The 96,279-nt window shown below is 72.5% G+C and carries 81 protein-coding genes and 1 pseudogene (1 of these 82 only partly in view); 46 read left to right on the top strand and 36 right to left on the bottom strand.

The window, feature by feature from the left end; translation table 11 throughout:
* Positions 1-54: 54 nt before the first annotated feature.
* Positions 55-870, bottom strand: coding sequence for a polysaccharide deacetylase family protein (locus AAW13_RS01170; RefSeq protein WP_046726783.1), 816 nt, complete (start codon positions 868-870; stop codon positions 55-57).
* 135 nt (positions 871-1,005) lie between these two features.
* On the opposite strand from AAW13_RS01170, the gene AAW13_RS01165 reads away from it, so the two are divergent.
* Both AAW13_RS01165 and AAW13_RS01160 read left to right on the top strand, forming a co-directional pair.
* A complete protein-coding gene (locus AAW13_RS01165) occupies positions 1,006-1,647 on the top strand; it encodes a phosphoribosyltransferase (protein ID WP_046726784.1) in 642 nt (213 codons plus the stop codon).
* Between the two features lie 204 nt (positions 1,648-1,851).
* On the top strand, positions 1,852-2,832 hold the full coding sequence (locus AAW13_RS01160) for a serine/threonine-protein kinase (RefSeq protein ID WP_046726785.1): 981 nt from the start codon (positions 1,852-1,854) through the stop codon (positions 2,830-2,832).
* Between the two features lie 32 nt (positions 2,833-2,864).
* On the opposite strand, the gene AAW13_RS01155 is transcribed toward AAW13_RS01160, so the two are convergent.
* Complete coding sequence (locus tag AAW13_RS01155; RefSeq protein WP_079178664.1) at positions 2,865-5,306, bottom strand: SpoIIE family protein phosphatase; 2,442 nt, start codon at positions 5,304-5,306, stop codon at positions 2,865-2,867.
* A 317-nt stretch (positions 5,307-5,623) separates the two neighbouring features.
* Between AAW13_RS01155 and AAW13_RS01150 the strand changes: the two genes are divergently transcribed.
* Positions 5,624-6,781, top strand: a complete 1,158-nt coding sequence (locus AAW13_RS01150; RefSeq protein WP_079178663.1) for an NAD(+)/NADH kinase — start codon at positions 5,624-5,626, stop codon at positions 6,779-6,781.
* Positions 6,782-6,832: 51 nt separating this feature from the next.
* On the opposite strand, the pseudogene AAW13_RS01145 reads toward AAW13_RS01150, so the two are convergent.
* Positions 6,833-8,533, bottom strand: a pseudogene (locus AAW13_RS01145) (purine-cytosine permease family protein).
* A 135-nt stretch (positions 8,534-8,668) separates the two neighbouring features.
* A complete protein-coding gene (locus tag AAW13_RS01140; protein WP_046726786.1) occupies positions 8,669-8,851 on the bottom strand; it encodes a hypothetical protein in 183 nt (60 codons plus the stop codon).
* A gap of 112 nt (positions 8,852-8,963) precedes the next feature.
* Here AAW13_RS01140 and AAW13_RS01135 point away from each other — a divergent pair, with 112 nt between their 5' ends.
* Positions 8,964-9,479, top strand: a complete 516-nt coding sequence (locus AAW13_RS01135; protein WP_107483210.1) for a MarR family winged helix-turn-helix transcriptional regulator — start codon at positions 8,964-8,966, stop codon at positions 9,477-9,479.
* On the opposite strand, the gene AAW13_RS01130 is transcribed toward AAW13_RS01135, so the two are convergent.
* A complete protein-coding gene (locus tag AAW13_RS01130) occupies positions 9,466-10,809 on the bottom strand; it encodes a hypothetical protein (RefSeq protein ID WP_046726787.1) in 1,344 nt (447 codons plus the stop codon). The genes AAW13_RS01135 and AAW13_RS01130 overlap by 14 nt on opposite strands.
* Before the next feature lie 113 nt (positions 10,810-10,922).
* Between AAW13_RS01130 and AAW13_RS01125 the strand changes: the two genes are divergently transcribed.
* Positions 10,923-12,191 (top strand): molybdopterin-dependent oxidoreductase, encoded by a 1,269-nt coding sequence (locus tag AAW13_RS01125; protein WP_046726788.1) that lies wholly within the window; start codon positions 10,923-10,925, stop codon positions 12,189-12,191.
* A gap of 313 nt (positions 12,192-12,504) precedes the next feature.
* On the opposite strand, the gene AAW13_RS01115 is transcribed toward AAW13_RS01125, so the two are convergent.
* From AAW13_RS01115 to AAW13_RS01105, 3 genes are all read right to left on the bottom strand, one after another.
* Entirely contained in the window at positions 12,505-13,248 is a 744-nt protein-coding gene (locus AAW13_RS01115) for a class I SAM-dependent methyltransferase (RefSeq protein WP_046726789.1), read from the bottom strand.
* Positions 13,245-13,871, bottom strand: a complete 627-nt coding sequence (locus AAW13_RS01110; RefSeq protein ID WP_046726790.1) for a TIGR04282 family arsenosugar biosynthesis glycosyltransferase — start codon at positions 13,869-13,871, stop codon at positions 13,245-13,247. The genes AAW13_RS01115 and AAW13_RS01110 overlap by 4 nt, the downstream gene beginning before the upstream one ends.
* A gap of 119 nt (positions 13,872-13,990) precedes the next feature.
* Positions 13,991-14,695, bottom strand: coding sequence for a glycosyltransferase family 2 protein (locus tag AAW13_RS01105; RefSeq protein ID WP_046726791.1), 705 nt, complete (start codon positions 14,693-14,695; stop codon positions 13,991-13,993).
* Between the two features lie 168 nt (positions 14,696-14,863).
* Here AAW13_RS01105 and AAW13_RS01100 point away from each other — a divergent pair, with 168 nt between their 5' ends.
* Both AAW13_RS01100 and AAW13_RS01095 read left to right on the top strand, forming a co-directional pair.
* Positions 14,864-15,592 (top strand): response regulator transcription factor, encoded by a 729-nt coding sequence (locus AAW13_RS01100; protein WP_046726792.1) that lies wholly within the window; start codon positions 14,864-14,866, stop codon positions 15,590-15,592.
* A 1-nt stretch (position 15,593) separates the two neighbouring features.
* Positions 15,594-16,706 carry a sensor histidine kinase gene (locus AAW13_RS01095; RefSeq protein WP_046726793.1) on the top strand — a complete coding sequence of 371 codons (1,113 nt, stop codon included), beginning with the start codon at positions 15,594-15,596 and terminating at the stop codon, positions 16,704-16,706.
* Positions 16,707-16,737: 31 nt separating this feature from the next.
* On the opposite strand, the gene AAW13_RS01090 is transcribed toward AAW13_RS01095, so the two are convergent.
* Entirely contained in the window at positions 16,738-17,739 is a 1,002-nt protein-coding gene (locus AAW13_RS01090) for an NAD-dependent epimerase/dehydratase family protein (RefSeq protein ID WP_046726794.1), read from the bottom strand.
* Between the two features lie 332 nt (positions 17,740-18,071).
* On the opposite strand from AAW13_RS01090, the gene AAW13_RS01085 reads away from it, so the two are divergent.
* Positions 18,072-18,767 (top strand): type 1 glutamine amidotransferase domain-containing protein, encoded by a 696-nt coding sequence (locus tag AAW13_RS01085; RefSeq protein ID WP_046726795.1) that lies wholly within the window; start codon positions 18,072-18,074, stop codon positions 18,765-18,767.
* Between the two features lie 103 nt (positions 18,768-18,870).
* On the opposite strand, the gene AAW13_RS01080 is transcribed toward AAW13_RS01085, so the two are convergent.
* Entirely contained in the window at positions 18,871-19,845 is a 975-nt protein-coding gene (locus AAW13_RS01080) for an aldo/keto reductase (RefSeq protein WP_046726796.1), read from the bottom strand.
* Between the two features lie 318 nt (positions 19,846-20,163).
* Here AAW13_RS01080 and AAW13_RS47580 point away from each other — a divergent pair, with 318 nt between their 5' ends.
* Positions 20,164-20,763: a muconolactone Delta-isomerase family protein gene (locus tag AAW13_RS47580; RefSeq protein WP_046726878.1), complete on the top strand. Its 600-nt coding sequence runs from the start codon at positions 20,164-20,166 to the stop codon at positions 20,761-20,763.
* Positions 20,764-21,084: 321 nt separating this feature from the next.
* On the opposite strand, the gene AAW13_RS01070 is transcribed toward AAW13_RS47580, so the two are convergent.
* Positions 21,085-21,519: a MarR family winged helix-turn-helix transcriptional regulator gene (locus tag AAW13_RS01070; protein ID WP_046726879.1), complete on the bottom strand. Its 435-nt coding sequence runs from the start codon at positions 21,517-21,519 to the stop codon at positions 21,085-21,087.
* 200 nt (positions 21,520-21,719) lie between these two features.
* On the opposite strand from AAW13_RS01070, the gene AAW13_RS01065 reads away from it, so the two are divergent.
* The 6 genes from AAW13_RS01065 to AAW13_RS01040 all read left to right on the top strand — a co-directional run bounded on the left by AAW13_RS01065 (position 21,720) and on the right by AAW13_RS01040 (position 27,593).
* Positions 21,720-22,880, top strand: a complete 1,161-nt coding sequence (locus tag AAW13_RS01065; RefSeq protein ID WP_046726880.1) for a PP2C family protein-serine/threonine phosphatase — start codon at positions 21,720-21,722, stop codon at positions 22,878-22,880.
* Positions 22,881-23,016: 136 nt separating this feature from the next.
* Entirely contained in the window at positions 23,017-23,910 is an 894-nt protein-coding gene (locus tag AAW13_RS01060) for an STAS domain-containing protein (protein ID WP_046726797.1), read from the top strand.
* On the top strand, positions 23,907-24,323 hold the full coding sequence (locus tag AAW13_RS01055; RefSeq protein WP_046726798.1) for an STAS domain-containing protein: 417 nt from the start codon (positions 23,907-23,909) through the stop codon (positions 24,321-24,323). The genes AAW13_RS01060 and AAW13_RS01055 overlap by 4 nt, the downstream gene beginning before the upstream one ends.
* Positions 24,320-24,769 (top strand): ATP-binding protein, encoded by a 450-nt coding sequence (locus AAW13_RS01050; RefSeq protein ID WP_046726799.1) that lies wholly within the window; start codon positions 24,320-24,322, stop codon positions 24,767-24,769. Before AAW13_RS01055 ends, AAW13_RS01050 begins: the two co-directional genes overlap by 4 nt.
* A complete protein-coding gene (locus tag AAW13_RS01045; RefSeq protein ID WP_046726881.1) occupies positions 24,766-25,812 on the top strand; it encodes a SpoIIE family protein phosphatase in 1,047 nt (348 codons plus the stop codon). Before AAW13_RS01050 ends, AAW13_RS01045 begins: the two co-directional genes overlap by 4 nt.
* Positions 25,809-27,593: a PP2C family protein-serine/threonine phosphatase gene (locus AAW13_RS01040; RefSeq protein WP_046726800.1), complete on the top strand. Its 1,785-nt coding sequence runs from the start codon at positions 25,809-25,811 to the stop codon at positions 27,591-27,593. The genes AAW13_RS01045 and AAW13_RS01040 overlap by 4 nt, the downstream gene beginning before the upstream one ends.
* Here the strand turns inward: AAW13_RS01040 and AAW13_RS01035 are convergent.
* The 4 genes from AAW13_RS01035 to AAW13_RS01020 all read right to left on the bottom strand — a co-directional run bounded on the left by AAW13_RS01035 (position 27,544) and on the right by AAW13_RS01020 (position 32,070).
* Positions 27,544-28,089, bottom strand: a complete 546-nt coding sequence (locus AAW13_RS01035; RefSeq protein ID WP_052768420.1) for a MarR family winged helix-turn-helix transcriptional regulator — start codon at positions 28,087-28,089, stop codon at positions 27,544-27,546. The genes AAW13_RS01040 and AAW13_RS01035 overlap by 50 nt on opposite strands.
* 69 nt (positions 28,090-28,158) lie before the next feature.
* Positions 28,159-29,046, bottom strand: coding sequence for a YihY/virulence factor BrkB family protein (locus AAW13_RS01030; RefSeq protein ID WP_046726802.1), 888 nt, complete (start codon positions 29,044-29,046; stop codon positions 28,159-28,161).
* 58 nt (positions 29,047-29,104) lie between these two features.
* On the bottom strand, positions 29,105-30,313 hold the full coding sequence (locus AAW13_RS01025) for a phospholipase D-like domain-containing protein (RefSeq protein WP_079178662.1): 1,209 nt from the start codon (positions 30,311-30,313) through the stop codon (positions 29,105-29,107).
* A gap of 197 nt (positions 30,314-30,510) precedes the next feature.
* Complete coding sequence (locus AAW13_RS01020; RefSeq protein ID WP_046726803.1) at positions 30,511-32,070, bottom strand: SDR family oxidoreductase; 1,560 nt, start codon at positions 32,068-32,070, stop codon at positions 30,511-30,513.
* 90 nt (positions 32,071-32,160) lie between these two features.
* On the opposite strand from AAW13_RS01020, the gene AAW13_RS01015 reads away from it, so the two are divergent.
* From AAW13_RS01015 to AAW13_RS01000, 4 genes are all read left to right on the top strand, one after another.
* Positions 32,161-32,790: a MarR family winged helix-turn-helix transcriptional regulator gene (locus AAW13_RS01015; RefSeq protein WP_420855419.1), complete on the top strand. Its 630-nt coding sequence runs from the start codon at positions 32,161-32,163 to the stop codon at positions 32,788-32,790.
* Between the two features lie 150 nt (positions 32,791-32,940).
* Positions 32,941-35,061 carry an MMPL family transporter gene (locus AAW13_RS01010; protein ID WP_046726804.1) on the top strand — a complete coding sequence of 707 codons (2,121 nt, stop codon included), beginning with the start codon at positions 32,941-32,943 and terminating at the stop codon, positions 35,059-35,061.
* A 74-nt stretch (positions 35,062-35,135) separates the two neighbouring features.
* The gene (locus AAW13_RS01005; RefSeq protein WP_046726805.1) at positions 35,136-35,723 is read left to right on the top strand and encodes an RNA polymerase sigma factor; all 588 of its coding nucleotides are present in this window, start codon (positions 35,136-35,138) and stop codon (positions 35,721-35,723) included.
* 46 nt (positions 35,724-35,769) lie between these two features.
* Positions 35,770-36,783 carry a MerR family transcriptional regulator gene (locus tag AAW13_RS01000; protein WP_046726806.1) on the top strand — a complete coding sequence of 338 codons (1,014 nt, stop codon included), beginning with the start codon at positions 35,770-35,772 and terminating at the stop codon, positions 36,781-36,783.
* A gap of 57 nt (positions 36,784-36,840) precedes the next feature.
* Here AAW13_RS01000 and AAW13_RS00995 read toward each other — a convergent pair whose 3' ends face one another.
* Positions 36,841-38,214: a cryptochrome/photolyase family protein gene (locus AAW13_RS00995; RefSeq protein ID WP_046726807.1), complete on the bottom strand. Its 1,374-nt coding sequence runs from the start codon at positions 38,212-38,214 to the stop codon at positions 36,841-36,843.
* 112 nt (positions 38,215-38,326) lie between these two features.
* The gene (locus tag AAW13_RS00990; protein ID WP_052768424.1) at positions 38,327-38,797 is read right to left on the bottom strand and encodes a low affinity iron permease family protein; all 471 of its coding nucleotides are present in this window, start codon (positions 38,795-38,797) and stop codon (positions 38,327-38,329) included.
* Positions 38,798-38,988: 191 nt separating this feature from the next.
* Here AAW13_RS00990 and AAW13_RS00985 point away from each other — a divergent pair, with 191 nt between their 5' ends.
* Positions 38,989-40,179 (top strand): zinc-dependent alcohol dehydrogenase, encoded by a 1,191-nt coding sequence (locus AAW13_RS00985; protein WP_046726808.1) that lies wholly within the window; start codon positions 38,989-38,991, stop codon positions 40,177-40,179.
* Between the two features lie 54 nt (positions 40,180-40,233).
* On the top strand, positions 40,234-41,262 hold the full coding sequence (locus AAW13_RS00980; protein WP_046726809.1) for an SDR family NAD(P)-dependent oxidoreductase: 1,029 nt from the start codon (positions 40,234-40,236) through the stop codon (positions 41,260-41,262).
* 40 nt (positions 41,263-41,302) lie between these two features.
* Here AAW13_RS00980 and AAW13_RS00975 read toward each other — a convergent pair whose 3' ends face one another.
* Positions 41,303-42,142, bottom strand: a complete 840-nt coding sequence (locus AAW13_RS00975; RefSeq protein WP_071659377.1) for a DUF1206 domain-containing protein — start codon at positions 42,140-42,142, stop codon at positions 41,303-41,305.
* Between the two features lie 271 nt (positions 42,143-42,413).
* Here AAW13_RS00975 and AAW13_RS00970 point away from each other — a divergent pair, with 271 nt between their 5' ends.
* From AAW13_RS00970 to AAW13_RS00960, 3 genes are read left to right on the top strand one after another with little or no spacing between them, the layout of a single operon-like run.
* Entirely contained in the window at positions 42,414-43,217 is an 804-nt protein-coding gene (locus AAW13_RS00970) for an alpha/beta fold hydrolase (RefSeq protein ID WP_046726811.1), read from the top strand.
* Positions 43,217-44,500: a PP2C family protein-serine/threonine phosphatase gene (locus tag AAW13_RS00965; RefSeq protein WP_046726812.1), complete on the top strand. Its 1,284-nt coding sequence runs from the start codon at positions 43,217-43,219 to the stop codon at positions 44,498-44,500. Before AAW13_RS00970 ends, AAW13_RS00965 begins: the two co-directional genes overlap by 1 nt.
* Complete coding sequence (locus AAW13_RS00960; RefSeq protein WP_046726813.1) at positions 44,497-44,907, top strand: STAS domain-containing protein; 411 nt, start codon at positions 44,497-44,499, stop codon at positions 44,905-44,907. The genes AAW13_RS00965 and AAW13_RS00960 overlap by 4 nt, the downstream gene beginning before the upstream one ends.
* A gap of 30 nt (positions 44,908-44,937) precedes the next feature.
* Here the strand turns inward: AAW13_RS00960 and AAW13_RS00955 are convergent, their stop codons facing one another.
* Positions 44,938-46,470, bottom strand: coding sequence for an FAD-dependent oxidoreductase (locus AAW13_RS00955; RefSeq protein ID WP_046726814.1), 1,533 nt, complete (start codon positions 46,468-46,470; stop codon positions 44,938-44,940).
* A gap of 344 nt (positions 46,471-46,814) precedes the next feature.
* Between AAW13_RS00955 and fdh the strand changes: the two genes are divergently transcribed.
* From fdh to AAW13_RS00925, 6 genes are all read left to right on the top strand, one after another.
* Positions 46,815-50,060: a formate dehydrogenase gene (gene fdh / locus AAW13_RS00950; RefSeq protein ID WP_046726815.1), complete on the top strand. Its 3,246-nt coding sequence runs from the start codon at positions 46,815-46,817 to the stop codon at positions 50,058-50,060.
* A complete protein-coding gene (locus tag AAW13_RS00945; protein WP_046726816.1) occupies positions 50,057-50,977 on the top strand; it encodes a 4Fe-4S dicluster domain-containing protein in 921 nt (306 codons plus the stop codon). The genes fdh and AAW13_RS00945 overlap by 4 nt, the downstream gene beginning before the upstream one ends.
* 68 nt (positions 50,978-51,045) lie before the next feature.
* Positions 51,046-51,954 (top strand): NrfD/PsrC family molybdoenzyme membrane anchor subunit, encoded by a 909-nt coding sequence (gene nrfD / locus AAW13_RS00940; RefSeq protein WP_046726817.1) that lies wholly within the window; start codon positions 51,046-51,048, stop codon positions 51,952-51,954.
* Between the two features lie 168 nt (positions 51,955-52,122).
* A complete protein-coding gene (locus AAW13_RS00935; RefSeq protein ID WP_046726818.1) occupies positions 52,123-52,467 on the top strand; it encodes a hypothetical protein in 345 nt (114 codons plus the stop codon).
* Between the two features lie 62 nt (positions 52,468-52,529).
* A complete protein-coding gene (locus tag AAW13_RS00930; protein WP_046726885.1) occupies positions 52,530-53,495 on the top strand; it encodes an LLM class F420-dependent oxidoreductase in 966 nt (321 codons plus the stop codon).
* A 19-nt stretch (positions 53,496-53,514) separates the two neighbouring features.
* The gene (locus AAW13_RS00925) at positions 53,515-54,186 is read left to right on the top strand and encodes an HAD family hydrolase (RefSeq protein WP_046726819.1); all 672 of its coding nucleotides are present in this window, start codon (positions 53,515-53,517) and stop codon (positions 54,184-54,186) included.
* Between the two features lie 60 nt (positions 54,187-54,246).
* Here AAW13_RS00925 and AAW13_RS00920 read toward each other — a convergent pair whose 3' ends face one another.
* The 4 genes from AAW13_RS00920 to AAW13_RS00905 all read right to left on the bottom strand — a co-directional run bounded on the left by AAW13_RS00920 (position 54,247) and on the right by AAW13_RS00905 (position 57,793).
* Positions 54,247-55,515 (bottom strand): MFS transporter, encoded by a 1,269-nt coding sequence (locus AAW13_RS00920; RefSeq protein ID WP_046726820.1) that lies wholly within the window; start codon positions 55,513-55,515, stop codon positions 54,247-54,249.
* Between the two features lie 273 nt (positions 55,516-55,788).
* Positions 55,789-56,706, bottom strand: a complete 918-nt coding sequence (locus AAW13_RS00915; protein WP_046726821.1) for an aminoglycoside phosphotransferase family protein — start codon at positions 56,704-56,706, stop codon at positions 55,789-55,791.
* Between the two features lie 150 nt (positions 56,707-56,856).
* The gene (locus AAW13_RS00910) at positions 56,857-57,339 is read right to left on the bottom strand and encodes a GNAT family N-acetyltransferase (protein WP_046726822.1); all 483 of its coding nucleotides are present in this window, start codon (positions 57,337-57,339) and stop codon (positions 56,857-56,859) included.
* A 49-nt stretch (positions 57,340-57,388) separates the two neighbouring features.
* Complete coding sequence (locus tag AAW13_RS00905; protein WP_046726823.1) at positions 57,389-57,793, bottom strand: FKBP-type peptidyl-prolyl cis-trans isomerase; 405 nt, start codon at positions 57,791-57,793, stop codon at positions 57,389-57,391.
* A gap of 248 nt (positions 57,794-58,041) precedes the next feature.
* Here AAW13_RS00905 and AAW13_RS00900 point away from each other — a divergent pair, with 248 nt between their 5' ends.
* Entirely contained in the window at positions 58,042-58,455 is a 414-nt protein-coding gene (locus AAW13_RS00900) for a peptidase inhibitor family I36 protein (RefSeq protein WP_046726824.1), read from the top strand.
* A 175-nt stretch (positions 58,456-58,630) separates the two neighbouring features.
* Complete coding sequence (locus AAW13_RS00895) at positions 58,631-59,356, top strand: dienelactone hydrolase family protein (protein ID WP_046726825.1); 726 nt, start codon at positions 58,631-58,633, stop codon at positions 59,354-59,356.
* 154 nt (positions 59,357-59,510) lie between these two features.
* Here the strand turns inward: AAW13_RS00895 and AAW13_RS00890 are convergent, their stop codons facing one another.
* Positions 59,511-60,215 (bottom strand): hypothetical protein, encoded by a 705-nt coding sequence (locus tag AAW13_RS00890; protein ID WP_240528488.1) that lies wholly within the window; start codon positions 60,213-60,215, stop codon positions 59,511-59,513.
* Between AAW13_RS00890 and AAW13_RS00885 the strand changes: the two genes are divergently transcribed.
* Positions 60,202-60,675 carry a GNAT family N-acetyltransferase gene (locus AAW13_RS00885; RefSeq protein WP_046726827.1) on the top strand — a complete coding sequence of 158 codons (474 nt, stop codon included), beginning with the start codon at positions 60,202-60,204 and terminating at the stop codon, positions 60,673-60,675. The genes AAW13_RS00890 and AAW13_RS00885 overlap by 14 nt on opposite strands.
* Positions 60,676-60,930: 255 nt before the next feature.
* Here the strand turns inward: AAW13_RS00885 and AAW13_RS00880 are convergent, their stop codons facing one another.
* The 4 genes from AAW13_RS00880 to AAW13_RS00865 all read right to left on the bottom strand — a co-directional run bounded on the left by AAW13_RS00880 (position 60,931) and on the right by AAW13_RS00865 (position 69,225).
* Entirely contained in the window at positions 60,931-61,602 is a 672-nt protein-coding gene (locus AAW13_RS00880; RefSeq protein ID WP_046726828.1) for a response regulator, read from the bottom strand.
* The gene (locus tag AAW13_RS00875; protein ID WP_046726829.1) at positions 61,599-62,984 is read right to left on the bottom strand and encodes a sensor histidine kinase; all 1,386 of its coding nucleotides are present in this window, start codon (positions 62,982-62,984) and stop codon (positions 61,599-61,601) included. Before AAW13_RS00875 ends, AAW13_RS00880 begins: the two co-directional genes overlap by 4 nt.
* Before the next feature lie 110 nt (positions 62,985-63,094).
* On the bottom strand, positions 63,095-65,206 hold the full coding sequence (locus tag AAW13_RS00870; RefSeq protein ID WP_046726830.1) for an MMPL family transporter: 2,112 nt from the start codon (positions 65,204-65,206) through the stop codon (positions 63,095-63,097).
* A gap of 359 nt (positions 65,207-65,565) precedes the next feature.
* Complete coding sequence (locus AAW13_RS00865) at positions 65,566-69,225, bottom strand: LamG-like jellyroll fold domain-containing protein (RefSeq protein ID WP_046726831.1); 3,660 nt, start codon at positions 69,223-69,225, stop codon at positions 65,566-65,568.
* A gap of 355 nt (positions 69,226-69,580) precedes the next feature.
* Here AAW13_RS00865 and AAW13_RS00860 point away from each other — a divergent pair, with 355 nt between their 5' ends.
* The 6 genes from AAW13_RS00860 to AAW13_RS00835 all read left to right on the top strand — a co-directional run bounded on the left by AAW13_RS00860 (position 69,581) and on the right by AAW13_RS00835 (position 77,568).
* Positions 69,581-70,603 carry a LacI family DNA-binding transcriptional regulator gene (locus AAW13_RS00860; RefSeq protein ID WP_046726832.1) on the top strand — a complete coding sequence of 341 codons (1,023 nt, stop codon included), beginning with the start codon at positions 69,581-69,583 and terminating at the stop codon, positions 70,601-70,603.
* 149 nt (positions 70,604-70,752) lie between these two features.
* Positions 70,753-72,000 (top strand): sugar ABC transporter substrate-binding protein, encoded by a 1,248-nt coding sequence (locus tag AAW13_RS00855; RefSeq protein ID WP_046726833.1) that lies wholly within the window; start codon positions 70,753-70,755, stop codon positions 71,998-72,000.
* A gap of 20 nt (positions 72,001-72,020) precedes the next feature.
* Positions 72,021-73,001, top strand: coding sequence for a carbohydrate ABC transporter permease (locus tag AAW13_RS00850; RefSeq protein WP_046726834.1), 981 nt, complete (start codon positions 72,021-72,023; stop codon positions 72,999-73,001).
* On the top strand, positions 72,998-73,822 hold the full coding sequence (locus tag AAW13_RS00845) for a carbohydrate ABC transporter permease (protein ID WP_046726835.1): 825 nt from the start codon (positions 72,998-73,000) through the stop codon (positions 73,820-73,822). Before AAW13_RS00850 ends, AAW13_RS00845 begins: the two co-directional genes overlap by 4 nt.
* An 82-nt stretch (positions 73,823-73,904) precedes the next feature.
* Positions 73,905-75,641: an amylo-alpha-1,6-glucosidase gene (locus tag AAW13_RS00840; protein WP_046726836.1), complete on the top strand. Its 1,737-nt coding sequence runs from the start codon at positions 73,905-73,907 to the stop codon at positions 75,639-75,641.
* 73 nt (positions 75,642-75,714) lie between these two features.
* A complete protein-coding gene (locus tag AAW13_RS00835) occupies positions 75,715-77,568 on the top strand; it encodes an RICIN domain-containing protein (protein ID WP_240528487.1) in 1,854 nt (617 codons plus the stop codon).
* Between the two features lie 237 nt (positions 77,569-77,805).
* On the opposite strand, the gene AAW13_RS00830 is transcribed toward AAW13_RS00835, so the two are convergent.
* A complete protein-coding gene (locus tag AAW13_RS00830; protein WP_206306119.1) occupies positions 77,806-78,987 on the bottom strand; it encodes a magnesium and cobalt transport protein CorA in 1,182 nt (393 codons plus the stop codon).
* A 230-nt stretch (positions 78,988-79,217) separates the two neighbouring features.
* Between AAW13_RS00830 and AAW13_RS00825 the strand changes: the two genes are divergently transcribed.
* Genes AAW13_RS00825 through dmpI form a run of 3 tightly spaced genes read left to right on the top strand, consistent with a single transcriptional unit; the run spans position 79,218 to position 81,542 of the window.
* Positions 79,218-80,330 carry a winged helix DNA-binding domain-containing protein gene (locus AAW13_RS00825; protein ID WP_046726837.1) on the top strand — a complete coding sequence of 371 codons (1,113 nt, stop codon included), beginning with the start codon at positions 79,218-79,220 and terminating at the stop codon, positions 80,328-80,330.
* Positions 80,331-80,340: 10 nt separating this feature from the next.
* Positions 80,341-81,210 carry a LysR family transcriptional regulator gene (locus tag AAW13_RS00820; RefSeq protein WP_046726838.1) on the top strand — a complete coding sequence of 290 codons (870 nt, stop codon included), beginning with the start codon at positions 80,341-80,343 and terminating at the stop codon, positions 81,208-81,210.
* Positions 81,211-81,260: 50 nt separating this feature from the next.
* A complete protein-coding gene (gene dmpI / locus AAW13_RS00815) occupies positions 81,261-81,542 on the top strand; it encodes a 4-oxalocrotonate tautomerase DmpI (RefSeq protein WP_338059029.1) in 282 nt (93 codons plus the stop codon).
* A 101-nt stretch (positions 81,543-81,643) separates the two neighbouring features.
* On the opposite strand, the gene AAW13_RS00810 is transcribed toward dmpI, so the two are convergent.
* The 3 genes from AAW13_RS00810 to AAW13_RS00795 all read right to left on the bottom strand — a co-directional run bounded on the left by AAW13_RS00810 (position 81,644) and on the right by AAW13_RS00795 (position 86,447).
* Positions 81,644-82,435, bottom strand: coding sequence for a S1 family peptidase (locus AAW13_RS00810; protein ID WP_046726840.1), 792 nt, complete (start codon positions 82,433-82,435; stop codon positions 81,644-81,646).
* Positions 82,436-82,639: 204 nt separating this feature from the next.
* Entirely contained in the window at positions 82,640-85,447 is a 2,808-nt protein-coding gene (locus AAW13_RS00800) for a helix-turn-helix transcriptional regulator (RefSeq protein ID WP_046726841.1), read from the bottom strand.
* 166 nt (positions 85,448-85,613) lie between these two features.
* Positions 85,614-86,447, bottom strand: a complete 834-nt coding sequence (locus AAW13_RS00795) for a helix-turn-helix transcriptional regulator (protein ID WP_046726842.1) — start codon at positions 86,445-86,447, stop codon at positions 85,614-85,616.
* Between the two features lie 128 nt (positions 86,448-86,575).
* Here AAW13_RS00795 and AAW13_RS00790 point away from each other — a divergent pair, with 128 nt between their 5' ends.
* Positions 86,576-88,249 (top strand): AMP-binding protein, encoded by a 1,674-nt coding sequence (locus AAW13_RS00790; RefSeq protein WP_046726843.1) that lies wholly within the window; start codon positions 86,576-86,578, stop codon positions 88,247-88,249.
* Positions 88,246-89,862, top strand: a complete 1,617-nt coding sequence (locus AAW13_RS00785) for an AMP-binding protein (protein ID WP_046726844.1) — start codon at positions 88,246-88,248, stop codon at positions 89,860-89,862. Before AAW13_RS00790 ends, AAW13_RS00785 begins: the two co-directional genes overlap by 4 nt.
* A gap of 86 nt (positions 89,863-89,948) precedes the next feature.
* Here AAW13_RS00785 and AAW13_RS46310 read toward each other — a convergent pair whose 3' ends face one another.
* Positions 89,949-90,680 (bottom strand): hypothetical protein, encoded by a 732-nt coding sequence (locus AAW13_RS46310; protein WP_206306118.1) that lies wholly within the window; start codon positions 90,678-90,680, stop codon positions 89,949-89,951.
* Between the two features lie 200 nt (positions 90,681-90,880).
* Between AAW13_RS46310 and gcl the strand changes: the two genes are divergently transcribed.
* On the top strand, positions 90,881-92,665 hold the full coding sequence (gene gcl, locus AAW13_RS00775) for a glyoxylate carboligase (protein ID WP_046726846.1): 1,785 nt from the start codon (positions 90,881-90,883) through the stop codon (positions 92,663-92,665).
* A gap of 207 nt (positions 92,666-92,872) precedes the next feature.
* Here the strand turns inward: gcl and AAW13_RS00770 are convergent, their stop codons facing one another.
* The 3 genes from AAW13_RS00770 to AAW13_RS00760 all read right to left on the bottom strand — a co-directional run bounded on the left by AAW13_RS00770 (position 92,873) and on the right by AAW13_RS00760 (position 95,285).
* Entirely contained in the window at positions 92,873-93,118 is a 246-nt protein-coding gene (locus AAW13_RS00770) for a hypothetical protein (protein WP_046726847.1), read from the bottom strand.
* Positions 93,119-93,504: 386 nt separating this feature from the next.
* Positions 93,505-94,395 carry a 2-hydroxy-3-oxopropionate reductase gene (locus AAW13_RS00765; RefSeq protein ID WP_046726848.1) on the bottom strand — a complete coding sequence of 297 codons (891 nt, stop codon included), beginning with the start codon at positions 94,393-94,395 and terminating at the stop codon, positions 93,505-93,507.
* Positions 94,396-94,436: 41 nt separating this feature from the next.
* Positions 94,437-95,285: a TIM barrel protein gene (locus AAW13_RS00760; RefSeq protein ID WP_046726849.1), complete on the bottom strand. Its 849-nt coding sequence runs from the start codon at positions 95,283-95,285 to the stop codon at positions 94,437-94,439.
* A 134-nt stretch (positions 95,286-95,419) separates the two neighbouring features.
* Between AAW13_RS00760 and polX the strand changes: the two genes are divergently transcribed.
* Positions 95,420-96,279, top strand: partial view of a DNA polymerase/3'-5' exonuclease PolX gene (gene polX, locus AAW13_RS00755; RefSeq protein ID WP_046726850.1) — the start only. The gene runs 880 nt beyond the window's last position; the window shows 860 of its 1,740 coding nt (coding positions 1-860); the start codon lies at positions 95,420-95,422; the stop codon falls past the right edge of the window.

Here is a 96,279-nt window from a genome sequence, read left to right as displayed (position 1 = left end):
GCTGGGAAGCGGGCGGGGCCGGGGGGTGGGCTGGGAAGCGGGCGGGGCCGGGGCCTAGGGCCGGTACACCTTGCCGGGTTCCGGCTTTCCGGGGGCCAGGAGTTGCGGGACCGTCACGAAGACGTAGCCGCGCTCCTTGAGGGCGTCGATGATCCCCGGCACGGCCGGCACGGTGCCCTGGTAGATGTCGTGCAGCAGGATGATCCCGTCCCGGGACGCCTGGTCGAGGACCCGCTTCTCGATCAGCGCCGAGTCGGTGGTCTGGTAGTCCTTCGCGGTCACGCTCCACAGCACCTCGGACAGGCCCAGCTCGCGGCAGATCCGGTGCACGTTCGCGTCGGTACGGCCCTGGGGCGGGCGCATCAGCGTCGGCTTGCGGCCGGTCAGGCGCTCGATCGCGTCGTCGGTGCGCTCCAGTTCGCCGCGTATCTGCGTGTCCGAGATCTGCGTGAGGATCTTGTGGTCCCAGGTGTGGCTGGCGACCTCGTGCCCCTCCGCCGCCATCCGCTTCACCAGCTGCGGGTACTTCTCTATGTGCCGCTTGCCCAGCAGGAAGAAGGTCGCCGGGACGTGCTTCTCCTTGAGGATGTCGAGCAGCCGGGCCGAGTTCTCGCTGGGCCCCGCGTCGAAGGTGAGCGCGATGCACTTGGCCTCACGGCAGTCGACGGTCCCGAACCGGGTCCCGTTCGCCGGCACGGGACGGGCGCGCTGGGCGGCCGGGGACGTCGTGTCGACCTGCGCGCAGCCGGACAGGGCCAGGGCGAGGGAGACGGTGGCGGCGGTGGCGGCGGGGACACGAAGTCGGGCGGACCGGAACCCGCCGGGCTGTCTTTCCCTCTTCCTGATCGGATGCTTGCTCCAAAGTGGCATGCGGGGACTATACACACAGTTTATAGAATGCGTGTGCGATTTATCCCGGGAGGGCTCGGCCGTCGGCGGCTTCGGGTGTGACCATGGACGAAGGGGGCCCGAAAGGGGATCGACCCCACCCGGAGAGGACACACCGTGCGCTACCGGGACCGCGCCCAGGCCGGCCGTGAACTCGCCGCCTTGCTGGGGAAGTTGCGGGACGAGGGCGCCTTGCCGGAGCCGATCGTGCTGGCCCTGCCCCGCGGCGGTGCCGCCGTGGCCGCGGAGGTGGCGCGGGAGCTGCCGGCACCGCTGGACGTGCTCGTCGTACGCAAGATCGGCGCCCCGCACCACGAGGAGTTCGGGGTCGGTGCGATCACCGGGGACGAACCGCCGCTCCTCGACACGGGGGCCCTGGCCCACCTGGGCCTGAGCGGGGAGGCACTGGCCCCCGTCGTGGAGCGGGAGCGGCGGGAGCTGCGCCGCCGCGAACGCCGCTACCGGGAGGGCCGCCCGCCGCCGGTGCTGCGCGGCCGTACCGTGATCGTCGTGGACGACGGCCTGGCCACCGGCTCCACCGCCCGCGCCGCCCTCCGCCACGTACGGGGCCGCGGCCCCGCCCGGACCGTGCTGGCCGTCCCGGTGGGCGCGCCCGACTCCCTCGACGCGCTCGCCGCCGAGGCCGACCTCGTCGTCTGCCCGTTCCGGCCGGCCGTGTTCAGCTCGGTCGGCCAGTGGTACGACGACTTCGGGCAACTGACGGACGACGACGTGCTGGACGCCCTGCGCGGGGCCTGATGCCGGACGCCTGGCGCGGGGCCTGATGCCGGACACCTCGCGCGAGGCCTGGTGCCGGGCCTTGCGCGGGGCCTGACAGGAAACGCCGGACTTCCCGCGGGCCCTCCGGAAGCGCGAGCCGTCGGGTGCGCGCCAGCGCGGGCGCGCCACCGCGCCGCTGGATACCATTTGGGCAGGTTCCGGACGTCACGGGATGGACGTGTGATGGGGACGCGCATCGCGGGCTACGAGGTCCAGGGCGAGATCGGCCGCGGCGGCATGGCCGTCGTCTACCGCGCCAGGGACCTGCGCCTGGACCGGACCGTCGCCCTGAAACTGCTCGCCCCGGAGCTGGCCCGCAACGACACCTTCCGCCGCCGTTTCAGCCACGAGTCCCGGGTGGCGGCCGCTCTCGACCACCCGCACATCGTGCCGATCTTCGAGGCCGGCGAGACGGACGGCGTGCTGTACATCGCGATGCGCTACGTGTCCGGCCCGGATCTGCGCGCACTGCTGGACAGGGAGGGCGTGCTGCCGGTGGCCACGGCCCTGCGCATCGCCGCCCAGGTGGCCTCCGCGCTGGACGCGGCCCACCAGCACGATCTGGTCCACCGGGACGTGAAGCCCGGTAACGTCCTGGTGGCGCAGGGCACCGACAGCGACCATCCCGAGCACGTGTACCTCACGGACTTCGGGCTGACCAAGAAGTCGCTGTCGCTGACGGGGTTCACGACGGCCGGCCAGTTCGTCGGCACGCTGGACTACGTGGCGCCGGAACAGATCTCGGGCCGCGCGGTGGACGGGCGGTGCGACCTCTACAGCCTGGCCTGTGTGGTCTTCGAGATGCTGACCGGCGCTCCGCCGTTCGTACGGGACGAGGACATCGCGCTGCTGTGGGCGCACCAGCACGACCGCCCGCCCGCGTTGAGCGAGGTGCGGTCGGGGCTGCCGGCGGGGTTCGACGACGTGTTCGCCAAGGCGCTGGCCAAGACCGCCGCGGACCGTTACGGCACCTGTCTGGAGTTCATGGGCGCGCTGCGGCTCGCTGCGTACGGCGCCGGTCCGGGCGGTCCGGGCCGGCCCGCCGACAGGACCCCCACGGTCGGCCGGCACACCGTCCGTACGCCAGCGCCAGCGCCACCGCCACCGCCACCGCCACCGGGCTGGGCCCGCCCCGTGTTCGGCGGCGAGCGCGCCGGTCCCTAGGGCCTCGGTCCCTCCTGTGGCGCTCCCGGCGCTCAGTCAGCGGTGAGGAACTGCTCGGCCCACACCGTCTTGCCGGTGCTGGCGTGCCGGGTGCCCCAGCGCTGGCTCAGCTGGCCGACGAGGAGCAGCCCGCGCCCGCCCTCGTCGTAGGTGTGGGCCCGGCGCATGTGCGGTGCCGTACTGCTGGAGTCGAAGACCTCGCAGGTGAGAGCGTGGGTGTCGTGGATGAGCCGGAGCCGGACGGGTGGCCGGCCGTACCGGAACGCGTTGGTCACGAGTTCGCTGACGATGAGTTCGGTGATGAACGCGGCGTTCTCCAGCCGCCACGCGATCAGCTGGTCGGTGGCCTGTTTGCGGGCCTCGGCGACAGCGGCGAGGTCGAAGGGCAGCTCCCAGGTGGCGACCCGGTCCGCGTGCAGGGCGCGGGTGCGGGCCACGAGCAGGGCGATGTCGTCGTCGGGGCGGTGGGTGAGCATGGACGTCAGTACCCGGTCGCAGACGGTGTCCAGGCCCTTCGCGGGGCGGGCGAGCGCGTCGAACATCTTGCCCAGGGCGTCGTCGATGTCGTGGTCGCGGGGTTCGAGCAGGCCGTTGGTGTAGAGGGCGATGAGACTGCCCTCGGGGAGTTCCGTCTCCAAGGACTCGAAGGGCAGCCCGCCGAGGCCCAGCGGGGGACCGGCGGGCACGTCGAGGAAGTGGACGCTGCCCCCGGTGACCACGGCGGGCGGCGGATGGCCGGCCCGGGCGACGTCGAACCGCCGGGTCACGGGGTCGTACACGCCGTACAGGCAGGTCGTGCCGACACCGCCGGCGGTCTCCTCGGCGTCGTCGGCGCCCGCCTCCTCCGCGGACAGGTGGACGACCAGATCGTCGAGGTGGCTGAGGAGTTCGTCGGGTGGCAGGTCGACGTCGGCCAGGGTGCGGACCGCCGTGCGCACCCGGCCCATGGTGGCGGCGGCCCGGATGCCGTGGCCGACGACGTCGCCGACGACGAGCGCGACCCGGGTGCCGGACAGCGGGATGACGTCGAACCAGTCGCCGCCCACCCCGGCCTGGCCGACGGAGGGCAGGTAGCGGGTGGCGATGTCCAGGGCCGACTGCTCGGGCAGTGTGTGGGGGAGCAGGCTGCGCTGCAACGTCATCGTGGTGGTGTGCTGGCGCTCGATGCGCGCGGTGCCGTGGATGCTGGTGGCCGCGCGGGCCGCCAGCTGCTCGGCCACCCACAGGTCGTCCTCGTCGAACGGCTCGGGCCGCCTGGTCCGCCCGAAGAGGGCCACCCCGAAGGTGACGCCGGCCGCGGTGAGCGGCACCACCATCAGCGAGTGCGCTCCGCTCGCCCGGATCCAGTCGGCGGCCGGCGGGTCCTCCCGCGCCCAGCGGACCACGCTCTCGTCGTCCCCCGTGTACACCGCGCCCCGCCCGTCGGTCAGGCAGCGGCCCGACGGCGACCAGGGCGGGCAGCGCAGCACGTCGCCCGAGGGGTGCGGCGGTGGCGGAGCGTCGGGCACGGACCGTACGGCCGCCCGGCGCAGCGTCAGGTCGCCGGGCGCGGGCGTGCCGTCCCGGCCGGCGCGCCGGGTCACGAGCTCGGCCGAGCGCGGGGGAGTGTCCAGCAGGTCGACGGCGCACACGTCGGCGAAGCCGGACACCGCGACCTCGGCCAGTTCCCGTGCGGTGCGCTGCACGTCGGAGGTGGTGCCGATGCGCGTCCCCGCGTCGCTCAGCAGCAGCATCCGCTGCCGTACCAGCTGTTCGGACGGGTCGGCGTGGGCGGTCACGGTGACCGCCCGCACCCGGCCGCCCGGGTCCGTCAGCGGGACGATCCGGGCGTGCCAGTCACGCGCCGGGTCGGCCGGGTCCAGATGCAGGTGGACGTCCTGCGGGGCACCGCCGTCGAGGATCCGCCGCATGCCGGCCTCGGCCTCGGCGCTGCCCTCGTACGGGGCGATGTCCGTGAGCCGCAGCCCGCGCATGGTCCCCTCGGCGAGGGAGAGCGCGCGCTGCATCCCCGCGCTGGCCCGGACCAGCCGCAACCCCTCGTCGAAGACGGCGGCGACGCAGGGGGATTCGTGGAAGGCCCATTCGCCCAGTTCGTGGCCGATGCCCGGGAGCAGCCCCGTGACGGCCGAGACGACCACCCACTCGGTGCCGCCCGGCCGCTCGGGCGCGGGTCTGCGGTGGACCAGCACGTCGTGGTCCAGCCGGTGTCCGTCGCGGTGGCGCAGGGCCGCGGTGCCGCTCCAGCGGGGTCCGGCGGCCGCCTCCCGCCAGCTGTCCCCGTCCGGTTCGGCGAGCAGCTCGACAGCCCTGCGCCCCAGGATCTCGGCGGGCGGGTAGCCCAGCGTCAGCCCGGCCCCGTCGCTCCAGCCGGTGACCACCCCCCGCTCGTCGACCGTGACCACCGCGGTGCGGGCGCCCTGGGGCACGGCGGGGGTGTGCGCCGGGTTGCTGGCAGGGGTGGGACGTCGTTCCATCGCCGCTCATCCTTCGCGGAACCTGCACGGCCGGTCTCCTCCTCAGGATCATCCCGGCCGCCACGGAGCACCAATCCGCTGTGGCACCGGTCCCGGGCCCACGCGCACCGGAGGTTCCCGTGACCCGGGGCCGTCCTTCCCGGCCGGCCGTCTTTCTTCCCGGTCGGCCGTCTTTCCCGGCCGGCCGTCTTTCTTCCCGGTCGGCCGTCTTTCCCGGCCGGCCGTCTTTTCCGGCTGTGATCGCGCTCCGGCCGACAGATCCGCCCGCGTCGTGACAGCGTGGGAGCAGTGGCGGCCATGGTGTCCTGGAGGCGGAGATGACGGTGAACGGGATCGGACTGGTGGTGCACGGAGGGCGTACGGAGGCGGTGGACGCGGCCGGTGCCGTACGGGTCTGGGCGGCCGCGCACGACGTGCGCTGTACCGACATCGACGTGTGGCACGACGGCGGCCGGCACAGCTCCGGTGAGGAGGTCGCGGCCGCCGGTGACCCCGATCTGATCGTCACCCTCGGCGGCGACGGCACCTTCCTGCGCGGCGCCCGGCTCGCCGCCCACAACGACGCGCTGGTCCTCGGCGTCGACCTGGGCCGGGTCGGCTTCCTGACCGACGTGCCGGTCTGCTCGGTCACGGACGCGCTGGACGCGGTGTACGAGGACCGGTTCAGCGTCGACCGCCGGCTGCTGCTCACCATGCGCTCCTCCCGCCGTCTCGAGGTGCCCGCCGACATGGAGGACCTGATGCAGTACGGCCGCGGGCCGCTGCTGCCCCCGCCCCAGGTGCGCACCGACTGCGAACAGGACGCCGAGTGGGGTGTCCCGCTGCACATCACCGCCGTCAACGACGTCGTCCTGGAGAAGCTGTCCCGGGACCGCCAGGTGTCGGTGGGCGTGTACATCTCCGGACGGCTGCTCGCCTCCTACTCCGCCGACGCGCTGCTGGTGGCGACCCCCACCGGCTCCACCGCGTACAGCTTCGCCGCCGGCGGACCGGTCGTGTCGCCCTGCGCGGAGGCGCTGGTCTTCACCCCGGTCGCCCCGCACATGGCGTTCGACCGCTCGGTCGTCACCGCCCCGGACGAGGCCGTCGGCCTGCGCGTCCTGGAACGCTCGGGGCCAGCCGCGGTCAGCGTCGACGGCCAGGTGCGGGGTGTCGTGCAGCCGGGCGACTGGATCGGGGTGTACGCCGCCCCCAGCCGGCTGCGGGTGGTCCGGCTGGCGCCGATGGACTTCTACGGCCGGCTGCGCGAACGCATGAACCTCACCGACGCCCCGGCCGCCGTCGCCGACGGCACCCCCGCCCCCCTCTGGTCGCTGACCGCGCCCCCGCCGGGCGACCTCGACCACATCTCCTTCCCGCTGCTGGCCGCCCAGCGCGCCCAGGCGGAGGCGTGCGCGGACGGGGAGGACGGTGCCGGGCCCGCGCCGGACGAGCCGGCCGTCCCGAGCCACGCGCGGGACGGGAGCCGTCCCTGACCCGGTCCGCGCCGGCCACGCGGCGCCGGGCCCGGCGCGGAGGGGGGCGGGTCAGTCCGTGGACCGCACCGCGGGAATGCCGAGCGCGACCGGCCCGCTCTTGCAGGAGTCGTGGCAGTCCTTCTCCAGGCTGCAACACAGCGAGCAGATCGCGCCCGAGTGGAACGGGCAGCCCGCCACGTCCGGCCGCTCGAACTCGGTCGCGCACACCGTGCAGGTCAGCACGGCCGCCGACGGCAGCCCGTCCGCGCCCAGCAGCGGCTCCGTCAGGTCGTCGACGCGGGCGATGTAGTACTTCCCCTTGGTCAGCACCGCGAACAACGGCGAGAGCACCATCGCCAGGAACAGCGCGACGAAGGGCGAGTACGCCTTGCCGTACTCCCCGAACGCGTCGAAGTACGCGGCGATCGAGACCGCCGACGCGATCAGCATCGAGCCGAACCCGACCGGGTTGAAGTTGTGCAGATGGGCGCGCTTGAACTCGATGTACGAAGGGCTCAGCTTCAGCGGCTTGTTGATGACCAGGTCGGCGACGACCGCGCCGATCCAGGCGATCGCCACGTTGGAGTAGAAGCCCAGCACGGTGTTCAGGAAACCGAAGACACCGCCCTCCATCAGGGCCAGCGCGATGCCGACGTTGAGGAAGATGTAGACGACCCGGCCGGGGTGACGGTGCGTCAGCCGGGAGAAGAAGTTCGACCAGGACAGCGAACCGGAGTAGGCGTTCGTCGAGTTGATCTTTATCTGGGAGAGGATCACGAAGAACGTGGCCAGACCGAGCGCGACGGGTGCAGCGAAGGTCCTGAACCCGGACACGTACTGCTGGATCGGCTCGTTGGCCTTGGCCAGGCCCACGCTGCCCGCGATGTAGAAGGCGAGGAAGGCCCCGCCGATCTACTTGGCCGCGCCCAGCACCACCCAGCCCGGGCCGGCGGAGAGCACCGCGCCCCACCACTTCCCGCCGTTCTCCGGTGTCTTGTCCGGCATGAACCGCAGGTAGTCGACCTGCTCGCCGATCTGCGCGATCAGTGACAGCGCGACGCCCGCACCCGCGCCCACCCCGAGCACGCTGATGCCCGACCCGGTCGGCGAGTTGCCCGCGAAGTGCGTGAACTCCGAGAACTTCGCCGGCTCCTGGACCGCGATGGACACGAACGGCGCCACCATCAGCACCAGCCAGACCGGCTGCGTCCACACCTGCATCTTCGACAGCGCGGTCATGCCGTAGACGACCAGCGGCAGGATGACGAGGGAGCAGATCAGGTACCCGACGGCCAGCGGGATGTGCAGGCCCAGCTCCAGGGCCTGCGCCATGATCGAGCCTTCGAGCGCGAAGAAGATGAAGGTGAAGCTGGCGTAGATGACCGAGGTGAGCGTCGAGCCCAGGTAGCCGAAGCCGGCCCCCCGGGTCAACAGGTCCATGTCGATGGAGTACTTGGCCGAGTAGTACGAGATCGGGATCCCGGTCAGGAAGATGACCACCGCGGCCGTGAGGATCGCCACCATGGCGCTGGAGAAGCCGTTGGAGACGGCGATCGAACCGCCGATCGCGAAGTCCGCGAGGTAGGCGATGCCGCCGAGCGCGGTGGTGGCCACGACGTAGGGGGTCCAGCGGCGGAAGGACTTCGGCGCGTAGCGCAGCGAGTAGTCCTCCAGGGTGTCGTTCTTCGCCCAGTCGTTGTAGGTCCGTTTGCCGTCCGTCCGGCCCTCCGCCACGGCGGGCGGCGCCTCCTTGCCGACGATCTCCGTCACGACTCTGCCCTCTCTCGTCCCCGGTCGTTGCACGGAAGGGTCGCGGCGCGCCGTTTCCCGGACGTTTCACCTGCTTTAAAAGACAAGGCTTGATACTTTCCGTGGGAAGTACCGTGCCCGAGACGGCACTTGGGCTCAGAGCCGGGCGACGACGCGGAAGCCGAGGACGTCGGCCCGTGCCAGGTACAGCCGTTGCCCGAGATGGTTGCCGCGCAGCCGTACGACACCGCGCGGGCCCTCGTACGACACCGCGTCCCCGACCGCGCACACCGTCCGCACGCCCAGTGTCGTGCGCGTCCCGCGCGGCGGCGGACGCATCGGGCCACCTCCGTGCGGGCGAGGGGAGCGCGGACCACGGTCCCGGGCTCCGGCGCCCTCGTCCGGGCTCGTATCCTGCGCGCACAGCAGACCTGACGGAAGGACACCGGCGATGCCGTCCGTACCCTCCTCACCGGACCTCGCGCACCTCCTCAGCCACGCCGAACGCGGGGTCGTCCGAAGGCTGGCGGCGGTGCCGGCCGAGGAGGGCTGCACCGTCGAGGAGTGGCGCGTGCTGTCGCCGGCCGGCGACGGCGCGGGGCATCCGATGTCGGAGATCGCCGGCCACGCGCTGATGCCGGCGCCCAGCCTGACCAAGCTGGTGGACCGCATGGTCGCCGGCGACCTCGTCCACCGGCGCCCCGATCCGCACGACCGGCGCCGCGTCCTGCTCCACCTCACCGCGCGCGGCGCCGACCTGCACCGGCGCACCGCCCTGCGGGTCCACGCGGACCAGGCCCGCCCTGCTCGCCGGGATCGCCGACGGGGGAGCACTGGCCCTGCTGCTCCCCGAACTGACCAGGGCCGCCGCCCCGGACCCCGCCGCCACCGCCGCCCCGGGGCACCCGGCCATCCGGAGCGCGCCCACCGGCTGAGCCGGTGGGCGCGCCGGCTCACCAACCGGTGAAGAGCAGATGGTTCAGCAGTAGTGCGAGCACCGCCTGTGCCACGAGCCAGATCCGCCGCCGGGGCAGGAACGCACCGGCGGCCGGCAGCCACACCGCGAACGGCAGCCAGATCCGCTCCGTCTCCGCCTTGCTCATGCCGGACAGATCGGCGATCAGCAGCGCGAGCAGGGTGACGCACACCAGGAAGGCCAGCCGGAGTTCCGGCCCGGGCGCGGTACGGCGGTGGACCAGGACGGCGCCGGCCCGGCGCAGCCCCGCCACCGTCGCCGGGCCGGTGATGATCACCGTGCAGGCCAGGTTGGCCCACACCCAGTAGCCGTACGGCCGGGTCCCGCCGACGCCCTGGTAGTAGCGGGTGACCAGCAGCCGGTACCCCTGCCACCAGTCGAACCCGGCGAACGTGAAGACGAGCGGCACGACCGCCGCCCCCGCCACCAGCAGAACCAGGACGAGCGGCCGCGCCCGGACCCGGCGCCGGCCGATCACCAGCACCGCCGCCCCGATCAGCGCGAAGAGCGTGAGGCCGTACGACAGATAGCAGGTCAGCCCGTACAGCAGGCCCGCGGCGGCGGCCCAGGCCACGGAGCGTCCCGTCACCGCCAGGGCCAGCAGCGCCACCGTCCAGGCGGCGACCGCCGCGAAGTACCCGTCGGCCGAGGCGCCCACCCACACGGCGGCCGGGACCAGTACGAGGAAGGGCGCCGCCCGCCGGGCGAGCCGCTCCGCCGCGAGCGCCCGCACCGCGACCAGTACGGCGGCACCGGCCGTGGACCCGACGGTGACGCACCAGGCCCCGGCCCAGCCGCCGCCGTGCAGCCCGGCCCGGTCCAGCAGGACGAAGGTGAGGGTGGCCGCCGGGGGATGCCCGGCGATGTGCGCGGGCCAGGGCGCGGGCGTGCCGCTGACGATGTGGTGGGTGAAGTCCCGCAGGGTCGCCGGGATGTCGTGGAAGCGCCCGATGACCGTCAGGTACTCGTTGGGGCTGGTGAGCCGGCCCGCCACACCCCGCTGCCAGCCGTCGACCAGCGCCAGCGACCAGGTCCAGGCCAGCGAGCCCCCCCAGGCCGCGGCGAGCAGTCCGCGCCACGGCAGCCGTACGGCGAGGTTCGGCCCGTACGCCACCACCGCGGCCCCGACGAGCACGGCGGCCGGTGTCCCCGGGCCCACGTGCGGGTCCCAGTCGGCGAACAACGGCGGCCAGTGCACGAACAGCGTGCGGTAGGTGTCCTGGATGTGCCGGCCGACCAGGACGGCGGCGAGTACGAGCAGGGCGGCGGCGAGCACGGCGGCCAGATCGGCGTACCGGCCGCGGAGGGAAGCGCGGGTCACACCGGAACGCTAGGCCCGCGACCGGGGGACGCCGTGGATCAGTGGGCCGACGTCAGACTTTCGTCATGGGCCGGGTACGGGATCCAGGGGCTTCCCCGGCCTACGGTCGGAGCATGCGAGACGACGGTCCACGGCTTCCCACCTCACCCGGATTCTGGCGCAGTCCGCTGCGCGGCACCTGGTTCACCTCGGTGCTCGGCCTCGTGCTGCTCGTCGGCGTCACGGTGCTCTTCGTGACCGGACTGGTCTCGTACGCCGCGTACAACCCGGACCTGGCACCGGTGAACGACCAGACACCGGACAAGGGCCTCCTCGGCTTCTACCTCTTCTCCTGGCCGACGAATCCGCCCTGGCTCTACCGGCTCACCCAGGGCCTGCACGTCACCCTGGGGATCACCCTGATCCCGGTGCTGCTCGCCAAGCTGTGGTCCGTGGTGCCCAAGCTGTTCGCGCTGCCCCCGGCCCGCTCGCTCGCCCACGCCCTGGAGCGGATCTCGCTGCTGCTGCTGGTCGGCGGCGGCCTGTTCGAGTTCACCACCGGAGTCCTCAACATCCAGCTGGACTACGTCTTCCCCGGCTCCTTCTACCCCCTCCACTTCTACGGCGCCTGGGTGTTCTTCGCCGCCTTCCTGGCCCACGCCGCCCTGAAGACGCCCAAGGCGCTGCGGGCGGTCCGCGAGCGGCGCCGGGGCGAGGACGGGCAGGCGTCACCCGGACCCGACGAGGGCGGACCGGCATCACCGCGGCCGGACGCGCCGACGGTGGACCGGCGGGGTGCGCTGTGGTTCGTCGGGGGTGCCTCCCTGCTGCTGTTCCTCACGACGGCCGGGCAGAGCATCGGGGGCGCGCTGCGCCGCACCGCGCTGCTCGCCCCGCACGGCTGGGCCGACCCGGGCGGCGGCCCGAACGGCTTCCAGATCAACAAGACGGCCGCGTACGCCGGCGTCGGCACGAAGCAGACCGCGGCGGAGACCTGGCGGCTCGTCGTCACGGCGCCGGGCGGCCGGACGGTCCGGCTCACCCGCGCCGAGCTCCTCCGGCTCCCGCAGCACAGCGCCGCCCTGCCCATCGCCTGCGTGGAGGGCTGGTCGACCGCCGACCAGTGGTGGCGCGGGGTACGGCTCCGTGACCTCGCCGCCCTCGTCGGGTACGACGGCGATCCGCCGGACGTCCTCGTCGAGTCCCTGCAACTGCACGGAGCCTTCCGCCGCGCCGCGCTGCGCGCCGACCAGGTCGCCGACCCGCGCTCCCTGCTCGCCCTGCGGGTCAACGGTGAGGACCTGTCCCCCGACCACGGCTACCCCGCCCGCGTGATCGTGCCCGCCGCCCCCGGTGTCCTCAACACCAAGTGGGTGGCCCGGATGACCTTCGGAGAACTGTGACGCGCCCCCGCCTCGTCGTCGGCAGCCCCTTCCAGATCCTGCTGCTGGCCTGCTCGTTCGCGCTCGCCGCCTACGCCGGCGTACGGCTGCTGGCCGGCGACTGGTTCGGTGTGGCGCTGTGGATCGTGGGGGCGGCCCTGCTGCACGACCTGGTGCTGCTACCGCTGTACGCGCTGGCCGACCGGGCGGTGACCCGGGGTCTGGGCGCCGCGGGGCACCGGGACCGGACGATGTACGTCCGCGTCCCCGCCGCGCTCTCCGGGCTGCTCCTGCTGGTGTGGTTCCCGCTGATCAGCGGGACGGTCGCCGGGCACTACCGGTCGGCAACCGGCCAGTCCCCGGACGGCTTCGCGGCCCGCTGGCTGCTGATCACCGCCGTGCTCTTCGGCGGCTCCGCGCTGCTGCTGGCACTGCGGGTGCGCAGGGCCACGAAGCGGCGGCCGCCGGCCGTCCACTGACCGGCCGGCGTCCAGCCGCGCGCGTACCGCAGCAGGGCCGGGGTGCCGAGCCGCGCCCACGGGAACGGCTCCCCGACGGCCTCACGAGTGTCGGTGAGGTGGACGTGAACCCGCTCGTCGAGGTCCACCGGGGCGGTCTCGGCGATCAACAGGCCCTCGGGTGCGAGGAGTCGGCCGACGCGGTCCAGGAGCAGTCCGGGGTCGCCACCGATGCCGACGTTGCCGTCCATGAGCAGCACGGTGCCCCAGCGGCCCTCACCGGGCAACGGCTCGAAGACCGAGCGGCGCAGGGCCTGCCCGCCGAGGCGCACGGTGTGGTCGACGGCGGCCGTGCTGACGTCGATGCCGAGGACGGTACGGCCCCGGGCGGCGAGTTCGGCGACCAGCCGGCCGGGGCCGCAGCCGACGTCCAGGACGGCGCCCTCACAACGGTCCAGGACCGCCCGGTCGACCGGGTCGGCCCGCGCGCACCAGCGCTCGACCTCCAGGGGCAGCAGCCAGCCGTCGGCGCGGCGCAGGAACAGCGGGCCGTGCCCGGCGCGCAGCGCCGCCGCGTAGGGGTCGGCGCCGGTCCGGGCGAGGGGCGCCCAGGTGGTCACCGGCGGTCCGTGCCGCTCTGCGCCGAGCACCGGGCCAACCGGGCGGCGAAACGGCCGTGCGGGACGAGCGCGGCGACGGCGGCCGCGTCCGCCGCGGTGTCCACGTCCCGCAACCGTGGCAGGTCCCGCACCCGCAGTCCCGCGGCGACGAGCCGCCGCCGCTGGACGGCACCTGTCCGCGGGTCGGACATCGGCACACCGCGCAGCAGCCCGGGATCCGGATCGGCCAGCCCCAGAGCCCAGAACCCGCCGTCCTCGGCGGGACCGAAGTACGCGTCGCAGTCCTCGAAGCCCACGGTGAGCAGGGCCGGGGTTACCTGGGGGGTGTCCATGCCGATGAGCAGGGCGGGTCCGGCGCAGCCGGCGAAGGCGTCGGCGAGACGCGCGTCGAGGCCGCCACCGCACTGCGGCACGACGTCGAAGCCGGGCGGCAGCCAGGGGCCGGGGCTGCCGTCGAGGACGAGGACACGGCGGGCGGCGGAGGCCGCGGCCACGGCGTCCAGGGTGTCGGCGAGCGAGGCCTCGGCCAGAGCGGCGGCCTGATCCGGGGAGAAGGGCGGTGTGAGCCGCGTCTTGACCCTGCCGGGCCGCGGCTCCTTGGCGATGACGAGAAGGGTGGTCATGTGAAGTTCCTTGACGGGTGCGTGCGGGTGATGGTGCTGGTGGTGGCGGGGCGCCTGCCCGCGGCCGTGCGGCTGACGCCGACCGCGGCGCCCCCTGAGGGGCGCGGGGAACCGCGTGCTCAGCCCCCACCCACCCGCACCCGAGGCGGCTCCTTCAGCACGCGGCTCATGTCCCGCACCGCCTGCCACGTGCCACGCCAGGTCCCGGTCACCTTCGACGCGCCGGTACGCGGCAGGTACGGCACATCGTGCTCGGCGATCCGCCACCCCGCGTCGGCCGCCCGCACCACCATCTGCAACGGGTAGCCGCTGCGCCGGTCGTCGAGGTCCAGCGAGAGCAACCGCTCGCGCCGCGCCGCCCGCAGCGGCCCCAGGTCGTGCAGCCGCAGCCCGGTCCGGCGCCGGAGCATCCGCGCCAGCGCGAGATTCCCGGCGCGGGCATGCGCGGGCCAGGCACCACGCCCCTGCGGCCGCCGCCGGCCCAGCACCAAGTCCGCCTCCCCGTCGGCGACTTCCCGCACGAACGGCAGGAGGAGCCCGGGATCCAGGGACGCGTCGCAGTCGCAGAAGCACACGATGTCGGCGGCCGCCGCGATCAGCCCCGCATGGCATGCCGCGCCGAAGCCGCGCCGCGCCTCCCGGACGACGGTCGCGCCGAACGCCCGGGCGACGTCCGCCGAGCCGTCGGTGGACCCGTTGTCCACCACGAGGGCCCGCCAGCCCGCCGGGATCCGGCCGAGCACCCAGGGCAGCGCCCCGGCCTCGTCCAGACAGGGGAGTACGACGTCCACGGCCGTCGTCGATGAGTTCGGTGAGGTGGTCACGGTGTCACCCTACGAACGCGAACCGGACATACCGGGCCCGTCCTCCTTACGAAACGCGGACGCCGCGACGAGCGCCCCGCCGCCCGGATTCCTTACGAATCGGGGACGTCGTGCCCGCCGCCGCCCTCGCGCACGACACCGGCGCCGGGCCGGTGCGAGGGTGGAGGCATGCAGCAGCCGTACGAGCTCACCGAGGACCGGGCCACCGCCGGTGCCGCCCGGATCCTGGTCGTGGACGACGATCCCACCGTCGCCGAGGTGGTGGCCGGGTATCTCGACCGTGCCGGCCACCTCGTCGACCGGGCCGACGACGGCCCCACCGCCCTGACCCGGGCCGACGCCCACTGGCCCGACCTCGTGGTGCTCGACCTGATGCTGCCCGGCATGGACGGCCTGGAGGTCTGCCGACGGCTGCGCGACCGGGCCCCCGTCCCCGTCATCATGCTGACCGCGCGCGGCGACGAGGACGACCGCGTCATGGGCCTGGAGGTCGGCGCCGACGACTACGTCACCAAGCCCTTCAGCCCCCGTGAACTGGTGCTGCGGGTGGAGTCGGTGCTGCGCCGCAGCCGCCCGGCGCCCGTCGCGGCCGCCCTGTCCACCGCCGGGCTCACTCTCGACACCGGCGCCCGCCGAGCCACCAAGAAGGGCGTCGAACTCGCCCTCACCTTGCGCGAGTTCGACCTTCTCGCGTTCTTTCTGCGGCACCCGGGGCGGGCGTACAGCCGGGAGGACCTGATGCAGGCCGTGTGGGGCTGGGACTTCGGTGACCTGTCCACCGTCACGGTCCATGTCCGCCGGCTGCGTGCCAAGGTGGAGGACGACCCGGCCCGGCCGCGCCTGATCCAGACGGTGTGGGGCGTCGGCTACCGGTTCGAACCGAGCGGAGCGGCCTGAGATGCGCGACACCCTCCTGATCGCCCTGTACGCCTTCGCCGGCGCCGCCGTCACCGGGCTGCTCGGCGCGGCAGCCCTGCGCCTGCTGCGCCGCCGCTCGCTCACCGCGTCCCTCACGGTGGTCGCGGCCGTCGGAGTGGTCGCGATGCTCGCCGGCACCCTGGCCGTCGCCTGGGCGATGTTCCTCTCCTCGCACGACCTGTCCGTGGTGACCACCGTCGTCGCCATGGCGGCCGCGGTGTCGCTCGCGACCGCGCTGGTACTGGGCCGCTGGGTCGTCGCCCGCAGCCGTGAACTCGCCCTCGCGGCCCGATCGTTCGGCGAGCGGGGCGACTTCGCCGCACCCGCGGTCCCGGCCACCGCCGAACTGGCCGAGGTGAGCCGTGAACTGGCGGCCACCAGCGCGAGACTCGCCGAGTCCCGGGAGCGGGAACGTGCGCTGGAGACCTCGCGCCGGGAACTGGTGGCCTGGATCTCGCACGACCTGCGTACCCCGCTGGCCGGTCTGCGCGCCATGTCGGAGGCGCTGGAGGACGGCGTGGCCGCCGATCCCGGCCGCTATCTCAAGCAGATCCGCGCCGAGGTCGAACGCCTCAACGACATGGTCGGCGACCTCTTCGAACTCTCCCGCATCCACGCCGGGACACTCGCGCTGAGCCCGAGCCGGATGTCGCTGTTCGACCTCGTCGGCGACGCCCTCGCGGGCGCCGACCCGCTCGCGCGCGAGCACGGCGTACGGCTGGTCGGTGACCGGGTGGAGCCGGTGCCGGTCGAGGTGGACGGCAAGGAGATGAGCCGCGTGCTGGGCAACCTGCTGGTGAACGCGATCCGCCGGACGCCCCCGGACGGCACGGTCGCGGTCGCCGCCGAACGCGGCCCCGACGGCGTCGTCCTGTCCGTCTCCGACGGCTGCGGCGGCATCCCCGCGGAGGACCTGCCCCGGGTCTTCGACACCGGCTGGCGCGGCACACACGCCCGGACACCCCCGGCGGGCGCGGGCCTCGGCCTCGCCATCGTCCGGGGGATCGTGGAAGCCCACCAGGGCCGGGCCACCGTGCGCAACATTCCCGGTGGCTGCCGTTTCGAGGTGGTGCTGCCCACCGCCGCTTCCTGATCGCGGGCAGCACCACCGGTCCGTCCGGGGCCTACGCGCCCCGCATGCCGGCCCGCGCGAACTCCGCCATGCCGTCCGCGAACCCGACCTCCGGCTTCCAGCCGAACTCGGCCCGCAGCCGCGCGGAGTCGGCCGTGATGTGCCGTACGTCGCCGAGCCGGTACTCCCCGGTGACCACCGGCGTCGGCCCGCCGTGGGCGTCGGCCAGTGCGCGGGCCATCTCCCCGACGGTGTGCGGCTCGCCGCTGCCCGTGTTGTACGCGGTCAGCGCGCCCGGTGCCGACCGCGCCTCCAGCGCCGTCGCGTTGGCGGCGGCCACGTCCCGTACGTGCACGAAGTCCCTGCGCTGCCGGCCGTCCTCGAAGACCCGGGGCGCCTCGCCCCGGGCCAGCGCCGACCGGAAGAAGGAGGCCACGCCCGCGTAGGGGGTGTCACGGGGCATCCGGGGGCCGTACACGTTGTGGTAGCGCAACGACACCGCCGAGCCGCCGGTCGACCGGGCCCAGGCGGCGGCCAGGTGTTCCTGGGCCAGCTTGGTCGTGGCGTACACGTTGCGCGGATCGACCGGGGCGTCCTCATCCACCAGTCCGGGGGCCAGCGCAACGCCGCAGACGGGGCAGCCGGGCTCGAACCGGCCGGCGTCCAGGTCGGCGGCGGCACGGGGGCCGGGCCGTACGACGCCGTGCCGCGGACACTCGTACCGGCCCTCCCCGTACACGACCATCGACCCGGCAAGCACCAGATGCCGTACCCCCGCCTCGGCCATCGCGGCGAGCAGCACCGCCGTACCGAGGTCGTTGCGGGAGACGTACTCCGCCGCGTCCGAGAAGCCGGCCCCGAGTCCGACCATCGCGGCCTGGTGGCAGACGGCGTCCACGCCGGCCAGGGCCCGCCCGACCGCCGCGGGACTGCGTACGTCCGCGCCGGGGTCGTCCCGCACGTCGAACACGACCGCCTCGTGCCCGCGCGCCGTCAGCGCCTCGACCACATGGGACCCGATGAACCCGGCACCGCCGGTGAGCAGTACACGCATGAGGCCACGCTAGGCGCGCACCGCCCCGGCACCACGCGCCCACACCCGCACGTCACGACTCCGTAAGACACACCGGGAGCCGCCCTCCGCCCGCTCGCTGGTGCCGCCCGGTTTTCGGCGCGCCTCCCGAACGCCGTCCGAGGTGCGTCGAGTTGCCGGTACCGGGAATTCCCGCGCCCCGCATTTCCCGCAAATTCCTTTTCGGTGAGGGCCGTTGGAATGGAGCGCGGACGCGGTCCCACTTCCGTATGCGTCCTTTCGGGTGTGTGCCTAGGCTGGGAAAGCAATTGAATTCCTCCATGAGCCGGGCGTGCGTGAGGAGGCGGAGGGCGATGGCGAAAGTGCTCTTCATAGTGAGCGGGGCGACGTATTGGGTCCTGAAGGACGGCACCAGATATGCCACCGGATACTGGGCCGAGGAGTTCGCCATGCCGTACAAGGCGATCACGGAAGCAGGCCACGAGGTCGTGGTGGCGACACCAGGGGGCGTGACACCGAACGTCGACATGATGAGCCTGCGCCCGTCGATGGCGGGCGGTGAGGAGGGGGCCCTCGAACTGGAGGCCATCATCCGGTCCGCCGAGGTGATGCGCCGGCCCCTCCAGCTGTCGGACGTCCGGCTGGAGGACTACGACGCGGTCTACCTGCCGGGCGGCCACGGCCCGATGGCGGACCTGGCGTTCGACGCCGACGCCGGCCGGCTGCTCACGGCACAGCTCGCGTCCGGCAGGCCGCTGGTGATCGTCTGCCACGCGCCCGCCTCGATCCTGGCCACCCGGATCCACGGCGAGTCGCCCTTCAAGGGGTACCGGATCACGTGTTTCACCGACGAGGAGGAGGAAGCGGTCGGGCTCGCGCCGAGGGCGCCCTGGCTGCTGGAGACGGAGCTGAAGGAGAAGGTCGGGATCGACTTCAGCCGCGGCCCGATATGGGAGCCGTACATGGTGGAGGACCGCAACCTCGTCACCGGCCAGAACCCGCATTCGGCCGCGATCCTGGGGGACCGGGTCCTCGAGATCCTCAAGTGAGCGCCGATCCCTGAAGGAACAGGCCGGGCGAGCGGGGACAGGGACGGCAGGAGTCGGGGGCCGCCGCCCGCCGCCGCGCCCTGCGGGTCCCGGTCGGCCGGGGTCAGTAGCGGGCGCCCGCCGGGGCCGGGAGGGCGTCCAGTTCGGCGAGGTCGGCCGGGGACAGCCGGAGGTCCGCGCCGCCCGCGTTGTCCGCGAGGTACTTCGGGGTCTTGGTTCCGGGGATCGGGACGACGTGCGGCCCCTGGGCGACCAGCCAGGCCAGGGCGACCTGCGCGGGAGTGGCACCGATCCGGTCGGCGACCGCGCGGACCTTCGTCGCGAGGGAGAGGTTGGCCCGCAGGTTCGCCTGCTGGAAGCGGGGCAGCCGGCGCCGCTGGTCGTTCAGCGGCAGCTCGTCGAAGGAGCTGAAGCGGCCGAGGAGGAAACCGCGGCCCAGGGGCGAGAACGGCAGCACCCCGATGCCGTGCCGTTCGGCGTAGGGCAGGACCTCGGCCTGCACGTCACGGGTCCACAGGGAGAACTCGGACTGGACGGTGGTGACGGGATGCACGGTCCCGGCGCGCCGGATCTGCTCCACGCCCACCTCGGACAGGCCCAGGTGGCGGACCTTGCCCGCGGTGACCGCCTCGGCCATCGCGCCCCAGGTCTCCTCCAGCGGGACGTCGGGGTCGACGCGGTGCAGTTGGTACAGGTCGATGTGGTCGGTGCCCAGCCGGCGCAGGCTCGCGTCGACGGAGGCCCGCACGTGCTCGGGTCGGCCGTTGGGCCTGACCAGCGGGGAACCACCGGGGCCGCCGGTCGGGTCGACGGCCTCAAGGCCGACCTTGGTGGCGATCACGGCGCGCTCACGCCGGCCGGCCAGGGCCCGGCCGAGCAGTTCCTCGTTGGTGAAGGGGCCGTAGACGTCTGCGGTGTCGATCAACGTCATGCCCAGGTCGAGAGCCTGGTGGACGACGGACACGGAGGTGGCTTCGTCGCGAGGGGTGGCCATGTCGTAGGCGAAGCTCATCCCCATGGCGCCCAGGCCGATGACGCCGACTTCCGGTCCGTGGGTGCCCAGGGTGGTGGTGCGCATGCTGTGTTCTGCCTTCGTCTCGGCGTGTCGGATGGGTGGAGCAAGCCGCCGGACGTGCTGTAGCCGACCGGTCGACTAAAGCGAAACTAGGCCGCGTGGCCGGTGGCGTCAAAGGTTCGCGGGGCTCCGGCCGGGACCGGTTCGCTCGCAGGTGGGAGCCCTGGACTCGCAGCGCCGGTCGGGGCGCCGAGCCGACGGCGTCAGGGCCGCGTCCGGGCCGGAGCCGCCGACGGGATGCGCTCGGCTCCGGCCTGCGAGACGGTGGATCCCGGGCAATGAGCCGGTACCGCCATGATCTGCGGCAAGGGATGGTCCGCCATGGAATACCTCGTCACCATGACCACGCACGTCCCGGAGGGAACCGCCCCGGAGACGGTCGACGACGTCCGCGCCCGTGAGGCCGCCAACTCCCGCGGGCTCGCCGAGACGGGCCGGCTGCTGAGGCTGTGGCGGCCGCCGCTGCGGCCCGGCGAGTGGCGCACCCTAGGCCTGTTCGCCGCGCCGGACGAGGTCCGTCTGGAGGAGGTCCTCTCCGCGATGCCGCTGCGCGTCTGGCGCAGTGACGAGGTCACGCCCCTCACCCCGCACCCGAACGACCCCGGCCCGGCCCCCGCGGCGGCACCGGTCGGCGCCCAGGAGTTCCTCGTCACCTTCGCCCCCGCGGGCGCCGTCGCCCAGCGCCTGGCGGAGACGGCCGCGGCGGAGGCGGCGCGCGCCAAGGAACTGGCCGCCGCGGGACACCTGGTGCGGCTGTGGCGCACCTCCGCCGACCGGGCACTCGGCCTGTGGCGGGCCCGGGACGCCACCGAACTGCGGACCGCCCTGGACTCGCTGCCCCAGGCTCCCTGGCTCACCACCACGACGACCCCCCTGACCGAGCACCCGAACGACCCCGGCTCCGGAACGCCCCAGGCCTGAGCGGTCCCCCGGCGCCCGCACGGCCTGCCGGTCCGGCCTCGTCGCCCCGCCCTGACCCCGCGCTGTCCGCCGGGGTCCCGTCGGGTCCGTGGCCGGCTGAGGCGTAGCCCACAGGCAAGTCCGGCGGCACCGGGGGTACTCGGAACACCGGAAGGGCCGAGCGAACAGTTGCCATTTGACAACAATGGTCAGAAGGCAACAAAGTAGCGGAGTCGTACTGCGCGGGGAAGGATCTGCAATGTTCCGGTGGGCGGAGACCGCTCCGTGCGCCGGCCGTCCGAGCCCTGGAGTGACGGGGTGAGCGATGGCACGGCACTGTCCTCAGGCCGTCTGCTCCCCGGCGTGCGACGCGTTGTCGAGTATCTGCAACGCCGCCGTCTCGCAGAACGCCTCCAGCCCTTCGAGCAGCGCGGTCCGCTTGGCCGCGGGCATCAGCTCGAGCACCGCCTTCAGCTCCTGCTCCCGGCGTGCCCGCAGGTCTTCGAGGAAGGCGCGGCCGCGGCTGCTCAGATGCAGCCGTACCTCGCGCCGGTCGGTGGGGCTGACCACCCGCTCGACGAAGCCGGCGGCCCCCAGCCGGTCGCAGAGCCTGCTGGTGGACGGCGGCGTGGAGGCGAGGGAGTCGGCGAGCGTGCGCAGGTTGATGCCGTCCTGGTGTTCGAGCATCAGCAGGACGCGCAGCTGGGACGGCGAGGCCGGCGCGGTCGACGCCCGGCCCCACAGGACTTCCAGCAACTCCATGGCGGTCAAGGTCACACGTGCGACCTCGACGGGCTCGGGGCGGGGGCGGAAGTCGGTCACCGTCACACTCTCGCAGGCACCTGGGACGCCTGTCAGCGTACAAGGTGCCGTCGGTGACAAGAGCTGGTTCGCGGCCCGGCGCGACTCGCCCGGGACGGTCCCGCCGTCCGGCGGGGCCCGTGTGTGTCGGTTGAGGGATGGGTGTACTTACGATCGTGAACAGATTTGTGACTGCTGAGCGCGCCCTGCGCACAGCGGCCCCGCACGAGTTGCTCGACGCCGTGCGTCGCGTGCTCACAGAGGAGTACGCGGCACAGTCCGTCGACTTGTTCATGGCCGACTACGGCCTCACCGTCCTGCAACCGGTGTCGGTGCTGCCGCACACCGCGGACCCGGTGTCGGTGCACAACAGCCCCGCCGGCCGTGCCTTCGGCGCCCAGGAACCGTTCGTGGAGGACGTCCGGGGAGGGGCCGTGCGCGTGCATCTGCCGGTCACGGTGCGCGGAGACCGGCTGGGCGTGCTCTCGGTCACCCTGGCCGGCGAGGAAGGTGTGCCCGGCTGCCTGGACGAGCTCGCGGACATCGCCGAGGTGCTCGGTCACGAGGTGGTCGTGGCCGAGCGGGACACGGACGTGTACCTGCGGGCCCGGCGCAAGGACCGGCTGACGCTGGCCGCCGAGATGCAGTGGCAGCTCCTCCCGGGCCGCTCCTGCGCCCGGCCCGAGTACGAACTCGGCGCGCAGCTGGAACCGGCGTACGCGATCTACGGTGACAACTTCGACTGGTCCGCCGGCGCGGACCACCTCATGCTCTACGTCACCAACGGCATGGGGGAGGGCATAGAGGCCTCCCTGCTGACGAACCTGGCCATCAACGCGCTGCGGAACGCCCGGCGGGCCGGGATCGCCATCGCCGACCAGGCCGCCCTGGCCGACCAGGCGGTGTACGCCCACTACCAGGGGCGCTGCTACCTCTCGGTGCTCATGTTCGACTTCGACCTCGTCACCGGCCGGGTGAAGGTGGTGGACGCCGGCTCCCCGCAGATGCTGCGGCTGCGTGACGGCGTGGTCGAGCGCGTCACCTTCGAGGCGCAGCTCCCGCTGGGCATGTTCGAGGAGACCGACTACGTGGCCCAGGACTTCTCCGTCGAGCCCGGCGACCGGCTCGTCTTCGTCAGCGACGGCGTGTACGCGGTCGCCTCGCCCCGGGGAGAGGCGTACGGGGACGCCGCCCTGGCCCGGGCCATCCTGTCCACGCGTCTGCTGCCCGCCGCCGAGGTGCCGCGGGCCGTCCTGCGGGAACTGACCGGTCATCGCGGCCAGTCGGCCCCGAAGGACGACGCCCTGGTGGTCTGCCTGGACTGGCACGGCCGCTGAGCCACTGCCGACGGGCCGGGAATGTGGTGATGCTGTGTCGTTTCCACGGCCCGTCCGGGCAGATGCTTGTCATGTGACAATAATTGGCGGGGTTGCGTCGGTCGTGGCGCAGCAGCCCGTTCTCGAGAGGAAGACGATGCAGGTGCCGGAGCAGGCAGGGGCCGATTCGGCGGCGCACGGGCTGGCGGACTTCCTGGAGCGCCGTCGCGAACAGCTCGCCCAGCGGTGGGCCGACGGGCCGCTTTTCCGAACCGTCTTCACGGTCTCCAGGGACGAGGCCGTGGAGGCCTGCAAGGCCGTCGTGGACGCCCTGTCCGAGGTGGCGTCGACCGGCCGGCTGGAGAGCGTCGGAGCCCCGGGCTTCGGCGAGGTCCGTGAGCAGCTGGGGCGGATGGCCGCCTCCCGCGCGGGCCGGGGGTTCACCCCCGCCCAGATCGCGGACGAGGCCGCCGGCCTGCGGACGGCGGCCGTCGAGCTGCTGCGCGACGAGACGGAGGACCGGCCCGACGACGAGGCCCGGGACGTCCTGCTGGCACTGACCGTCCTGATGGGAACGCTGCGTCTGGTGATCATGGAGACGACGGTCAGCGCCGGCGAGGAACTGATCGCGCGTCAGCAGCTCCAGCTGCTCGAAGTGGCCACTCCCGTGATCAGCCTGTGGGAGGGCGTCATCGCGGTGCCCCTGATCGGCACCCTGGACAGCGCCCGCAGCCAGGTGGTCATGGAGTCGCTGCTCCAGGCCATCGTGGAGCAGCGGGCCCGTTACGCGATCCTCGACATCACGGGCGTCCCCACCGTCGACTCGCTGGTCGCCCAGCACCTGATGAAGACGGTCGCCGCGGCCCGGCTGATGGGAGCCGAGTGCGTCGTCTCCGGCATCCGCCCGGCGATCGCGCAGACCATCGTGCACCTCGGCATCGACCTGAGCTCCGTACTCACCCGCAGCTCGCTGGCCGACGCACTGGCCTACGCGCTGAGCCGGCAGGGCATCGAGGTCTCGCAGCGTGCGGCAGGTGCGAACCCGCGATGACCGCGCCCCTTCCCGTTCCCGGCACCCCGGCGGTGCCGGTCCTGGCGCTGGGGAACATACTGCTGGTCACCCTCCAGGGGGACCTGCACGACGGCATGGCCGAGCAGCTTCAGCAGGACATCACCGAGCGGATCGCGCACAGCGCGGCCGACGGACTGGTCATCGACGTCTCCGGCGTCGACATCGTCGACTCGTTCCTCGGCCGGGTCATCGCCGAGATCGCCGCCAGCGCCCGCCTGATGGCCGCGCGTACCGTCCTGTGCGGGATGCGGCCCGCCGTGGCGATCACCCTGGTCGAGCTGGGCCTCACGCTGCCCGGCCTGGAGACCGTGCTCGACGCCGCACGCGCGCTCGAACTCTTCGCGCAGGCGCCCTCCGGCGCCGGCCCGGACAGATCAGAGGGGGGCACATGACTCCTGCCTCCGACCCCGCCACCGCGACGAGCCTGCCGATCGGCTCGGACGCGGACCTCGCGTGGGTCCGACACCAGGTACGGCAGTTCGCCGCCGAACTCGGGTTCGGGCTGGTGCAGCAGACGAAGATCGTCACCGCGGCCAGCGAGCTGGCCCGGAACACCCTCGTCCACGGCGGTGGCGGGCAGGCGCGGATCACCCCCCTGCGCAACGGCCCGGCGAGCGGACTCCAGCTGGTCTTCATCGACACCGGACCCGGTATCCGCGACGTCGAACTGGCCATGACCGACGGCTACACCACCGGGGGCGGTCTCGGGCTCGGCCTCAGCGGGGCCAGGCGGCTGGTGGACGAACTCGCCATCGAGACCGAACCCGGTCAGGGCACGGTCGTCACCCTCGTCGCGTGGGTCAGCCGCGCGTCCGCCGTCCGTCCGGGGTCCGGATGACGCGCGTCTGGGAGATCCCGGTGCACGACTCCACCCGGGTACGGGACGCCCGGGTGGCGGCCGAGGCGGCCTGTGCCCACGCCCGCCTCGACGAACACCGCACGGCGGTCGCCGCCCTGGTCGCCACCGAGCTGGCGACCAACCTGCTCAAGCACGCCGGTGGCGGCCGGCTGGTGGTGCACCTCGTCGAGTGCCCGGGACCGGCCGGCCGCGGTCCGGCGGTGCAGATCACCGCCCTCGACCACGGCCCCGGCATCCCCGACGTCACCGCCGCGCTGCGGGACGGCTACACCACCAGCGACGCGTCGCTCGGCGCCGGACTGGGCACCTGCCAGCGCATATCCAGCGCCTTCGACCTGTACAGCAGCGGCCGCGGCACCGTCTCGGTGGCCCGCGTCGACCAGAGCACCGGCCGGCGGCAGACCGCGCCCGCCTGCCGCGTCGGAGGGATCAACATCCCGCTCGGCCGGGCCGAACACTCCGGGGACGCCTACAGCTGCGTCCGCTCGGACTCCCGGCTGACCCTGCTGCTCGCCGACGGCCTCGGCCACGGACCCAAGGCCGCCCAGGCGTCCGGCGCCGCGGTCGACGAACTGCACCGCGTCGGGCACCTGACATCCGCGGAGATCCTGCGGCACCTGCACCAGGCCCTGCGGCCCACCCGCGGGGCGGCGGTCGCGGTGGCCCAACTGGACACGGACACCGGCGAACTCGCCTTCGCCGGTGTCGGCAACATCGGCGCCCGCCTGCACGCCGCCGGCTCCTGGGAGCACCTGATCTCGCACCCCGGCATAGTCGGCGCCCAGTTCCCGGCGAACGTGCCCGTCTGCCGCCGGCCCTGCGCGCCCGGCAGCCTGCTCGTCCTGCACAGCGACGGACTGCCCAGCCGCTGGGTGCCGCCCGCCGACCCCGGCCTCCTCACGCACGACCCGGCGGTGATCGCGGCGACCGTCCTCCGGGACGCCAGCAGTGCCGCGAGCCCCGTACGCGACGACACCTGTGTGGCCGTCCTGGCCCTCGACCACCCGGGCGGTGGACCGTGATCCCACCGGAGGTACGGAAGATCACCTCAGCCGCCGAGGCCGTGCGCGCCCGGACCTTCGCCGCGCGCGTCACGGCCGAACTGGGCGCGCCCGAGGTCGAACGGGCCAGGTTCCTCACCGCGCTCACCGCGCGCCTGTGCGAGGGCCTCGGCCGGTGCGGTACGGAGCTCACCCTCACCGTACGGCCGTCCGCGTCCGACGGAACCGTGCTCGTCCGGGCCGTCGGAGAGCCCATGCCGTCCGAGCCCGACCGGACGCCGCCGTGGCGGCTGACCCTGACCTGTCCGGGCCGCCCGGCGCCCGCCACGGCGCGGCGCGGACCGCACCGGCGGCCGGCGGACCTGGAGGACACCCCCGCGGAAGCGGTCCTGGCGGCGGACGAGGAGACGGCCGCGATACTGCGCCGGCTGGACGAGACCGAACGGCAACTGCGGCTGCACCGCGAGGAACTGCACCAGACCAACCAGGGTGTGATGGCCCTGCACGCCGAACTCCACGCCGCCGCGCAGACCCAGCGCGAACTGCTCGACGCCGAACGGGCCGCCCGGGGCGAGGCGGAGAAGGCGCGGCGCCTGCTGACCTTCCTCGCCGACGCCAGCGCCGCCGTCACCGCCTCGCTCGACCAGGAGGACATCCTGCGGTGCCTGCCCGGCCTGCTCGTCCCCGGGTACGCGAGCGACGTCGAGGTCTGGCTCTTCGACGAACCGGCGGAGCCGAACAGCGCGCACTCCGCCGCCGCGGTCACGGCTGCCCGGCTCGGCCGGCCACAGCACGCCGGACCGCACCCCGGCGACCTCCCGGGCGTCGACGACCTGCCGCCGTCCGCGCTCTCCCCGGACCGGCCGCTGCTGTGCATCCCCCTCACCGTGCGCCACACCCTGGGCGTGCTGACCCTGACCGCGCCGGGCGACCGCTTCGACGAGGACACCAGCGTGATGCTGGTCGAACTGACCCGCCGCATCGCCATCGCCCTGGACAACGCCCGCCGCTACGAACAGCACCGGGACACCGCCGAAGCCCTCCAGCGCGCCCAGCTCACCGCCCTGCCCCCCGTGGAGGGCCTGCGACTGGCGGCCCGCTACCTGCCCGCCACCCGGGGCCTCAACATCGGCGGCGACTGGTACGACGCCTTCCCGCAGCCCGACGGCAGCCTGCTGACCGTCGTGGGAGACGTCACCGGACACGGGCTGCGCGCCGCCGTCATCATGGGTCAGCTGCGCACCGCCCTGCGTGCCTACGCCGTCGAGGACGACAGTCCCGCCCGGATCCTCACCCGCCTGCACCGCATGCTCCGCCACCAGCAGCCGAACCTGTACGCGACCGCGGTGATCGCCCGCTTCCGGCCCGGCGACCCGCACGTCGTATGGGCCGCCGCCGGTCATCCGCCGGCCCTGACCCGCACCCCCGACGGCACCGTGCGCGTCCTGGACGCCAGGCCCGGCGTCATGCTGGGCGTGCCCCTTCCCTTCGAGTACGAGGACCACACGGCCGACCTGCCACCCGGTTCCACCCTCGTCCTGTACACCGACGGTCTGGTGGAGCGGCGGGCGCACGGCATCGACCCGGGCATCGAGACCCTCGCCGACACCCTGGCGGCTCTCGGCGAAGCCGAGCTGGCGGACCTCGACGGATGCGCCGAGTCACTGCTGAAGCCCCTGCTGCCCGACTCCGAACGCGACGACGACGTCTGCCTCCTGCTGTGCCGCGTCCCGCCGTCCGGAGACGCCGGCCCTAGGGCGCGCGCCGCCGACCCGGGGGCACGTCGGCCGCCGCGCTGGTGAAGGCCCGCATACCGCGGACGAGCGCCGACCGTTCCGCGGGCGCCATGGCCGCCAGCACCTCGGTCAGGGCCCGGGTCCGACGCCGGGCCACGTCGTCCAGGACACGGCGCCCGTGCGGCGTGAGTTTCAACTGGAGTTCCCGACGGTTGCGCGGGTGCGGGGTCCGCTCCAGCATCCCCGCGGCCTCCAGCCGGTCACAGAGACGGCTGGCGGTGGGCAGCCCTATGTCCAGCCGGTCCGCGAGCCCGGTGAGGTTGGTCTCCGGCGCCGTCTCCAGGGCCCAGAGCGCCCGCAGCTGGTGCAGCGACAACCGTACGGGTGCCTCCTGAGCGGCCACGGACCACAGGCTCACGAGATGCTCCACGGCACCGGCGATCTCGTGCGCACCCACACTCGGATCGTCTCCCGAGTCCTCGGCGCGGCCATCGGGGCCGCCGGGAAGAGTCACGAACGCATCACTTTCGGCAAGGTCGGCTGCTGCGGGGACAACCCGCATTCAACCGCTGTACCCGAGGAGCCGGAGCACAAGCGGCACGCATGCCGTCCTGCACGAAATCACCGCAGGCTACGGACCGTCCGGCGGGGGCGCCGGTGAGCCGGCCGCTGTCCCCCGGGCGCATTTCGCCAGCTCCGCGTTGAACTGGGCGCCGATCAGCAGGGCCAGGTTGGACAGCCACAGCCAGATCAGGAAGACGACGACGCCCGCCAGCGAGCCGTACAGGCGGTGATAGGTGCCGACGTGCGCGGTGTACAGGGTGAAGCCGAGCGAGACGACCAGCACCAGTGCCACCGCCAGCGTGCCGCCCGGCGCCATCTTCCGGACCGGACGGGTGGACGCGGGACCGGAGCGGAACAGGACGAGCACCAGGACGATCGCGACCGCGGCGACCACCGGCCACCGCAGCGTGTCCCAGGCCGCCTGCGGTCCGGTGCCCAGATCCAGTACCCGGCCCAGACGCCGGGCCAGGCTGCCGGTGAGGGCCAGCGCGATGGTGGACGTGAGCAGCAGGGTGACCAGGACGAGGGCCGTCGCGATGATGCGCGGGGCGGTGCGCCAGACCGGCCGGTGCGAACTGATCCGGTGCATGGCGTGCAACGCCCGGCGGAAGACGCTCAGATAGCTCGAACCCGACCACAGGGCGCCCGCCCCGCCGAGGAAGATCATGGTCCAGGCGGCCGACGACTGCCCGGCCATCTGCCGCAGGGTGCTGCGCAGCAGGGCGCGCGAGGCGAGCGGAGCGGCCTGCACCATGCGGTCGATGACCTGCGGCTTGGCTGTCGGCATGGTCAGGCCGAGGATCGAGAGGACGACCAGCAGGACCGGGAACAGAGCCAGGACCGCGTAGTACGTCAGGGCCGCGGCCCAGTCCGTGATGTCGTCGTTCCAGACGGACGCCGGCGTCCGGCGCAGCGCCGCCCACCACCGAGCCGTCCGACCTGCTGCTCTGTCCATGAGGCGGATGCTCTCACTTCCGGTGCTCGGGCCGGCCGCCCGGCTCGGCTCGACCGGCTCACAGGAAGCGCCGGATCGGTACGACCGCGGCTTCCTTGGCGCGCTGAAGTACGGCCCGCCGTCTCCATCGGGTGAGGTCGATGTCCACGCTGTGTCTCAGGTCCGCCTCGTAGTCGCGGTCGAGCGACGCGGTGAACTCCTCGTCCAGCACGGTGAGCATGACCTCTTCGTCGTGGTCCATGGACCGGCGGTTGAAGTTGGTGGAACCGATGAGGGCGGCCACCGAGTCCACGGTGATGATCTTGGCGTGCATCATGGTCGGCTGGTACTGGCGGATGTGCACACCGGCCCGCAGCAGCCGCGCGTAGTGGTGTTGACCGGCGAGCTGGCAGGCGCGCTGGTCGGTGTGGGGGCCGGGCAGCAGGATCTCGACCCGCACACCGCGGCGCGCGGTCTCGCACAGCAGGTCGATGAAGTAGGTGTCGGGCGCGAAGTAGGCGGTGGCCAGCCGGAAACGCTCTTCGGCGGAGGTGAGCATGACCCGGATGAGGGTCTGCATGTCCTGCCAGCCGATGCTCGCCGAGCCACGGACGACCTGCACCACCGCCGAGCCGGCCTGCGGGTGCTCCGTGAACCGGTCGCGGTCGTCGAAGAGCTCGTCGTGGCACTCCGCCCAGTTCTGCGCGAACGCCGCCGCGATGCCGTCCACGGCCGGACCGCGCACCTGGACGTGGGTGTCCCGCCACTCCCCGGCGTGGCGGGCGTCGCCGCACCACTCCTCCGCGATGCCGACGCCGCCGGTGAAGGCCGTCCGCTCGTCCACCACGAGGGCCTTGCGGTGGCAGCGGTGGTTCTGCTTGAACGGCGACAGCAGCACGGGCTTGCGGAACCAGGCCACCTGCACGCCCGCGGCGCTCATGAGGTCCAGCAGCCGCCGCTCGATCTTCTTGGCGCCGAAGCCGTCGAGCAGCAGGCGCACCCGCACTCCGGCGCGGGCACGGTCGGCCAGCGCGGCGGCGAAGTCATGGGCGATCTGACCGCGCCAGTACACGAACGTCATCATGTCGACGGTGTGCCGGGCGGAACGGATCGCCCCGAGCATCGCGGGAAAGATCTCGTCCCCGTTGCGCAGGGGCACCAGCTGGTTGCCCTCGGTGGCGGCCACGCCGATCAGCCGTTCCAGCCGGCGGCGCAGGCGCTGCTTGCGTGCCGCCGTGTCAGGCGTGACGCCGGGAACGGGAGCTGCCGGTACGTCGTCGAGTATCACGCCGAATCCCCCCACTGGGCCATGAAGACAGAACATCCCGGGCCGCCGGAGCGACCCGGATAGGCGAATGCCCGGCCGGCACCGCCTTACTCCGGAGCCGGAGGGCGAAGCCCGGGACCGCCGGGGCGCGCGGCCGGGACCTCGCGGCTGCGCGGCCGGGTGCGACGGGCGCGGGACGGCACGGCGGGGACCGCACCTCAGCGGGTCGGCCGGAGTGCGGGCGGCGCGGTGCGGTCCGTGGCGGGCGTGCCGTCGCCCGGGGCGTCGCCGGCCGTCCGCTCGGCGGTGCGGGCGATGTTGCGCGCCATGCCGCCGAAGACGACGGCGTGGAAGGGGGAGATGCTCCACCAGTAGGCGTGGCCGAGCAGCCCGTGCGGGTGGAACAGGGCGCGCTGGCGGTAGTGGGTGCGGCCGCTGCCGTCGGTGCCGGCGCACATCTCCAGCCAGGCCGGTCCGGGCAGCCGCATCTCCGCACGCAGCCGCAGCAGCCGGCCCGGCTCGATCTCCTCCACCCGCCAGAAGTCCACCGAGTCGCCCACCCGCAGCCGGTGCGCGTCCCGGCGTCCGCGGCGCAGCCCCACCCCGCCCACGAGCCGGTCGGCGATGCCCCGCACCGACCAGGCCAGCGGGAAGGAGTACCAGCCGTTCTCCCCGCCGACGCCCTCGATGACCCGCCACAGGGCCTCGGGCGGGGCGTCCACCGGCCGTTCCCGCAGGTCGGTGTAGAGGCTTCCGCCCGCCCAGGCGGGGTCGGTGGGCAGCGGGTCACTGGGGGCGCCCGGAACGGAGGCGGAGGACCAGCGGGTGGCGACCTCGGCGTCCTGCACCCGCTTGAGCGCCAGCCGTACCGCGTCGTCGAAACCGATGGGGTGGCCGGGCGGATCGGGGACGTAGCGGGTGATGTCGGTTTCCCGGCACACCACCTCGTGCCGCAGCGACTCCGCCAGCGGCCGGGCGATGCCCGCGGGGACCGGGGTGACCAGGCCGACCCAGAGGCCGGACAGGCGGGGGGTGAGCACCGGCACCGGCAGGATCACGCGCCGGGGGAGTCCGGCTACCGCCGCGTAACGCAGCATCATGTCCCGGTAGGTCAGCACGTCGGGGCCGCCGATGTCGAAGGCCCGGTTCACGTCCGCGGGCATCCGGGCGCTGCCCACCAGCAGACGCAGCACGTCCCGGACCGCTATCGGCTGGATACGGGTGCGTACCCAGCTCGGTGTGATCATCACCGGCAGCCGTTCGGTCAGGTAGCGCAGCATCTCGAAGGAGGCCGAGCCGGACCCGATGATCACGGCGGCCCGCAGCACCGTCGTGGGCACCCCGCTCGCCAGCAGGACGCGCCCGACCTCGGCCCGGGAGCGCAGATGGGGCGACAGCTCCCGCTCGGGCACCCCGGCCGGGGTCAGCCCGCCGAGGTAGACGATGCGGCGCACCCCGGCGCGGGCGGCCCGGGTACCGAAGACCTGGGCGCCCTGGCGGTCGGTGTCCTCGAAGCCGCGGCCGGTGCCGAGCGCGTGCACCAGGTAGTAGGCCACGGCGACGCCGCGCATGGCCGGGCCGACCGAGGCGGGGTCCGTGACATCGCCCTGGACCACCTCCACGTCCCCGGCCCAGGGATGGTCGCGCAGTTTCCCCGGGGAGCGGGCCAGGCAGCGGACCCGGTAGCCCGCGGCCAGCAGTTCGGGCACGAGCCGTCCGCCGATGTAGCCGCTCGCCCCCGTCACCAGGCACAGGGGGCGGTCCGTCGTCGTCTCCATGGGTCCTCCTCGTACCAGGGTCTTCGCCCGCCGCACCACCCGCGGATGCAGCCGGCACGTGATCGGCGAGTACCCCGGTACGATGCGCCGGTGAGCACGGAGACGAGCGGGGGGCGTCCGGCGCGGCGGCGCGCGGGGGCCGCCGCGGGTGCGGCCCCGGCGGGCGAGGCCCCGCACCCGGCGGCCGCCGGCCCCGACAGCGCCTCCGGTGCCCCGCACGCCGGAGCGGCCGGTCCGCCCGGCGTCTCCACCGGTGACCTCCCCGCCTTCCCGGGTGACCTGTCGGCCTTCGCGGTGCAGTTGCGCCGCATGCACGGCGAGGTCGGCCGGGTCATCCAGCAGTACGCGGCCCGGCAGAACCTGCACGCCACCGACGTACAGGCGCTGGCCGCCATCCTCGACGCCCGCGAGCCCATGACGCCCACCCGGCTGCGCACGCTGCTCGGCCTCACCTCGGGCGCGGTGACCGCCTGTGTCGACCGGCTGGAGCGCGCCGGGCACGTCCGCCGGGTGCGTGAGGACACCGACCGCAGGGTGGTGCACCTCCAGTACGTGGCCGACGCCCGCGCCGCCGCCCGGACCCACTTCCGGCCGCTCGCCGACGCCGTCCGCCGGGCCGGCGCGGACTTCGACGAACGCGAACTGGCCGTGGCCCTGCGGTTCCTGACGGAGCTGAACGACGTCCTCGCCGAGGTGCCCGGGGAATCCGCCGGCCACTGAGCTCGTCGGACCCACTGCATCCGATCCCCCGGCGCGGGGGGAAGCAGCGATGAGACAGTTCGCCGATTGACATTACTCAATCATTGAGATTGTTTACCGTCGAGCTTTCTCTTCGAGTGTTCCCCTTCTCGCGCGCCCCTAGGAGTCACATTGACGCCGCCGCACCCCCGGACCCGCCGGCTCGTCCCGTTCGCCCTGGTCGCCGTCTGGCTGGTGCTCGGGGCCCTGCTGGGTCCCTTCGCCGGACGGCTGGGCGAGGTCGCCACCAACGACCAGGCCGCCTTCCTGCCCCGGAGCGCCGAGTCCACGAGGGTCCTGCGCGAGCAGGCCGCCTTCCGGCAGCGCGAGACCCTGCCGGTCATCGTGGTGTGGACCGCCGACGGCGGAGCGGCCGTCAGCGGGAAGCAGCGGGCGGCCACCGCGGCGGTGGCCGCGCTCGCCGGCACCACCGGCACGGCCGGCACCCCCTCGCCCGCTCTCCTCTCGCAGGACCGCGCCGCCCTCCAGGCCGTCGTACCGCTGCGCCCGGACCTGGGCGACCGGCTCGCCCCCACGCTGGAACGGGTACGGGCGGCGGCCGGGATCCCCGGCACCCGGGTGCGGCTCGCCGGTCCCGCCGCCACCCAGGCCGACCTCGCGGACGCCTTCTCGGGCATCGACGGGGTGCTGCTCGCGGTCGCCCTGGCCGTCGTGCTCGTCATCCTGCTGCTCGTCTACCGCTCCCTGCTGCTGCCGCTCGTCGTGATCCTCGGCGCGGTGTTCTCCCTGGGGGTGGCGTGTGCCGTCGTCTACGCCCTGGCCGAGCACGGCCTGGTGCGCGTCGACGGACAGGTGCAGGGCATCCTGTCGATCCTCGTCATCGGCGCCGCGACGGACTACGCGCTGCTGGTCGCCGCCCGCTGCCGGGAGGAACTGGCCGCGGGCCGCGACCGACGCGACGCCGCCCTGGCCGCCCTGCGCCGCTCCGCCCCGGCCGTCCTGGCCAGCGCCGGCACCGTCGCCCTCGGTCTGATCGCCCTGCTGCTGAGCGACCTCACCAACAACCGCGCGCTCGGGCCGGTCGGCGCCGTCGGGATCGCCTGCGCCGCCCTGAGCGCGCTCACCTTCCTGCCGGCCGCCCTGGCCCTCCTCGGCCGCCGCGCGTACTGGCCGGCCAGGCCCGGAAGCGGGTCCGGCGCGAGCGGCCTGTGGCAGCGTGTCGCCCACCTGGTCGACCGGGCGCCGCGCCGGGTGTGGGCGCTCGCCCTGACCGGTCTGCTCGTCTGCTCGGCGGGCGCCCTCACCCTGGACTCGCGCGGCGTGCCGCTCGACGAGACCTTCGTACGGCACGTGCCGTCCGTCGCCGCCCAGCAGACCCTGGCCCGGCACTTCCCGGCCGGCGCGGGCACCCCCGTGGTGGTCGTGGCCGACGCGTCCGCCGCCGACCGGGTGGCGCGCACCGTGCGCGCCACCCCGGGCGTCGCCGCGGTGACCGCGACCGGGGCCCAGGGCCGCCCGGCGGCCGAACCGCTGGTGGCGGGCGGCCGGGTCAGGTTCGAGGCGACCGCGAAGGCGGCGCCCGACACGCAGGCCGCCCGCGACACCGTGGCCCGGCTGCGCACCGCCCTGCACGCGCTGCCCGGCGCGGACGCCCTCGTGGGCGGCTACACCGCGCAGCAGTACGACACCCTGCGCGCCGCCGAACGCGACCGCACGGTCATCGTCCCGGTGGTGCTCGCCGTCATCCTGACCATCCTCGTGCTGCTGCTGCGCTCCTTCGCCGTACCCGTCCTGCTGGTGCTGACCGTCGGCCTCAACTTCACCGCGACCCTCGGCGTGGCCGCGCTGGTCTTCCGCGACCTGTTCGGTTTCAGCGGCACCGATCCGTCCGTACCGCTGTACGGATTCGTATTCCTGGTGGCACTCGGCGTCGACTACAACATCTTCCTGATGTCCCGGGTCCGGGAGGAGACCCTGCGGCACGGCACCCGCGAGGGGGTCCGGCGCGGGCTCGTCACCACCGGCGGGGTCATCACCTCCGCCGGGGTGGTGCTGGCCGCCACCTTCGCCGCGCTCGGCGTGATCCCGCTGGCCTTCCTGGTGCAGATCGCCTTCATCGTCGCGTTCGGCGTGCTGCTCGACACCCTGGTGGTGCGCTCCCTGCTGGTGCCGGCGCTCGTACGGGACGCCGGGGACCGCGTGTGGTGGCCCACCCGGCCCGGAGCCGACGACTCGATGCCGACCGACTCGATGCGGACTGACTCGATGCAGACTCGATGCGAGTTGCCGTAGCCGCGGCGCGGGACGGACGGTGGTGGTGAGGCGGGGAGCAATCCCGCACGAGGAGCAATCCGGGGAGCAGCCGCATGACCGCACTCGCCACGACCGAGACCCCGACCGCGCCCATGACGGCTCCGGAGGCCGATCTGGCCCTGCGTTTCGTGGCCGGGGACGAGGGCGGCCTGGAGGCGGTCTACCGCCGCTGGGCTCCCCTCGTCCTGTCCCTGGCGCGGCAGTCGCTGGGCGACGGCGCGGAGGCCGAGGACGTCACCCAGACGGTGTTCCTCGCGGCCTGGCACGGCCGCCACGGCTACCGTCCGGGCCGTGGCCCGCTGCCCGCCTGGCTGGTGGGCATCGCCCGGCGCAAGATCGCCGACGCGCTGTCCGCCCGCACCCGGCGCACCGACGTCGCCGCGGCGGCCGCGCGCGAGTCGGTCCGTTCGCCGGACCCGTCGACCGCGCACGACGCGGTCCTGAACCGGGTGGACGTCACCCGGGAACTGCGCCGTCTTCCCGAGGCCCAGCGGCGGGTGCTGTGCCTGACGTTCTACGGTGACCTGACGCAGACGCAGATCGCCCACGTCACCGGCTGGCCCCTGGGTACGGTCAAGAGTCACGCCCGGCGCGGCCTGCTGCGCCTGGGCCGGAGCCTGGACACCGAGGCCACGGGGTGAGCCGCCCGACGGACGGCTCGGGCGCCGCCCGCGGGAAGAGGAACAGATGACCGCCGTGAACTCCGCCGGGCAGCCCCCGCCCGGATCCGCCGTACCGGACGGCACCGGTCTGGCCACCGGTGTGCTGGCCCGCCGCCTCGGCGTGTCGCCCATGACCCTGCGGTCCTGGGACCGCCGCTACGGCATCGGCCCGACCGCCCGGACCGCGGGCGGCCACCGCCGCTGGACGGCGGCCGACGTGGCGATGGTCGAGGAGATGTGCAGGCTGACGGCGACCGGCATCCCGCCGGCCGACGCCGCCCGCGCCGCCCGTACGGCCGCCGCGGGCCCACCGCCCGCCGCGGAGGCCGACCGCACCTCACCGCCCCCGGCGGCCACGGGCCGGTCGCGGGCCGCGGGCGCCCTGCCCCTGGGCGACGTCCGTCTGGAGTGCCGCGGGCTGGCCCGCGCCGCCGTACGGCTGGACGCCCCGGCCCTCGACGAACAGCTCACCGCGGTCGTCGAGCGCTACGGCGTGGTGGTCGCCTGGCAGGAGGTGATGATGCCGACCCTGCACGCCGTGGGACGCCGCTGGATGTCGTCCGAGGACCAGTACGTGGAGGTGGAGCACCTGCTCGCCTGGCACGTCTCCACCGTGCTGCGGCGCAGCGCCCGGCCCGCCGTCCCGGTGGCGTCCGCGGCGGCCGGCTGTGTCCTGCTGGCCTGCGCGCCCGGCGAACAGCACACGCTGCCCATGGAGGCGCTGCACGCGGCGCTCGGCCGGGAAGGGGTGCCGGTGCGCATGCTGGGAGCGGCGGTGCCCGTCGAGGCGCTGGACGCGGCGGTACGCAGGCTCGGCCCCGCCGCGGTCGTGCTCTGGGCCCAGATGAGCAGCCGGGCGGCCCCGGACCTGGCCCGGCACGTGGCGGCGCAGCGCTGGGGGATGAAGGGGGCGCGGCGCGGTCCGGCGGTGCTGCTGGGCGGCCCCGGCTGGAGCCGGTCCCAGCCCGCCGGCGTGCTCAGGCCCGCCGGCCTGTCCCAGGCGGTGGAGACACTGCGCACGCTGTGCGGCGAACGATGACCCGAGGGGCCCGTCCCGGTCGGCAGACCGTGGGTGACCCTCCACGCCCGCGCGGGGTCATGAGCGCTCCCGGGCCCGCCTGAAGCGCTCCAGGCCTTCCGCCAGCGACACCACCGGCTCCGGATAGCCGGTGCCCGCGCGCTCCTCCTCCGGGAGCTTCCACGGCTCGTGCACGTCGGGCGCCTTCACGTCCGCCAGCTCCGGAACCCAGCGCCGCACGTACGCACCGTCCGGGTCGTACCGCTTGCCCTGGAGGACGGGGTTGAGCACCCGGTTGGGACGGGTGTCGGTGCCCGTGCCCGCCATCCACTGCCAGTTGAGCTGGTTGTTCGCCATGTCGCCGTCGACCAGCAGGTCCAGGAAGTGCCGGGCGCCCACCCGCCAGTCGACGTACAGCGTCTTGGTGAGGAAGCTCGCGGCCAGCAGCCGGCCCCGGTTGTGCATCCACCCCTCGTGGCGCAGCTGCCGCATCGCCGCGTCGACCACCGGGTAGCCGGTCCGGCCCTCCCGCCAGGCCTCGGCGTCCGCCCGCGCGCCCTTGGCGCCGCGCCACCGGTCGCGCCGGGTGCGGTAGTCGCGGACGGCGGCGTCGGGGCGCGCGGCCAGCACCTGGCGGTGGAAGTCCCGCCAGGCGATCTGCCGTACGAACGCCTCCGCGCCGGCGCCGCCCGCCTTGCGCGTGCGTCGCACCACCTCGACCGGCGACAGCGTGCCGAAGTGCAGATGGGGGGAGAGCCGGGAGGTGGCGTCGCCCGCCAGGTCGTCGTGGCCCTCCTCGTAGACGTCCACGCCGGAGCGCAGCCACGCGCTGAGTCTGCGCCGTCCCTCCGTCTCGCCGCCCGCGCACAGCCCCGGGGACACCCCGCTCACGTCGGCGCGCCTGGGCAGCGCGGCCGAGCCGATCTCCTCCGGCACGGTGATCGAGCGCGGTGCGCCCAGCGCGTCCCGCAGCGTCTCGGCGGACCAGCGCCGGTAGTACGGCGTGAACACCGCGAAGTGGTCGGAGGAGGCCGGCGTGACCGCGCCCGGCGCGACGGCGGTGCTCACCGTGTCGTGCACGTACAGGCGCCGTCCGTCGGCCTCCAGCGCCCGGCGCAGCCGCTGTTCGCGGCCCTGCGCGAAGGCGCTCACGTCACCGGCCATGTGCACCTCGTCGGCGTCCGCCTCGGCGGCGACCCGGCACACCTCCGTGACCGTCTCGCCCTCGCGCAGCACCAGCCGGCCGCCCCGCTCCCGCAGCCGCGCGTCCAGGTCGACCAGGCAGTCGGCGAGGAAGGCGAGCCGGTTCGGCGCGGCGAAACCCGCCCCGTCCACGGACCGGTCGCGCACGAACAGCGGTACCACCCGCCCCCCGCCGTGGAGCGCCGCGCGCAGCGGCGGATGGTCCGACAGGCGCAGATCGCAGGTGAACAGGACGACCGAGGTCTGCATGGGGCTCACTTCCGCTTCCGGTGGGGTACTCGGATGCTTTTCACCCCGTCGGCCGGTACCGGATGCGGCGGACGCCGGTTTCCCCCGTTCGGGTGGCGGTGCGCCGGACGCGTCAGAGCTCCTCCTCCATCCGGATCGCGTCCCGCAGGTCGTCCCCGATCCCCTCCGCACCGGCTCCTCTCCGCCGGCCCTCGCGCACCGGTCCCTCCTGCTCCCGGCCCTCCTGCTCCCGGGCCTCCTGCTCCCGGGCCTCCTGCTGGTCGAGCAGGGCCGCCGCGATGCTGTCGAGCTTGCGCTGGATCGCGTGCTCGGCCCGGCGCTCGGAGTTCTTCAGCAGGGCCAGCAGCAGCAGGTTGACCGAGGTCATGACGTCACCGACGAAGAGCTGCCAGTTCAGTGGCAGCCCCATGATGTGGGCGACGGCGAAGAGCGCCACCAGCAGCAGGCAGAACCCGTAGAAAGGCGCGGAACTCGTGAAGTTGGACGCCGCTTCCGCCAGGTTCTCGAACCATCCCCGGCCGTCGCTGGAGCGTTCCGCCGGATGCGGCACACTCACGGCTCTGCCGGGTGCCGTCCGTCCCATGCCCATCACCGTCCGTGTGGATAGCGCGCACGGAGAAAAACGACAGTGGCCGGAGGCGAATTTCTCCGCCTCGCCCTTTTCGGTTCTCCCCGGGGTGAATTGAACCGTGACTTCCCGGGGTACCCGGCGTGCGCCCGTCCACGCGTCCGGTGACGTGACCGGCGCGCAGCCTAGATGAGGGAGCGCGAGTCATGAAAGCAGTGACCTGGCAGGGCCGACGGCATGTCCGGGTGGAGGACGTACCCGATCCGCGGATCGAGGAGCCCACGGACGCCGTCATCCGCATCACGTCGACCGGACTCTGCGGCTCGGACCTCCATCTGTACGAGGTGCTCACGCCCTTCATGACCCCGGGGGACATCCTCGGTCACGAACCGATGGGCGTGGTCGAGGAAGTCGGCTCCGAGGTGACGAACCTGCGCCCCGGGGACCGCGTCGTGGTGCCCTTCCAGATCTCCTGCGGGCACTGCTTCATGTGCTCGGCGGGCCTGAACACCCAGTGCGAGACCACGCAGGTGACCGGCGAGGGGATGGGCGCGGCCCTGTTCGGGTACACCCGCCTCTACGGTGCGGTGCCCGGCGCCCAGGCCGAGTACCTGCGCGTACCACAGGCGCAGTTCGGGCCGATGAAGGTGCCCGACGGCCCCGCCGACGACCGTTTCGTCTACCTCTCCGACGTGCTTCCCACCGCCTGGCAGGCCGTGGCGTACGCCGCGGTGCCGCCCGGCGGCACGCTCGCCGTGCTCGGGCTCGGCCCCATCGGCGACATGAGCTGCCGTATCGCCCGGGCCCAGGGCGTGGAGCGGGTGTTCGGCGTCGACCTCGTGCCGGAACGCCTCGCGCGTGCCGCCCAGCGCGGTACGGAGGTGTACGACCTGCGGGTCTACGACGACGAGAAGGAACTGGTCCAGGCGATCAGGGACGAGACCGGCGGCCGGGGTCCGGACGCCGTGATCGACGCCGTCGGCACCGAGGCCCACGGCGGCGCGGCGGCCAAGCTCGCCCAGACCGTCACCGGGCTGCTCCCGCGCAAGATCAGCGCACCGCTCGCCGAACGCTTCGCCGTCGACCGGCTGGCCGCCCTCTACATGGCCATCGACCTGGTACGCCGGGGCGGCACGATCTCGCTGAGCGGCGTGTACGGGGGGATGGCCGACCCGATGCCGCTGCTCACCCTGTTCGACAAGCAGATCCAGCTGCGGATGGGGCAGGCCAACGTCCGGCGCTGGACCGACGCGATCATGCCGCTCCTCACCGACGGGGACCCGCTCGGCGTCGACGACTTCGCCACCCACCGGCTGCCCCTGACGGAGGCCGAGCGGGCCTACTCCATGTTCCAGCAGAAGCAGGACGGCTCGGTGAAGATCCTCATGCAGCCCTGAGCCCCGCGCTCCACCCCGGCTCACGAACGACCCGACGACCAGTGAGGTGACGACATGGCGGCGACGGACCGATCCCGGGCCGGCGGGCTCTCGGCGCTGGTGACCGGCGGCTCCCGGGGGCTGGGACTGCTGATGGCGGCCCGGCTCGTCCGGCGCGGTCACCGGGTGACCGTGCTGGCGCGGGACGCCGGTGAACTCGACCGGGCCGTGGCCTGGATGCTCGACCGCACGGGCCGCTCCGTGCGACCGGTGGTGTGCGACGTACGGGACGAGACGGCGGTGACGGCCGCGGTCCGGCGGACGGCGGAGCAGGCGGGCGGGCTGGACCTGGTGATCGCCAACGCCGGAGTGATCCAGGTGGCGCCCGCCGAGACGGCGGGGACGGAGGCGTTCAGGGACGCCATGGAGACCATCTTCGACGGCACCCTCCACACCGCGCTCGCGGCCCTGCCGTACCTGCGGCGCAGCCCGGCGGGCGGCCGTCTGGGCCTGGTGGGCTCGGTCGGCGGACTGCTCGCGGTGCCGCATCTGGTGCCGTACTCCTGCGCCAAGGCCGCGGTACGGGCGCTCGGCGAGGGCCTCCAGGAGGAGACGGCCGGGAGCGCGGTGAGCGTGACCACGGTCCACCCCGGGCTGATGCGGACCGGCTCGCACCTCCAGGCGGAGTTCGGGGGCCGGCCGGAGGCCGAGTTCGCCTGGTTCTCCGCGCTGGCGGGGATGCCGCTGCTGTCGATGGACGCGGAGCGGGCGGCGGAGAAGGTCGTACGGGCGGTGGAACGCAGGCGTACCCGGCTGGTGCTCACTCCGGCCGCCCGGACCGCCTCCCTCGCGCACGCGGTCGTGCCCCGCCTGGTGACGCGGGTGAACGGGCTGGTCGCCCGCGCGCTGCCCACGCCGCTCGACGACGGGGCCGAGCAGAGCTCGCGGCGGGCGCCGCTGCGCCAGGGCCACGATCTGGAGGCCCCCGCCGCCCCCGCCTGGGCGCGGGCCCTGCGCCGGGCGGGCAGCGCCCTCAACGACCGGGCGGCCCAGCGCTACAACCAGAGCTGGGCGGGCCCGCCCACCAGCGCCCGGCCGCGCTGACCGCCGACGGGCGGGGCACGCCGAACGCCGGCGGCGCGGGTCAGACCTTGCGCCAGCGCGCGTTGGCCCAGGAGAAGACGCCGAAGGCCACCAGCCCGACCGCGATCAGCACGAGCAGCCAGGGGCCCGCCGGAGTGCCGGCGAACGCGCGCAGGGTGTCGTCCATGCCCTTGGCCTTGCCGGGCTCGTGCCGCACGGCCGCCGCGATGGCGAAGCCGCCCGCGGTGGCGAAGACGATGCCTCGTGCCGTACCGCCGAACATGCCGAAGAAGGCCACGAACCGACGTGCCTTCCGTGACATCTCGTACATCCTGAGATGCTTCTCGAACTTGCGCAGGACGGCCCGTACGGCGATCCAGAGGCCGGCGGCGGTCACCGCGGCCCCCGCGACGCCGACGATCCACTGCCCGCCGGGCCAGTCCAGCGCCTTCGCCGTGACGTCCTGGGAGTTCTTGTCGGAACTGCCGCTGCCGCTGCCCTTGTCACCGGCCGCGTAGGAGAGCACGGAGTACGAGACGAACGTGTAGAAGAGAAAGCGGCCCGCGGCCATCACCCTCTTGCCGGGCTTCCCGCCGTCGGGACCGGCCTGCCCGAAGGCGGCCTCGGACAGCCGCCACAGGGCCATCCCGGCCAGGGCGACGCCGAGCAGCCACAGCAGCGCCGTACCGAAGGGCTTCTGGGCGATCTCGGCGACCGCGCCGCCCCGGTCGGCCTGCGTGCCTCCGCCGGAGAAGGCGATCCGCAGGGAGAGAGCGCCGATCAGCGCGTAGATGACCCCGCGGGCGACGAAGCCCGCCCGTGCCGCCACCGCGAGCGCCCTGCTGTTCGCCGCGCGCCGGGCCTGTCCGTGTCCGCGTACCGATACCGATCCAGTGACCATGCCCTACCGGATGCCCCTGCGAACGAACGGCATACGCGCCACACAGAGGTCGGATGCACCGTTGCCGGTCATGGCAGGAAAGCGGGGCGCTCGGGTGTGAATGGTGGGGCCGGAGTGGGGCACCCGGAGGGGCGGGGAGGTCGATGATCATGGTTTTCCGGCGCCGATGGTGAGCTGAATCCGTGTGTGGGCCCCTCCGCGGGACCGGCCGCCGTGACGGCCGGTCCCGCGGGCGTGCGGGAGTGGTGGTGGTGTCTGAGAGGCTGAGGGTATGGATGTCGATCGCAGGAACAACATCACCGTCGTCGGTGACCCGCAGGGGCGGCCGGTGGTGCTGGCGCACGGATTCGGCTGCGATCAGAACATGTGGCGGCTGACGGTGCCGGCCCTGGCCGGGAACCACCGGGTGGTGCTGTTCGACTACGTGGGGTCGGGCCGCTCGGACCTGTCCGCGTTCTCGGAGGACCGGTACGGCTCCCTGGACGGCTACGCCCAGGACGTGGTCGAGGTCTGTGCGGCGCTCGACCTGCGCGACGCCGTGTTCGTGGGGCACTCGGTCAGCGCGATGATCGGGGTGCTGGCCGCGGGCCTGGCCCCGGACCGCATCGGCGCCCTGGTGATGGTCGCCCCGTCTCCGCGGTACATCGACGACGACGGCTACCGGGGCGGGTTCAGCGCCGAGGACATCGAGGAACTGCTGGCCTCGCTGGAGTCGAACTACCTGGGCTGGTCGGCCGCGATGGCACCGGTGATCATGGGCAACGCCGAGCGGCCCGAACTGGGGGAGGAGCTGACCGACAGCTTCTGCGCCACCCACCCGGACATGGCGCGGGTCTTCGCCCGCACCACGTTCCTGTCGGACTCCAGGGACGACCTCAAGACGGTGAACGTGCCGACGCTGGTCCTGGAGTGCACCGAGGACGCCATCGCCCCCCGCGAGGTCGGCGCCTTCGTCCACCGGGCCGTCCCGGGATCGACGCTGGTCACCCTCGACGCGACCGGACACTGCCCGCACCTGTCCGCACCCGAGGCCACCAACCAGGCGATCACCGCCTTCCTGGCGGGCCTGCGATGATGTGCCGGACGGGACAGCAGCCCGAGCCGCAGGACGCGGGCAAGGACGCGGCGAACGCGGCGTTCGCCGCCCTGCTGGAGGACAGCGCCGAGGAGCTCTACGAGAACGCGCCGTGCGGTTACCTGTCCACGCTCATGGACGGCACCATCGCCAAGATCAACTCCACGCTGCTGGGCTGGCTCGGCCTGGAGCAGGAGGCGGTCGTGGGCCGGATGCGGTTCACCGACCTGCTGACCGTGGGCGGCAGGCTGTACCACGAGACGCACTTCGCGCCGCTGCTGCGGATGCGGGGCGAGATAGGCGGCATCGCCCTGGAGATGCGGCAGCCCGGCGGCGCGCGGATGCCGGTGCTGGTCTCCTCCGCGGTCAAGCACGGCAGGGGCGGCGAGCCGCTGCTGATCCGCACCACCGTCTTCGACGCCCGGGACCGCCGCGCCTACGAGGAGGAACTGCTGCGCGCCCGGCGGGCCGCCGAGGAGGCGCGGCAACAGGCCGAGGCCGACCGGGCCCGGTTGCAGGACGCGCTCGCCGTCCTCCAGCGGTCACTGCTGCCCGACTCGCTGCCCCAGGTGCCCGGCCTGGAGGCGGCCGCCCACTACCGCACCGCCTCCCCGGACCGGCTCGGCGGCGACTTCTACGACCTCTTCCCCGTCGACGGCAAGCGCTTCGCGTTCTTCCTCGGCGACGTGTGCGGCAAGGGACCGGAGGCCGCCGCCGTCACCTCGCTGACCCGCTACACCCTGCGCGCCGCGGCCGTGCACGACTCCGACCCCGTCTCCGCCCTGGCCACCCTCAACAAGGTGCTCCACGACCGTTACGCCGGCGGCGATCCGCGCTACTGCACCACCGTGTTCGGCGTCGCCGAGCCCGATCCCACGACCGGACACGCCACCGTCACCCTCGCCTCCGGCGGCCACCCCCCGGCCCTGGTCCTGCGGGCGGACGGCACCGCCGAGTTCCTGCCCACCCCCGGCGGCCTCCTCGTCGGCATCCTGCCCGCCGCCCACTTCGCCACGGCCACCACCACCCTGCGGCCCGGCGACACCCTCCTGCTGTACAGCGACGGTGTGACCGAGGCCCGGACCGGTGAGGACCGCACCACCCTGTACGGCGACGAGGAGCTGCGCGCCTTCGTCGCCGATCACGCCGGCCGGCCCGCGCACGCCGTCATCCAGGCCCTGACCGGCCTGCTGGACGACTTCGGCGACGGACTCGACGACGACACCGCCCTGCTCGCCCTAGGCGTCCCCGCCGCCGCGTCCACACCGAAGAACACGGAATGAGCCCACTGAACATCACCGTCACCTCCGCCACGGCCGGGCCCGTCGTGGCGGTCGGCGGCGAACTCGACCACGTCACCGCCGCCCGGCTGCGCGACCTGGTCGCCGAACTCACCCTGCGGCCCGGCCAGCGGCTCGTTCTGGACCTGGCCGGGATGGAGTTCTGCGACTCCAGCGGCATCACCGCCCTGATCGCGGCGCGCAACCACGCCCAAGCCGCCCGGGCCGACATCGCACTGGCCGCCGTCCCCGCCCGCACGCTCCGCGTGCTGAAAATCGTCGGCCTCGACCAGATCTTCGCCATCCTCCCCGACAGCCAGTCCGCTCCAGGCAGCCGCTCTGGTCCCGACAGCCACTCCGCTCCAGGCAGCCAGTCCGCTCCAGGCAGCCCTCCCGCCACGCGGACCTGAGGGCGGTCGGCGCGCGGGAACACGGGCGTCTCACAGGTCACGCTGCTCCAGCGGCCGGACGGCGGGGCCCTGGAGGATCCGGCCGTCCGGGGCGAAACGGGAACCGTGGCACGGGCACTCCCAGGCCTGTTCGGCCCGGTTGAACGCGACGAGACAGCCCAGGTGGGTGCAGGTGGCGGAGACGGCGTGCAGCTGCCCGCCCTCGTCGCGGTGCACGGCGCACCGGTGCCCGCCGACCCGTACCACCGCGCCGTCGCCGGGTGCGATGTCCTCCGGCCGCGGCCCGGTCACGGCCGGCAGCCGGTCGCCGACGAAGTGCCGGGCGACCTGGGCCTGGTGCTTCAGGAACGACACCCCCTCACGGGCCACGGGACCCAGCCGCCGCGGGTCGTACAGACCGGCCCACTCGACCTCGCGTCCGTCGACGAGGTCGCTGATCAGGCGGCCCGCCATGATGCCGCCGCTCAGACCCCAGCCGCCGAAACCGGTGGCCACGTGGACGTGGTGGCTGCCCGGGTGCAGCGGGCCGACCAGCGGCACCGAGTCGGTGGAGTCGTTGTCCTGGGTGGCCCAGCGGTGGGTGGGCGTCAGCCCGGGGAAGTGCTCGTCGGCCCACTCGGAGAGCCGGGCGAAACGCTTCTCGACGTCGGCGGTGCCGGGCGTGAAGTGCTCACCGGTGACGATCAGCAGGCGTCGGCCCTCCCCGTGGGGTGCGCTGCGGACGGACCGGGTGCCCTGCTCCGGCGTGATGTACATGTCGCGCGGGGCGCGGTCGTCCTCGACGGTCCCGGCCACGACCAGCTCGCGCCGGGGGGAGAGCCGGGTGAACAGCAGGGCCCGGTCGAAGACGGGATAGTGGGTGGCGACCACGACCTTCCCGGCCCGCACGGACACCCCGGCGTCCGTCTCCAGCACACAGGGCTCGCCCTCGGTGAGACCCACGACCCGGGTCCCCTCGTACACCGCGCCACCGCGCCGGCGCAGGTCGTCCGCCAGCGCCAGCAGGTACTTGCGCGGATGGAACTGGGCCTGTCCGCTCACCCGGACCGCCCCGGCCACCTCGAAGGGCAGCTCGGTGGCGGTCACGAACTCGGCGGGCAGCCCGGCCTCCCGTGCCGCCCACGCCTCCGCGCGCAGCTCGGCCACCCGCCCGGGGTCCCGCGCGAACGTGCAGGCCGCCGCCTCCTCCCAGTCGCAGTCGATGCCCAGCTCCGCCACGATCCCGGCGGCATGCCGGATCGCCTCGCTCTGCGACAACGCGTACAGCCGCGCGCCCTCGGGGCCGCGGGTCCTGCGCAGATGGTCGTAGACCAGGGTGTGCAGAGCGGTCAGCTTGGCCGTGGTGTGCCCGGTCACCCCGGCGGCCAGCCGGTCCGCCTCCAGCACCGCCACCTCATGTCCTTGCCGTACCAGCTCCCAGGCGGCGCTGAGCCCGGCGATGCCGCCCCCGACCACGGCGACCTCGACGGAGAGGTCACCGGACGGCGGCGGGGCGGGCTCGCCGGGCGGGGGCGCCGTCTCCAGCCAGTACGACCTGCGGAGTCCACGCTCGGCGTCTGTCATGGCCGTACCCCTGTCTCAGCGTTCATGCCAGCCGGGTTCCCGCCACGGTGACGTGACACCTCTCCGGCGGGACGACTCCGGAGCCCGTCGGCAGGGGCGGTGCCGGCACCGGGTCCCACGGCCGTGACGGCCCTGCGTAGGGGCGGTGCCGGTGGGTACTCGAGGCCGCGCACCGCCCTGCCGCGAGAGGGAGAGCACGTGAGCGACCACTGTCCGGGAGTTCCCGCGGACGAGGAGCCGCCGCCCGGCCGGCGCCCCGCGCGCCGTACCCGCCCCGGTGGGTCAGGCTGGAAGTGACGCCCATAGACGCCGCCGGGCGATTCCGGCCGCCGAAAGGACACACCATGGGTGTGCGTACGTGGATCAGCGACTGGCCCGCCTTCCGCCAGCTCACCGCATCGGACCCGCTCGGCCGCGGCCGGGCCGCCATGTCGGCGCGCACCGAACGGCTGCGGCCGCGTACGGAGACCGCCGACCGCGTGGTGCGGTCCGTGTGCCCGTACTGCGCGGTGGGCTGCGGACAGCAGGTCTACGTCAAGGACGACGAGGTCGTCCAGATCGAGGGCGATCCCGACTCGCCCGTCAGCCGGGGGCGCCTGTGCCCCAAAGGTTCGGCCACCCTCCAGCTCACCACCGGGTCGGCCCGCCGCCACGAGGTGCTGTACCGGCGGCCGTACGCCACCGACTGGGAACCCCTGGACCTGGAGACCGCCATGGACATGGTGGCCGACCGGGTGATCGAGACCCGGCGCAGGACCTGGGAGTGGGAGTCCGAGGGACTGCGCACCGCGCGCACCCTGGGCATCGCCAGCCTCGGCGGCGCGACCCTCGACAACGAGGAGAACTACCTGATCAAGAAGCTGCTGACCGGCCTCGGCGTCATCCAGGTGGAGAACCAGGCGCGGGTCTGCCACAGCTCCACGGTCGCCGGGCTCGGCACCTCCTTCGGGCGGGGCGGTGCCACCACCTTCATGCAGGACCTCCAGCACGCCGACTGCATCGTCATCCAGGGCTCCAACTTCGCCGAGGCCCACCCCGTCGGCTTCCAGTGGGTGATGGAGGCGAAGGCCCGCGGCGCCCGGATCATCCACGTCGACCCGCGGTTCACCCGCACCAGCGCCCTCGCCGACCTGCACGTACCGATCCGGGCCGGCAGTGACATCGCGTTCCTCGGCGCGATCATCAACCACGTCCTGACCGAGGAGAAGGACTTCCGTGAGTACGTCCTCGCCTACACCAACGCCGCCACGCTGGTCAGCGAGGACTTCCGCGACACCGAGGACCTCGACGGCGTCTTCTCCGGACTGAACCAGGAGCAGCACCACTACGACCCGTCGAGCTGGCAGTACGAGGGCTTCGAAGTCCAGCAGCCCACCGGTGAGGTCGACGAGCAGTACGAGGAACGCGTGCGGGGCTCCGGCGGCTCCGAGGCACACGGCTCGGGCGGCGCGCAGACCGCGAGCCAGGCACCCCGCGACGAGACGCTGCGGCACCCGCGCTGCGTCTACCAGATCCTCAGGCGCCACTACGCCCGCTACACACCGGAGCTGGTCGAGGAGGTCTGCGGAGTGCCCCGCGCGACGTTCCGCGAGGTGTGCGACGCCCTGACCGCCAACTCGGGCCGCGAGCGGACGAGCGCGTTCGTGTACGCGGTCGGCTGGACCCAGCACTCGGTCGGCGCCCAGTACATCCGCGCCGCGAGCGTGCTCCAGCTGCTGCTCGGCAACATCGGCCGGCCCGGCGGCGGCATCCAGGCGCTGCGCGGCCACGCCTCCATCCAGGGCTCCAGCGACATCCCGACCCTGTTCAACCTGCTGCCGGGCTACCTCCCCATGCCGCATGCCCACGCGCACGAGGACCTGGAGGCGTTCATCACGGCCACCCGCACGGAGAAGGGCTTCTGGGCGAACATGCGGGCCTACTTCGTGAGCCTCCTCAAGTCGTACTACGGGGACGCGGCCACCGCCGCCAACGACTACTGCTTCGACCACCTGCCGCGCCTCACCGGCTCGCACGCCACCTACGACACGGTGATGGCCCAGCTGGACGGGGTGTGCAAGGGCTACTTCCTGATGGGCGAGAACCCCGCGGTGGGCTCCGCCAACACCCGGCTCCAACGGCTCGGCATGGCCAACCTGGAGTGGCTCGTCGTCCGCGACTTCTCCCTCATCGAGTCGGCGACCTGGTGGCAGGACGGCCCGGAGATCGAGACCGGGGAACTGCGCACCGAGGAGATCGGCACCGAGGTGTTCTTCTTCCCGGCCGCCGCGCACACCGAGAAGAACGGCTCCTTCACCAACACCAACCGCTGGCTCCAGTGGCACGAGGCGGCCGTCGAGCCCTCGGGCGACGCCCGCAGCGACCTGTGGTTCATGTACCACCTGGGCCGCCGCATCAAGGAGCGACTGGCCACCTCGACCGACCCCATGGACCGGCCCGTACAGGACCTGACCTGGGACTACCCCGTCGAGGGGCCGCTGGCCGAACCGGACGCCGCTGCCGTGCTCGCCGAGATCAACGGCTACGGCCCGGACGGAGCGCCCCTCTCGGCGTACACAGAAATCAAGGACGACGGCTCGACCCGGTGCGGCTGCTGGATCTACTGCGGGGTGTACGCGGACGGCGTCAACCAGGCCGCCCGCCGCAAGCCCGGAAGCGAACAGGACTGGGTAGCCGCCGAATGGGCCTGGGCGTGGCCCGCCAACCGCCGCATCCTCTACAACCGGGCGTCGGCCGCCCCGGACGGCACCCCGTGGAGCGAACGCAAGGCGTACCTGTGGTGGGACGGGGACGAGGGGAAGTGGACCGGATACGACGTCCCGGACTTCGTGCCCGACCGCGCCCCCGACTTCGTCCCCGACAAGGACGCGACCGGCCCCGACGCGCTGCGCGGCGACGACCCGTTCATCATGCAGGCCGACGGCAAGGGCTGGCTGTACGCACCGGCGGGGCTGGAGGACGGCCCGCTCCCGACCCACTACGAACCGCAGGACTCGCCCTTCACCAACGCCCTCCACCCCTCGGTACCCCGCTCGCCGGTGCGCCACCTGCTGCCCCGGGAGGGCAACCGCTACCACCCGAGCGGCGACGAGAAGGGCGCCGACGTCTTCCCGTACGTGATCACCACGCACCGTCTCACCGAGCACTTCACCGCGGGCGGCATGAGCCGCTGGTCGCCCTACCTCGCCGAACTCCAGCCGGAGTTCTTCTGCGAGGTCTCTCCCCAGCTGGCCGCCGAACGCGGACTCGAACACCTGGGGTGGGCCACCATCGTCACGGCCCGCAACGCCGTCGAGGCCCGTGTCATGGTCACCGCGCGGATCGTGCCCCTCACCGTGCACGGCCGGACCGTCCACCAGATCGGACTGCCGTTCCACTGGGGACCCAACGGCGTGGCCACCGGCGACGCGGCCAACGAACTCGTCGCGATCGCCCTCGACCCCAACGCCCACATCCAGGAGGACAAGGCGCTGACCGCCGACATCCGCCCGGGCCGCCGGCCGCGCGGCCCCGACCTGCCGAAGCTGGTCGCCGAATACCGCAGGCGGGCGGGCATCACCGCCGACACCGGGACGGAGACCGTGAAATGACCAGCCGTCATCTGCTCAGCGGTCCGGAGCCCGACCCCGCCCGCGACGCCGGGCACCCCGAACCCCCGCCCCGCGTCGGCTTCTTCACCGACACCTCCGTGTGCATCGGCTGCAAGGCCTGCGAGGTCGCGTGCAAGGAGTGGAACGCCATCCCGGAGGACGGCCTGTCCCTCACCGGCATGAGCTACGACAACACGCAGGGGCTCGGCGCCTCCACCTGGCGGCACGTCGCCTTCATCGAACAGCAGGTCCCGGCGCCGGACGGACGCACCCAACTCCCGCTGGCGGACGGCGCGCCGACCGCCTCCGGCCCGCCGGACGGGGCCGGGGAGCTGCGCTGGCTGATGTCGTCCGACGTGTGCAAGCACTGCACCCACGCGGCCTGCCTCGACGTCTGCCCCACCGGCTCCCTGTTCCGGACCGAGTTCGGCACGGTCGTCGTCCAGGAGGACATCTGCAACGGCTGCGGCTACTGCGTGCCCGCCTGCCCGTACGGAGTCATCGAGCAACGCCCCGACGACGGCCGGGCGTTCAAGTGCACGATGTGCTACGACCGGCTCGGCGCCGGCCAGGAGCCCGCCTGCGCCAAGGCGTGCCCGACCGAGTCCATCCAGTTCGGCCCGCTGGACGAACTGCGCGAACGCGCCGCGCTGCGCGTGGACCAGTTGCACACGGCGGGTGTGGCCGGCGCCCGGCTGTACGGCCACGAGCCCGACGACGGGGTCGGCGGTGACGGCGCGTTCTTCCTGCTCCTCGACGAACCCGAGGTCTACGGGCTGCCCCCCGCCCCGGTCGTCACCACCCGCGACCTCCCCACGATGTGGAAGCACGCCGGCGCGGCGGCCCTCTCCCTGGCCGGCGCCTTCGCCGTCTCGTTCGCGCTGCCCGGTCTGCTGCGCAGGAAGGCCACCCGATGAGCCACTCCACCGACCGCTCAGGACAGCGCACGGACCGACGGCGCCGTAACCGTCGTGGTGAGCAACTCATGGTTCCCCGAGCCGAGTTCGAGTCCTACTACGGACGTCCGATCATCAAGGCGCCGTCCTGGAGCGCCCAGGACATCGCCGGGTACTTCTTCCTCGGCGGCCTCGCCGGCGCGGGTTCCGTACTGGCGGCGGGCGCCCAGCTCACGGGTCGTACGGCGACCGCCACGGCGATGAAGGTGTCCTCCCTCGCGGCGGTCTCGCTGTCCGCCGCCGCTCTCGTGCACGACCTCGGGGTCCCGCGCCGGTTCCCCAACATGCTCCGCGTGCTCAAGCCCACCTCGCCCATGAGCGTGGGCTCATGGCTCCTCGCCGGTTACGGACCGGCCGCCGGCGCCGCCGCCGTCACCGCCGTGACCGGGCGGCTGCCCCGGGCCGGGGCCACGGCGACCGGCGCGGCGGCGCTGCTCGGGCCGGCCGTCGCCTCCTACACGGCCGTGCTGGCCGCGGACACCGCCGTCCCCGCCTGGCACGGCGCGCACCGCGAACTGCCGTACCTGTTCGTCGCCTCCGCGACGGCCGCCGCCTCCGGGATGGCCCTGCTCCTCGGCCCGGTGTCCGAGTCGGCACCCGCCCGCTGCGCGGCGGTGCTCGCCGCCGGCGCCGACGAGGTCGCCACCCGGAAGGCCGAGCGGCGCCTCGGCATGGTCGCGGAGACCTACCGGCAGGGCCGCGCCGGAACGCTGCTGCGCACCGCCCGCCTGCTCACCGCGGCGGGCGCCGCCACCGGCCTGCTGCTCGGGCACCGCAGCCGCCCGGCGGCCGCCGTCGCGGGCCTGGCCCTCCTCGCGGGCTCGGCCTGCACCCGCTTCGGCGTCTTCGCGGCCGGGGTCGCCTCGGCCGAGGACCCGAAGTACACGGTCGCGCCGCAACGCGCCGCCGCGGCCCCGGCCGGCGAGGACGGGAACTGACGGCACCCGGCACACCGCCCCCGGCCTCCTGGAGGCACCCGGACGCCTACGAGGTCAGGCCGCCTGAAAGTGTCCGGGACGGGTACGCGTACCGGGTCGGTGACCGGCCCGTCCGCCGACGGGCGACGGTGACCGCCCCTACCCACCCCCCTAGGGAAGAGAGTCCACATGGCCACCGTGTCCCTCACCGGAGCGTCCAAGGAGGACGCCGCCGCCGTCTTCGGCGTGCTGCGGAACGTGTTCCCCACCGACCGTCCCGCCGACGACCTGCCCGAGGAGCAGCCGGGCGGGCACGCGGCCGTGTGGAGCGCCGAGTTCGAGCCGACCCGGGAGTGGAGCCCGCCCGGTCCGGTGACCCTGGGGGGTTCGGTCTCCGCGACCCTCCAGGGCGACTACCAGGCCGTCGACCAGCTGCTCGAGGCCCTGGGCGCCGCGTTCGCCGTGCAGCAGCAGGGCACCGCCTCGGGAGACCAGGAGAAGGAGGTCGACCTGCGGCTCGGGACGAAGGAGTGACGGAGCGGGAGACCGTACGCGTGCGCGCGAACCACGACGCGAACCACGAGGAGATGAGCGGCATGGTGCAGATCGGATACACGATGATGACCGAGCAGGCCGGTCCCCGGGAGCTGGTGGACCACGTGGTGGGCGCGGAGCGGGCCGGCTTCGACTTCTCGGTCACCTCCGACCACTACTTCCCCTGGCTCGACTCCCAGGGTCACGCGCCCTACGCGTGGAGCGTGCTGGGCGCCGCCGCGCAGGCCACCGAACGCATCCCGCTGATGACGTACGTGACGTGCCCCACGACCCGGTACCACCCGGCGGTCGTCGCCCAGAAGGCGGCCACCCTCCAGATCCTGTCCGAGGGCCGGTTCCGGCTGGGCCTGGGCTCCGGGGAGAACCTCAACGAGCACGTGACGGGGGAGGGCTGGCCCGCCGCGCACGTCCGGCTGGAGAAGCTGGAGGAGGCCGCGGAGATCGTCCGCGCGCTCTTCGCGGGGGAGAACGTCAACCACCACGGCGTCCACTTCGACGTGGCCAACGCCAAGTTGTGGGACCTGCCCGACGCGCCTCCGCCCATCGGCATCGCCGTCTCGGGTGACCGTTCCTGCGAAGTCGCGGGCCATCTCGCCGACTTGATGATCGCCACGGAACCTCGCCCGGAACTGGTCTCGGCCTTCGAACGACACGGCGGCGCGGGCAAGCCCAAGGTCGGTCAGCTGCCCATCTGTTACGACACCGACCGGGACGCGGCCGTCGCCCGCGCCCACGACCAGTTCCGCTGGTTCGGCAGCGGCTGGCCGGTCAACTCCGAACTGCCGGGGCCCGCCGCGTTCGCGCACGCCACCGAGTTCGTACGGCCCGAGGACGTGGCCGGGTCCATCCCGTGCGGCGACGACGTACAGGCGGTCGTCGAGGCCGTACGCCCCTATGTCGACGCGGGGTTCACCGAGATCGCGCTCGTCCAGATCGGCGGCGACCACCAGGAGCCGTACCTGGAATGGGCCGAGCACAAGCTGCTGCCCGCGCTCCGCGAACTCTGAGAGGGCGAGGACACCCGCGATGACCACGGAACGCGCCGCGATCTTCGACATCGACGGAACGCTCGTCGACACCAACCACCTGCACGTGGTCACGTGGTGGGAGGCGTTCCGGCAGGCGGGCCACCATGTCCCCATGCGGGACATCCACCGTGCCGTCGGTCTCAGCGGCGGCGACCTGCTGGACCACCTGCTCGGCGACGACCGCGACCCCGACGGGGACGACCAGCTCTCCGAGGCCCACCGGACCCTCTACGCCACGTACTTCGAGCGGCTGCCGGCGCTGGACGCGGCCGGCGACCTGCTGCGCGCGCTGGCCGGGCGGGGCTGGGAGATCGTCCTGGCGACCTCGGCGAGCGGCGCGGAACTCGCCGCGCTCCGCAACGCCATCGACGCCGACGACGTCATCCGGTCGGTCACCAGCGCCGACGACGTCGCCGAGGGCAAACCCGCTCCCGACCCGGTACGCCAGGCCAGGGAACTCGCCGGCGTACCGAGCGAACGCGCCCTGTTCGTCGGCGACAGCGTCTGGGACATGCGGGCGGCGGTACGGGACGGGGTGACCCCGCTGGCGGTCCTGTCCGGCGGCATCCCGCGCGCGGACCTGACGGAAGCCGGCGCCCACGCCGTGTACCGGGACCCCGCCGACCTCCTCGCCCGCCTGGACACCAGCGCCTTCGCAGCCCTGGAGTGACGGCCGCGCACCCCCGCCGGCCCGGCACGAGGGCCACGCGCCCCGGCCGTCTCACCGGGGTCACCTGCGGGCGGCGACCAGGCGCAGGACCGGTTCGTCGCGGAGCCTGACGAAGACGGTGACCAGGGCGGTGGCCTGGACGAGAGCGCAGGCCAGGATCACGCTGCCGAGGTGCGCCGGCGGGGTGAGCGCCACGAGGACGCCCGCCACGGGGAAGGGCAGCAACAGGAGAAGCATCGTCAGCGAGAGCGTGGCACCGAGCGCGGTGGCGGGGATGACCAGCGAGCGCACCGTACGCAACACGACGGTGAGGCCACCGTCGCCCGCCATGAAGATCGCCACCAGGACGGTGTAGGAGAGGTACGACGGAGCGTGCGGGACGGCGAGGCACGCGGCGGAGGCGAGCGTCGCCGACACCATGCCCACCCCCCAGAGGTCGAGGCGGCTCAGGGCGAACCGGCAGCACGTGATCGCCAGCAGGGTCGCCACGGCGGCGACCGACCACAGGGCGCCGACGTCGGCGGAGGAGCGCCCGAAGGTGTCCACGACGATCACGGGGCTCGCGGACTGGAGCAGACCCAGGGCGAGATTGGAACAGGCCAGCCCGGCCACCAGCCGGCCCAGCGCGGGAAGCGCCAGCAGCGTGCGCAGGCCCAGGCGCAGCGCGCCGTCCTTCCCCGCGGTGTCGGCACGGGTGGCGCGCAGGGGCGTGGGCGGGGTCTGTAGACCGAGCACCGCGGCGATCAACGACACCGCGCTCAGGCACCCGAGCATCCAGCCAGGCCCCGCCAGGAGGAGCAGACCGGCGAGGAGCGGTCCGAGGACCGTGGCGCTCTGGTCGATGCCGACGAGCACCGCCTGTATCCCGTGCGACCGGGCCTCGTCCCGCCGGGTGACGACGGCTCCGACGGCCTCGTTGGCGACGAAACTGAACTGGGAGAGCGTGCCGGTGACGGCGGCCAGCACGAGGACGACCGCGGTCTCGGCGGTACCCCGCGGCAGCATGAGAAGGGCGACCGCCGAGACCGCCACCACGGTGGTCCGGGCGAGAGAGGCGATGAAGAGGACGATCGCCGCTCCGCAGCGGTCCACCGCCTTGCCGGCGACGACGAACGCCGCGATCCGCGGAGTCCACTCCAGCGCGAACGCGAGGCCGGTCAAGGACGAGGAGCCGGTGATCGCCAGGACCAGCAGGGGCATGGCGTACGTCGCCATGGAAAACGCCAGCGCGTCACTGGCGCGCGGAGCGTGTATTCGCCGAAAGAGGCTGCCGGGCGGAACGGCGGCATGCCGACCGACAGGCCGGTCCTCGCGCACGGTGATGGCCACGAAAGAGGGGGACTTTCGGTGAGGAGTATGGGGGAGAGTCGGGAGTAATCCCGGTCACCTGTCCGAGAAAGGCATGTGGGGGTTGTCCGACAGGTGGCCCGCGATGGCCCGATTCGCGGAACTGGCGGGCCCACAGCGGCATTTGACGGCTGAACTATACAGCTCGCGGGGCGTTCCGGTGTTCCGGCGTCGGACTCGTTTTCATTCTCCCGGATTCTTCCCGACTCCCTTGGTCGGGGCGGCGCGGCCGGTGATTCCCGGCCCCGTGCGAGCTCAGGAGGACCGGCCGAAGCCGGACGTGACCCGACCGAGCGCCGCCCGGCCCGCGGGTCCCCAGGCCGGCTTGCCGCCGGGAAGACCCCGGTCGCCGTTCTGGCCCATGAGGATGAGGAAGAGGCTCTTCATGGCGGCGAGTCCCCGGGCACGCCGGACCGTCGCCTCGTCCGCGTGCGCGTACGCCTCGAAGAACCGGGGGCCCGCGCCCGCGGGCAGCAGCAGCCAGGCCGCCGCGAGGTCCCACGCCGGGTCGCCGGCGAACATGGCGTCGAAGTCGATCACGCCCGAGAGCGTTCCGTCCGAGACGACGACATTCGCGGGATGGAGGTCACCGTGCAGCCACACCGGCGGGCCCGCCCACTCGGGGGCCGCGACAGCGTCGTCCCAGACGGCCCGCACGGCTCGGACGTCGGTGGCCAGGCCGCCGGGGGCGATGGCCTGGAGGAAGTACTCGAAGCCGTCGGTGCACTTCCCGGGGTGAGCGCCGCGGTCCGAACCGGCCGGTGCCTCGGCGGGCGCCGCCACATGGAGCGCCCGCAGGAAGTCCGCCAGAGTGCAGGCCGCGTGGTCGCCCCGGCTGATCGAGCTGTGGTCCAGCGGCTCGCCGTGCACCCACGTCATGACGCTCCAGGGCCTCGGAAAGCGCGCGGACGGTTCACCGATCCGTACCGGAGTCGGCACCGGGAGCGGCAGCCGCGGGGCCAGGACCGGCAGCCAACGGCACTCCTTGCGCAGGAGGTCCGGGGTACCTGCCATGCGCGGCATGCGCACGGCCAACTCGTCCCCGAGCCGCCACATCTGATTGCCCCAGCCGCCCGCCACCTCGCGCACGGGAAGCCCCGCGAGGTCCGGATGCTGGTCCTGGAGAAGATCGCGCACCAGCTGCGCGCTGATCTCGATCCCGCCATCGGTCATGCGAAGCCACAGTACGTGACCCGGCCCCCGCGGACCCGGCGTGCCGTGAACAGGGCCAGGGTGGGGCTCGTCACCGCCCGCCGCCGTGCGATCGCCGCGGAGAAGGCCGCGACCGAGGGCCGACGGGGCGAAGCAGCCCCTCGGCGGCTGTCACGGACGGGAGGTGGTGCGGGCGACACGGGCGTGCAGCAGACGGGGCGATGACTCGAAACCGTGGCGGGAGTAGGCCGGGATCGCGCGGGGGCTGGAGTGCACGGTGACGCGTTCGAGCCCGAGTTCCCGAGCGCGCTCCAGGACCGCGTCGATGAGCCGGCCGCCCAGGCCGCCGCCGCGTTCGCCGGGAACGACATACACGCACTGGAGGTCGCCCGATGCCCGGTGCAGGGCACGCGGGCTGGGCACCCGCGGGAGCACCGCCAGCCAGGCCATGCCGATGACCACCTCATCGCGGACCACGACCATGCAGCGATGCGACGACGTGTTCTCCCTCGCCCACGTGACGAAGTGCCGCACGAACTCCGTACGCCCGGTGACGGCGGCGTCCTGGTTCTCCAGGATCCACTGCCATCGGAGTTCGGCGACGACGTCCAGTTCATCGGGGACGGCCGGACGGATGACGACGTTGTTGTCCACCCGCGCATTGTGCGGTCATCCACCCGCCGCCGTCACCACCGCGGCGCGGCTAGGTGGTGCTCCACCCGCTCGTGCCGGAATACGAGTCCAGCAGGTCGACCACGAAGACCAGGGTCGAGCCCGCCGGGATCAACGGCGAGGGCGACTGCTTGCCGTAGCCGAGACGCGGGGGAACGATGATCTCGCGGCGGCCGCCGACCTTCATCCCCCTCACCCCGCGGTCCCAGCCCTTGATGACCTTGCCGCTGCCCAGGGCGAACTTGAACGGCTGGCCGCGTTCCCAGGAGGAATCGAACTCCTTCCCGGTCTCAAAGGTCACCCCGACATAGTGGACCCTGACCACCATGCCCGGCTTCACCTCAGCCCCGTCCCCGACGACCAGGTCCCGGACGGCCAGCTCGGTGGGAGCGTCCCCCTCCGGAACGTCGACCTGGGGTTTCGTCAGTCCGCTCATGGCAGCCTCACCACACTCCGTCGGTAGCCGGTTCTTTCAGGAGAGGGTGGCACGTCGACTCTGTCTCGACGCGGTCACCCCTCCTGACACGCCGCGCGCGGGCCCGGACCGTCCGGCGGAGATCTACCCGCCCGCCGCGGACAAGGTTTCGACAAGGTCGGCATTCCACGATCGGTGCGCGCACCGCCGAAGGGCCGGCCCGAGACGTGGTCTCCGCCGGAAGGGCCACTCACGGGAAAGGACCATGAATGAACGTCACAACTCGCACCGTCCGCGGGACTCTGAGCGTGACCGTCGTCGCCGCCACGGTGGCGGCTCTGGGCCTGTTGGCACCGAGTTCGGCCGAGGCCGCCGCGAGTGACTGCCCTTCCGGCAGCCTGTGCGTCTGGGACCAGATCAACTACACCGGGAACCGATGCAGTTGGAGCAACGCCGACAGCGACTGGACCAGCGGGACCGTGACGTGTTCATGGGCCGACGACCGCAACGTCAAGTCGGTCTACAACCACGGGACTTCTTCCTCGTACGAAGGGGTCGGCCTCTATTCCGGAGCGGGCTACTCGGGGTATCTCGGCTGCATAGGACAGGGCGTGAAGGGCCCAGGCGTCAGCGGCGGCCCCGGCCTCAAGGTGCTGTCCCACAAGTGGCTCGCCAGCTGCTGAGCCCGGACGCCGGAGAGGGTGAGCACGGCACGGGCCGGGCGCCCGGTGGGGCCGTCAAGGGGGAGCGGCCCCACCGTCGCCGATGCGGGTCATGACGGCCGCGGGCACCCGCGCTGCTCTGCCGGCGGCAGAACACCGGCCCGACCGGGGTCGACGGTCACTACCGTCCGGTCTCATGACGACGATCACCACGTGCACGGTCCGGTACCCCGCCGACGGCCTGACGATGACCGGGCACCTCGCGCTCCCGGCCGGTGCCGGTCGCCGGCCCGCGGTGCTGCTCGGACCAGAGGGCCCGGGGCTCGGCGACGTCGAGCGCCGCCGGGCCGACGCGCTCGCCGAGCTGGGATACGTGGCGCTCGCCTTCGACCTCCACGGCGGGCGCTACCTGCGCGACCCCGAGGAGATGCTGGCCCGTTGCATGCCGCTGCTCGCCGACCCCGACCGGATGCGGGACATCGGCCACGCGGCGTTCGACGTGCTGCGTGCCGAACCGCGCACCGACCCCGACCGGATCGCCGCCGTCGGCTACGGCACCGGGGGCGCCATCGGGCTGGAACTCGGGCGCGACGGCGTCAACCTGCGGGCCATCGGGACGGTCAACGCGCTGACCACGGGCCGACCGGGCGAGGCGGCACGCATTCGCTGCCCGGTGTGGGCCGGGGTCGGTTCGGAAGACCCGATCATGCCGCCCGCCCAACGGGACGCGTTCGCCGCCGAGATGCAGGCCGCGGGCGTCGACTGGCGCCTCGTGGTCTACGGTGGCGCCCTGCACGCCTTCCACCACCCACCCGTCGACCAGCCCGTGGTCCCCGGCGTCGGCCACCACCCACGGCACGCGCAGCGGGCCTGGCGCGATGTCGTCGCCCTGCTCGCCGAGTGCCTGCCCTTGACGAAGTGAGCTGGTCACTCCAGGCTCCGGCGTCCGGCGTCCGGCGTCCGGCGTCCGGCGTCCGGCGTCCGGCGTCCGGCGTCCGGCGTCCGGAGACCGGTGCCCGGCGACCGCAGTGCCGCTCTCCCGCGGGTCGTGCCCGGAACCGGCCCGTGACCGCCGGTCAAGTGGACGAGGCGCGGCGGTCAGTGGGGAGGACCGGCCTGTCCTGCCAGCCATGGCCCAGGGGCAGCCGGCCCGCGCGGTACGCGTCGCGTTGCCCGGTCACCCACCGCTGCACCTGGTCAACCGACTCCGTCACCGGCCGGCCGGTGGTGTCGAGCAGGTGGGTGCGCCAACGTGGATCCTCGGCGGTCCATCCCGTCCACCGGTGCCAGACCATCTCCGGCCAACCGCCGCTCGTGACGACGTCCGGCCGATGGCGGGGGTCGTGGGCATGCCCGCGGTGCCAGGCGGCCCAGCCGATGAAGGCATCGACGGCGGCGCCGTCCCACCGGCCGGCGTCACGCACGGCGAGCCGGTCGCGCCGGACGTCGTCGGCGACGTCGATCAGACACACGGCGATCCCCGCCAGCAGCGGCGCGGAGGGAGCGGCCAGGACTTCACCGAGCGGGGACTGCCCCGTCAGCAGCAGGTCGATCCCGCGGTCCTGGTATTCCAGCGCGCGACGCACCCAGTGTTCGGTCATGCGGTGGCGCCACTGGCGATCGGGCCGCTCCGGCACGCCGACCTCGTCGAAGTCGTGCACGGCGACCTGCCGGAGCCGGCCGGCCACCGACGAAGCGAGTGTCGTCTTGCCCGAACAACTGGATCCCGTCAGCTTGAACAGCATCCGGCCAGGGTCCCAGCCTGCCATGATCGTCGCCATGGGGACACACATCGCACCGGCCGCGGTGGCCGACTTCCACCAGGTCCTGACTGACCACTCCCGCTACTGGGGCGACCGTGACCTTCGGGCGCTGCACCTTCTGGCCCTGGTGCAGGAGTTCGGTACCACCTGCCTGGTCGCCCGAGCCGAGGACGGAATCCGCGGGTACGTCTTCGGGTTCGTCACCCCGGACGGCACCGGGTACGTGCACCTGATCGCCACGCGGGACGACGCCCGTGGCACAGGTCTCGGGCGTCGCTTGTACGCGGCGTTCGCTGAAGCCGCGGAACGGCACGGCGCACGCCGGCTGAAGGCGATCACGTCAGTCGAGAACACCGGCTCGATCGCCTTCCACCGCCGCCTCGGCTTCGACGCGAAGATCGTCGACGACTACAACGGCCCCGGCCGGGCCATGGCCGTCTTCCACCGACCCCTACCGCTCAACGTCTCACGGCCCTGACCACGGCTGGACGTTCTGGCGCGTTCCCGAAAGCGAGTTCCGGTTCGATCCCGACGAGACCCTGGCCGGCCTGTGGGAGGAACTGAACCGGCTTGGCATCCACCCAGCAGAGTTCAGCAGCACCGACGAGCAGTCGCATGCCGGTTCCCCGACGGTCGGCGTGCGGTGGACGCCCCGACACGGCTTGACCGAAGCGGATCACGCCGCCTCGGCCCCCGGAAAGCAACCTGAACCCGACCCGAAGTCGGCCCGAACTCAGACAGTCCCAGGTATCACAAGCCCCGACTCGTACGCCACGATCACCAGCTGTGCCCGGTCCCGCGCCCCCAACTTGCCCATGATCCTGCTGACATGGGTCTTCGCGGTCAGCGGGCTGAGTCCCAACGCGTCCGCGATCTCCGAGTTGTTGAGACCGCGCGCGACCAGCACGAGCACCTGGCGTTCCCGTTCGGACAGCCCGCTCGGCCCGCCCACCGCGGATGTCGTCGCGGTGTTCGGCGCGCGCAGAAAGCGGGCGATCAGCCGCGAGGTGGGACCGGGTGAGAGGAGGGACTCGCCCGCGGCCACCGTCCGGATGGCGTCGAGGAGTTCGGCCGGCCTGATGTCCTTCACGAGGAAGCCGGACGCCCCGGCCCGCAGTGCCTCCACGATGTTCTCATCGGTCTCGTACGTCGTCAGGACGAGCACCTTCACCCCCGCGAGATCCTCGTCGGCGGCGATGAGCCGGGTCGCCTCGATCCCGTCGAGGTCGGGCATGCGGACGTCCATCACGACGAGATCGGCCCGCGCCGACCGGGCCAGCGCGACGGCCTCCCTCCCGGTGGCCGCCTCGGCGACGACCTCCATGTCGCCGGCCGACGAGACGAGCATCGCGAAGGAGGCCCGTACGAGGTTCTGGTCGTCGGCCAGCAGTACGCGGATGGTCATCGGACCTCGCCCTCCCGGGACAGCGGCAGTGTGGCGGTCACCTCGAAGCCCTCGGCGGGTCCTGGACCGGCGTCCAGTGTGCCGCCCACGCTGCGGGCCCGCTCCCGCATTCCGACGAGCCCGAACCCCGGCGTGCCGTCGGACCGCCCCGTCCCGCGGCCCGAGCCGGCGTCCCCGCCCGTCCCGTCGTCCCTGACGCTCACCCGCAGTGCGCCGTCCGCGGTCCACAGACCCACCCGCACGGTGAGGTCCTCGCGGCCACCGTGCCGTACGGCGTTGGTGAGCGCCTCCTGCACGATCCGGTACGCGGCGGCGCCCACGGAGGGCGGGATGCCGTCCGCGCGGACGGACAGCTCGACCTTGGCCCCGGCCACCCGGCCGGTCTCCGCGAGACCGGCCAGTCCGTCGATCCCGGGCAGCGGCCCCCGCATGTCCTCGGCCCCGGACACGGAACCGGACACGGAACCGGCCCCCGCTGCCGGATCCGCGCCCCCTCCCACGGCCGTGTCATGCGCCCGCAGCACCGCCAGCGTCGTCCGCAGTTCCCCCCGGGCGATCCGGCAGGTCCCCGCGATGTCGTCCAGTGCCTGGGCGACGGCCTTGCGGTCGAGGCGCTCGGGGTCGGCGGTGAGGACGTGGGCCGCCACGGACGCCTGCACGCCGATGAGGGTGATGCTGTGGGCGAGCAGGTCGTGCAGGTCACGGGCCATCCGCAGCCGTTCCTCGGCGACGCGGCGCCTGGCCTCCTCCTCCCGGGTGCGTTCGGCCCGTTCGGCCCGTTCGACGATGGAGGCGACGTACAAGCGGTAGTAGCGGACGGCGATACCGATGAACAGGACCGCGATGATCCAGCCGGAGATCTCCAGGGACTCCAGCGCCCCCTCCGGGTCGGTGAGGCCGTTGCCGATCAGTGTCGGGACGAGGACGGCGACACCGGTGAGCAGCGTGCGGCGCACGGCGCCGGTCGCCGCGACGGTGTAGAGCGCCAGGACGGTCGCGGGGACGGGCAGGGCGGGGTCGTAGTCGAGGGCGTAGTACGGAGCCATGCAGGCCACCACCCCGAGCAGGGCCACCAACGGACTGCGCCGCCGCCATACCAGGGGCACGTGCCCGGCGAGCAGCAGTGTCCAGCTGAGATGGTCGGGCCTGATCCCTTCGCCGCCCATCAGCGCGATGGCTGCGGCGAGCACGGCGACGCCCGGCGCGAGGACCGCGTCGTTGCGGGCGCGGTGCGGTGCGGTGAGCGGTTCGCGGTTGACGGCGGACATGATGCGCTCGACGCGAGGGGACCGCTCGACGCGAGGGGACCGCCCGCCGCCACCGGCCGTCGTCTCCGCCGCCGACCGGTCGCGTACCCCTGTGGTCGTTCCCCGTTCCTCCACGGCTCCATCTTCCGGTACTCGTGCGGGAACCCGGGTGCCGCTCCGGAAGGAGAGACACCCGGGCGGGCCCGCCGGATCAAGTGCTCGATCGAGGCGTTCGCCCGACGTGCTCAGGGTGCGCCGACGGTTTCCGGCTGCCGTGGCGGCTCGGTCGGTTCGGCCGGCCCGAACTCCCGTGAGAGCACGCCCGGCCACCACACCTTGCGGCCCAGGGCGACGCTCGCGCTGGTCACCAGGTACGTCCGTACGAGGAAGGTGTCGAGCAGGACGCCGACGGCGATCACGAAGCCGAGCTGGACCAGTTGCACCAGGCCCATGTTCGTCAGCACGGCGAAGGTCGCGGCGAGGACGAGGCCGGCGGAGGCGATGACACCGCCGGTGGTGCGCAGCGCGGTGAGTGCCGCCGCGGCCGGTTCCGCTCCCGCCAGGGACTCCTCCCTCATCCGGTGCATGAGGAAGATGCCGTAGTCGACGCCGAGGGCGACCAGGAACACGAAGGACAGCAGTCCGAGCCCCGGATCGGTGCCCTCCAGGCCGAGGAGCGGTTCGAAGACCAGTCCGCCGATCCCGAGGGAGGCGCCCCACACCGCGACGACCGCGACCACCAGGAGCAGCGGTGCGACCAGACTCCGCAGCAGCCCGATCAGGATGAGCAGCACGGAGACGAGGACGAGCGGTACGACGATCTTCGTGTCCCGGGCGTTGGTGGCCTCCAGGTCGATCTGCTGTGCGCTGTCCCCGCCGACGTAGGAGCCCTTCAGTCTGCCTCGCAGGGAGTTGATGGTGGCGGTCTCCGCCGCCGACTGGGGTGCGCTCTTCGCGAAGACGGAGATCTCGGTCCAGCCGTCTCCCGTACGTCCCTTCTCCGCGCTGCCGACGCCCGGTGTGCCGCGCACGGCCGCGAGGGTCTCGTCGGCGCGCCCCTGCGGGGTGATCACGTCGATGGGCTGGCTGCCCTGCCCGGGATAGGACTTGGCAAGGGTCTCCATCGCGACGACGGACTCCGGCTTGCTGACGAAGGAGTCCTCCTGCTTGAGCGCTCCTGGCAGGTTGAGCGAGCCCAGCGCCAGGGCGCCGAGCAGTACGGCACCGCTCGCGAGTACGGTCAGCGGCCTGCGTCCGGCAGAGCCGCCCATCGCCGAGAACAGGCTGCGCCGCTGCTTGGGTGTGCTCCCGAAGGCGGGCACGAGCGGCCAGAACACGCGCCGTCCGACCACTACGAGGACGGCGGGGAGCAGGGTCATCATCGCGATCAGCGCGCACAGCACGCCGACGGCGCCGAGCGGGCCCATGCCCCGGCTGCTGTTGAGGTCGGCGGCGAGCAGGCACAGCAGTCCGGCGGCGACGGTACCGGACGAGGCGAGCACGGCGGGCCCGCAGCCACGCAGGGCGGCGACCATGGCCTCGTACGGTCGCTCGAAGCGCCGCAACTCCTCCCGGTAGCGCGAGACGAGCAGCAGCGCGTAGTCCGTGCCCGCGCCGAACACGAGGATCGTCATCACACCTGAGCTCTGCCCCGAGACGGTCGTGCCGAAGGCCTGGTTGAGGCCGTAGGCGACGCCCATCGACAGGTAGTCGGCGATCCCGGCGACGACGAGGGGCACGAGCCACAGCACGGGGCTGCGGTAGATCAGGATCAGCAGTACGGCGACGACGGCGACGGTGGTGTAGAGCAGCGGTCCGCCGAGCGAGTCGTAGACCGCGCCGGAGTCGGTGGCCAGCGCGCCGGTGCCGCCCACATCGACGCTCAACCCGCCTTCGCCCCGGGCGACTTCGCGGACGTCGTTGACGAGTTTGTCCCGCTGTTCCTCGTTCGCCCCCGGCTGGTTGCCGGCGATCGGGTACATCAGGGTCGTGCCGTCCTTGGACGGAATGCCCTGGGGCGCACCGTCGATCAGCTCGTGCTGCCGGGTGATCTCCGCGATCTGCCCGGCCGCGGTCTCCCGGTCGGCGGCGCTGAGCCCGCCGTCCCGGTGGTAGACGAGCACCATCTCCGTGGTCTCGCCCCCGGGCAACCTCTCCTCGACCTTCGCGGCTTGCGTCGAGTCCGCGCTCGCCGGCAGGTAGTCGGTGACCTTGTCGTGCTGCACGCTGCCGAGCTTCCCGGCGAACGGCCCGACGAGCGCGATCACGGCAATCCACAGGCCGAGCACCGCCCATGGAACGGCTCGCCGGCGCCCCGGCCCCGGCCTCGTCGTAGCGGTTGTGTCTCCGGCCCTCATTGACCGATCTCCCTCCGGATGACGTCTGCTTCGGTCCCCAGACTTCCGCTGAGAACCACGGCTTTCGTCGGGCGGGAGGGCGAGGTGACGCGTACTGCCGGGGGCGACGGCGGTTGCGGATTACTCCCTGGGGAGTAATCCGCGGACGGCGCGCCGCCCCGGAAGGGGGCAGGGCTGTTTCGATCTGCGGCTACCGCAGCGTGTGCGCGACCGCAACCGGTGCAGCGCATTGGCGAAGGAGCCGGTCAGACCGGTGGCGTCGGCGAGATCGGCCAGCAGGCGCTGCCCCCCTCCGGCGGGTCCGCGCCCGGAACGACGCAGACCCGCCACGAATCCTTCAGCCACCACCGGTGGTGACTTCAGTGCACCTCTCGTGCGTAGGGCGCCACGGCGATCCGGTCGATCAGCGGCGCGTAGCGGGAGCGGAGCAGCACTCCGGGGAAGGTGTCCGAGGCGTAGGTGGTGCCGTCGAAGTTCGGCAGTTCCTCGGAGCGGAAGGTGATCGTGTTCTGTCCCTTCTTCAGGGTGACCGGGACGGTCAGTTCCCAGAAGTTGTTCTGGTGGAAGGTGTGCGGGAAGCCGACGCGCCGAGTGCTGCCGCCGTTGACGCTGATGTCGGCGTGTCGGGCCAGCGGGTCCGGGTTGTAGTGGGTGGCCTCCGACTGCTCCGGGTTGGAGTACCGGATGCGCAGCGCGTACAGGCCGGCCTTGTCCGCGGCGACCGTGAACGTCGCCGTGTTGCCGTTGCCCGGGTCGCCGCCGATCCCGGTGATCGCGGTCCCGTCGGTCGCCAGGGACAACGGCGTCAGCGTTGCCGTTCCGGCGAGCCTGGCGTCCTGCGCCTCGTACGTACGCGCCTTGAGCGTGCCGTCGGTGGGCGTGACCGTCAGCCGGTCGACGAGCATGGCGTCCGAACCGCCGGTCACCGTCACCTTGTTGACGCCGCCCGAGAGGGAGACGGCCACCTCGTGCCTGCCCTTGGCCACATGCAGGACGTCGTGCCCGTTGACGGACAGACGCGCGTCCCCGCCGCCGAGGGTGTCGACCACGAGGGTGGCCTCGCGGTCGGAGGGGGAGTAGACCCAGAAGGTCGCCGTCTGGTTCCTCGCGACCCGCACCGCGCCGGAGCCGGACGCGGGGGTTGCCGTGTGCTTCGGCAGATCGTAGACGGGCCGTGCCCCGCCGCTCGTCCAGGCCAGCTCGCCTTCGTAGACCTCCGTGGCAGCCGACGCGGACGGCAGGGACAGGGTGAGGCGATCGACGATGGCGTCCCCCTGCGTGACGCGCTTGCCGTCGAGGCTCTTCGCGGCGAGCGTCAGGGTGTGCTTGCCCTTGGTCAGGTGGACCTCGGTGTCGGTGTGGTCCCAGACCACCCACTTGTAGCCGAGCGGCATGTACAGCTCCTGCTCGCTGTCAGCCTTGCCGTCCACGCGCAGGAACACGTTGGTGGGGCCCTGCTCCTTCACCTTGTCGAAGGTGTTGAGGGAGTTGGCGAAGACGCTCAGGTCGTAGGTGCCGTCCTCGGGCACGTCCACGGGGAAGTCGAGCGTGACGTCCGAGCCGGTGCGCAGGCCGCCCACGTCGTAGCCGCCGGAGGTGTAGAACTTCGACACGTCCGAGGTGGAGCCCTCAGGGCCGTTCTTCGAGTAGCCGGAGCCCGCGTGGGCGGCGTCCTCCGCCTCGTACGACCCCTGCCAGCGCACGGGCGCGGATCGCGTGCCCTTCGCCTTTCCGGCGGGGCTGAGGACGATCTCGTACGCCGAGGACTCCTTCAGCCTAGGCAGAGCGCCGTCGCCGAAGTCGACGGCGACCGTCCCGTCGTCACCGACCTTCAGGTTCGTCTCCGTCAGCAGCTTCGGACCGGAGTTGTCGCCGACCTGCCCGCTCCAGTCGATCTCGCTCACCCAGGCGTGGACGCTGTCCCCGAAGACCCTCTTGGGGATGTTGTCGAAGGTGATGTTCCCCTTTCCGGTGGAGCCGCCGAAGAGCAGCCGGGCCTGCTTCTTCTTCGCGTCGAGCGTGGCCACGCCCTGCATGCTGTAGTTCTCGCCGGGGAACGGCGGAGTCACCTTCACCGTGTGCCCGCTCATCGAGGCGTACGAATTGAGCAGCCACCACTGGCCGTTGCCCCGGTTGGACTGCACGGCGGAGTCGGACAGGTTGCCGTCGATGTTCCAGTACGCGATGTCGGCGTCGACCTTGGACTCCTCGATCGCGGACACCCACTGGATCATCTGGCCGGGGACGGAGGTGTGGTAGTTGAAGGCGTACTCGTTGATGTTGACGGGGAGCTGGGTGCCCTCGCGGTCGGTGCCCTTGAACAGCTCCTTCTCCCACGCCCGGTACGTGGCGACGCTCTGACGCACCGCCTCCGGGTGGCTCAGCTCGTGCCAGGTGATGACATCCGGGAGCGTGCCGGCGCCCAGGGTGTGGCTGAGGAAGCCCTTCACCTGGTCGAACAGGACACTGGTGTTGGGGCCGGCGATACGGGCACCGGGCATCTTGCTCTTGATGAGCTTGTAGGCGGAGTCCCAGGCGGCGAAGAAGTCCCTGGGGTCGTCGAGCCAGCTGACCTTGTCGTAGCTCCAGTCGCCGGTGCCGAACATATTGCCCTCGGGTTCGTTGAACGGCACGAAGACGATGTTGTCCTGGTACTGCCTCGGCAGCTTCAGTACCTGGTCGACCTGCTTGGCGATCTTCTCCTCGTAGAGCTTGAGCTTCTCCGCGGGGGTGTCGCCGGGCCACTCGTAGGGGAAGCCGCGGTTGATGTCCGTCATGTAGATGTACACGTCACCGTCGGTGGAGTCGGCCAGCGGCTTCACCACGTCGAGTGCGTCGGCACCGGGGTGCTGCGGGCCGTCCTGGGCCTTGGTGGAGACAGTGCGCAGGCCCATTCCCTCGATGAGGTTGTTGGTGGGGACGTCGGGTCCGTACACGCCGTAGAGGGTGCCGGAGGCGCCGCCGTGGAATGCGCCGGTGTCCGAGGCGAGGTCGACGGTGAGCTGCCCCTCGCGGACCACGGTGACGGTAGCCTGCACGGCCTGTCCGGCCGCTGTTCCGGCCACGGTGAACGTGCCCGGCCGGCCGTACTTATCGGCTGGTACGGCGTCCCAGGCGATCGGTGTGTCGCGGTCGTAGCCGTCGGAGAAGGCGGAGCGCACCGCCGCGGGGAGGGACGGGGCGGTCCCGGCCGTCGTACGGACCTCGAAGGATGTCTGCGAGAGCCGGTCGAGGGTGGGGAGAGTCGCGACCGTGCCGGCGACCTGCTCGGCGGTGAGCGCCGAGTGCCAGACCGTGAAGTCGTCGATCGCGCCCTTGAGCAGCGGGTCCTGGTAGAAGGACTTGCCGATGTAACCGGCCGCCGCGGCCGAACCGTCCAGCAGGTCCTTGGCCCTGACCGTTGTCGCGGCGGAGGAGACCGCCACGCCGTCGAGGTAGGTGGTGACCCGGCGGGCGGCGGTGTCGAGGGTGACGGTGACCGTCCGCCAGCCGTCGGCGGGCAGGGGCGCGTAGCCGGAGACCTGCGCCTCCGCGCCGCCTCCGCCGGTGGTCACGGCGGTGCGCAGCACTCCGCCGTTGGATGGTGTCGTGAACAGGTACTTGTCGGTGTCGGTGCCCAGATCGAAGATCCGCTGCCAGGCCGACCTGTCGTCGCTCCACTTCACGCGGGCCGAGACCGTCAGGTCACTCGCGTCTCCCAGCACCTCGCGGGGCAGGCGGACGTACGCGCCGTCGGAAGTGGGTGCTCCGCCGGGCAGGGCGAGCGCCTTGCCGCCGTCCGGGCCGGTGACGGACTGGGCGGTGGAGCCGTTCACCAGGGTCGCCGTGAGCCCGTTGCCGGAGCTGTCCGCGATCTTTCCGGAGGCGAGGTCGTCCTGGTCGAAGGTGTAGCGGGCGGCGGGCCGGGGCGTGTCGGCCGCCTGCGCGGGGACGGCCGGTACAGCCAGCAGGCCCGCGCCGAGAGCCAGGGCCACGGCCGCCGGGGCCCGGCGCGGGGCTGATCTGTCGGTGGATGGCATGGATTGCGTCCTCAGTCCTTGAGTACAAGCGTGCATCGAACCGGTTCGATCAACGGCGCTGTGGCAGCAAGGTGGCCCGTCCGGTCGGCGGGGCAACGGTTCTGTGCTCACGAGGTGGGGGCGGAACGGGTCCACGGTCGTCGGAAGGATCACTTCATCGAACCGGTTCGGGGAAGCTAGCACCGGTCATCCCGCCCAGCAATCCCCTGGACGCGAAGAAATCCGGACCTTCCGACAGGTGTGAACGGTGCCGTCAGGGGTGTTGACAGGTGTTCCGGTCGGTTCCTACCTTCACATCACGCGAACCGGTTCGACGATCGGTCGCACGTGAACCGGTTCGACGAAGGAGTCACCCGTGAACATCGGTGAGATCGCCCGGCGGGCCGGTGTCTCGCGGAGCACCGTGTCCTATGCGTTGAGCGGCAAGCGCCCTGTCTCGAACGAGACGCGCCGGAAGATCCAGGAGGTCATCGACGAGCTGGGCTACCGGCCCAACGCCAGTGCGCGTGCCCTGGCCAACGGCCGTACCAGCACGATCGGCCTGGTCTTCCCGCCGGCCGGCAACCACTACACCGGGATGCAGCTGGACTTCATCGGCAGCGTGGTGGAGGCCGCCGCGGCCTACGACTACGACGTGCTGCTGTCCCCGAGCGGCGTGGACAGCGACCGCTCGTTCCAGCGGCTGCTGGGGGAGCGGAGAGTCGACGGCGCGATCCTGATGGAGATCAGACTGGAGGACGACCGGGTCGATCACCTGGCCGCCCTCGACTTCCCCACGGTCGCCATCGGCCGTACCGCCCACCCGGAGGGCAGCTGGTGGGTGGGCCTGGACCACACCGCGCTCGCGGCGGCGTGCGTCCACCACCTCGCGGACCTCGGCCACCGCAGGGTCGCCTTCGTCAACCGGCCCGAACAGCTCCTGCGGGCCGGATACGAGTCAGCCCACCGCGGTCTCGACGGTTTCACCAAAGCCGCCGCCGAACGCGGGCTGACCGTACGCACCTACTGCTGTGGGGACGACGCCGCCTCGGGCCAGGTCTGCCTGGAGCGGATCCTGCACGACGACCCCGCCACCACCGCCCTGGTCACCCTGAACGAGGCCGCGCTGGGCGGCCTGTACCGGGGACTCGTCGAGGCGGGCCGCCATGTGCCGCGCGACTTCTCCGTCACCGGGGTCGTGGCCGGCCGCTGGGCGGAGACGGTGACCCCGCAGCTCACCGCGGCCGACGTACCGGCGGAGGAGATGGGCCGGAGGGCCGTCGACCTGCTGGTCGAGCGGCTCGACCGCCCCGACGCGGCACCCCGGCACCACCTCCTCGCGCCCCCGATCTCCCTGCGGGCCAGCACCGGGCCCGCCGGGACCGGTCCGGCCTCCTGACCGCGGTCGCGTAGCTCTCCTCAACTCACTTCACTCCACTTCACCTCACCGGACGTCCGGACCGCCGACCGTGCTGTTCGCCGTGCCCGCGTCTCCTCACCACCCCGTGCCCTCGGCACCCGCATGCCCAGAACAAAGGAACCCTCGCAATGAACCGCTCCTCCAGACAGCGCCGTCTGACCGCCGCGGCCGTGACCGCCCTGGCCGTGGCCGTCACCGCCACCGCCTGCTCCTCCGGCTCGGGCAGCACCGACGCCAAGGGCGCCGGCCGCGGCACGTACACCCTCTGGGACCCGTACCCGCAGTTCGACAAGACCTCGGCCTGGGCGAAGCTGCTGGACCAGTGCGGCACCAAGGCCGGGGTGACGATCAAGCGGACCGGCTTCGACACCAGCGACCTCGGCAACAAGACGCTGCTGGCGGCGCAGCAGGGCAACTCGCCGGACGTCCTCATCGTGGACAACCCCGTAGTGTCGACTCTCGCCGAGGCGGGCGTGCTCACGACGACGGATGACAACAAGCTGGACACCTCGAAGGTCGACCCGAACCTGCTGGCGGCCGGCCAGTCGGGTGGCAAGACCTACGGCACCCCGGTCGGCGCCAACACCCTCGCCCTCTACTACAACAAGAAGGTCCTGAAGGCGGCCGGCGTGGACATCGCCTCGGTCAAGGACTGGACGTCGCTGACGGCCGCACTGGCGAAGGTCAAGAAGGCCGGCAAGAAGGGCATCACCTTCTCGGCGATCGGCACCGAGGAGGGCAGCTTCCAGTTCCTGCCCTGGTTCTGGGGCGCCGGCGCGAAGCTGACCGCACTCGACTCCTCCCAGGCCGTGTCCGCGCTGACCCTGTGGAAGGACTGGCTGAAGCAGGGCTACGCCCCGAACTCGGTGCTCAACAACACCCAGACCACCAGCTGGCAGGAGTTCGCCACCGGTGACTACGCGTTCAGCGAGAACGGCACCTGGCAGCTGGCAGGCGCCAGGAAGGCCGGCCTCGACTACGGCGTCCTGCCCATCCCCGGCGCCTCCGGAGGCAATGCGTCGGCCCCGACCGGCGGCGAGTTCGTCACCGTCCCGGTGCAGAAGGACACCGGCCGCTACGCCACCGCCCAGAAGCTGGTGACCTGCCTGACCAGCACCGCCAACCTCTACGACACCGACACCACCCTGTCCTACGTGGCCCCGACCAGCGAGGTGCAGGACAAGCAGGTGGCCGCGAACGCCGAGTTGAAGCCGTGGGTGGATGCCGTCAAGGCGGCCAAGGGACGGACCAGCGACGATCTGGGCACCAAGTACCCGAAGATCTCCGAGCAGATGTGGAAGGCCATTCAGTCCGCCCTCAGCGGATCGAAGTCGCCCAAGGACGCGCTGTCCGCGGCCCAGTCCGCCGCCAAGTGACCCGCCCCAGAGGGTCGCTGATGAACCACACGACAGAGCTGCCGAACCACCGGTCCGCGCGCGTCCGGAACGGGGCGGCGGCCGCCGCACCGCCCCCGGCCCGCAGTGCGAAACGCCGGCCCACGTCCACGCAGTGGGCCGCCTGGGGATTCCTCGCCCCGGTGACCGTCTACCTCGCTCTCTTCTACGCCTATCCGCTCTACCGCAACCTCGACCTGAGCCTGCGCGACTACACGGTCCGTTCCTTCGTCCAGGGCGACGCGCCGTTCACGGGCCTCGCGAACTACCGCAAGGTCTTCGCCGATCCGACGTTCGCCCCGGCCCTGCTGCACACCGCTGTGTTCACGGCCGTGTGTCTGGTCTCCCAGTACGCGATCGGGCTCGCGCTCGCGGTCTTCTTCAACCAGAACTTCCGGCTGTCGGCCACCCTGCGCGCCCTGTTCCTCGTCCCGTGGCTGCTGCCGCTGATCGTGTCGGCCTCCACCTGGTCGTGGATGCTCAACAGCGAGTCGGGTGTCGTCAACGCCACCCTGCACGCCGTCGGTGTCGGGCCGGTGAACTGGCTGACCTCGCCGTCCATGTCGCTGGCCTCGGTGATCATCGCGAACATCTGGATCGGCGTCCCGTTCAACCTGGTCGTGCTCTACAGCGGCTTGCAGTCCGTCCCGGCCGGCCTGTACGAGGCCGCCGCCCTCGACGGGGCGAACGCCTGGCAGCGGTTCTGGCGCATCACCTTTCCGCTGCTGCGCCCGGTGTCCGCGATCACCCTGCTGCTGGGGCTGATCTACACGCTCAAGGTCTTCGACATCATCTGGATCATGACCAAGGGTGGCCCGGCGGACTCGTCCACCACCTTCGCCACCTGGTCCTACCAACTCGGCTTCGGCAACCTCCTGCCCGCCTTCGGCCCCGGCGCGGCCGTCGGAAACCTGCTCGTCGTCGCCGCTCTGGTCTTCGGCCTCGTCTACGTCCGGATGCAGAGAAGGCAGGCCCTGTCATGAGCGGAAGCCGCACGCGTACGTGGGTGAAGACCACGATCGGCGTGGTGCTGACCGCGGTCATGCTCTTCCCGGTCTACTGGATGATCAACGTGTCCCTCACCCGTGACCAGGACATGCGCAAGAGCCCGCCGGACCTGCTGCCGATCCACGGCACCCTGGCCGGCTACCGCACCGTCCTCGACGAGCAACTGCCCTACCTCGGCACCAGCCTCGTCATCGGCCTGGGCACCGTCACGTTGACCGTCGCCCTCTCCGCACCCGCCGGCTACGCCCTGGCCAAGCTGCGCCCCCGCGGCGCAGGCATCCTCGACTTCGTGCTGCTGGCGGCCCAGATGATCCCCGGCATCATCATGGCGATGGGCTTCTACGCCATCTACCTCCAGCTCGGCCTGCTCCAGTCCGTCCCCGGACTGATCGTCGCCGATTCCACTCTGGCCGTCCCCTTCGGCGTCCTCATCTTCACCGCGTTCATGTCCGGCATCCCCGGCGAACTGCTCCAGGCCGCGACGACCGACGGCGCCGGGCCGCTGCGCACCTTCTGGTCCATCGTCCTGCCGATCAGCCGCAACGCCGTCGTCACCGTGTCGCTGTTCGCCTTCCTGTGGTCCTGGTCGGACTTCGTCTTCGCCAACACCCTGGTCAACGGCGGCGCCCACGAACCGATCACGCTCGGCATCTACCACTACATCGGCAACAACAACCAGCAGTGGAACGCCATCATGGCCACCGCCGTCGTCGCCTCCCTGCCGGCCGCCGTCATCCTCGTCCTTGCCCAGCGCTACGTCGCCGCCGGCGTGACCGCCGGTGCCGTCAAGGACTGAGTCCGCCCCGACTACGGCACGACGGCTGACCCGACGGCGCGTCAGCCCGCCGTCGCTCCTGCTCCAGAAACGAGTCCGCCACATGACCGCCGCCCCGTCCGGCCCGGCCTTCTCCGTCCACGACATCCCGTTCAGCACCTACGGATCCTGGTTCGACATCTCGCCCGTGGTGGCGGAGAAGACGTACGCGGAGGACCTTCACCTCGTCTCACACCAGAACGGCATGCACGCCGTCCTGCGCCTGATCCCGCTGGACCCGGCGACGGGCGACCGCGCCGACACCCGTGTCGAGGCGACGCCGGGCCTGCTCAGCTGGATCCGCGACGGCGGACGCGTCGACCTCGCGTACGAGTCCCCGGACACCGTACGGCTGCGGGGGAGCGGAGCGGGCTTCGGAGTCTTCGCCGCCACGCGGACCCTCACGCCGTTCAGCGGCACGTACTTCTTCCACGACCCGGCGGCGGGCGCCCATGTGTTCACGTCGTACGAGACCGGTCGCCGCTACCGTGTGACGCTGTTGTCCGGAACCATCGCGGAGACGGCCGGAGCCCAGGCCCTGGGCGGCGCCGACCGCGGTGTCGCCGTGACCGCGGACGCCGGCGCGGCCTGGGAGATCGCGGTCGAGGAACTCGACACCGCTCGCCCGCCGTACAGCTCCGAGGCGACCTTCGACGACCTGGTGGAGTCCGCACGGGGCAGGTTCACGGACTTCGTGGAGGCGGTGGCCCCGTGGCGCTCGTCCGCGACCCCGGCGGCCGAACTCGCCGCCTACGTCGTCTGGTCGGCGACCGTACGGCCGGCCGGCATGGTCACCCGGCCCGCCGTGCTGATGTCCAAGCACTGGATGGACAAGGTCTGGAGCTGGGACCACTGCTTCAACGCCCTCGCCCTGGCGCCGGGTTCGCCGGAGCTGGCGCTGGACCAGTTCCACCTGCCCTTCGACCACCAGGACGCCACCGGCGCCCTGCCCGACTCGGTGACCCACTCCGAGGTCCTCCACAACTTCGTCAAACCGCCCATCCATGGCTGGGCCTTCGGCCACCTGCGCCGCCGGCTGCCGACGCCCCCCAGCCGGGCCGAACTGACCGTGGCGTACGACCGGCTGGAGAGCTGGACCACCTTCTGGCTCACCACGCGCCGCGCCCCCGGCGCCGAACTGCCCTACTACCAGCACGGCAACGACAGCGGCTGGGACAACGCCACCACCTTCGACCCCGAGCGGGTGGTCGTCACCGCGGACCTCGCCGCCTTCCTCGTCCTCCAGATGCATGAACTAGCCGCTCTGGCTGAGGAGTTGGACAGACCGGACGAGGTGAGCCGGTGGACGCGGGCGGCCGAGGAGATACAGGCGGCCGTGCTGGAGCAGCTCTGGACCGGCGACCGGTTCGTCGCCCGGTCCGTCGCCGCAGGGGACGCCTGGAGCAGCGCCAGTCTTCTCGACCTGATGCCCATCGCGCTGGGCGAGCACCTGCCCTACGAGGTCAGCGGCGCGCTCGCCGACCGCATCAAGGCCCACCTGACTCCGTACGGCCTGGCCACCGAAGTGACCACCTCACCCCACTACCTCGCCGACGGTTACTGGCGCGGCCCCATCTGGGCCCCCGCCACCGTCCTCGTCGAGGACGGCCTGCGCCGCGCAGGTCACCACAGCCTCGCTGACGACATCAGCGCCCGCTTCCGCGCCCTGTGCGAGACCCACGGCTTCGCCGAGAACTTCGACGCCCTCACCGGCATCGGCCTGCGCGACCGCGCCTACACCTGGACCGCCAGCAGCTACCTCCTGCTGGCCGAGGCGCACGCCCATCGAGAGAGCCGCTGAGCGGCCGACTCCCACCGGCCCCGGGGCCGTGACGAGCCCCGGTTCCTCGCCCTGCCTTCCCAGGAGCCGCCCAATGAACTCGACCGCCACGCTGCCCAGATCAACCACCCGTACCCGACGCCGAACGGTCTCGTCCATCGCCGTCCTCCTGGCCGCCCTGGTCACGACCCTGATGCCCGCCGCCCCCTCCCAGGCCGCGAACACCAGCGTCACCGTGGACTTCGCCACGGCCGGCGGCGCCCCCACCTACCACGCTTCCGGCATGATCTACGGAATGACGCCGGACGGCTCGCTCCCGCAGGACCACTTCTTCAACGACATCAAGTGGCACCTCATGCGGGCCGGCGGAGCACAGCTCAACAGCGGGGGCTACGCCACCAGCCTCGCCGACTACCGGACCCGCTGGAACTCGACCCTGGCGCAGTACAAGCGGACCGTCGCCCTCGGTGGCACCTTCGTGCTTCTGCCGCACGACCTGTGGGGCGCGGACGGCACCACCAGCCAGGGCTGGCCCGGCGACAACGGTGACTGGACGCAGTTCGACGCCTTCGTCTCCCAGCTCATCGGCGACGTCAAGGCCAACAACATGACCGTCGAGTGGGACCTCTGGAACGAGCCCGACGGCAGCGGCTTCTGGGGCGCCTCGCAGACGCAGTACCTCCAGATGTGGTCACGCTTCCACGCCAAGGTCCGGGCCGCGTTTCCGAGCCAGCTCATCGTCGGTCCCAGCATCGCGGGCCAGCCCGACTCTGCCGACACCTGGTGGACCACGTACCTGTCGTACGTCAAGGCCAACAACGTCGCGCCCGACATCTACAGCTGGCACGACGAGCCCGGCGACCCGGTCACCGACGTCGGCCGCGCCAACTCGACGCTCGCCGCGGCCGGTCTGACCAACACCCGTGCCTACCAGATCAACGAGTACGCCACCCTGTCCATGCAGTCCCCGGGCGGCGGCGCCTGGTTCATCGGCCGCCTGGAGCGGGCCGGCGCGGACGGCCTGCGCGGCAACTGGGCCTCCGGCACCGGCCTGCACGACAACGAGGCCAACCTGCTCACCAAGAACAGCGCCGGCCAGTACCTGCCGCTGGGCGAGTGGTTCATGTATCGCTATTACGGCTCGCAGACCGGCAGCATCGTCAACTTCGTCCCTGGCACCGACACCGACGGCCTGGCAGTCAAGGACAACACCGCGGGCAACGCCAGGATCCTGCTGGGCAGCAACGGCAACACCGGAACCGTCACCGTCGACCTCACCGGCCTGGGCACCACGTCGGTGGTGGAGAACAGCAAGGTGCGTGCGGTCGTCCAGCGCGTCCCCTACAACAGCGGCGCCGCCGTGACCGGCCCCGAGACGATCTCCGACACCACCCTGACCGTCAGCAACAACGCGGCCTCCGTCAGCATCCCCTGGAGCAACGCCAAGGACGGCTACACGGTCACCCTGCTCCCGCCCTCCGACACGACCGTCTCCACGGTCGCGGTCAGTGAGAACAGCGGCCAGTGCCTGGACGACACCGACCTGAGCACCGCCAACGGCACCCAGTACCAGCAGTGGTACTGCGAGGGCGGCTACCAGCAGATGCTCGACCTCAAGCCGGTGAGCGGCAAGACCAGCACCTACACCGTGGTCAACGAGCTGAGCGGCAGGTGCCTCGACGTGTCCGGGGCTTCCACTGCCGACGGCGCCGCCGTCATCCAGTACACCTGCAACGGTGCCACCAACCAGCAGTTCACCCTCAACCCCGTCACCGCGCTCGGCAACAGCGAGGACTACCAACTCGTGGCCGTCCACAGCGGCAAGTGCGTCGACGTCAGCAACGTCTCGACCACTGCCGGCGCGCTGGTCCACCAGTGGACCTGCGACGCGGCGAGCGCGCTCGGCACCAAGAAGAACCAGATATGGCGCCTCCTCGGCAAGAGCTGATTCCCGGCGCTCCCCAGTGGGGTCCCCGCCACCGCCGGGACCCCCAACCGCCGAGCCGGCCGTGCCGGCGGGCTTCGACAAGACCCCGCGGCCGAGGCTGTGCGCCGGACGGAAGGCGGGGAGTGGGTTTCCATTCTCCCTGGATTCTCCCCAGAGGCTCCCCAGAGCCGGTCCGGGCCCCACTCCGGGGAGGTGCGAGAGCAGACAGCGGAACTCCGTGAGGGTGAGCGTTCAACTCTAGAGCCAGTCTCGTCGCTTGAAAATAACGTACAAACTGGCGCATACAATCCCCATCAGGCCGATCGCGAAGGGGTACCCGAACCCCCAGTGCAGCTCGGGCATGTGAGAAAAGTTCATGCCGTAGATCGTTCCGACCAGCGTCGGAGCGAACAGAATGGCCGCCCACGACGAGATCTTCTTGATCTCCTCGTTCTGTTCGAAACCCGCCTCCGCCAACGCCCGCATCTCCGCGTTCTGTTCCTGGGTGACCAGGGTCGCGTTGACCGTGAGGATCTCTGTGAGGGCCTGGCGGAAGCCGTCCACGCGTTCGCTGATGTGGGTGACGTGGTCGGCCACGTCGCGGAGGTAGCGCTGTAGTTCCTCGTCGGTCTCGTACTTCGCGAAGCCCGCCATCAGGCCGTGCAGCATGCCGACCAGGGGACGGGTGGCGCGCTGGAACTCGACCGTCTCGCGGGAGAGTTCGTAGATACGGCGGGAGACCTCGGGGTCGCCGCGGAAGACCTCGGTCTCGATCTCGTCGATGTCGTTCTGGACCCCGGAGACGACCGGGGCGTAGCCGTCCACCACCGCGTCGAGTATGGCGTAGAGGACCGCTTCCGGACCGAGTTTGAGGAGGTCGGGGGAGTCCTCCATCCGGCGGCGGACCGCCGACAGGTCGGGGGCCGCGCCGTGCCGCACGGTGATCACGAAGTCCGGGCCGACGAAGACGTGCAGCTCGGCGAAGTCGACCTCCTCGGGCGCGTCCAGATAGCGGGCCGCACGCAGGACGACGAACAGGGTGTCGCCGTACCGTTCCAGCTTCGGCCGCTGGTGGGCCTCCATCGCGTCCTCCACCGCGAGCGGGTGCAGGCCGAACTCGGCGGCCAGGGAGTGGAGTTCGTCGGAGGTCGGGCGGGCGAGGCCGATCCACGCCATGCCCGAGGGCTGGTCGCGCAGTTCGCGGTAGGTCTCCGCCAGGGTCGCCGGCGTCGACACGCGCACGCCGTCCCGGTACAGCGCCGCCTCCACGACGCTCGGCTGCTCGCCGGGCGCCACCGCCGTCCCGGACCCCGGGCGCGGAAGCTCGGCGGTGTCAGGGTCCGGCGGCAGCGCGCGCCGCCAGACGGATCTCCTGGTGCTCCGGCCGTTCCCGCCGTTCCTCGCGTTCTTCGAGACCGGGCCGGGGCGTCGCTCCGACATGGCGGCCGCCTCTCCGTGGAGTCTGCGTCGTGGAGTCCGAAACTGCGGGACCCTCGGGACCTTCGGGACCTTCGGGACCGGTGTGGTCCGCGTGGTCCGGGGATCGCGCGTGGCCCGTGGGGTCCCGGTGCAGGATATACGGGGCATACGCGTCCGGCGGAGGGCGGCGAGGCAGGAATACCGTGAGGAAGCGGCCAGGATCTGTCCTGGTCCGGCGTTAGCGTGCCCGTATGACGAAGACGCCGTCCGCCCCGGTCCTCGGCACCCGCGCCCTCAACCGGGCCACCCTCGACCGTCAGCTCCTGCTGCGCCGCTCGCCCCGGTCGGCGCAGGAGGCCGTGGCGCACCTCGTCGGACTCCAGGCGCAGAACGTCAAGCCGCCGTACTACGCGCTCGCCGCCCGTCTCGACGGCTTCGCCCCCGAGCAGCTCGCACAGCCCATGGCCGGCCGTGAGGTGGTCCGGATCGTCACCATGCGCTCGACCATCCACACCCACACCGCCGACGACGCCCTCACCCTGCGCCCGCTCGTCCAGCCCGCCCGGGACCGCGAGCTGACCGCCTTCCGCAAGGGCCTGGCCGGCGTGGACCTGGACCGGCTCGCCGTGCTCGCCCGGGAACTGGTCGAGGCCGGACCCCGCACCATGGCCGAGCTGAGACAGGCGCTGCACGCCGAGTGGCCGGACGCCGATCCGCAGTCCCTGGCCGTCGCCGCCCGGTGCAGACTGCCGCTCGTCCAGGTCACCCCGCGCGGACTGTGGGGCCGCAGCGGACAGGTCGCCCTCACCACCGCCGAGCACTGGCTGGGCCGTCCCGCCGAACCCGCGCCGACGCCGGACGCCACGGTGCTGCGCTACCTCGCCGCCTTCGGCCCCGCCTCCGTACGGGACATGCAGACCTGGGCCGGCCTGACCCGGCTCCGCGCGGCCTTCGAACGGCTCAGGCCCCGCCTGTGCACGTTCCGGGACGAGAGCGGAACCGAGCTCTTCGACCTGCCCGACGCGCCCCGCCCCGATCCCGAGACCCCCGCCCCGCCCCGGTTCCTCCCCGAGTTCGACAACCTCCTCCTGTCCCACGCCGACCGCACCCGCGTCGTCCCGCCCGAGTACCGGGGCCGGGCCTGGCGGGGCAACCAGGCCCACCGCACCCTGCTCGTCGACGGTTCACTGGCGGGCGTGTGGCAGCTGGAGAAGGACACCGCCCTGGTCATCGAGACCTTCGGGCGGCTGAGCCGGGCCGAGCGTGCCGAGGTCACGAAGGAGGGGGAGCGGATGCTGGCCGTCATGCACCCCGGGACGTCGTACGACATACGGTTCGGGCCGGTCGTACGAACGGGCCTCTAGAGTCGAGGCCATGGAACTGCGGCAGCTCACCTACTTCGTCGCCGTCGCCGAGGAACTGCACTTCGGGAGGGCCGCCGACCGGCTGCACATCGTGCAGTCCGCGGTGAGCATGCAGATACAGCGCCTCGAACGGGAACTGGGCGCCGAGCTGTTCGACCGCTCGCCGCGCCGGGTCCGGCTCACGGCGGCGGGGGAGCGGCTGCTGCCCGAGGCACGGGCGGTACTGGTGGCCGTCGAGAAGGCGCGGGCCGCCGTCGCCGCCCCGCGGGACGGGCTCAGGATCGGCACCAGTACCGGGCTCGGTGAGCATCTGGACCGGGTGCTGGCCGCGTTCGCGCGCCGGGCCCCCGGCGTACTCGTCGAACTGCACGCGCTGCCGGCCGCCGAACGGCTGGCGAGGGTCGCGGACGGCCGGCTGGACGCGGCGTTCGTCAGGGCCGGGCAGCCGGTGCCCGGCACGAGGGTCCATCCGCTGTGGCCCGACCCCCTGGTGGCCGCCCTCCCCGCCTCGCACCCGCTCGCCGGACGCCCGGAGATCGGTGTCGACGACCTGGCCGGGCTGCCGCTCGCGCTCGCCGAGCGCCGTACCAACCCGGCGCTGGTGGACATGGTCGTCGGCGCCTGCCGCGAGGCCGGTTTCGAGCCGCTGCCCGGCCCGGCGGCCGGCTCCCTCCAGGACACCCTCGCGGGTATCGGTGTCCGCCCGCTCTGGACGGTCGTCTACGCGTCCCACGCGCGCGTGCTGCACAGCCCCCGGGTGGCGTTCGTCCCGTTCCGCGCCCCGGGCCTCGCCCTTCCCACCGGTCTCGCCGTCCGCACCACGGCCCCGTCACCGTACGTGGAGACGCTGCTGCTCGCCTGTGGCGACGACGAACGCTGACGACCCCCCCCACAGGCCACCGGGACGCTCGTGACCTGCGGTGATCACGGATGCTGATGGCTGCGGTCGGGAACTGCCCCTTGGTCGGCCGTGCGGCACGCGGTGGACTGGTCCCACCGAACAGGAAGCGCACTCGGAGGAGTTCAGCGATGCCGATCGTCACCATCCAGCAGGGCCCCCGCGACACCGAACTCAAGCGGGACCTCGTCAGGCGGGTCACCGACGCGTTCGTGGACGCGTACCGGATCCCCGCCGAGACCGTGCAGGTGTGGATCCACGAGGTCCCCGCGGACAGCTGGGGAGCCGCCGGGACGCTCACCGCCGACAGGTGACCGTGAGCCCTGGGCATGGATAGGGGGCGCTGCGGGCTGCTCGTGGTAGCCCGCAACGCCCCCCGGTCACTCACCTGAGGGATGCTCAGGAGGTCTTCTGGTTACGAGTTGACCTGCGTGGTCACCAGGTTCGAGAAGGTGGTCAGCCGGGTGTAGACACCCGGGTAACCGGCCTCCGCGCACCCCTCTCCCCAGGAAGTGATCCCTGCCAGGACGCCCCCGATGAGCAGGGGACCGCCGCTGTCGCCCTGGCAGGTGTCTGTGCCGCCGGAGGTGTATCCGGCGCAAACCATGTCGGTCTGGACGAAGTCCGAACCGTAGGAGCTCTTGCAGCTGGAGTCGGACACGATCGGGACGGTCGCGGTCCGCAGCTGGTTGGAGGAGCTGCCGTTCTCCGAGGTGGTGCCCCAGCCGAGGATGCGGGCCGTGGTGCCGGCCGCGTACACGCCCGTGTCCGAGGCGGAGACGTACGACGCCGGGGTGTACGACATCGACGTCGCCAGGGTCAGCACGGCCACGTCGTCGCCGTTGGTGGCGTCCGTGTAGTCCGGGTTGATCCAGATCTTGCTGACCTTGCTGACCGTGCCGTTGGTGCCGTTCAGGTACGTGCGGCCGCCGACCACGCGAACGCTGCTGGTGGACTCGCCCTCCATACAGTGCGCCGCGGTCACCACCTTGGTCGCCGACACCAGGGTGCCGCCGCAGAACTGGCTGCCGGACGCGTCCGTGATCTGCATCATGAACGGGTACGCGGTCGTGGTGGTCGTGGTGCCGCCGACGATCGGCTGGGGGGCGGCTGACGCGGTGGGGGACGCGATCAGCGCGGTCGCCGCAGCGGCAGCGGTCGCTGCCAGGACTGCGGCGGTCTTTCTAGCGCGGTGTGGCCCGAACATGAGTCTCCTCAGTGGGGGTTGCCGGTGGGGGTCGCGCGGGTGTGGGGGGTGCAGCACGGGGGTCGCGGGACCGACCCCCGTATGCCCGGGCGAGCGGCACATCCATAAGCTAGGACCCGGAACCCCACCCTCCCAATGAGGGAACCCCCTAGGGGGATGGGGGAGGGAAAACCCTCGGTCCGCCTCAGTTAACCGGGAGCCCTCTCACTTCGCGCGTCGCCCTGCGGCCAAACGGACTATGTCCACCCGCGATCGGATGCCCAGCTTGCGGTAGACCCGGGTCAGCGTGGCCTCCACCGTCTTGACGCTGATGAACAGCCGGGCGGCGATCTCCCGGTTGGTGGCGCCCTCCATGACCAGCGCGGCCACCTGACGCTCCATCGCGGCCAGACCCTCCAGGGCGGCCGGCTCGGCGGGTGCCCCGACCGGCGGCTCGGGTTCCGGCGCCGAGACGGCCTCGTCCACCTGCCGCAGCCAGGGCAGCGCCCGGCACCGCCGGAACAGCCGGGTGGCCTCGTCGTAGGCCGCGGGGGAGCGCCGGTCGCGCAGCGAGGCCAGTGCGAAGGCGGCCCGTGCCTCCTCCAGGCCGTAGCCCAGTCCGGCGAACCGGTCCTGAGCCGAGGTCAGCTGGGTGACGGCCGTCTCGTGGTCGCCGTGCGCCGCGCGGACCAGGGCCTCGGCCCGGTCGAGCGCGGCCAGCACACTCTCCCGGCCGAGCCTGAGCGCGTGCTCCCGGGTGACGTCGATGACGTCCTGAGCCTCGGCGGGTTCACCCACCCGGACCAGGGCCTCGGCGAGGTCGCCCTGCCAGCGGCCGCGCGCCGGGTCGGTGATGCCGAGGCTCTGCTCCAGCTCCCGCACCCGGCGCAGCGAGCGGACGGTGCCCGCCGGGTCGCCCGCCACCAACTGGGCGTACCCGAGGGCGCCCAGGGCCCGGGACAGGTACATCGTGTCGCCGTCCTGCTCGGCGTGCTCCACCGCCTCCCGGGCCAGGGCCAGCCCCCGGTCCACGTCGCCGCCGGAGGCCTCGGCCAGTGAGGTGAGCATCGCGGAGGCGGTCTCGCCGATCCCGGAGTCATGGGCCAGGCCCAGCCCCTCGCGGGCCAGGTCCAGGGCGCGGCCGCAGTGCCCGGAGCGCAGTTCGGTCTCGGCGAGTCCGCGCAGGAAGTGGACCTCGCTCTCCACCTGGCCGCGGCGGCGCACCTCGCGCAGCAGCGCGGTGACCGTGGACCGGGCCTCGGCCAGCTGGTCGCCCATCACCAGCCAGCGGAACCTGGCGCTGCCCGCCCCGTTGTGGTGGCAGGCCACGTTCGGGTCCTGCGGTTCCCGCAGGGCACGCTTGATGGTGGCGGGCGCGTCCGGATGGCCCATCAGGGTCTCCACCTGGGCCTGGAGCGACAGCGCGAGGAGTTCGGTGCGCCGGTCGCCGCCCTGGGCGGCCAGGCCGGCCGAGTGCGCGGCCGCCTGCCGGGCCTCGGTGAAGTCGCCCTCCACGATCAGGGCACGCCACGCCAGCTGGTAGTGGACCAGGCCCAGCAGGCGCGGATCGTCACCGGCGTCGGCGAGGGCGTGCGGGAAGGCCGCGTCCACCTCGGTCATGGTGTGGCCGGCGGAGTCGATCACCAGGATCCAGGCCCGCACCCGGTCCGCCGGACGGGTGGCCCGGGTGAGCACCTCGCGGGCGATGTCCTGGGCGAGGTCGATCTCGCCCGCGCTGGTGGCGTCCTCGGCGGCCAGCAGCCGGCGCTCGTCCGGGCCGGGCGTGTTGTCGCCCGGGGTGTGCCGGGCGGCGAGCAGCCCGATCTGCGCGGCCACCGAGGGCGCGCCCCGGTCCCGGGCCTGGGCGGCGGCCTCGGCGAGCTGCGCGGCCACCGCGGGGTCGGTGCCGGTGGTGGCCAGGGCCAGGTGCCGGGCCCGCTCGATCGGGTCGGAGGCGGCGGTCGACAGCGCCGCGTGCGCGGCCCGGCGCTCCTGCGCGGGCGCCTCGGCGTACAGCGCGGCGGAGATGAGGGGGTGCGCGAAGCGTACGGCCGGACCCTCCGCGTCGGTGGCCAGCAGTCCGAGTTCGGCCGCCTGGGCGCACTCGGCCTCGGCGTTCTCCCGGCCGGCCGCGTGCAGCAGGGCCTGGGTGGGGCGGGCGCCCGCGCTGGCCACCAGGAGGGTGCGGCGGGCCTCCACGGAGAGCATGTCCAGGCGGCTGAGCACCAGGGCGCGCAGCGAGGTGGGCACCGGCAGCGGCTCGCCGGGACGGGGCGGGGTCGGGTTCTCGGCGAGGGCGCGGCCGAGTTCCAGGGCGAACAGCGGGTTCCCGCCGCTGGTGCGGTGGATCTCCCGGACCGCGGCCCGGGTCAGCCCGGCGTGGCCGCGGTGGTCCAGCAGTTCGGAGACCTGCTTGCGGTTGAGCGGGCCGAGCCGCACGGCGACGGTGTCCGGTGGTGACGCGCGTAGGTGACGGTCGTACTCCTGGCCCTCCGTGCGGACCGCGCACAGCAGTTGGACCGGGGTGCCGCCCAGCCGGCGGGCGGCGAAGCCGAGGAGTTCGGCGCTGGCCGGATCCAGCCACTGGAGGTCGTCGGCGACGATCAGCACGGGCCCCTCGGCGGCCAGTACGCGCAGCGTGGAGAGCACCGCGAGGCGCAGGGCGAGCCCGTCGCGCTGGAGGGTGGACTCGCCGCGGCCGGTGAGTGCCGACTCCAGGGCGGTGCGCTGGGCGGCGGGCAGGTGCGGGGCGACCTCGTCGAGGACCAGCCCGAAGAGGTCGGCGAGCGCGAGGAAGGGGAGGTGGGATTCGGACTCGGTGGCCGAGCAGCGCAACACGGTGCGGGCGGCCCCGGAGTATTCCGTGTCCAGCGCCCGCAGGACGGTCGACTTGCCTATTCCGGCGGGCCCGTGCAGGAGCACGCTGCCGCCGGAGGCGAGCTGTTCCCGGGCCGCCGTCACCAGCTCCGCCCGGCCGATGACCAGGTCGGGGTGGCATCGGGCAGGCTCCTGGAAGTCCCGTCGCACGGTCACCGCTCCCCTCGTGTGTCGTGTCCCAGCCAAATTCTAGGCAAGGAACCCCGGAATTCGGCCGGACGGCTTGGTGAGGGAAATAACAGCGCCCCCGCAGGCGGAAATTCAAAGCGCGTCCGCATGAATGGAATGGGTCCCCTCCGGTACGGCAACAACCCCGCCCGAGCTACGGCAGCAACCCCGTCCGACGAGCCGCCGACACCGCCTCCCCCCGGGTGTGCGCGCCCAGCTTCCGCATCGCCGAGCGCAGATAGCCCTTGACCGTCTCGGGCCGCAGCCCCAGGCGCTCGGCCACCGCCGCGTTGGTCGCTCCTGCCGCCACCCAGGAGAGAACATCGAGCTCCCGCGGTGCCAGGGTGGCCCCGGGGCCCGGGGCCGAGGTGGTCAGCAGTCCGCAGGCGGCCAGGAGTTCGGCCCGCAGACCGGGGTCGGCGATCCGCGGCGCCAGCGCCCGCAGCGCCGCGTGCGCCTCCCGCACCTGTTCCCAGGCGCCCTCGGGTGCCGGTACGGCGGCGGGTTCCGGCCGTGCCGCCGCCAGCAGCCCCCGGGCCTCGTCCTGGACGACCAGCGCCTGTTCCACGTCCCGGGCCGCGGCCACCGCCGCGCCGAGCGTGCGGTCGCCGAGCGGCTGGGCGGTGCGCAGCGCGCCGTAGAGCACGCCCCGCACCCGGCGTCGTACCACCACCGGGACCGCGAGCACCGAGCGGATGCCCTCGGCCGCCACCGGGATGTCGTACTCGTGGCTGATCTGGCGGGACTCGGAGTAGTCGGTGACCGCGCACGGGCGGGCCAGCGCCACCGCCTTGCCGCCCAGGCCGTTGCCCGAGGTCACCGCGAGGGAGCGCAGGGACATCGTGTTGGTGCCGCTGAGCTCGCTGATCCGCACCCGCGGCCGGCCCGCCTCGACCAGCCCGCCGAACGCGATCGGGAGTCCGGTGGCACGCCGGAGCCTGGCCAGCGCACCGCGTATCTCCACCGCCCCCGCGACCTCTGCTGCCACCTGAATTGCCCCTTCGACCCCGGCCCTGTGCTGTCCACACCCCCGTTCGGGGGTAGTGAGACCTGCATCACGGATTACACGATGCCAGAGAGCCGCCCGGCAATGGTCCGGTACTGAAGGAGACGCGTATGACGAGTGCGACGGAGGACTTCCGCAGGGCACGGGACTTCCTGCTGGAACACCGTACGGACTACGCCACCGCCTACGCGGGGTTCGAGTGGCCGCGTCCTGACCACTTCAACTGGGCGCTCGACTGGTTCGACGTCATCGCCGAGGGCAACGACCGCACCGCCCTGCACATCGTGGAGGAGGACGGCACCGAGACGAAGCTGTCCTTCGCCGAGCTGGCCGAACGCTCCGACCGGGTCGCCAACCACCTGCGCGCACGGGGCGTCGAGCCCGAGGACCGCATCCTCGTCATGCTGGGCAACCAGGCCGAGCTGTGGGAGACCGCGCTGGCCGCGATGAAGCTGCGTGCCGTCGTCATCCCGGCGACCCCGCTGCTCGGCCCGGCCGACCTGCGCGACCGCGTCGACCGGGGCCGGGTGAAGCACGTGCTCGTGCGTGCCGAGGACGCCGCCAAGTTCGACGAGGTGCCGGGGGCCTACACCAGGATCGCGGTGGGCGGGGTGCCGGTGGCCGGCTGGGAGCCGTACGAGGACGCGTACGTCGCCGCCGCCGGTTTCGTCCCGGACGGCCCGACCCTCGCCGACGACCCGCTGATGCTCTACTTCACCTCGGGCACCACCGCCCACCCCAAGCTGGTCGAGCACACCCACACCTCGTACCCCATCGGGCACCTGGCCACCATGTACTGGATCGGCCTCAAGCCCGGTGACGTGCACCTGAACATCTCGTCGCCGGGCTGGGCCAAGCACGCCTGGTCGAATCTGTTCGCGCCGTGGAACGCGGAGGCGACCGTCTTCATCCACAACTACTCGCGCTTCGACGCAGGCCGGCTGATGGCCGAGATGGAGCGGCACGGCGTGACCTCCTTCTGCGCTCCGCCGACCGTGTGGCGGATGCTGATCCAGGCCGACCTCGGCCGGCTCGGCACCCCGCCCCGGGAGGTCGTGGCCGCCGGGGAGCCGCTCAACCCCGAGGTGATCGAGCAGGTCCGGCGGGCCTGGAACGTCACCGTCCGGGACGGCTTCGGGCAGACGGAGACGGCCGTACAGGTCTCCAACAGCCCGGGGCAGACGCTGAAGACGGGTTCCATGGGACGCCCCAGCCCGGGGTACCGGGTGGAACTGCTCGACCCGGTGTCGGGCGCGCCGGGGGCGGCGGAGGGCGAGATCGCTCTCGACCTGTCGGCGCGGCCGGTGGGCCTGATGACCGGGTACCACGGCGACGCCGACCGTACGGCGGAGGCGATGGCCGGCGGCTACTACCGCACCGGGGACATCGGCTCCCGGGACGAGGACGGCTACATCACCTACGTCGGCCGCGCGGACGACGTGTTCAAGGCGTCCGACTACAAGATCAGCCCGTTCGAGCTGGAGAGCGCGCTGCTGGAGCACGAGGCGGTGGCCGAGGCGGCCGTCGTGCCGGCCCCGGACGAGCTGCGGCTCGCCGTGCCCAAGGCGTACGTCGTCCTCGCGGCGGGCTGGGAGCCGGGCCCGGACACCGCGAAGGTCCTCTTCGAGCACTCCCGGCAGGTCCTCGCGGCGTACAAGCGCATCCGCAGGCTGGAGTTCGCCCCGCTGCCCAAGACCGTGTCCGGCAAGATCCGCCGGATCGAGCTGCGCGAGGCCACCGCGGCGGGCTCGGCCGAGGAGTACCGCGAGGAGGACTTCCGATGACCTCGGCAGAACTGTCGTACACGCACGGCACCAGCGGCACGGTCCTGCTCGGCGACACGATCGGCGCCAACCTCGACCGGGCCGTGGCCGCCTGGCCCGACCACGAGGCGCTCGTGGACGTGCCCTCCGGGCGGCGCTGGACCTACGCCGAGTTCGCCGCCGACGTGGACCGGCTGGCGTACGCGCTGCTCGCGAGCGGGATCGCCAAGGGCGACCGGGTGGGCATCTGGGCGGTCAACTGCGCCGAGTGGGTGCTGGTGCAGTACGCCACCGCCCGGATCGGCGCGATCATGGTCAACATCAACCCCGCCTACCGCACCCACGAGGTCGAGTACGTCCTCAACCAGGCCGGGATCTCCCTGCTGTTCGCCTCCCTCAGCCACAAGACCAGCGACTACCGGGCGATGGTGGAGGAGGTGCGGGGCCGGTGCCCGCGACTACGGGAGACGGTGTACATCGGTGATCCCAGCTGGGACGCGCTGACCGCCCGCGGCACGGCCGTCGACCGGGAGGAACTGCCCACCCGCGCGGCCGAGTTGTCCTGCGACGACCCGATCAACATCCAGTACACCTCGGGGACCACGGGGTTCCCGAAGGGGGCCACCCTCTCCCACCACAACATCCTCAACAACGGGTACTTCGTCGGGGAGTCGATCTCCTACACCGAACAGGACCGGATCTGCGTCCCGGTGCCCTTCTACCACTGCTTCGGCATGGTGATGGGGAACCTCGCCGCCACCTCGCACGGCGCCTGCATGGTGATCCCGGCGCCGTCCTTCGACCCGAAGGCCACCCTGGAGGCGGTCCAGCGGGAGCGCTGCACCTCGCTGTACGGGGTGCCGACCATGTTCATCGCGGAACTGAACCTCCCCGACTTCGCCTCCTACGACCTCGCCACGCTGCGCACCGGCATCATGGCGGGCTCGCCCTGTCCGGTCGAGGTGATGAAGCGAGTCGTCGCGGAGATGCACATGGCGGAGGTCTCCATCTGCTACGGCATGACGGAGACGAGCCCGGTCTCGCTCCAGACCCGCATCGACGACGACCTGGAACACCGCACGGGCACGGTCGGCCGGGTGCTGCCGCACCTGGAGGTCAAGGTCGTCGACCCGGCCACCGGGGTGACGCGACCCCGGGGCGCGGCAGGGGAGTTGTGCACCCGCGGCTACAGCGTGATGCTCGGCTACTGGAACGAGCCGGAGAAGACGGCGGAGGCCGTCGACCCCGGACGCTGGATGCACACCGGCGACCTGGCGACGATGCGGGAGGACGGCTACGTCGAGATCGTCGGCCGGATCAAGGACATGATCATCCGGGGTGGTGAGAACGTCTATCCGCGCGAGATCGAGGAGTTCCTCTACGGGCACCCCGGGATCCGCGACGTCCAGGTCGTCGGCGTCCCGCACGAGACGTACGGCGAGGAGGTCCTGGCCTGCGTCATCCCGCACGACCCGGCCGCCCCGCCGACCCTGGAGGACCTGCGCGCGTTCTGCGCGGGCCGCCTGGCCCACTACAAGGTGCCGACCAGGATCCAGATCCTGGACACCTTCCCGATGACGGTCTCGGGCAAGGTCCGCAAGATCGAACTGAGGGAGAAGTACGCCGGGAGGTAGGGCGCCTCGTAGGGGCGCTGGGGGTCCCCCCGGCCGAAGGCTGGGGGAGGAACCGCGCGACAAGCCCCCCACCGGCCCGCAGTTCCTCACGCACCTGACCCGTGCAGCTCATCGGCGCAACCGTTGACCGCCTGCGGCGTCCCGGTGAGGTCCAGCACGAACAACGGTATGCCCAGGTCGTCCGCACACGCGCGGGCGTCCTCGGCATACCCCGCGAGGGAGAAGTAAGCGCACCCCGAGTCCTCCGTCATCGCCGTCAGCCACAGGCACTCCACGTCCCGCCGCGAGGCCGCCCGCACGGTCGGGTCCACCTGGGCCACCAGACCGCGTGCGGCCAGCCCGATCCCGGACGGCGGCCGCTGGTCGGCGCGGCGGATGTCCCGGTACCCGAGCCAGCGCAGGTAGAGCGCGGCGGCCGTGACCGCGTCCCGGGCGGTGCGGATCGTCACGGGATGGAAGGCGGCCCGCGGTTCGGACCCGGACCCGGACGCGGACCCGGACCCGGACGCGGACCCGGACCCGGACGCGGACCCGGACCCGGATGCGGGCCCGGACACCGTGCCGGCGACCGGGACCCGCAGCAGCGCTCCGCACGGGCAGCCCACCTCCGGCCGCGGCCACTGGTCCCGGCGGCCGCAGGAGCCGCAGCTCACCGTCACCCAGTCCGCGTCCCAGTCCCGGTGCGCCACCGCCGTCGCCTCGGCCGTGCCGTCCAGGCTCGGGGTGACCGGCGCACCGCAGGCGCAGGGGTAGGACGGCGCGGTGTAGACGTGCTCGCGCCGACAGGCCGGACAGCGCACCGGCACGCTCTCGGACATGGCCCCCACCTCAGGCGTCGCGTCGGTTCAGCCGTCCCATGGTGCCCCGGTCGGGGCCCGGTTGTCCCTCTCTTGACGACGTTCGCCCCTCGACCTACATTGATTCCAGATAGTAGAAGTAATTTTCCACAATGCGGAATTCCGCTCACCGCGGGGCGCGACGGGAGCAGGCATCCGACAGCCGAAAGCAGGAGTTCTCGATGGCTCGTATGACCGCTGCCCGCGCGGCAGTTGAGATCCTCAGGTGCGAGGGCGTCACCGACGTGTTCGGGGTGCCCGGCGCGGCGATCAACCCCTTCTACGCGGCGCTCAAGGCCTCCGGCTCCATCACCCACACCCTCGCCCGCCATGTCGAGGGCGCCTCGCACATGGCCGAGGGCTACACCCGCGCCCGCCCCGGCAACATCGGCGTCTGCGTCGGCACGTCGGGACCCGCGGGCACCGACATGATCACCGGCCTGTACTCGGCCACCGGCGACTCCGTCCCGATCCTCTGCGTCACCGGCCAGGCCCCGACCGCGGTGATCCACAAGGAGGACTTCCAGGCCGTCGACATCGCCGCCATCGCCAAGCCGGTGACGAAGATGGCGGTCACCGTGCTGGAGGCCGCCCAGGTGCCCGGCGTCTTCCAGCAGGCGTTCCACCTGATGCGCTCAGGGCGCCCCGGTCCGGTCCTCGTCGACCTGCCGATCGACGTCCAGCTCACCGAGATCGAGTTCGACCCCGAGACGTACCAGCCGCTGCCCGTCTACAAGCCCGTGGCCTCCCGCGCCCAGGTCGAGAAGGCGATCGGGATGCTCAACGCGGCCGAACGCCCCCTGATCGTCGCCGGTGGCGGGGTCATCAACGCGGACGCCGCCGAACTGCTCGTCGAGTTCGCCGAGTTGACCGGCACCCCGGTCGTCCCGACCCTGATGGGCTGGGGCGTGCTCCCCGACGACCACGAACTCAACGCCGGCATGGTGGGTCTTCAGACCTCGCACCGCTACGGCAACGCGACGTTCCTGGAGTCCGACTTCGTCCTCGGGATCGGCAACCGCTGGGCGAACCGGCACACCGGCCGGCTGGACGTCTACACCGCCGGCCGGACGTTCGTCCACGTCGATGTCGAGCCGACCCAGATCGGCCGGATCTTCGCACCGGACTACGGCATCGCCTCCGACGCGAAGGCGGCGCTGGAGCTGTTCGTCGAGGTGGCACGTGAGTCGAAGGCGGCGGGCGGGCTGCCCGACCGCGCCGCCTGGGCCGCCTCCGCGCAGCAGAGGAAGGCGACCCTCCAGCGCCGTACCCACTTCGACGACATCCCGATCAAGCCGCAGCGCGTCTACGAGGAGATGAACAAGGCGTTCGGCCCGGAGACCCGGTACGTCTCCACGATCGGCCTCTCCCAGATCGCCGGCGCCCAGCTGCTGCACGTCTACGGGCCCCGGCACTGGATCAACTGCGGCCAGGCGGGCCCGCTCGGCTGGACCATCCCGGCCGCGCTGGGCGTCGCCAAGGCCGACCCGGAGGCGTCCGTGGTGGCCCTCTCCGGCGACTACGACTTCCAGTTCATGCTGGAGGAGCTGGCGGTCGGCGCGCAGCACCGGATCCCGTACGTGCACGTGCTGGTCAACAACGCCTACCTGGGCCTGATCCGGCAGGCCCAGCGGGCGTTCGACATCGACTTCCAGGTCAAGCTGGAGTTCGAGAACATCAACTCGCCCGAGCTGGGCGTCTACGGCGTCGACCACGTCAAGGTCGCCGAAGGGCTGGGCTGCAAGGCGATCCGGGTGATCGACCCGGCGGACCTGGGGCCGGCCTTCGAGCAGGCCAGGAAGCTTGCGGCGGAGCACCGGGTGCCGGTCGTGGTGGAGGTGATCCTGGAGCGGGTCACCGACATCTCCATGTCGACCACCAACGACATCTCGAACGTGGTCGAGTTCGAGGAACTCGCCACCGAGCCGGGCCACGCGCCGACGTCGATCAGGACGCTGAAGGTCTGAGCCGGCGCGGACGACGCGGACGACGACGGGCGGCCCATCCGAGGGATGGGCCGCCCGCCGTGCGATGCCGGTGACACGGGGCCCGCCGCCCCCGTGCCGACGGGCTCCGTGTGTGCTGAATATGCCCGTCGGCTGCGGCGGTTGAAGCATGCTGAACGACGTTCAGAGCATAATTTGAGCATCGGCCGGTGCGTTCGTCCCGCTACGTCAGGGTTCGGGGTGCTCCGACAGCCCCGGCCAGTCGTCGGGGCCGCCGCCCTGCCATTCGATGAGGTCGCTCTCCTCGACCTCGATCCGGTCCAGGTCGGCCATCCGCAGGATCTCGATGACGTCGTCCAGATGCGAGGCGATCCCCAGGGTCACCGCCCCCTCGGTGACCCGGCGGGACCCGTCCAGGGCGGGCGCGTGCACGACGATGCGGGGGAACTCCGTCGGTGGGTGTGCTGCTGTCATGTCTCAAGGCTCCTGCGGCCGGGACGCGAACGCACGCCGAAGCGCCGGACACGGGTGGTGCCCGTGTCCGGCGCACGTGATGGCTGGGACCGCGGCGGGTGCGACGGAGCCCGGTGTCCTTCCCTCTGGTCGGGAAGGGCGTCCGGTTCCTTCACCACCGCACTGGCTCGCACGCCGCCGCGGTCCTCGCCCCGCCCGCGCACCGGTCCGGACGGCCACCCCTCATCCGGGCCGTCCGGCGGTCACGGGCCGCCTGTGTGCTCGGTCCGGCCGCGGCCGGACCGAGCGTCGACGATGCGTCGAAGTGGTTTCCGGGCGGCGCCACCGCCTGGGCGCGACAGGACAGATGTCAGCGGTGACGCCGCCCGGAAGTCTCGAGGCGGCGCTCAGACCCGAGCGCCGGACAGGCGCTCGACCGCGCGCAGCAGCGCGGAGTGGTCGAGACCGCCGTCGCCCTGTGCGCGCAGCGCGGCGACCAGCTGCGCCACCACGGCACCGACCGGCAGGGCGGCGCCGACGTCGCGGGCCGCGTCGGTCACGATGCCCATGTCCTTGTGGTGCAGGTCGATGCGGAAGCCAGGCCTGAAGTCGCGGTTCAGGAAGTTGGCCTTCTTCCGCGTCAGGACGGTGGAGCCGGCCAGGCCGCCGTTCAGCACGTCCAGCGCGGCCGCCAGGTCCACGCCGGACTTCTCCAGGAAGACCACGGCCTCGGCGCACGCCTGGATGTTCACGGCGACGATCAGCTGGTTGGCCGCCTTCACCGTCTGGCCGGAGCCGTGCGGACCGCACAGCACGATGGTCCGGCCCAGCGCCTCGAAGATCGGCTTCGCCTGGTCGAAGTCGGCCTGCTCGCCGCCGACCATGATGGACAGCACGGCCTCGACCGCGCCCGCCTCACCCCCGGACACGGGCGCGTCCAGTACCCGCAGGCCCTGGTCCGCGGCCGCCTTCGCCAGGTCGACGGAGGTCCCCGGGGTGATGGACGACATGTCGATGAGAAGGGCGCCGGAGCGGGCGTTCGCGAGGATGCCGTCCGGGCCGTAGGCGATGGCCTCGACCTGTGGCGACGCGGGCACCATCGTGATGACCACGTCGGCGTCGCGGACCGCCTCGGCGATCGAGGCCGCCGCGGTGCCGCCCGCCGCGGCCAGCCGGTCCAGCTTGTCCTGCTCCAGGGTGAAGCCGGTGACGTCGTAACCCGCCTTGAGGAGGTTCTCGGACATGGGGGAGCCCATGATGCCGAGACCTATCCAGGCGATCTTGGGAAGGGTGCTCATATCGGTGGTGCCTCTCTGACTGCTCGGCGGGGTCGGGGAGTTCAGCGCGCTGCGCGCGGGAGCCAGTCGAAGGCCTCGGCACTCGGGCGGTCGCCCGCCTTGTACTCCAGGCCGATCCAGCCGTCGTAACCGGCCTTCCGCAGCCGCTCGACGAGGTCCTCCAGGGGGAGGGAGCCGGTGCCGGGGGCGCCGCGGCCCGGGTTGTCGGCGATCTGCACATGGCCGGTCCTCGGCGCGTACCGCTCGATCACCGCCGGCAGGTCCTCGCCGTTCATGGACAGGTGGTACAGGTCCATCAGGAAGCGGGCGTTGCCGAGCCCCGACGTCTCGTTCACCTTGTCGACGACCGCGACCGCGGCCGGCGCCGACACCAGCGGATACCGCGGCGACTCCGGCGCGTTGAGCGCCTCGATCAGCAGGACCGCGCCGTTGCGGTCGGCCGCCTCCGCCGCCAGGACCAGGTTCTCCAGGGCCAGCGCGTCCTGTTCGGCCGGGTCCACGCCGTCCACGCGGTTGCCGTACAGGGCGTTGAGCGACCGGCAGCCCAGGGAGCGGGCGAAGGCGGCCGCCACGTCGATGTTGGCGCGGAACCGCTCGGACTCCTCACCCGGGACCGACAGGGCGCCCCGGTCGGGGCCGGGCAGCTCGCCGGCGTAGAAGTTCAGGCCGGTCAGCCGGACGCGCGCGGCCGTGATCGCCTCGCGCAGCGCGCCGAGTTCGGACCGCGCCGGAGTGGGGGTCCCGACCCAGGGCCACCACAGCTCGACCGCGGTGAAGCCGGCCGCGGCGGCGGCCGCGGGGCGCTCCAGGAGCGGAAGCTCCGTGAAGAGGATCGACAGGTTGACGGTGAAGCGGTGCTCTGCCGCTGTGCTCCATTCAGAACCCGGCATGGGGGCCGACGCTCCCTTCCGTTCGCTTGTAATTCCGTATGGTGGAAGTTGACTTCTGCTTAACGGAAGACTGCCTGTCGTCGGTGAGGGATGTCAAGAGCGCCCGCGCAAAACCCGCGCCCTACCCTGAAGACATGGCCCGGTCCAACGACGAGGTCGCCGCGCTGCTCCAGGAGTACGCCGACCTGATCTCGATCACCGGCGGAGACGCCTTCAAGGCGCGCGTCTACGAGAAGGCCGCCCGATCGGTCGGCGGTCACCACGCCGATGTCGCCGCCCTCGACCTCAAGGGGCTCCAGGAGATCCCGAACGTCGGGAAGTCGATCGCACGGAAGGTCCGCGAGTACGTCGACAGCGGCACGGTCGCCGCCGTCGAGGAGCTGCGGTCCAGGATCCCGGACGGGGTCCGCCGGCTCACCGCCGTTCCCACCCTCGGCCCGAAGAAGGCGATGGCGGTCTACGAGGAACTGGGCGTCTCCTCGGTGGCGGAACTCGCCGACGCCATACGCGACGAACGGCTCCGCGACCTCAGGGGCTTCGGCCCGAAGACCGAGGAGAACATCCTCCACGGCATCGAGCTGCTGCGCGCCTCCGGCGGCCGGGCGCACATCGACGTGGCCATGGAACTGGCCGAGGACATCGTCCGGGTGCTCTCCGCGGTGCCCGGCTGCGAGCGCTGCGCCCACGCCGGCTCGCTGCGCCGGATGCGGGAGACCATCGGCGACATCGACATCCTCGCGGCGGCCGAGGAGTCGGCGCCGGTCATGAAGGCGTTCACCGGGCTGCCGTACGTCACCGAGGTCATCGGACAGGGCGGCACGAAGACCTCCGTGCGGACCGGCAGGGGTCTCGACGTCGACCTGCGGGTCGTGCCGCCGGACTCCTGGGGCGCGGCCCTCCAGTACTTCACCGGTTCCAAGGCCCACAACATCCGCACCCGCGAGCGGGCCGTGCACCAGAAGCTCAAGCTCTCCGAGTACGGCCTCTTCGACGT

Origin of the sequence: Streptomyces humi, assembly GCF_001005085.2 — a bacterium.
Classification (GTDB): Bacteria; Actinomycetota; Actinomycetes; order Streptomycetales; family Streptomycetaceae; genus Streptomyces; species Streptomyces humi.
Note: the sequence above shows the minus strand (reverse complement) of the source record. Positions and strands in the feature narration are given on the sequence as shown.

What these genes read in the sequence shown, in the direction of transcription:
- AAW13_RS01045 (WP_046726881.1), top strand. Translation starts at nt 24,766, where the DNA reads ATGACGCGCGTCTGGGAGATCCCGGTGCACGACTCCACCCGGGTACGG.
- AAW13_RS01140 (WP_046726786.1), bottom strand. Translation starts at nt 8,851, where the DNA reads ATGCGTCCGCCGCCGCGCGGGACGCGCACGACACTGGGCGTGCGGACG.
- AAW13_RS00865 (WP_046726831.1), bottom strand. Translation starts at nt 69,225, where the DNA reads ATGCCATCCACCGACAGATCAGCCCCGCGCCGGGCCCCGGCGGCCGTG.
- AAW13_RS00840 (WP_046726836.1), top strand. Translation starts at nt 73,905, where the DNA reads ATGACCGCCGCCCCGTCCGGCCCGGCCTTCTCCGTCCACGACATCCCG.
- AAW13_RS01000 (WP_046726806.1), top strand. Translation starts at nt 35,770, where the DNA reads ATGACCGCCGTGAACTCCGCCGGGCAGCCCCCGCCCGGATCCGCCGTA.
- AAW13_RS01110 (WP_046726790.1), bottom strand. Translation starts at nt 13,871, where the DNA reads ATGACCACCCTTCTCGTCATCGCCAAGGAGCCGCGGCCCGGCAGGGTC.
- AAW13_RS00770 (WP_046726847.1), bottom strand. Translation starts at nt 93,118, where the DNA reads ATGACAGCAGCACACCCACCGACGGAGTTCCCCCGCATCGTCGTGCAC.
- AAW13_RS00890 (WP_240528488.1), bottom strand. Translation starts at nt 60,215, where the DNA reads ATGGCGACGATCATGGCAGGCTGGGACCCTGGCCGGATGCTGTTCAAG.
- AAW13_RS00980 (WP_046726809.1), top strand. Translation starts at nt 40,234, where the DNA reads ATGGCGGCGACGGACCGATCCCGGGCCGGCGGGCTCTCGGCGCTGGTG.
- AAW13_RS00880 (WP_046726828.1), bottom strand. Translation starts at nt 61,602, where the DNA reads ATGACCATCCGCGTACTGCTGGCCGACGACCAGAACCTCGTACGGGCC.
- AAW13_RS01055 (WP_046726798.1), top strand. Translation starts at nt 23,907, where the DNA reads ATGACCGCGCCCCTTCCCGTTCCCGGCACCCCGGCGGTGCCGGTCCTG.
- AAW13_RS01085 (WP_046726795.1), top strand. Translation starts at nt 18,072, where the DNA reads ATGGCGAAAGTGCTCTTCATAGTGAGCGGGGCGACGTATTGGGTCCTG.
- AAW13_RS00830 (WP_206306119.1), bottom strand. Translation starts at nt 78,987, where the DNA reads ATGTCGGAGCGACGCCCCGGCCCGGTCTCGAAGAACGCGAGGAACGGC.
- AAW13_RS00985 (WP_046726808.1), top strand. Translation starts at nt 38,989, where the DNA reads ATGAAAGCAGTGACCTGGCAGGGCCGACGGCATGTCCGGGTGGAGGAC.
- AAW13_RS01125 (WP_046726788.1), top strand. Translation starts at nt 10,923, where the DNA reads ATGCGAGACGACGGTCCACGGCTTCCCACCTCACCCGGATTCTGGCGC.
- AAW13_RS00960 (WP_046726813.1), top strand. Translation starts at nt 44,497, where the DNA reads ATGAGCCCACTGAACATCACCGTCACCTCCGCCACGGCCGGGCCCGTC.
- AAW13_RS00870 (WP_046726830.1), bottom strand. Translation starts at nt 65,206, where the DNA reads ATGAGGGCCGGAGACACAACCGCTACGACGAGGCCGGGGCCGGGGCGC.
- AAW13_RS00765 (WP_046726848.1), bottom strand. Translation starts at nt 94,395, where the DNA reads ATGAGCACCCTTCCCAAGATCGCCTGGATAGGTCTCGGCATCATGGGC.
- AAW13_RS01155 (WP_079178664.1), bottom strand. Translation starts at nt 5,306, where the DNA reads ATGGAACGACGTCCCACCCCTGCCAGCAACCCGGCGCACACCCCCGCC.
- AAW13_RS01170 (WP_046726783.1), bottom strand. Translation starts at nt 870, where the DNA reads ATGCCACTTTGGAGCAAGCATCCGATCAGGAAGAGGGAAAGACAGCCC.
- AAW13_RS00925 (WP_046726819.1), top strand. Translation starts at nt 53,515, where the DNA reads ATGACCACGGAACGCGCCGCGATCTTCGACATCGACGGAACGCTCGTC.
- AAW13_RS00785 (WP_046726844.1), top strand. Translation starts at nt 88,246, where the DNA reads ATGACCTCGGCAGAACTGTCGTACACGCACGGCACCAGCGGCACGGTC.
- AAW13_RS00915 (WP_046726821.1), bottom strand. Translation starts at nt 56,706, where the DNA reads ATGACCGATGGCGGGATCGAGATCAGCGCGCAGCTGGTGCGCGATCTT.
- AAW13_RS01090 (WP_046726794.1), bottom strand. Translation starts at nt 17,739, where the DNA reads ATGCGTGTACTGCTCACCGGCGGTGCCGGGTTCATCGGGTCCCATGTG.
- AAW13_RS01005 (WP_046726805.1), top strand. Translation starts at nt 35,136, where the DNA reads ATGACCGCACTCGCCACGACCGAGACCCCGACCGCGCCCATGACGGCT.
- AAW13_RS46310 (WP_206306118.1), bottom strand. Translation starts at nt 90,680, where the DNA reads ATGTCCGAGAGCGTGCCGGTGCGCTGTCCGGCCTGTCGGCGCGAGCAC.
- AAW13_RS01060 (WP_046726797.1), top strand. Translation starts at nt 23,017, where the DNA reads ATGCAGGTGCCGGAGCAGGCAGGGGCCGATTCGGCGGCGCACGGGCTG.
- AAW13_RS00835 (WP_240528487.1), top strand. Translation starts at nt 75,715, where the DNA reads ATGAACTCGACCGCCACGCTGCCCAGATCAACCACCCGTACCCGACGC.
- AAW13_RS47580 (WP_046726878.1), top strand. Translation starts at nt 20,164, where the DNA reads ATGGAATACCTCGTCACCATGACCACGCACGTCCCGGAGGGAACCGCC.
- AAW13_RS00845 (WP_046726835.1), top strand. Translation starts at nt 72,998, where the DNA reads ATGAGCGGAAGCCGCACGCGTACGTGGGTGAAGACCACGATCGGCGTG.
- AAW13_RS00935 (WP_046726818.1), top strand. Translation starts at nt 52,123, where the DNA reads ATGGCCACCGTGTCCCTCACCGGAGCGTCCAAGGAGGACGCCGCCGCC.
- AAW13_RS00850 (WP_046726834.1), top strand. Translation starts at nt 72,021, where the DNA reads ATGAACCACACGACAGAGCTGCCGAACCACCGGTCCGCGCGCGTCCGG.
- AAW13_RS00990 (WP_052768424.1), bottom strand. Translation starts at nt 38,797, where the DNA reads ATGGGACGGACGGCACCCGGCAGAGCCGTGAGTGTGCCGCATCCGGCG.
- nrfD (WP_046726817.1), top strand. Translation starts at nt 51,046, where the DNA reads ATGGTTCCCCGAGCCGAGTTCGAGTCCTACTACGGACGTCCGATCATC.
- AAW13_RS00900 (WP_046726824.1), top strand. Translation starts at nt 58,042, where the DNA reads ATGAACGTCACAACTCGCACCGTCCGCGGGACTCTGAGCGTGACCGTC.
- AAW13_RS01095 (WP_046726793.1), top strand. Translation starts at nt 15,594, where the DNA reads ATGCGCGACACCCTCCTGATCGCCCTGTACGCCTTCGCCGGCGCCGCC.
- AAW13_RS00790 (WP_046726843.1), top strand. Translation starts at nt 86,576, where the DNA reads ATGACGAGTGCGACGGAGGACTTCCGCAGGGCACGGGACTTCCTGCTG.
- AAW13_RS00810 (WP_046726840.1), bottom strand. Translation starts at nt 82,435, where the DNA reads ATGTTCGGGCCACACCGCGCTAGAAAGACCGCCGCAGTCCTGGCAGCG.
- AAW13_RS01150 (WP_079178663.1), top strand. Translation starts at nt 5,624, where the DNA reads ATGACGGTGAACGGGATCGGACTGGTGGTGCACGGAGGGCGTACGGAG.
- AAW13_RS01050 (WP_046726799.1), top strand. Translation starts at nt 24,320, where the DNA reads ATGACTCCTGCCTCCGACCCCGCCACCGCGACGAGCCTGCCGATCGGC.
- AAW13_RS00970 (WP_046726811.1), top strand. Translation starts at nt 42,414, where the DNA reads ATGGATGTCGATCGCAGGAACAACATCACCGTCGTCGGTGACCCGCAG.
- AAW13_RS01020 (WP_046726803.1), bottom strand. Translation starts at nt 32,070, where the DNA reads ATGGAGACGACGACGGACCGCCCCCTGTGCCTGGTGACGGGGGCGAGC.
- AAW13_RS01100 (WP_046726792.1), top strand. Translation starts at nt 14,864, where the DNA reads ATGCAGCAGCCGTACGAGCTCACCGAGGACCGGGCCACCGCCGGTGCC.
- AAW13_RS01035 (WP_052768420.1), bottom strand. Translation starts at nt 28,089, where the DNA reads ATGCGGGTTGTCCCCGCAGCAGCCGACCTTGCCGAAAGTGATGCGTTC.
- fdh (WP_046726815.1), top strand. Translation starts at nt 46,815, where the DNA reads ATGGGTGTGCGTACGTGGATCAGCGACTGGCCCGCCTTCCGCCAGCTC.
- AAW13_RS00995 (WP_046726807.1), bottom strand. Translation starts at nt 38,214, where the DNA reads ATGCAGACCTCGGTCGTCCTGTTCACCTGCGATCTGCGCCTGTCGGAC.
- AAW13_RS00955 (WP_046726814.1), bottom strand. Translation starts at nt 46,470, where the DNA reads ATGACAGACGCCGAGCGTGGACTCCGCAGGTCGTACTGGCTGGAGACG.
- dmpI (WP_338059029.1), top strand. Translation starts at nt 81,261, where the DNA reads ATGCTGATGGCTGCGGTCGGGAACTGCCCCTTGGTCGGCCGTGCGGCA.
- AAW13_RS00905 (WP_046726823.1), bottom strand. Translation starts at nt 57,793, where the DNA reads ATGAGCGGACTGACGAAACCCCAGGTCGACGTTCCGGAGGGGGACGCT.
- AAW13_RS00825 (WP_046726837.1), top strand. Translation starts at nt 79,218, where the DNA reads ATGACGAAGACGCCGTCCGCCCCGGTCCTCGGCACCCGCGCCCTCAAC.
- AAW13_RS01030 (WP_046726802.1), bottom strand. Translation starts at nt 29,046, where the DNA reads ATGGACAGAGCAGCAGGTCGGACGGCTCGGTGGTGGGCGGCGCTGCGC.
- AAW13_RS00975 (WP_071659377.1), bottom strand. Translation starts at nt 42,142, where the DNA reads ATGGTCACTGGATCGGTATCGGTACGCGGACACGGACAGGCCCGGCGC.
- AAW13_RS00760 (WP_046726849.1), bottom strand. Translation starts at nt 95,285, where the DNA reads ATGCCGGGTTCTGAATGGAGCACAGCGGCAGAGCACCGCTTCACCGTC.
- AAW13_RS00965 (WP_046726812.1), top strand. Translation starts at nt 43,217, where the DNA reads ATGTGCCGGACGGGACAGCAGCCCGAGCCGCAGGACGCGGGCAAGGAC.
- AAW13_RS01135 (WP_107483210.1), top strand. Translation starts at nt 8,964, where the DNA reads ATGCCGTCCGTACCCTCCTCACCGGACCTCGCGCACCTCCTCAGCCAC.
- AAW13_RS01160 (WP_046726785.1), top strand. Translation starts at nt 1,852, where the DNA reads ATGGGGACGCGCATCGCGGGCTACGAGGTCCAGGGCGAGATCGGCCGC.
- AAW13_RS00945 (WP_046726816.1), top strand. Translation starts at nt 50,057, where the DNA reads ATGACCAGCCGTCATCTGCTCAGCGGTCCGGAGCCCGACCCCGCCCGC.
- gcl (WP_046726846.1), top strand. Translation starts at nt 90,881, where the DNA reads ATGGCTCGTATGACCGCTGCCCGCGCGGCAGTTGAGATCCTCAGGTGC.
- AAW13_RS00930 (WP_046726885.1), top strand. Translation starts at nt 52,530, where the DNA reads ATGGTGCAGATCGGATACACGATGATGACCGAGCAGGCCGGTCCCCGG.
- AAW13_RS00885 (WP_046726827.1), top strand. Translation starts at nt 60,202, where the DNA reads ATGATCGTCGCCATGGGGACACACATCGCACCGGCCGCGGTGGCCGAC.
- AAW13_RS01080 (WP_046726796.1), bottom strand. Translation starts at nt 19,845, where the DNA reads ATGCGCACCACCACCCTGGGCACCCACGGACCGGAAGTCGGCGTCATC.
- AAW13_RS00820 (WP_046726838.1), top strand. Translation starts at nt 80,341, where the DNA reads ATGGAACTGCGGCAGCTCACCTACTTCGTCGCCGTCGCCGAGGAACTG.
- AAW13_RS00855 (WP_046726833.1), top strand. Translation starts at nt 70,753, where the DNA reads ATGAACCGCTCCTCCAGACAGCGCCGTCTGACCGCCGCGGCCGTGACC.
- AAW13_RS00895 (WP_046726825.1), top strand. Translation starts at nt 58,631, where the DNA reads ATGACGACGATCACCACGTGCACGGTCCGGTACCCCGCCGACGGCCTG.